This window comes from Roseateles sp. GW821-FHT03B02 (assembly GCF_059421025.1).
Map to the genome: position 1 here is coordinate 221,115 of NZ_JBWKUV010000009.1, position 96,192 is coordinate 317,306.

Annotated in this window: 96 protein-coding genes, 1 tRNA gene and 1 other RNA gene (1 of these 98 cut by a window edge); 49 read left to right on the forward strand and 49 right to left on the reverse strand. The window is 69.4% G+C overall.

Annotated elements, in window-relative coordinates; translation table 11 throughout:
• Positions 1 to 364, reverse strand: partial view of a YidB family protein gene (locus tag AC07VX_RS22260; RefSeq protein WP_493167229.1) — the 5' portion only. 71 nt of this gene lie to the left of the window's left edge; 364 of the gene's 435 nt are visible here — the first part of the coding sequence; the start codon lies at positions 362 to 364; its stop codon lies off the left edge, out of view.
• Between the two features lie 107 nt (positions 365 to 471).
• Here AC07VX_RS22260 and AC07VX_RS22265 point away from each other — a divergent pair, with 107 nt between their 5' ends.
• A complete protein-coding gene (locus AC07VX_RS22265; protein ID WP_493167230.1) occupies positions 472 to 1,452 on the forward strand; it encodes an aldo/keto reductase in 981 nt (326 codons plus the stop codon).
• Between the two features lie 10 nt (positions 1,453 to 1,462).
• Here the strand turns inward: AC07VX_RS22265 and AC07VX_RS22270 are convergent, their stop codons facing one another.
• On the reverse strand, positions 1,463 to 2,170 hold the full coding sequence (locus tag AC07VX_RS22270) for a PEP-CTERM sorting domain-containing protein (protein ID WP_493167231.1): 708 nt from the start codon (positions 2,168 to 2,170) through the stop codon (positions 1,463 to 1,465).
• Between the two features lie 217 nt (positions 2,171 to 2,387).
• Between AC07VX_RS22270 and dinB the strand changes: the two genes are divergently transcribed.
• From dinB to AC07VX_RS22295, 5 genes are all read left to right on the forward strand, one after another.
• Positions 2,388 to 3,596, forward strand: a complete 1,209-nt coding sequence (gene dinB / locus AC07VX_RS22275; RefSeq protein WP_493167232.1) for a DNA polymerase IV — start codon at positions 2,388 to 2,390, stop codon at positions 3,594 to 3,596.
• A complete protein-coding gene (locus AC07VX_RS22280; protein ID WP_493167233.1) occupies positions 3,593 to 5,926 on the forward strand; it encodes an ATP-dependent DNA helicase in 2,334 nt (777 codons plus the stop codon). Before dinB ends, AC07VX_RS22280 begins: the two co-directional genes overlap by 4 nt.
• 82 nt (positions 5,927 to 6,008) lie before the next feature.
• Positions 6,009 to 6,422 (forward strand): DUF6249 domain-containing protein, encoded by a 414-nt coding sequence (locus AC07VX_RS22285; RefSeq protein WP_493167234.1) that lies wholly within the window; start codon positions 6,009 to 6,011, stop codon positions 6,420 to 6,422.
• The gene (locus AC07VX_RS22290; protein WP_493167235.1) at positions 6,419 to 6,982 is read left to right on the forward strand and encodes an RNA polymerase sigma factor; all 564 of its coding nucleotides are present in this window, start codon (positions 6,419 to 6,421) and stop codon (positions 6,980 to 6,982) included. Before AC07VX_RS22285 ends, AC07VX_RS22290 begins: the two co-directional genes overlap by 4 nt.
• Positions 6,979 to 7,302, forward strand: a complete 324-nt coding sequence (locus tag AC07VX_RS22295) for a hypothetical protein (RefSeq protein ID WP_493167236.1) — start codon at positions 6,979 to 6,981, stop codon at positions 7,300 to 7,302. Before AC07VX_RS22290 ends, AC07VX_RS22295 begins: the two co-directional genes overlap by 4 nt.
• A gap of 20 nt (positions 7,303 to 7,322) precedes the next feature.
• On the opposite strand, the gene AC07VX_RS22300 is transcribed toward AC07VX_RS22295, so the two are convergent.
• Entirely contained in the window at positions 7,323 to 7,679 is a 357-nt protein-coding gene (locus tag AC07VX_RS22300) for an MmcQ/YjbR family DNA-binding protein (protein WP_493167237.1), read from the reverse strand.
• A gap of 159 nt (positions 7,680 to 7,838) precedes the next feature.
• Between AC07VX_RS22300 and AC07VX_RS22305 the strand changes: the two genes are divergently transcribed.
• The 3 genes from AC07VX_RS22305 to AC07VX_RS22315 all read left to right on the forward strand — a co-directional run bounded on the left by AC07VX_RS22305 (position 7,839) and on the right by AC07VX_RS22315 (position 10,807).
• A complete protein-coding gene (locus tag AC07VX_RS22305) occupies positions 7,839 to 8,621 on the forward strand; it encodes a tetratricopeptide repeat protein (RefSeq protein WP_493167238.1) in 783 nt (260 codons plus the stop codon).
• Positions 8,622 to 8,658: 37 nt separating this feature from the next.
• Positions 8,659 to 9,585 carry a LysR substrate-binding domain-containing protein gene (locus AC07VX_RS22310; protein WP_493167239.1) on the forward strand — a complete coding sequence of 309 codons (927 nt, stop codon included), beginning with the start codon at positions 8,659 to 8,661 and terminating at the stop codon, positions 9,583 to 9,585.
• A 67-nt stretch (positions 9,586 to 9,652) separates the two neighbouring features.
• On the forward strand, positions 9,653 to 10,807 hold the full coding sequence (locus AC07VX_RS22315) for an alpha-hydroxy acid oxidase (protein ID WP_493167240.1): 1,155 nt from the start codon (positions 9,653 to 9,655) through the stop codon (positions 10,805 to 10,807).
• A gap of 13 nt (positions 10,808 to 10,820) precedes the next feature.
• On the opposite strand, the gene AC07VX_RS22320 is transcribed toward AC07VX_RS22315, so the two are convergent.
• The 4 genes from AC07VX_RS22320 to AC07VX_RS22335 form a co-directional block, all read right to left on the reverse strand.
• Positions 10,821 to 11,345, reverse strand: a complete 525-nt coding sequence (locus AC07VX_RS22320; protein ID WP_493167241.1) for a GNAT family N-acetyltransferase — start codon at positions 11,343 to 11,345, stop codon at positions 10,821 to 10,823.
• A 96-nt stretch (positions 11,346 to 11,441) separates the two neighbouring features.
• Positions 11,442 to 11,993: an Lcl domain-containing protein gene (locus tag AC07VX_RS22325; protein ID WP_493167242.1), complete on the reverse strand. Its 552-nt coding sequence runs from the start codon at positions 11,991 to 11,993 to the stop codon at positions 11,442 to 11,444.
• Positions 11,994 to 12,007: 14 nt separating this feature from the next.
• Positions 12,008 to 13,330, reverse strand: a complete 1,323-nt coding sequence (locus AC07VX_RS22330) for a hypothetical protein (protein ID WP_493167243.1) — start codon at positions 13,328 to 13,330, stop codon at positions 12,008 to 12,010.
• Positions 13,327 to 14,115 (reverse strand): phosphodiester glycosidase family protein, encoded by a 789-nt coding sequence (locus tag AC07VX_RS22335; protein WP_493167244.1) that lies wholly within the window; start codon positions 14,113 to 14,115, stop codon positions 13,327 to 13,329. Before AC07VX_RS22335 ends, AC07VX_RS22330 begins: the two co-directional genes overlap by 4 nt.
• Positions 14,116 to 14,213: 98 nt before the next feature.
• Here AC07VX_RS22335 and AC07VX_RS22340 point away from each other — a divergent pair, with 98 nt between their 5' ends.
• Positions 14,214 to 14,786, forward strand: a complete 573-nt coding sequence (locus AC07VX_RS22340) for a YceI family protein (protein ID WP_493167245.1) — start codon at positions 14,214 to 14,216, stop codon at positions 14,784 to 14,786.
• Between the two features lie 165 nt (positions 14,787 to 14,951).
• Here AC07VX_RS22340 and AC07VX_RS22345 read toward each other — a convergent pair whose 3' ends face one another.
• From AC07VX_RS22345 to AC07VX_RS22365, 5 genes are all read right to left on the reverse strand, one after another.
• The gene (locus tag AC07VX_RS22345; protein ID WP_493167246.1) at positions 14,952 to 17,129 is read right to left on the reverse strand and encodes a S46 family peptidase; all 2,178 of its coding nucleotides are present in this window, start codon (positions 17,127 to 17,129) and stop codon (positions 14,952 to 14,954) included.
• A gap of 119 nt (positions 17,130 to 17,248) precedes the next feature.
• Positions 17,249 to 17,617: a hypothetical protein gene (locus tag AC07VX_RS22350; protein ID WP_493167247.1), complete on the reverse strand. Its 369-nt coding sequence runs from the start codon at positions 17,615 to 17,617 to the stop codon at positions 17,249 to 17,251.
• A gap of 108 nt (positions 17,618 to 17,725) precedes the next feature.
• Complete coding sequence (locus AC07VX_RS22355) at positions 17,726 to 18,526, reverse strand: cupin domain-containing protein (RefSeq protein WP_493167248.1); 801 nt, start codon at positions 18,524 to 18,526, stop codon at positions 17,726 to 17,728.
• 10 nt (positions 18,527 to 18,536) lie between these two features.
• Entirely contained in the window at positions 18,537 to 19,250 is a 714-nt protein-coding gene (locus AC07VX_RS22360; protein WP_493167249.1) for a sigma-70 family RNA polymerase sigma factor, read from the reverse strand.
• Positions 19,251 to 19,259: 9 nt separating this feature from the next.
• On the reverse strand, positions 19,260 to 19,667 hold the full coding sequence (locus tag AC07VX_RS22365; protein WP_493167250.1) for a cupin domain-containing protein: 408 nt from the start codon (positions 19,665 to 19,667) through the stop codon (positions 19,260 to 19,262).
• A gap of 84 nt (positions 19,668 to 19,751) precedes the next feature.
• Between AC07VX_RS22365 and AC07VX_RS22370 the strand changes: the two genes are divergently transcribed.
• Positions 19,752 to 20,237 carry an SRPBCC family protein gene (locus AC07VX_RS22370; RefSeq protein ID WP_493167251.1) on the forward strand — a complete coding sequence of 162 codons (486 nt, stop codon included), beginning with the start codon at positions 19,752 to 19,754 and terminating at the stop codon, positions 20,235 to 20,237.
• A gap of 167 nt (positions 20,238 to 20,404) precedes the next feature.
• Here AC07VX_RS22370 and dcd read toward each other — a convergent pair whose 3' ends face one another.
• The 5 genes from dcd to AC07VX_RS22395 are packed head-to-tail and all read right to left on the reverse strand — an operon-like array spanning position 20,405 to position 25,767.
• Positions 20,405 to 20,971, reverse strand: coding sequence for a dCTP deaminase (gene dcd / locus AC07VX_RS22375; RefSeq protein ID WP_493167252.1), 567 nt, complete (start codon positions 20,969 to 20,971; stop codon positions 20,405 to 20,407).
• Positions 20,972 to 20,985: 14 nt separating this feature from the next.
• Positions 20,986 to 22,545 (reverse strand): ABC transporter substrate-binding protein, encoded by a 1,560-nt coding sequence (locus AC07VX_RS22380; RefSeq protein WP_493167253.1) that lies wholly within the window; start codon positions 22,543 to 22,545, stop codon positions 20,986 to 20,988.
• Positions 22,542 to 24,548, reverse strand: a complete 2,007-nt coding sequence (locus AC07VX_RS22385; protein ID WP_493167254.1) for an amidohydrolase family protein — start codon at positions 24,546 to 24,548, stop codon at positions 22,542 to 22,544. Before AC07VX_RS22385 ends, AC07VX_RS22380 begins: the two co-directional genes overlap by 4 nt.
• Before the next feature lie 20 nt (positions 24,549 to 24,568).
• Positions 24,569 to 25,054 (reverse strand): ribonuclease HI, encoded by a 486-nt coding sequence (gene rnhA, locus AC07VX_RS22390; RefSeq protein WP_493167255.1) that lies wholly within the window; start codon positions 25,052 to 25,054, stop codon positions 24,569 to 24,571.
• Positions 25,051 to 25,767 (reverse strand): class I SAM-dependent methyltransferase, encoded by a 717-nt coding sequence (locus tag AC07VX_RS22395; RefSeq protein ID WP_493167256.1) that lies wholly within the window; start codon positions 25,765 to 25,767, stop codon positions 25,051 to 25,053. Before AC07VX_RS22395 ends, rnhA begins: the two co-directional genes overlap by 4 nt.
• 51 nt (positions 25,768 to 25,818) lie before the next feature.
• On the opposite strand from AC07VX_RS22395, the gene gloB reads away from it, so the two are divergent.
• Together gloB and AC07VX_RS22405 are read left to right on the forward strand one after the other, a co-directional pair.
• Positions 25,819 to 26,604, forward strand: coding sequence for a hydroxyacylglutathione hydrolase (gene gloB, locus AC07VX_RS22400; protein ID WP_493167257.1), 786 nt, complete (start codon positions 25,819 to 25,821; stop codon positions 26,602 to 26,604).
• The gene (locus AC07VX_RS22405) at positions 26,601 to 28,202 is read left to right on the forward strand and encodes a transglycosylase SLT domain-containing protein (RefSeq protein WP_493167258.1); all 1,602 of its coding nucleotides are present in this window, start codon (positions 26,601 to 26,603) and stop codon (positions 28,200 to 28,202) included. The genes gloB and AC07VX_RS22405 overlap by 4 nt, the downstream gene beginning before the upstream one ends.
• Here the strand turns inward: AC07VX_RS22405 and AC07VX_RS22410 are convergent, their stop codons facing one another.
• The 4 genes from AC07VX_RS22410 to dnaX form a co-directional block, all read right to left on the reverse strand.
• Positions 28,203 to 28,595 (reverse strand): MAPEG family protein, encoded by a 393-nt coding sequence (locus AC07VX_RS22410; protein ID WP_493167259.1) that lies wholly within the window; start codon positions 28,593 to 28,595, stop codon positions 28,203 to 28,205.
• Between the two features lie 10 nt (positions 28,596 to 28,605).
• Positions 28,606 to 29,187 (reverse strand): recombination mediator RecR, encoded by a 582-nt coding sequence (gene recR, locus AC07VX_RS22415; protein ID WP_493167260.1) that lies wholly within the window; start codon positions 29,185 to 29,187, stop codon positions 28,606 to 28,608.
• A 133-nt stretch (positions 29,188 to 29,320) separates the two neighbouring features.
• Positions 29,321 to 29,647: a YbaB/EbfC family nucleoid-associated protein gene (locus AC07VX_RS22420; RefSeq protein ID WP_088483366.1), complete on the reverse strand. Its 327-nt coding sequence runs from the start codon at positions 29,645 to 29,647 to the stop codon at positions 29,321 to 29,323.
• Between the two features lie 14 nt (positions 29,648 to 29,661).
• Entirely contained in the window at positions 29,662 to 31,530 is a 1,869-nt protein-coding gene (gene dnaX, locus AC07VX_RS22425) for a DNA polymerase III subunit gamma/tau (RefSeq protein WP_493167261.1), read from the reverse strand.
• Positions 31,531 to 31,574: 44 nt separating this feature from the next.
• Here dnaX and AC07VX_RS22430 point away from each other — a divergent pair, with 44 nt between their 5' ends.
• The 3 genes from AC07VX_RS22430 (at position 31,575) to ffs (ending at position 33,183) form a co-directional block, all read left to right on the forward strand.
• Positions 31,575 to 32,684 (forward strand): AIR synthase related protein, encoded by a 1,110-nt coding sequence (locus tag AC07VX_RS22430; protein WP_493167262.1) that lies wholly within the window; start codon positions 31,575 to 31,577, stop codon positions 32,682 to 32,684.
• A 4-nt stretch (positions 32,685 to 32,688) separates the two neighbouring features.
• Positions 32,689 to 33,075, forward strand: a complete 387-nt coding sequence (locus AC07VX_RS22435; RefSeq protein ID WP_493167263.1) for a SirB2 family protein — start codon at positions 32,689 to 32,691, stop codon at positions 33,073 to 33,075.
• A 10-nt stretch (positions 33,076 to 33,085) separates the two neighbouring features.
• An RNA gene (gene ffs / locus AC07VX_RS22440) (signal recognition particle sRNA small type) lies at positions 33,086 to 33,183 on the forward strand.
• Positions 33,184 to 33,202: 19 nt separating this feature from the next.
• On the opposite strand, the gene AC07VX_RS22445 is transcribed toward ffs, so the two are convergent.
• The 7 genes from AC07VX_RS22445 to AC07VX_RS22475 all read right to left on the reverse strand — a co-directional run bounded on the left by AC07VX_RS22445 (position 33,203) and on the right by AC07VX_RS22475 (position 43,656).
• Entirely contained in the window at positions 33,203 to 33,619 is a 417-nt protein-coding gene (locus AC07VX_RS22445) for a hypothetical protein (RefSeq protein WP_493167264.1), read from the reverse strand.
• A gap of 26 nt (positions 33,620 to 33,645) precedes the next feature.
• Positions 33,646 to 34,539 carry an OmpA family protein gene (locus AC07VX_RS22450; RefSeq protein WP_493167265.1) on the reverse strand — a complete coding sequence of 298 codons (894 nt, stop codon included), beginning with the start codon at positions 34,537 to 34,539 and terminating at the stop codon, positions 33,646 to 33,648.
• Between the two features lie 32 nt (positions 34,540 to 34,571).
• A complete protein-coding gene (locus tag AC07VX_RS22455; protein ID WP_493167266.1) occupies positions 34,572 to 34,934 on the reverse strand; it encodes a DUF4398 domain-containing protein in 363 nt (120 codons plus the stop codon).
• Positions 34,935 to 35,095: 161 nt separating this feature from the next.
• Positions 35,096 to 37,486 carry a protein kinase domain-containing protein gene (locus AC07VX_RS22460; protein WP_493167267.1) on the reverse strand — a complete coding sequence of 797 codons (2,391 nt, stop codon included), beginning with the start codon at positions 37,484 to 37,486 and terminating at the stop codon, positions 35,096 to 35,098.
• Between the two features lie 10 nt (positions 37,487 to 37,496).
• A complete protein-coding gene (locus AC07VX_RS22465; RefSeq protein ID WP_493167268.1) occupies positions 37,497 to 39,272 on the reverse strand; it encodes a serine/threonine protein kinase in 1,776 nt (591 codons plus the stop codon).
• Positions 39,273 to 39,404: 132 nt separating this feature from the next.
• The gene (gene hrpA, locus AC07VX_RS22470; protein WP_493167269.1) at positions 39,405 to 43,238 is read right to left on the reverse strand and encodes an ATP-dependent RNA helicase HrpA; all 3,834 of its coding nucleotides are present in this window, start codon (positions 43,236 to 43,238) and stop codon (positions 39,405 to 39,407) included.
• A gap of 25 nt (positions 43,239 to 43,263) precedes the next feature.
• Complete coding sequence (locus AC07VX_RS22475) at positions 43,264 to 43,656, reverse strand: VOC family protein (protein WP_493167270.1); 393 nt, start codon at positions 43,654 to 43,656, stop codon at positions 43,264 to 43,266.
• A gap of 87 nt (positions 43,657 to 43,743) precedes the next feature.
• Here AC07VX_RS22475 and argA point away from each other — a divergent pair, with 87 nt between their 5' ends.
• From argA to AC07VX_RS22545, 14 genes are all read left to right on the forward strand, one after another.
• Positions 43,744 to 45,087 carry an amino-acid N-acetyltransferase gene (argA, locus tag AC07VX_RS22480; RefSeq protein WP_493167271.1) on the forward strand — a complete coding sequence of 448 codons (1,344 nt, stop codon included), beginning with the start codon at positions 43,744 to 43,746 and terminating at the stop codon, positions 45,085 to 45,087.
• A 79-nt stretch (positions 45,088 to 45,166) separates the two neighbouring features.
• Positions 45,167 to 45,445: an oxidative damage protection protein gene (locus AC07VX_RS22485; RefSeq protein WP_493167272.1), complete on the forward strand. Its 279-nt coding sequence runs from the start codon at positions 45,167 to 45,169 to the stop codon at positions 45,443 to 45,445.
• 300 nt (positions 45,446 to 45,745) lie between these two features.
• Entirely contained in the window at positions 45,746 to 46,042 is a 297-nt protein-coding gene (locus tag AC07VX_RS22490) for an H-NS histone family protein (RefSeq protein ID WP_493167273.1), read from the forward strand.
• Between the two features lie 322 nt (positions 46,043 to 46,364).
• On the forward strand, positions 46,365 to 49,529 hold the full coding sequence (locus AC07VX_RS22495; RefSeq protein WP_493167274.1) for a putative bifunctional diguanylate cyclase/phosphodiesterase: 3,165 nt from the start codon (positions 46,365 to 46,367) through the stop codon (positions 49,527 to 49,529).
• 9 nt (positions 49,530 to 49,538) lie between these two features.
• A complete protein-coding gene (dnaG, locus tag AC07VX_RS22500; RefSeq protein WP_493167275.1) occupies positions 49,539 to 51,431 on the forward strand; it encodes a DNA primase in 1,893 nt (630 codons plus the stop codon).
• 337 nt (positions 51,432 to 51,768) lie between these two features.
• On the forward strand, positions 51,769 to 54,012 hold the full coding sequence (rpoD, locus tag AC07VX_RS22505; RefSeq protein WP_493167276.1) for an RNA polymerase sigma factor RpoD: 2,244 nt from the start codon (positions 51,769 to 51,771) through the stop codon (positions 54,010 to 54,012).
• A gap of 50 nt (positions 54,013 to 54,062) precedes the next feature.
• Positions 54,063 to 55,031, forward strand: a complete 969-nt coding sequence (locus AC07VX_RS22510) for an adenylate/guanylate cyclase domain-containing protein (RefSeq protein WP_493167277.1) — start codon at positions 54,063 to 54,065, stop codon at positions 55,029 to 55,031.
• 16 nt (positions 55,032 to 55,047) lie between these two features.
• Positions 55,048 to 56,154, forward strand: a complete 1,107-nt coding sequence (hemH, locus tag AC07VX_RS22515; protein WP_493167278.1) for a ferrochelatase — start codon at positions 55,048 to 55,050, stop codon at positions 56,152 to 56,154.
• A gap of 17 nt (positions 56,155 to 56,171) precedes the next feature.
• Positions 56,172 to 56,573, forward strand: a complete 402-nt coding sequence (locus AC07VX_RS22520) for an RNA-binding S4 domain-containing protein (protein WP_493167320.1) — start codon at positions 56,172 to 56,174, stop codon at positions 56,571 to 56,573.
• 81 nt (positions 56,574 to 56,654) lie between these two features.
• Positions 56,655 to 57,179 carry a nucleotide exchange factor GrpE gene (gene grpE, locus AC07VX_RS22525; protein WP_493167279.1) on the forward strand — a complete coding sequence of 175 codons (525 nt, stop codon included), beginning with the start codon at positions 56,655 to 56,657 and terminating at the stop codon, positions 57,177 to 57,179.
• Positions 57,180 to 57,213: 34 nt separating this feature from the next.
• Positions 57,214 to 59,214 (forward strand): molecular chaperone DnaK, encoded by a 2,001-nt coding sequence (dnaK, locus tag AC07VX_RS22530; RefSeq protein ID WP_493167321.1) that lies wholly within the window; start codon positions 57,214 to 57,216, stop codon positions 59,212 to 59,214.
• A gap of 66 nt (positions 59,215 to 59,280) precedes the next feature.
• Positions 59,281 to 60,432 carry a molecular chaperone DnaJ gene (gene dnaJ / locus AC07VX_RS22535; protein WP_493167280.1) on the forward strand — a complete coding sequence of 384 codons (1,152 nt, stop codon included), beginning with the start codon at positions 59,281 to 59,283 and terminating at the stop codon, positions 60,430 to 60,432.
• A gap of 250 nt (positions 60,433 to 60,682) precedes the next feature.
• The gene (locus AC07VX_RS22540) at positions 60,683 to 62,323 is read left to right on the forward strand and encodes a response regulator (RefSeq protein ID WP_493167281.1); all 1,641 of its coding nucleotides are present in this window, start codon (positions 60,683 to 60,685) and stop codon (positions 62,321 to 62,323) included.
• Between the two features lie 74 nt (positions 62,324 to 62,397).
• Complete coding sequence (locus tag AC07VX_RS22545) at positions 62,398 to 64,071, forward strand: phosphoethanolamine transferase (protein WP_493167282.1); 1,674 nt, start codon at positions 62,398 to 62,400, stop codon at positions 64,069 to 64,071.
• Position 64,072: 1 nt separating this feature from the next.
• On the opposite strand, the gene rlmD is transcribed toward AC07VX_RS22545, so the two are convergent.
• The 5 genes from rlmD to surE all read right to left on the reverse strand — a co-directional run bounded on the left by rlmD (position 64,073) and on the right by surE (position 68,991).
• Positions 64,073 to 65,425, reverse strand: coding sequence for a 23S rRNA (uracil(1939)-C(5))-methyltransferase RlmD (gene rlmD, locus AC07VX_RS22550; RefSeq protein ID WP_493167283.1), 1,353 nt, complete (start codon positions 65,423 to 65,425; stop codon positions 64,073 to 64,075).
• Between the two features lie 30 nt (positions 65,426 to 65,455).
• Positions 65,456 to 66,463: an RNA polymerase sigma factor RpoS gene (rpoS, locus tag AC07VX_RS22555; RefSeq protein WP_493167284.1), complete on the reverse strand. Its 1,008-nt coding sequence runs from the start codon at positions 66,461 to 66,463 to the stop codon at positions 65,456 to 65,458.
• 41 nt (positions 66,464 to 66,504) lie between these two features.
• Positions 66,505 to 67,380 carry a peptidoglycan DD-metalloendopeptidase family protein gene (locus tag AC07VX_RS22560; protein WP_493167285.1) on the reverse strand — a complete coding sequence of 292 codons (876 nt, stop codon included), beginning with the start codon at positions 67,378 to 67,380 and terminating at the stop codon, positions 66,505 to 66,507.
• Positions 67,381 to 67,443: 63 nt separating this feature from the next.
• Complete coding sequence (locus AC07VX_RS22565) at positions 67,444 to 68,247, reverse strand: protein-L-isoaspartate(D-aspartate) O-methyltransferase (protein ID WP_493167286.1); 804 nt, start codon at positions 68,245 to 68,247, stop codon at positions 67,444 to 67,446.
• The gene (gene surE / locus AC07VX_RS22570) at positions 68,248 to 68,991 is read right to left on the reverse strand and encodes a 5'/3'-nucleotidase SurE (protein ID WP_493167287.1); all 744 of its coding nucleotides are present in this window, start codon (positions 68,989 to 68,991) and stop codon (positions 68,248 to 68,250) included.
• 169 nt (positions 68,992 to 69,160) lie between these two features.
• On the opposite strand from surE, the gene AC07VX_RS22575 reads away from it, so the two are divergent.
• Together AC07VX_RS22575 and AC07VX_RS22580 are read left to right on the forward strand one after the other, a co-directional pair.
• Positions 69,161 to 70,138, forward strand: a complete 978-nt coding sequence (locus AC07VX_RS22575; RefSeq protein WP_493167288.1) for an NADPH:quinone oxidoreductase family protein — start codon at positions 69,161 to 69,163, stop codon at positions 70,136 to 70,138.
• Positions 70,139 to 70,241: 103 nt separating this feature from the next.
• Positions 70,242 to 70,985: a LuxR C-terminal-related transcriptional regulator gene (locus AC07VX_RS22580; RefSeq protein WP_493167289.1), complete on the forward strand. Its 744-nt coding sequence runs from the start codon at positions 70,242 to 70,244 to the stop codon at positions 70,983 to 70,985.
• Here AC07VX_RS22580 and AC07VX_RS22585 read toward each other — a convergent pair.
• Both AC07VX_RS22585 and AC07VX_RS22590 read right to left on the reverse strand, forming a co-directional pair.
• A complete protein-coding gene (locus AC07VX_RS22585; protein WP_493167322.1) occupies positions 70,965 to 71,663 on the reverse strand; it encodes a glutamine amidotransferase in 699 nt (232 codons plus the stop codon). The two genes, AC07VX_RS22580 and AC07VX_RS22585, sit on opposite strands and share 21 nt — an antisense overlap.
• 34 nt (positions 71,664 to 71,697) lie before the next feature.
• On the reverse strand, positions 71,698 to 72,246 hold the full coding sequence (locus tag AC07VX_RS22590) for a carboxymuconolactone decarboxylase family protein (RefSeq protein WP_493167290.1): 549 nt from the start codon (positions 72,244 to 72,246) through the stop codon (positions 71,698 to 71,700).
• Positions 72,247 to 72,344: 98 nt separating this feature from the next.
• On the opposite strand from AC07VX_RS22590, the gene AC07VX_RS22595 reads away from it, so the two are divergent.
• The 9 genes from AC07VX_RS22595 (at position 72,345) to AC07VX_RS22635 (ending at position 78,183) form a co-directional block, all read left to right on the forward strand.
• Entirely contained in the window at positions 72,345 to 73,196 is an 852-nt protein-coding gene (locus AC07VX_RS22595; protein WP_493167291.1) for an AraC family transcriptional regulator, read from the forward strand.
• Between the two features lie 10 nt (positions 73,197 to 73,206).
• Positions 73,207 to 73,554, forward strand: a complete 348-nt coding sequence (locus AC07VX_RS22600; RefSeq protein ID WP_493167292.1) for a hypothetical protein — start codon at positions 73,207 to 73,209, stop codon at positions 73,552 to 73,554.
• A gap of 77 nt (positions 73,555 to 73,631) precedes the next feature.
• Entirely contained in the window at positions 73,632 to 73,886 is a 255-nt protein-coding gene (locus tag AC07VX_RS22605) for a hypothetical protein (protein WP_493167293.1), read from the forward strand.
• A complete protein-coding gene (locus AC07VX_RS22610) occupies positions 73,883 to 75,268 on the forward strand; it encodes a TolC family protein (RefSeq protein ID WP_493167294.1) in 1,386 nt (461 codons plus the stop codon). The genes AC07VX_RS22605 and AC07VX_RS22610 overlap by 4 nt, the downstream gene beginning before the upstream one ends.
• Positions 75,269 to 75,283: 15 nt before the next feature.
• Positions 75,284 to 76,654, forward strand: a complete 1,371-nt coding sequence (locus tag AC07VX_RS22615; protein ID WP_493167295.1) for a multicopper oxidase family protein — start codon at positions 75,284 to 75,286, stop codon at positions 76,652 to 76,654.
• 4 nt (positions 76,655 to 76,658) lie between these two features.
• Positions 76,659 to 77,150: a cupredoxin domain-containing protein gene (locus AC07VX_RS22620; RefSeq protein WP_493167296.1), complete on the forward strand. Its 492-nt coding sequence runs from the start codon at positions 76,659 to 76,661 to the stop codon at positions 77,148 to 77,150.
• A 17-nt stretch (positions 77,151 to 77,167) separates the two neighbouring features.
• Positions 77,168 to 77,482 carry a copper-binding protein gene (locus AC07VX_RS22625; protein WP_493167297.1) on the forward strand — a complete coding sequence of 105 codons (315 nt, stop codon included), beginning with the start codon at positions 77,168 to 77,170 and terminating at the stop codon, positions 77,480 to 77,482.
• Complete coding sequence (locus tag AC07VX_RS22630) at positions 77,479 to 77,856, forward strand: hypothetical protein (RefSeq protein ID WP_493167298.1); 378 nt, start codon at positions 77,479 to 77,481, stop codon at positions 77,854 to 77,856. The genes AC07VX_RS22625 and AC07VX_RS22630 overlap by 4 nt, the downstream gene beginning before the upstream one ends.
• A gap of 111 nt (positions 77,857 to 77,967) precedes the next feature.
• The gene (locus AC07VX_RS22635) at positions 77,968 to 78,183 is read left to right on the forward strand and encodes a hypothetical protein (protein WP_493183956.1); all 216 of its coding nucleotides are present in this window, start codon (positions 77,968 to 77,970) and stop codon (positions 78,181 to 78,183) included.
• Positions 78,184 to 78,464: 281 nt separating this feature from the next.
• Here the strand turns inward: AC07VX_RS22635 and AC07VX_RS22640 are convergent, their stop codons facing one another.
• The 5 genes from AC07VX_RS22640 to AC07VX_RS22660 all read right to left on the reverse strand — a co-directional run bounded on the left by AC07VX_RS22640 (position 78,465) and on the right by AC07VX_RS22660 (position 82,570).
• Positions 78,465 to 79,502 carry an IS110 family RNA-guided transposase gene (locus AC07VX_RS22640; protein ID WP_493167300.1) on the reverse strand — a complete coding sequence of 346 codons (1,038 nt, stop codon included), beginning with the start codon at positions 79,500 to 79,502 and terminating at the stop codon, positions 78,465 to 78,467.
• 120 nt (positions 79,503 to 79,622) lie between these two features.
• Positions 79,623 to 79,713, reverse strand: a tRNA-Ser gene (locus AC07VX_RS22645).
• Between the two features lie 61 nt (positions 79,714 to 79,774).
• Complete coding sequence (gene serS, locus AC07VX_RS22650) at positions 79,775 to 81,070, reverse strand: serine--tRNA ligase (protein ID WP_493167301.1); 1,296 nt, start codon at positions 81,068 to 81,070, stop codon at positions 79,775 to 79,777.
• Between the two features lie 79 nt (positions 81,071 to 81,149).
• Positions 81,150 to 82,127, reverse strand: a complete 978-nt coding sequence (gene ispH / locus AC07VX_RS22655; RefSeq protein WP_493167302.1) for a 4-hydroxy-3-methylbut-2-enyl diphosphate reductase — start codon at positions 82,125 to 82,127, stop codon at positions 81,150 to 81,152.
• The gene (locus AC07VX_RS22660) at positions 82,127 to 82,570 is read right to left on the reverse strand and encodes an FKBP-type peptidyl-prolyl cis-trans isomerase (RefSeq protein WP_493167303.1); all 444 of its coding nucleotides are present in this window, start codon (positions 82,568 to 82,570) and stop codon (positions 82,127 to 82,129) included. The genes ispH and AC07VX_RS22660 overlap by 1 nt, the downstream gene beginning before the upstream one ends.
• A gap of 41 nt (positions 82,571 to 82,611) precedes the next feature.
• Between AC07VX_RS22660 and radC the strand changes: the two genes are divergently transcribed.
• The 3 genes from radC (at position 82,612) to AC07VX_RS22675 (ending at position 84,718) form a co-directional block, all read left to right on the forward strand.
• Positions 82,612 to 83,286, forward strand: a complete 675-nt coding sequence (radC, locus tag AC07VX_RS22665; protein WP_493167304.1) for a RadC family protein — start codon at positions 82,612 to 82,614, stop codon at positions 83,284 to 83,286.
• Complete coding sequence (locus AC07VX_RS22670; RefSeq protein ID WP_493167305.1) at positions 83,283 to 83,927, forward strand: Smr/MutS family protein; 645 nt, start codon at positions 83,283 to 83,285, stop codon at positions 83,925 to 83,927. Before radC ends, AC07VX_RS22670 begins: the two co-directional genes overlap by 4 nt.
• A gap of 152 nt (positions 83,928 to 84,079) precedes the next feature.
• The gene (locus AC07VX_RS22675) at positions 84,080 to 84,718 is read left to right on the forward strand and encodes a hypothetical protein (protein WP_493167306.1); all 639 of its coding nucleotides are present in this window, start codon (positions 84,080 to 84,082) and stop codon (positions 84,716 to 84,718) included.
• On the opposite strand, the gene AC07VX_RS22680 is transcribed toward AC07VX_RS22675, so the two are convergent.
• From AC07VX_RS22680 to AC07VX_RS22690, 3 genes are read right to left on the reverse strand one after another with little or no spacing between them, the layout of a single operon-like run.
• The gene (locus AC07VX_RS22680; protein ID WP_493167307.1) at positions 84,715 to 85,101 is read right to left on the reverse strand and encodes a group II truncated hemoglobin; all 387 of its coding nucleotides are present in this window, start codon (positions 85,099 to 85,101) and stop codon (positions 84,715 to 84,717) included. The genes AC07VX_RS22675 and AC07VX_RS22680 overlap by 4 nt on opposite strands.
• Positions 85,094 to 85,891 (reverse strand): MinD/ParA family protein, encoded by a 798-nt coding sequence (locus AC07VX_RS22685; protein ID WP_493167308.1) that lies wholly within the window; start codon positions 85,889 to 85,891, stop codon positions 85,094 to 85,096. Before AC07VX_RS22685 ends, AC07VX_RS22680 begins: the two co-directional genes overlap by 8 nt.
• Complete coding sequence (locus tag AC07VX_RS22690) at positions 85,888 to 86,613, reverse strand: GGDEF domain-containing protein (protein WP_493167309.1); 726 nt, start codon at positions 86,611 to 86,613, stop codon at positions 85,888 to 85,890. The genes AC07VX_RS22685 and AC07VX_RS22690 overlap by 4 nt, the downstream gene beginning before the upstream one ends.
• Before the next feature lie 210 nt (positions 86,614 to 86,823).
• Here AC07VX_RS22690 and AC07VX_RS22695 point away from each other — a divergent pair, with 210 nt between their 5' ends.
• From AC07VX_RS22695 to AC07VX_RS22705, 3 genes are read left to right on the forward strand one after another with little or no spacing between them, the layout of a single operon-like run.
• Positions 86,824 to 87,675 (forward strand): CheR family methyltransferase, encoded by an 852-nt coding sequence (locus AC07VX_RS22695; RefSeq protein WP_493167310.1) that lies wholly within the window; start codon positions 86,824 to 86,826, stop codon positions 87,673 to 87,675.
• A gap of 2 nt (positions 87,676 to 87,677) precedes the next feature.
• The gene (gene cheD / locus AC07VX_RS22700; RefSeq protein WP_493167311.1) at positions 87,678 to 88,337 is read left to right on the forward strand and encodes a chemoreceptor glutamine deamidase CheD; all 660 of its coding nucleotides are present in this window, start codon (positions 87,678 to 87,680) and stop codon (positions 88,335 to 88,337) included.
• Positions 88,338 to 88,347: 10 nt separating this feature from the next.
• A complete protein-coding gene (locus tag AC07VX_RS22705) occupies positions 88,348 to 89,436 on the forward strand; it encodes a protein-glutamate methylesterase/protein-glutamine glutaminase (RefSeq protein WP_493167312.1) in 1,089 nt (362 codons plus the stop codon).
• Between the two features lie 10 nt (positions 89,437 to 89,446).
• Here the strand turns inward: AC07VX_RS22705 and AC07VX_RS22710 are convergent, their stop codons facing one another.
• Entirely contained in the window at positions 89,447 to 89,752 is a 306-nt protein-coding gene (locus tag AC07VX_RS22710) for a hypothetical protein (protein ID WP_493167313.1), read from the reverse strand.
• A gap of 92 nt (positions 89,753 to 89,844) precedes the next feature.
• On the opposite strand from AC07VX_RS22710, the gene AC07VX_RS22715 reads away from it, so the two are divergent.
• Entirely contained in the window at positions 89,845 to 90,771 is a 927-nt protein-coding gene (locus AC07VX_RS22715; RefSeq protein WP_493167314.1) for a LysR substrate-binding domain-containing protein, read from the forward strand.
• On the opposite strand, the gene hemW is transcribed toward AC07VX_RS22715, so the two are convergent.
• From hemW to AC07VX_RS22740, 5 genes are read right to left on the reverse strand one after another with little or no spacing between them, the layout of a single operon-like run.
• Entirely contained in the window at positions 90,743 to 91,906 is a 1,164-nt protein-coding gene (hemW, locus tag AC07VX_RS22720; protein ID WP_493167323.1) for a radical SAM family heme chaperone HemW, read from the reverse strand. The genes AC07VX_RS22715 and hemW overlap by 29 nt on opposite strands.
• 13 nt (positions 91,907 to 91,919) lie before the next feature.
• Positions 91,920 to 92,525, reverse strand: a complete 606-nt coding sequence (locus AC07VX_RS22725) for a non-canonical purine NTP pyrophosphatase (RefSeq protein WP_493167315.1) — start codon at positions 92,523 to 92,525, stop codon at positions 91,920 to 91,922.
• Entirely contained in the window at positions 92,522 to 93,244 is a 723-nt protein-coding gene (rph, locus tag AC07VX_RS22730; protein WP_493167316.1) for a ribonuclease PH, read from the reverse strand. The genes AC07VX_RS22725 and rph overlap by 4 nt, the downstream gene beginning before the upstream one ends.
• A 13-nt stretch (positions 93,245 to 93,257) precedes the next feature.
• Positions 93,258 to 94,166 (reverse strand): PP2C family protein-serine/threonine phosphatase, encoded by a 909-nt coding sequence (locus AC07VX_RS22735; protein WP_493167317.1) that lies wholly within the window; start codon positions 94,164 to 94,166, stop codon positions 93,258 to 93,260.
• The gene (locus AC07VX_RS22740; protein WP_056264626.1) at positions 94,166 to 95,134 is read right to left on the reverse strand and encodes a serine/threonine protein kinase; all 969 of its coding nucleotides are present in this window, start codon (positions 95,132 to 95,134) and stop codon (positions 94,166 to 94,168) included. Before AC07VX_RS22740 ends, AC07VX_RS22735 begins: the two co-directional genes overlap by 1 nt.
• Positions 95,135 to 95,165: 31 nt before the next feature.
• Between AC07VX_RS22740 and AC07VX_RS22745 the strand changes: the two genes are divergently transcribed.
• A complete protein-coding gene (locus AC07VX_RS22745; RefSeq protein ID WP_493167318.1) occupies positions 95,166 to 96,080 on the forward strand; it encodes a YicC/YloC family endoribonuclease in 915 nt (304 codons plus the stop codon).
• Positions 96,081 to 96,192 lie beyond the last annotated feature (112 nt).

Genomic DNA, 96,192 nt, shown 5'->3' on the forward strand with positions numbered 1-96,192 from the left:
GGCCGCCAGGCGTCAGGTGATCCACGATCTGCGGCAGCAGCTGGCTGAGCTGGCTACCCGCCTCGGCATGGGATACACCCGCCTGCTGCGCCAACTGGCCCAGCAGGCCGCCGGCACCGCCCAGCGCCGCGGTCATCTGCTCACCCGACACCGGCAGGTTGGCGCCGGTCGAGATCCAGCTCTGCACCTGACTGCCCAGGCCGCCGGCCTGCAGCTGTTGCAGCAACCCGGCCAGGCCACCCTGGACCGAGCCGTTGGCCAGCAGCCCGGCGATCAGCGCCGGCCAGTCGGCCTGGCCACCCTGCTGACCGGAACTGCCCAGGGCCTGATTGGCCGCACCCAGCACTTGATCCAGAAGTCCCATCGCGATCTCCAATGAAGTGGCTCATGGCCAGTCTACGGAAAAGGCTGACGACGCAACATGGTATCGCTATCAATCACAATGCGCACGCCACTTCCTTGCACACCACCATGATCTACCGTTCTCTCGGCCGCACCGGCTGGAACATTTCCGCCATCGGCTTCGGCGCCTGGGCCATCGGCGGCACCTGGGGCAATACCGACGACGAGGCCGCCATGGCCGCGCTGCACCATGCCCTGGATCGCGGCGTGAACTTCTTCGACACGGCCGACGTCTACGGTGACGGCCACAGCGAGCGCCTGCTGGCCCGTCTGCGCAAGGAGCGACCTGGCGACCCCTTTTATGTAGCCACCAAGGCAGGCCGGCGCCTGAGCCCGCATGTTGCCGAGGGCTACCGAGACCTGCGCCCCTTCATCGAGCGCAGCCTGAAGAATCTGGACACCGACGCCATCGAGTTGCTTCAGCTGCACTGCCCGCCGAGCGAGGTCTATGCCATGCCCGAGGTCTTCGGCGCGCTGGACGACCTGGTGCGGGAGGGCAAGCTGCGCCACTACGGCGTCAGCGTCGAGCGGATCGACGAAGCCCTGGCCGCGATCAAGTTTCCCGGCGTGCAGTCCGTGCAGATCATCTTCAACCTGTTCCGCCAGCGGCCGGCCGAAGTCTTCCTGCCCGCCGCACAGGCCGCCCAGGTGGGCGTGCTGGCGCGGTTGCCCTTGTCCAGCGGCATGCTCAGCGGCAAGTTCACGCGCGACAGCGCCTTCAGCGCCGACGACCACCGCGCCTTCAACCGCCGGGGCGAGGCCTTCGACAAGGGGGAAACCTTTTCGGGCGTGGACTACGAACAGGGCCTGGCAGCCGTCGAGGAATTGCGCGGCCTGCTGCCGTCCGGCGTGAGCATGGCCCGCCTGGCCCTACGCTGGATCCTGATGCACGAGGCCGTCACGGCCGCCATCCCCGGCGGCCGCACGCCGGCGCAGGTGGACGAGAACGTCAGCGCCGCCGACCTCGCCGCCCTGCCCGCGCCGCTGATGCAGTCCCTCGCCGACCTCTACCTGCGGCGCATCGCGCCGCAGGTGCACGCGCTCTGGTGAAGCGAATCCCTCATCCGCCGCGCCGGCGACGCGCCGCCAGCGCGCCGAGAGCGAGGCCGGCCAGTGCCAGGCTGTCCGGCTCTGGAATCGTTGCAGCGGTCGGCGCAAAGGTACTGAAGAGACCGGAGATATGAGCGTGGTTCAGGTCGGCCACGTCCATCAGGCCCGTGAAGTCGTAGTGGGTGGCGTCGGTGTCAAGGAACATGAAGTAGGACGACTTGCCGGCACCCAGGCCGAGCAGCGCTCCCGCAGCATCCACATGGCCGAAATTGAAATTGAAATCGCTGCTCAAGGCGCCCGTGAAGCGATTTGCCGTGGTGGGCGCGACGTCGCCCAGGCTGTCCGAGCGCCAGTTCACGAAGTAGTTCGTCGTGAACAGGTTTCCCAGCCGGAGGCTGCCGAGATCATCCGCCGAGGTGGCATCGCTGAAGACGCGCCAGTAGAAGTCCACCGTGCCGTCGACGGCACGCATCACGCGCGACTGGATGCTGCCCGACACCGTGCCATTGGCACCGGCGAAGCTGAAACCATCCGTCCGGTCTTCGATGATGCTGCCGGCCAGTTGCGGCTCGGCGAGCGACGTGGTGCCGGTGGGCAGGGCGATAGTGCTGCCGGCCAGCAGCAGATCGGCCCTGGCCAGGCCAGATGACGCCAGTGCCAGGAGGCCCAGCGAGCCGGCGATCAGGGACTTTCGAAACGCGGTGGACTGTTCTGACATGGGACCTCCTCGGCCTCGGTGACGTTGGTGCCTGCAGGGTAGGACGGCCGCCTCTGACCTGCTCCCCCTAACTGCCCGGGCTGCCCCACGGACATCGGGGTGATGACGGTGCCGACGAGGATGCCGCCCACCTTCAACCCGGTGGGATCTCGGGGTCGAGGTCCTTGCCAGCGGGCTGCTGCCAGGCCCTGTCTTTATTCCCAGTGACAATCGAGGCATGCTGCAGCCCGATCGCTGGATCGCCCACCTCGACATGGATGCCTTCTACGCGTCTGTGGAGTTGCTGCGCTATCCGCAGCTCAAGGGTGAGGCCGTCGTCATCGGTGGCCGGCGGGCCGATGTGCCGCGGCAGCTCGAAGACGGCTCCTGGTGCTATTCCAGGCTGCGCGACTACACCGGCCGCGGCGTCGTCACCACCTCCACCTACGCTGCGCGCGACCTCGGCGTGTTCTCGGCCATGGGTCTGATGAAGGCCGCGCTGCGCGCGCCTGACGCCATCCTGCTGCCGGCCGATTTCGAGTCCTACCGCAAGTACTCCAGGCTGTTCAAGGCCGCCGTGGCTGAGGTCGCGCCCGTCATCGAGGACCGCGGCATCGACGAGATCTACATCGACCTGAGCGACGTGCCCGGCGTGCGCGACGCCGTCGGCCATGACCCGCTGGGCGGTGTGAAGGCGGTGGCGCGCGAGATCAAGAACTCGGTCTGGCGCGCTACGGGCCTGACCTGCTCCATCGGCATCACGCCCAACAAGCTGCTCAGCAAGATCGCCAGCGAGCTGGACAAGCCCGACGGCATCTCCGTGCTGACGCTGGACGACATCCCCACCCGCGTGTGGCCGCTGGCCGTTCGCAAGATCAACGGCATCGGCCCCAAGGCGGGCGACAAGCTCGTCAAGCTCGGCCTGGAGACCGTGGGCGACATCGCCGCCGCCTCGCCCGCCTGGCTGGTCGAGCAGTTCGGCGAAAGCTACGGCCACTGGCTGCACAACGCCGCGCACGGCCGCGACTCGCGCCCCGTCGTCACCCACAGCGAGCCCGTGTCCATCAGCCGCGAAACCACCTTCGAGCGCGACCTGAGCGCCGTGCACGACAAGGCCCTGCTCGGCCAGATCATGGACGAGCTCTGCGAGAGCCTGTCGCGCGACCTCGCCCGCAAGCGCTACGCGGGCAAGACGGTGGGCATCAAGCTGCGCTTCGAAGGCTTCGTCACCGTCACGCGCGACCAGACGCTCAAGACCCCCATCACCAGCGCCGCCGACATCCGCCATGCCGCGGGCCTGTGCCTCAAGCGCGTCAGGTTCGACAAGCGGCTGCGCCTGATGGGCGTGCGCATCGGCAATCTCGTGCATGCCAGCGAGGTGGCAGCAGCCGTGGCGTCGGCGCGCGCCGCGCCCCTGCCGGCGCCCGACAACCTGAAACTGTTTTGAGCGACTGGACCTACACCGTCTCGGTCCGCAGCCTCTGCGAGTTCACCGCCAAGCGCGGCGACCTGGATCGCCGTTTCACGCCCTCGGCCACCGCGCTGGAAGGCCAGGCCGGCCAGTTGGCCGTGCTCGCCCGCCGCTCGCCGGGCTACGAGACCGAGCTGCCGCTGCAAGGCCAGCACGGAAACCTGCGCGTGCGCGGACGGGCCGACGGCTACGAGGCCGACATGAACCGGCTCGAAGAGATCAAGACCATCCGCGGCCCGGTCGAGCTCATTCCCGAAAACCGTCGCGCACTGCACTGGGCCCAGCTCGAAACCTACGGCGCGCTCATCGCCGCCGACCGCGAGCTGGCCGAGCTTGAGCTGGCCCTGGTCTACGTGGACGCCGACACACAGAACGAGACGGTGCTGCGCGAGACGGTCGCGGCCGCCACGCTGCAGGCCGCTTTCGAGGCGCGCTGCCAGCAGTTCGAAACCTGGGCGCGGCAGGAGGCCTGGCACCGGGCTTCACGCGACGCCGGCCTGAGCACCCTGCCCTTCCCCAAGGGCGAGCTGCGCCCGGGTCAGCGCCTGCTCGCGCAAGCCGTCTACCGCGTGGCTGCCAACGGCCGCTGCCTGTTGGCCCAGGCGCCCACCGGCATCGGCAAGACGCTGGGCACGCTCTACCCGCTGCTGCGCGCCATGCCCGGCCGGCAGATCGACAAGATCGGCTACATGACCTGCAAGGGCACCGGACGCATCACCGCGCTGGAAGCCTTGCACGCCCTGCGCCAAGGCACGCCAGCGAAGGCGCTGCGCGTGCTGACGCTGGTGGCCAAGGAGCAGGCCTGCGAGCACCCCACCAAGGCCTGCCACGGCGACGCCTGCCCGCTGGCCCATGGCTTCTACGACAAGCTGCCCGCCGCCCGCGCCGAGGCCGTGCAGGCAGCCTGGCTGGACCCCGCCGCCCAGCGCCGCATCGCACTGCAGCACGAGGTCTGCCCCTACTACCTCGGCCAGGAGCTGCTGCGCTGGGCCGACGTCATCGTCGGCGACGTGCACCATGCCTTCGACCCCCACGGCCAGCTCTACGGCCTGGCCCAGTCGCAGGACTGGAAGCTGGCCCTGCTGGTGGACGAGGCCCACAACCTCATCGACCGCGCCCGCGACATGTACAGCATCAGCCTGGGCCTGGCCCGCGTGCGCGAGGTCCTCGCCGGCGCGCCCGCCAGCCTGCGCGCACCGCTGCGCCGGCTGGCCGGCGAGCTGGCCCGCTTGGGGACCGAGCAGGTCGAGGACTACCAGCCTCTGGGCCAGGTGCCCGACGCGCTCGCCGAGGCCCTGCAGCGCGTCAACGTCGCGCTGGGCGAGTACGTGCAGAACCACCCACTGGAGGTGGGCTCGCTGCTGGAGTTCTATTTCGAGGTTCTGGGCCTGCAGCGCCTGCTCGACCGCTTCGACACGCATTCGCTGTGCGACCTGCAGCGCACCGCCGGCCGCGTTGCGGTGGCGGATGCGCCGCTCAACCTGTCGCTGCTGGCGCCGGACGAGAACGGCGAGCCCATCGACACCGGCGAGGTGCGCGACGTCGTGCTGTCCCTGCGCAACATCGTGCCCGGCCACTTCCTGAAGGAGCGCTTCGAGGGCTGCCACAGCGTCACGCTGTTCTCGGCCACCTTGGGCCCGCCCGACTACCCGCGCCAGCTGCTCGGCATGCCCGAGGACACCGCCTGGATCGACGTGCCAGCGCCCTTCCCACCCGAGCACCTGAGCGTGCGCGTGGCCCATCGCCTGTCCACGCGCTACGCCCACCGCGACGCCTCGATGGACGCGCTGGTGGACCTGCTCGCCACGCAGTTCTCGGAACACCCCGGCAACTACCTCGCCTTTTTCAGCAGCTTCGACTACCTGGAGAAGGCCGCGGCGCGCCTGGCGCTGCGCCACCCGCAGGTCCTGCAATGGAGCCAGTCCCGCGCCATGGGCGACGCGGCGCGACGCGCCTTCCTCGACCGCTTCGTCGAGGGCGGCCGCGGCATCGGCTTCGCCGTGCTGGGTGGCGCTTTCGCCGAGGGCGTGGACCTGCCCGGCACGCGGCTGATCGGCGCCTTCATCGCCACGCTCGGCCTGCCCCCCGTGTCACCGCTGCAGGACCGGGTGCGCGAGCGGCTGGACACGATGTTCGGCGCCGACCATGGCTACGCCGATCTCGTACCGGGCCTGCAGAAAGTGGTGCAGGCCGCCGGCCGCGTGCTGCGCTCCGTGGACGACCGTGGCTGGGTCTGGCTGCTGGATCGGCGCTACGCACGGCCCGAGGTGCGGGCGCTACTGCCAGCATGGTGGCAAGTGCGGTGAATTTTTTTGCGGGGCTGAATCCGAACAGCCCGGCGACGCGCTCCAAGGAAGCACCATCCACGTATCTTTCCGGAGCCGCCCCATGTTCTTCGAGAACTTCCACGCCTGGTTGCCGCTGATGATCCCCATCCTGGCGCTGATGATCCCCATCGTTGCCATCTTGGCCCATTACATCGGCAAGGCCCATGGCGAGCGCCAGCGCCACGAGACCATCCGCGAACTGGCCCGGGCCGGCCAGCCCATCCCGCCCGAGTTGCTGGCCGACGTGCAGGACAGCGACTGGCACCGTGCCAAGCGCGACCAGGCCAACCCCAACCGCATCCTCGTGCCGGCCCTCATCAACATCGCCGTCGGCCTGGGGCTGATGGTCATGTTTTCCCTGATGATGCCCGGCGCCTGGCTCTGGAGCATCGGCGTGTTGCCGCTGCTCATCGGCTTCGGCCTCGCGCTGTACTGGGCCGTCGAACGCAAGCAGCAGCCCGACCGGCAGCCGTGACCCCTGGCGCTCCCGCCGCGCCGACCGAGGCCGCCGCGCAGGAGGCCCGGCTGGTGGCCCGTGCCGCCGCCGGCGACCGCGCGGCCTTCGCTGCCCTGGTGCAGGCCCACCAGGGCTATCTGCGCAAGCTGCTCGGCCGCATCTGCCGCGGCGACCAGGCCCGGGCCGACGACCTCGCTCAGGACGCCTTCGTGCGCGCCTGGCGAGCCCTGCCCAAGTTCCGCGGCGAGGCGCGCTTTCGCACCTGGCTGACGCGGCTCGCCTACTCCGCGCTGTCCGCCGAAAGGCCTGCCCTGCCGCGGGCAGACGACGCGCCGCCCGACCTCGAAGCCCACAGCGACTTCGCCCCCGGCGTCGACTGGCGCATCGACCTCGACCGCGCGCTGACCTCGTTGAGCGAGGCCCAGCGCCACGCGCTGCTGCTCTGCTACGGCGCCGACCTCAGCCACACCGAAGCCGCCCAGGTGCTGGGCTGGCCGCTCGGCACGGTCAAGACCCAGGTGCTGCGCGCCAAGGCCAGGCTGCGCGCGCAACTGCAGGCATGGGAGCCCGCACCATGAACGAACGCCACGACCACGACGACAACTCCCTGGACGACGCGCTGCACCAGCAATGGCAGGACGGCGCGGAGCCGGACGACGCGGGCTTCAGCCTGCGCGTGATGGCCGCGTTGTCACCCGCAGTGGCACCGTCGCAGCGGCGCTGGGTGCGCCGCGTCAGGCTGGCGCAGTGGGTGGCCCTCAGTCTGGCCGCCTGCGGCATTGCCGTGCTGCTGGCGGGCGGGGCCGGTCCGCTCGACACACCCCATACGTTGGCGGCGCTGGCCTTGATGGGGCTGCTGATCTTCTGGTCGATCCCGAGCCGGTGGAACAGGGGCTGAAAACGCAGCGCCCCCAAGCGCTACGCCTCGATGCCGAGCAGCAGCCGCTGCTTCCTCGGCAGCCGGCACGCCACCAGCGCGTGCGAGCGCTGCACCAGTGACTTGAGTTCCGCCAAGGGCAGGCCCCGGGCGTCGGACACTGCCACCCAGTGATACCGCGCCGCATAGGGCGCCGGCGCGAAGCCCGGCAAGCCGGTCAGCTCCAGGAAGCGATGCTCGTCCACCTTGAAGCTGCAATGCGTCCACGCGCCGGGGTGCGGCCCGCCGACCAGGAACATCTTGCCGCCGACGCTGGCCACCCAGTCCGCGCCCCACTTGATGTCCTGCGTGGCGCCGGGCAGAGTCAGGGCGAAGCGGGCGAGGGCTGGAAAACTCATGGCGGTGGGTGTTGGCGCGTGGCGGCGGGCCGCCGATGCGGAATTCTGAGCGTCAAGGGGCCCGTTTGCGGCAATTTGCAGCACCGCGCCGGGCCGCGCTGCACCGGCTCGGCCGCCGGCGGCCCCGACAATCTAGGGATACGCCTCGCCCATCGCCGGATGAATCCTCCAACCCCAGGTCCGACCCCTGCCGCGGTTTCACTTACCGCGCCGCCCGTCAACCCGCTGCAGCACGGTCTGACCCTGTTCCACGCGACGCCACCCGACTACGCGCGCGCAGTGGGCTGGTTCCGCGCCGCGGCCGACGCTGGCGACGCCGACGGCCTGGCCATGCTGGGCCTGTGCCAGCTGGAAGGCCTGGGGCTGCCGGCCGATGCGGTGCAAGCGCGTGCACAGCTGCAGACGGCCGCGGCGCGGCGCAGCGCCATCGGCCGCTTCCAGCTCGGCCGGGTGCTGATGACGGGTCGGGGCGGCCCGTCCGACGAAGCTGCAGGCCTCACGGCCTATGTCGCAGCTGCGGGCATGGGTCACGCCGAAGCCACCTTCAACCTCGCCAACTGCCTGTTTGCCGGCGTCGGCTGCCTGCCCGACCGGCTGGCCGCCAAGGCGCTCTACCTGCGCGCCCGCACGCTGGGCTGCACGCTGCGCCCCCAGGGCGTGCTGGTGCACAAGCGCGAGCTGAAGGCGGTGCGCGTGCTGGCCGAGCGCTTCGCCGACCCCAACCGCATGTTCTTCCTTGTCCAGGAGCGCCAGCAGGAGCTGGCCCTGGTGCACGCCGTCGTGCAGCCGCGCCAGGCGCCCTCCAGCAAGGCAGCCACGTCCGGGAGCCTGCGCCATGCCGGTCGGCTGGCGGCCGGCGTGGTCGCGGCGATGGCGGGTACGCTGGGCCAGTACCTGCGACCGGCCTCGCGCGACGCCGGTCCGACGACGCTGAACTTCTGAGGCGCTCCGCGCCCGGCCGGCTGGGTAGGATGCCCGCATGCCCCAGCGCCCCATCCGCCTGCCCTCGCTCGACGCCCTGCTCGCCTTCGAAGCCGTGGCCCGCGCCGGCAGCTTCGAGGCCGCTGCCGCCGAGCTGGCACTGACGGCCAGCGCGATTGCCAAGCGCGTGGCCGGGCTGGAGGAGCGGCTGGACCAGCCCCTTTTCCTGCGCCAGCCTGCCCGTGGCCTGAGCCTGACACCGGCCGGCCACGAATACCTGCCCCAGGTGCGCCAGGCCCTGGCACTGCTGCAGGCCATGCCGCTGCACCAGCGCGCCGGTGCCCAGCGCGAGCGGCTGCGCGTCAGCTCCACGCCCACCTTCGCCCGCCAGCTGCTGGTGCCCGCGCTGCCCGGCTTCGCGGCCGCGCAGCCGCAGGTCGAGCTGGAGCTGACCTTGTCCGTGCCGCTGCTGGCCGAGGGCGATGCCGGCGCGGACGTGGAGATCCGCCATGGCGCCGTGCCGGACGAGCTCGCCGCCCATCAGGTGCTGCTGCACGACCGCCTGACGCCGCTGGCCGCACCCGCCCTGCTGGTCGGCCACGCGCCACTGCACGAGCCGGCCGACCTGCTCGCCCTGCCGCTGCTGCGCACGCCGCTGCAGCCCTGGGCGCCCTGGCTGCGCGCCGCCGGCCTGGCCGACACGCCGGAGCCGGACGAAGGCCCGCGCTTCGTCGACCTGGGCCTGACACTGGCCGCCGCGCTGGCCGGCCAGGGCGTGGCGCTCGCCCGGCTCAGCCTGGCGCGCCACGAGCTGGCCGAGGGCCGCCTGGTGCAGCCCTTCGCGCTGACCGTGCCGGCCGAGCGCCACTACGGCCTGATCTGCCACCGCGCCAGCCCGGCGGCCGAGGCCTTCGCCGGCTGGCTGCACGCACACTGCCGAGCGATGGAAGAGCCTAGGGCGGAAAACTCTTCCGCCACGAGCTGAGGTTTTTTCCGGGGCGCCCGTGCCTGCGCGGGCCTAGCATCGCGGCCTCACTCCGAGCTGCACCGCCATGCCCGTCATCACCTGCATCGAAGACCTGCGCCAGTTGGCCGAGAAGCGCGTGCCGCGCATGTTCTACGACTACGCCGACTCCGGCTCCTGGACCGAAACCACCTACCGCGCCAACGAGAGCGACTTCCAGGCCATCAAGCTGCGCCAGCGCGTGGCCGTGAACATGGAAGGCCGCAGCACGGCCGTGAAGATGGTAGGCCAGGACGCCAAGATGCCCGTGGCCATCGCGCCGGTGGGCCTGACCGGCATGCAGCATGCCGACGGCGAGATCCACGCCGCCCGCGCGGCCGAGAAGTTCGGCATCCCGTTCACGCTGTCGACGATGAGCATCTGCTCCATCGAGGATATCGCCGAGCACACCACGGCGCCGTTCTGGTTCCAGCTCTACATGATGCGCGACCGCGATGCGATGGCCCGCATGATCCAGCGCTGCAAGGCCGCCAAGTGCTCGGCACTCGTGCTGACGCTGGACCTGCAGGTCATCGGCCAGCGCCACAAGGACCTGAAGAACGGCCTCACCGCGCCGCCGCGGCCCACGCTGGCCAACATCGTCAACCTGATGACCAAGCCGCGCTGGTGCCTGGGCATGGCCGGCACCAAGCGCCACACCTTCCGCAACCTCGTGGGCCACGTGAAGGGCGTGAGCGACATGCGGTCGCTGTCGGCCTGGACCAACGAGCAGTTCGACCCGCGCCTGTCCTGGGCCGACATCGCCTGGGTCAAGGAGCAGTGGGGCGGCAAGCTCATCCTGAAGGGCATCATGGACGTGGAGGACGCCAAGCTCGCCGTGCAGGCCGGGGCCGACGCCATCGTCGTCAGCAACCACGGCGGCCGCCAGCTGGACGGCGCGCCCAGCAGCATCCGCGCACTGCCGGCCATCGTCGCCGAGGTTGGCTCGCAGACCGAAGTCTGGATGGACGGCGGCATCCGCTCCGGCCAGGACGTGCTCAAGGCCTGGGCCCTGGGTGCGCGCGGCACCATGATCGGCCGCGCGATGGCCTACGGCCTGGGGGCGATGGGCGAGGAAGGCGTGGCCAAGGCGCTGGCCATCCTGCACAAGGAGCTGGACGTGACCATGGCCTTCTGCGGCCACAGGCAGCTCGCCAACGTGACGCGCGACATCCTCGTGCCGGGCACCTTTCCGACGGCCTGACGGCCTGGCGAATTCAGGCCGGGGCGCGGCGCTCGAAGTACAGGCGGTCGTACCACACACCGCCCAGCTCGAAGCTCTGCGTCGTGCGCCCGAACTCACGGAAGCCGTTGCGCAGCAGCACCTTCACCGAGCCCTCGTTGCCGACGCGCGCGTTGGCCTCCAGCCGCACCAGGCCCAGCTCGCCGAAAGCCTTGGCCAGCACCTGCCGCACGGCCTCGCTCGCGTAACCCTTGCCGCAGGCCGACTCGGCCATGCGGTAGCCCAGCTCGGCCATCTGGAAGTGGCGGCGCTTCACGCCGATCAGGTTCACGCGGCCCACCAACTCGCCGGCCGCGGTGCGCACGAGGAACTGGTAGCCCTTGTCCTCGGCAGCCTCGCGCTCGGCCAGCGCAATGGCGGCGCGCACGCCCTCGGGCGAGTAGTAGGCCGGTGGCCGTGAATTGATGCGGGCCTCGAAGAAGTCGCGGTTGTCGGTCTCGAAGCGCAGCAGTTCGTCGGCGATGTCGAGGGTGGGCGGGGTGAGGTGCAGGGATGGCATGGCTGTGCATTGGAACAGCCCTCGCGCACTCACCCACCCGCCGGGCGCGGACCGGCCGGCGGGTGCGGCTGCCGCCGACAGTGCGCGAGCGTACCTTCAGTCCTTGAGGCTTCTCACCAGTCTCAGCGGCAGGCGCTCGCGCTTGGGCATGTCGCCACGCACCTCGCCGCTGCGCGGGTCCACGGCCCAGCCCATCTGCACCAGCAGCCGGTCGGCCTGGGTCTCGGTCACGCCGCGCTGCACGTTGCGGTAGGCATAGGGGTTGACCGCCTCGCTGTCGATGCGGGCGGTGCTCGTCCAGTACCAGCCGCCGGGCGCGGACGGCGCCAGCGTGGCCGCCTGCGGCGCATGCGACAGCCGGTCGCCGAAGTGCTTGAGCTCGGGCACGCGCGGCACCCGCCAGGCCCGCCCGTGGGCCTCGCTGCGCGAACGGGCCAGCGCGAGCGCCTCGGCATGCGTGAACAGCGTCGGCTTGCCCTGGCAGCCACGGCCGTCCCAGCGCATGCCCTCGGCGCAGCGCTGCCAAGCGTGGCCGCTGGCAACGTCCAGCAGCTCCTGGCCATCGGCACTGGGCACGAGGCCGGATTCGGCCGCGGGCGACGGCGTGGTCATGCCCAGCACGAGGGCGGCTGCAAGCAACAAGCGCATCAGGCCCTCCTGCCTCAGAGCCCTGCCGCCGTCACCAGCGCCTGGGCCTCGGCGGGCGTCACCGCGCCCTCGCCCGGCAGCTCGACGACTATCAGGTAGCCGGCCAAGTCGGCCCGCGCGCCCGCCGCTGCGTAGGCCTGGGCCAGCGTGAGCTGGCGGCTGGCGAGCAGGCGGCCGGTGGTGGGCTCCCAGTCCTCGCCGGAGATCATGCAGCCCTGCTGCGGCGTGCCCGGGAAATAGCTCGTGCCGGCGTAGTAGGCCGGGTTGATCGTCGTGCCGTGGACGAGCAGCTCGTCGCGCCCGGCGCGGCCGGCCAGCCAGGCTTCCTTGATGGGGGAGAAGCCCCGCCAGCTCGGCGGCAGAAAGCTCTCGTAGACGGCCTCACTCCATGCGGCGGCCGAGTCGCCATGCTCGAACTCGGCCGTCGTGGCCTCGACGGGCAGCTTGCTGTGCAGATAGGGCGTGGGGCCGATGTTGGGGTTGGTGGCCGTGCCGGCGCCGACGATGGTGAAGACGCCTTGCGGCGTGTTGCCGTTGGTGATGGTGCCCGGAAGGCCGGTGCGGGCGAGCGCCAGCTGGGGCGAGGCAAACAGCTGGCCGTTCGCGCCCCGCACGAAGCGGCCGTCGACGCCCCGCACCAGGGCCAGGCCCATCTGCTGGCGGCCCGGGCGCTGCAGGCTGACGATGGCCGGGAAGCCCTGGCGCAGCGGCGCGGCCAGCAGGTCGGCCAGCGGCGGTTGCGGCAAGGCCGGGCGGCGCAGGCTCAGCATCAGCGCCGTCAGGCGCGGGTCATCGGGCCAGCCCGGGAAAAGCTGCGGCACGGTCTCGCGCAGGCGCTGCACGGCGCTGGCGTCGGCCTGAAGCAGCGTGTAGGCGGCGATGGCGAAGGGCTTGCTCGCCGTCAGCTGCGGCAGCAGCGGCCACAGCAGCGGCGCGGCCTCGGCCGGGTAGAGGGTGTGGGCGGCACTCAGCAGCGCGCGCTGGACGTCGGCGTCGCGCTGGCCCAGCGTGGTCAGGGCCTCCAGCAGCAGCGGGCGCGCGGCGTCTACCTCGGCGTTGTACTGGGCGACGAGATCGAACAGCCTGGGCAGGGCCGCGTCGCGCTCGGGGCCGGGCGGCATGGCGATGCGGGCGCGGATCTCGGCGATGGCCGCTTCGCGCAAGGCCCGCTCGCCGTCAGTGGACGTGGCCGGCCAGCTGAAGTCGCCGGGTTTCAGCGCACCCAGCTCGGTGGCGTCGTAACGCTTCTCGGCAGGCGGCTGCTGCGTCTTCAAGGGCGCGCAGGCGGCCAGCAGCAGCGCGAGGCCCAGCGGCGGGAGCAGATGGCGAAGGCTCATGGGTTCAGCAGGTGCAGGGCATTGGCCACGCGGCGCAGCGCGGGCTCGTTGAAGGGGCGCGGCAGGCGCGACTCGCCGCCGATCAGCAGCGTGGACGAGCCACCGCCATCGAGGTTGAAGGCCTGCGCGGCGCCGAGTTCGCGCATCAGCGCGGCGGTCTGGGCCAGCGTCAGGCCTTTCACGTCGCCGCGGCGGCCGGCGGCCAGCAGCAGGATGAGATGGCGGCCCGAGGCGTCCAGGCCCACGGCCGTGCGCGGGTGGGTCTGCGCGCAGAGATAGGCGCAGCTGGCGTCGTCCTCCGCCGTGCGGGCCAGGCCGTCACGCACCAGCCAGGGCGTGCCGCTGACGGCCAGCCGCCAGCCGGGCTCGGGCGCAGTGGGCGCGTCGAAGCGGATGACGCAACGGCTGTCACAGGTCAGCAGCGGGTCGCTGGCCGGCCTGGCGGGCTTGGACAGCTCGGGCCAGGACTGGCCGCCGGACACGGTCAACCCACGCGGGCGGAACTCGCGGTCGAAGAAGGAGGCGTTGACGCTGGCCAGCGCACCGCGGCTGCTGGGCATCTGGTCCAGCGGCAGGCCGGCGTCGGCCGGCGGCGAGAGGCTGACGTGCAACCGGGTCAGGTCCACGCGCAGGGCCTGCACCTCGCTGTCGGGCCAGGGCGCCCAGGCGCGGTGCGCCAGGCCGGGCGCCAGCGGCCGCCAGCCGTCCGGCAGGCGTTCTACGCCGGCGCAGCCGGCCAGGGCCAGCAACAGCAGGCCGAGCAGGCGCAGGTGGAGACGGGGCATGCTGAAGATACTAACGGGCCGTTGCGCGCGGCCTGTCGAAAAGCTGCACCGCCGTTCGTCGTGTTGCTGTCAGAACCCCCATCCACCGAGATCTCCCGATGAAAGCCCTGCCCCTGCTCGCCGCCGCTCTGCTCGCCGCCAGCGCATCCGCCGCGCCGCTCGCCTACGACATCGACCCCACCCACACCTACCCCAGCTTCGAGGCCGACCACATGGGCATGTCCAACTGGCGCGGCAAGCTGACGAAGAACAGTGGCAGCATCGTCTACGACAAGGCCAGTGGCAGCGGCAGCGTGGACGTGCAGATGGACCTGGCCAGCATCGACTTCGGCCTGGAGGCGATGAACGCCTGGGCCAAGGGCAAGGACTTCTTCGATGTGGCGAACAAGACGCCCACCGCCAGCTTCAAGGGCCGCTTTGAGCGCGCCACCGCCGGCGTGCCCGGCCGGCTCGTTGGCGAGCTGACGCTGAACGGCCGCACCAGGCCCCTGGCGCTCACCATCCACCAGCTCAAGTGCATGCCCCACCCGCTCTACAAGCGCGACTGGTGCGGCGCCGACGCCTCCGGCAGCTTCAACCGCGAGGACTTCGGCCTGGGTGCGGGCAAGGACTGGGGCTTCAAGATGGATGTGGGCCTGCGCATCCAGGTCGAGGCCGTCGAGAAACAGTGAGCCCTCGCCCAGCCTTCGCCCAGCCTTCGCCCAGCATCGTCCCGCTGAATGCGGACGGTGCGGGTCGGCCCCCAGGGAGGCGGCTCGGGAGCGGCCCGGCGCCCGGTCCGCATGAACGAGAAGACGGGCCCCTCGGGACCCGTCTTCTCGTGACGCGCCAGGCGGTTACTCGACGCCCATTTCTTGCAGCAGGCGCGTCGTCTTGTCGACGATGCTCATCTGCCACAGCATGTAGCGCGCATCCAGGGAGATGCTGCGAACCATCTTGGGGTCGAAGCGCCAGTCGGCAATCACCGCGTCCAGCGTGCCGTCGAACAGCAGGCCCACCAGCTCGGCGTTCTTGTTCAGCACGGGCGAACCGGAGTTGCCGCCGGTGGTGTCCAGCGTGGACAGGAAGTTCACGGGCACCGAGTCCAGCGACTTGACGTAGTACTTGCCGAAGTTGCGCGCCTTGATGGCGGCAAGCTGCTCGGCGGGCGCGTTGAACTCGCCGCCGGCCTCGTCAGGGCCCTTGTGCTTGGCGACGATGCCGCGCAGCGTCGTGAACGGCGTCCAGGTGCTGCCGTCGGTGCCGGGGCTGCGGCCCTCGACCTTGCCGTAGCTGATGCGCAGCGTGCTGTTGGCATCGGGGTAGACAGCTTCGCCGCGGCTGGCGTGGTAGTCGATCATGGCCTGCTGCACGCCGGCATAGGCCTTTTGCAGCTTGCCGCCCAGTTCCTTGTCGCGGGTCTCCAGGCGGCGGTCATCGTCATAGAGCGCCACGGCAGCCTTGATGAAGGCGTCGTCGCTGGCCTTGAAGGCTGCAGCGTCCTTGTCCAGCCAGGCCATGCGCGGGGCGCTGTCGGACAGCTTGCTGCCGGCGTAGACCTTGTCGAGCTGGGCGCGGACGCTGGCTTCGTCCTGGCCGGCCTTAAGGCCCATCGCATCCAACCACGCCGGGTTGAGCGTGTCGGCCGGCTGGGCGAGGTACTGAGTCAGAAAATGCACGACGACGCGCTTGTCGGCCTGCTCGTCGTAGCGGCGGTCCAGTTGCTGCTGGGCCGCGCGCAGGCGCGGCAGGTCGCGCTCCTGGTAGCCTGCCTTGCGCTCGGCGTCGGGCTTGGCGCGTTCCTGCGCCGCCAGGTAGAGCTGGCGGGCGGAGCTCAGCAGCGCCGGCGTGATGAAGTTGGCCAGGTACTCGGCACGCTGGATGGCCTGGCGCTCGGCCAGCAGGCTCTCGGTGGCGGCGATGTCGGCGCCGTAGCGCGCCCTGCGTTCGGGCGTGCCATTGGCCCAGGCCTTGAGCTTGTCGAACTCGGCCTGCTTGCGGGCGAGGATGTCGCTGCCCTCAAAGCTCTGCTGCTGGCCCTGCAGGTTCTTGTAGTAGTTCTGCAGGCCCTGCATGCGGGCCGCCATCTTGATCTCGCCATCGCGGCGGCCGGCGGTCTCGGCCTTGATGAGGTCGATGGCCTCGCCCATGGCCTTGGTCAGCGCCGGCTGTTGCCAGCCGAAGGCGAAGTCGACTTCGCGCGGCAGGCGGTGACGGTCGGTGCCGCCCGGGTAGCCGGCCACCATGACGAAGTCGCCGGCGTTCAGCGGGCTGCTGGGCATCTTCAGGTGGTGCTTGGGCGCGTAGGGCCGGTTGTCCTTGCTGAAATCGGCCGGCTTGCCGTCCGCGCCGACATAGGCGCGGTAAAAGCTGTAGTCGCCGGTGTGGCGCGGCCAGACCCAGTTGTCGGCGTCGCCGCCGAACAGGCCGACGCCGGTGGCCGGCGCATGCACCAGTCGCACGTCGCGGATCTCCAGCTGCTTGATGAGCTGGTACTGCAGGCCGCCGAAGAAGGCATGGACGGTGCAGCGGTGGCCCTTGTCGGCCTCGCAGGCGGCCACGAGGCTCTTCTGGCTCGTCTCGATGGCGTCAGTGCGGGCCTTGCCGGTCAGCGCGCGGGTCTTGTCGTTCAGGATCTCGGCGCTGACGTCCTTCATGTCCACGGTCACCCACATGCGGGTGCCGGGCGCGGCGGGCAGCTCGTCGGCCAGCGTGGCAGCGTAGAAGCCGTTCTTCAGCAGGTCACGGTCGGGCTTGGAGTTGTACTGGATGCTGCCGTAGGCGCAGTGGTGGTTGGTGACCGCCAGGCCCTGCGGCGACACGAAGCTGGCCGTGCAGCCGGGAATGCCCACGACCGCACCCATCGGGAAGTCGGTCAGCTCCTTGAGCTTGGCGGGGTCCAGCGCCAGGCCGCCGGCCTTCAGGGCCTTGGCGATCTGCGGCAGTTGCTTGGGCATCCACATGCCTTCGTCGGCATGGGCGGTGGACGCGGCCAGCGCAGCAGCGGCCAGCAGCGTGAGGGAGTGACGATTCATGGAGCGGTTCGGCGAAAAGGCAAAACCGCCAGCGTACCCCGGCTGCGCCGGAAACCCCGGGTGAGGAAAGGCAGGCTTCGGCCTGGGGAAAGCCCCGTGATCAGGGGACGCTCACCCCCTCAGTGAGCCAGGCCTATCCATTCGCCCGCGGCCTGGTAGGCCTCGAACAGATCCAGCGCCAGCTCGCGCAGGCCCGGGTGCTCGCTGCAGTGGCCGTCGGCCAGGCGCTCGAAGGCGTACTGGCGGTCGTAAAGCATGCGGGTGGGGTTGATGGCCAGCCCGGCGTCGTTCATCAGCTGTCCGAAGCGCAGCAGGTCGGCGCTGCTGACCGGACCGCCGGTGGCACCGGCCACCGTCAGGCCCAGGGCGCGGATGTCGCCCAGATGCACGCCCTGGGCGATCTTCAGGCCGCTGTAGACATGGCCCGGATCGCCCAGGCCGCGGGGTTCGTCGGCGGGGATGGGAATCAAGTGCAGCGGGATGAGCATGGCGGGCCTCGGCGGACTTCTGGCGTGTGCCGCCATCGTGCCGGGGCCTTCAAAAACTGAAGGGCGGATAAAGGTGGAAAAGCCACCTTTATCCGCCGCTGATGCCGCTCAAGTGAACTGCAGATCGAGGTCGCCGTGGGCGTAGAGGATGACGCCGGTGTCGGTCTCGGTGACGCGGTGCCCGGTGCCGGCAGGGGCGAGCTGGTAGTCGCCCTGCTGCAGCAGCACGTCGTCCAGGAAGAGCTCGCCCTGCACCATCAAGCATTCCTCGTCGTGGCCATGGCCATGGCCGGGCACGCTGGCGCCGGGGTCGGCGCGGTACAGCAGCGCGGACTGGCCGCCGCCGCTCCACAGCACGCGGCGGCGGATGCCGGGCGCGAACTCGGGCCAGCCGGCCTCGACGTCGCGCACCAGCGTGCGCGTGCCGGCATCGCCATCGGCCTCGCGCACGAAGACGTGGGCGCCGTCGCGACTGGTCAGCCGCGGCGCGCCGCCAGCAGGCAGCAGCAGAAAGTCGCGCAGGCCCAGGGGCTCGCCATCGACCTCGGCGCTGCCGCGCACGACCAGGAACTCGCGCACGCCACCCGCCGGCAGCGCCAGGCTGGCACCGGCCTGCAGCTCGACGAGGCTGGTCGCGCGCGGCTCGCCGGGACGCAGCGCGCGGCCCGGCGGCGCGCGGTACAGCCAATGGCGCAGCACGCCCGCGGCCAGCGGCTCGGCCACTCTGCGGCGCCGCCGCACGGTGACCATGCCGCGTTCGGCATCGAGGGATTGCTGCAGGCGGCTGTTCAGCCGCTCGCCGAGGCGGCCGGGCGCAGCCGGCGCAGCCCAGGCGCTCGCGAAGGGCTCGCTGAGCAGGGGGCTCAGCTCGTCGTCATTGGATTCCGGGGTGGCAGGCATCGTGGTCATGGCATCCCCCTCAGGCCGGCAGCGCATGCATGCCAGTGTCGCCCAGCGCCTCGCGCAGCGTGACGAGGGCGCGGCGGATCTGCGACTTGACGGTGCCCAGCGGCAGACGGGTCTGGCTGGCAATTTCCTCGTGCGACAGGCCGTTGAAGAAGGCCAGCGCCACCAGCTGGCGCGGCTGGGGCTTGAGCAGCAGCAGCGCGCGGTGCAGCTCGGCGTGGCCCTGAGCCACGGCCAGCAGCTCGTCGCCGGACTCGGCGGCCGGCGCGGACAGCGGCACGCTCTCCTCGTCCAGCTCGTCGTGCTGGAAACGGGCCTCGCGGCGGATGGCGTCGATGGCGCGCGAGCGGGCCATGCCCAGCAGCCAGGTCAACGGCCGGCCGCGTGCGGCGTCGAAGCGCGGCGCCTGGCGCCAGACCTGGAAGAAGACTTCCTCGGCCACCTCCTCGGCCAGTTGTGGGCGGCGCACCAGACGCAGCACCAGGCCGTAGACACGCGACAGCGTGGCCTCGTACAGCGCCATCAGCGCCCGCTCGTCGTGGTCGACGATGGCGGCAATCCAGGCGGCGAGCTGCGCGTCGTCCAGCGATGCGCAGCCTGGCCTGGCGGCCGCCTCCCCGGCCTGGCAGCCCTCCTCCGCGTCGGCATCGCGCAGCTCGACGTCATCGAACAGCAGCGCCGGACTGGGCGGCTCGTCGCCGTCTTCGGTGGGATGTGGCAGGGTCATGGGATGTCCTCAAACCAGCAGTTGGTCCACATGCGGCTCGGCGCCGCGCAGGAAGATGGTGGCGCCCGTCTCGGTGCCGATGCTCGCGTGCAGGCTGCCGGCACGGGCCAGGTGGTAGCCACCGGGGCCGACTTCGATCTGGCTGCCGACCTTGAGCACGCCCTCCAGCACCAGGCATTCCTCGTCGACCGGGTGGCGGTGGGCTTCCAGCCGCGCGCCGGGCGCGAAGCGCAGCAGATAGCTCAGAATGCCGTCGCTCTCATGCAAGACCTTGATCTTCACGCCGTCGCCGAAAGGCTGCCAGCCGGCCCCGCCCGCGGGCACGGTCAGGTGGCTGTCGTCGGTGTCGGCCACCCGCTCCAGCAGGCGCCGGCGGATGGCGCGGGCCTGGGCAGGTGTGGCGGAGGGCGAGGTCATGGGGGGGTCTACGCAGCGGTTGCCGAACCGGATGCAGCCTAATCCCCGGCATCTACCCTGACCATCCCGACGTATCCCTTTCGCATGCCTCAGACCGCCTACTTCGACCTCGTCAGCCACTGGCGCCTGGACGCGCCAGTGCCGCAAGTCTGGCGGGCCGTTACCGAAACCGAGCACTGGCCGCGCTGGTGGCCGGGCGTCGTCGGCGTGAAGCGGTTGACGAATGGCGACGCCCAGGGCGTGGGCCGCCGGCAACAGATCAGCTTCCGCACCGGCCTGGGCTACCGGCTGCACCTGGTGCTGGAAGTAACCGAGGTGCTGCGCGAGCAGCGCCTGCGCGCCCGGGCGGGCGGCACGCTGGCCGGAGAAGGCATCTGGCTGCTGCACCAGGCGCTGCCGGAGGCGGGCGGGCACACCGACGTGACGTTCGTGTGGCGCGTGACGCTGCCGCCAGGCCTGCTGCGCTGGACGGCGCCGCTGCTGGCGCCGTTGTTCCGGTGGAACCACAAAAGGGTGATGCGGGCCGGGCGCGTTGGCCTGACGCGCTACCTGACGACGATGAGCAGGTGAGTGGTGTCGTACTTGCGGGCCGAGCGCCGGGCCGCTCCCAAGCCGTCCCCTCGGGGGCTGAGGCTGGACACAGGGCGTCCGGTGGACGGCCTGTGCCTGCCGCAGCGCGGTCCAGGCTGGGCACGCCTGCGTTCAGCGGTGCGTGACCGGACGAGGGGCTGTCAATTTCAAGCCTTCGGCAATGTGACGCCCACCTGCCCCTGGTACTTGCCGCCGCGGTCCTTGTAGCTGGTCTCGCAGACCTCGTCGCTCTCGAAGAACAGCACCTGGGCGCAGCCCTCGCCCGCATAGATCTTGGCCGGCAGCGGCGTGGTGTTGCTGAACTCCAGCGTCACATAGCCTTCCCACTCGGGCTCAAAAGGTGTCACGTTGACGATGATGCCGCAGCGGGCGTAGGTGCTCTTGCCCAGGCAGACCGTCAGCACATTGCGCGGGATGCGGAAGTACTCCATCGTGCGCGCCAGCGCGAAGCTGTTGGGCGGGATGATGCAGACGTCCTTGTTGACGTCGACGAAGCTGTTCTCGTCGAAGTTCTTCGGGTCCACCACGGTGCTGTGGATGTTGGTGAAGACCTTGAACTCGGGCGCGCAGCGGATGTCGTAGCCGTAGCTGCTGGTGCCGTAGCTGATGACCTTGCGGCCATCCACCTGGCGCACCTGGCCGGGCTCGAAGGGCTCAATCATGCCGTGCTGCTCGCACATGCGGCGGATCCATTTGTCGCTCTTGATGGTCATCTCGTCGTTCCTTGTTAGCGCGGCAATACGCCGTCGAAATACATGCCGCCATCCAGGTCCAGGATGAAGCCCTTGACCGCTGCGCGCTCCGGCACGGCCAGGCGACCGTGGGCTATCGGGCTCCAGGGCAGCTCGGTCATCGCGATGCGCTGGGCCTTGGCGTAGAGGGCCTTGCGGTCTTCCTGCTTCAAGGCCTGGCGGGCCTCGGCGAGCAGCTTGTCGTAGGCCGGGCTGCACCAGAAGCTGCCGCTGGCCGAGCCGCAGGCGAGCTGGCCGGCTGTGTTGGCGGGCTCGGGGTCGCCGTTCCAGCCGCTCAAGGCCGCATCGTGCTCGCCGGCGTCGATGCGGCGCAGGTACTCGCCCCATTCGTAGCTGACGATGCGCGCGTTGACGCCCACCTTGGCCCAGTCGGCCTGGATCATCTGCGCCATGCGCTGGCCGTTGGGGTTGTAGGCACGCACCACGGGCATGGCCCACAGCGTGATGTCCAGCGGCAGCACGCCGGCCTTTTGCAGCAGGGCCCTGGCCTTGGCGGGGTCGTGGGGCACGGGCTTGAGCGTCGCGTCGTGCGCCCAGTTGGCGGCCGGGATGACGCTGCTGGCCAGCACGCCCGCGTCGCCATAGACGGTGCGCACGATGGCGGCCTTGTCGATGGCCATGTCCAGCGCCTGGCGCACCTCGACCTTGGCCAGCGCCGGGCGCCGGGTGTTGTAGGCCAGGATGCCGACGTTCATGCCCGGCGCGGTGGCGAGCTTGATGGCGGGGTCCTTCTTCAGCTCGTCCAGCTCGGCCGGGCCGACGGGGGCTGCGATGTCGCACTCGTCGCGCCTGAGGCGCTGGGCACGAACGCTGGCATCGGGGGTGATGGCGTAGACGAGCTGGTCGGCGCGCGGCCGCTCGTCCTTGCGCCACCAGCTCGGATGCTTCACGTAGCGGATGACGCTGTCGGCACGGAAGCTTTTGAACTGGAAAGGGCCGGTGCCGACAGGCATCTGCGCGATGCGCTGCGGCGTGCCGGCCTTGAGCAGCTGGGCCCCCAGCTCGGCCGACTGGATCATCGTGAACGCGAAGCTCAGCGCCGACAGGAAGGACGCATCCCGCTCGGCCAGCGTGATGCGGACCTGGTACTCGCCCCGCTTCTCGACCCTGCGGATGAGCTTCTCCCAGCCGAAGGACACGACATAGGGCGACACGCTCGGGAAGGCCTTGGCGAATTCGCTGTCCCGGCTGAGCAGGCGGCCGAAGGTGAAGACCACGTCGTCGGCATTGAACTCGCGTGTCGGCTTGAAGCCCTCCGCAATGTGCCAGGTGACACCGCGGCGCAGCTCCAGGGTGTAGGCCAGGCCGTCGGGGCTGACGCTCCAGCTGGTGGCCAGGCCGGGGATGAGCTGGTCCGTGCCGCGCTTGACCTCGATCAGCGTGCTGAAGACGGGAAGATGGGCGACATGGTCGATGCCGCTATCGGTCATCGCTGGGTCGAAGGTCTTGGGGCTGCCGGCGGCGCAGAAGCGCAGCGTCGCATCGGCCTGGGCGAGCAGCGGCAGGGCCAGCAGCAGTGCGGCAAGGCGTTTCACTTCGTGATGTCCGCGGCAGGCACGAAAGGAAGGATGCCCATGGCCTGGAACAGCGCCGACGGCGCCATCGCCTGCTCGCCCTTGATGACCAGCGCAACGCGCCGGATGGCGCGGATGTCGGCCACCGGGTCGCCGTCCACCAGCACGAGATCCGCCCGCTTGGCCACCTCGATGCTGCCGATCTCGCTCAGCCGGTCGCTGTACTTCGCGCCGTTCCAGGTGGCGATCTTTAGTGCCTGGGCGGCCGGGATGCCGGCCTGGACATAGAGCTCCAGCTCGCGCTGGAAGGCGAAGCCTGGCGTTGCATCGGTGCCGGCCACCAGCGGGATGCCGGCCGCGTGCATGCGGCGCAGCAGGTCCATCATGACCTTCCAGCTCGCGCCCCAGCGCCTGGCCTTGGCGTCGTCCATGTCGACCTCGGCAGACAGGTAGGCGCGCTGGATGACGGCCGGCAGGTTGGCTGCCACCATCGCGTAGCTGGGGCTGGGCTGCCCCTGGCGCTGGGTGTAGGTGCCCTCGAAGGCCGTCATCGTCGCATCGACTACGGTGCCCTTCTTCTTCAGCAGCGCGAGAAAGTCCTGGGTACGGCGGTCGTTGAGCCTGAGGTCGGCGGCCTTGTCGCCGGGCAGGTTGAAGCGCAGCAGCGTGCGCGTGTCGTCGCCCTTGCCGACGAGGAAGTTCAGCGTCACCTGGTTGATGTGGTGCAGCTCGTCGTAGCCCGCCTCCACGGCCTCGCGCGCCGTCATGAAGGCCGGCACATGGCCGCCGGTGCGCAGCCCCAGCTCGCGGGCATGGGCCACCATGGGCTTCACCCATTCGGGCCGGATGGAGTTGTAGAGCTTGAGCTGGCGGTAGCCATGGGCGGCGTACCAGTCGATGGCGGCCAGCGCATCGGGCAGGTTGTCGGGCACGAAGTCGGCCTGCGACGAGAACGGGCTCTTGCCTTCGATGAAGCCGTTGGCAGCGATGCGCGGGCCCAGCACCTCGCCGCGCTCGATGCGGCCGCGCAGCTCGGCCAGGTCGGCATTGCTGTTGCCGACGTCGCGCACCGCGGTCACGCCCGCGGCGAGGTTCAGCAGCAGCGCACTGGCGTCCAGGTGGGCGTGCATGTCGACGAAGCCGGGCAGCAGCGTACGGCCACGGCCTGCGATGCGCTGGGCCGGCTCGGCGTTCTTCAGGCTGCCTGGCTTGGCGATCGCCGCAATGCGGCCCTCGTACAGGTACACATCCGACGGCCCGCGCAGCCGGGCGGCCTGCGAGTCGAACCAGCGCACGCCCTCGATGACGGTCAGCCCCGGCAGCGGCTTGGGCAAGGTCTTGGCCAGCCGCTCCAGCCGAGCCAGCTGGGCAGCCTTCTGCGCATCGGACAGGCGATCCATCTCGGCTTCGAAGCCCTGCAGCATCGTGCCGCCCCAGCCCGGCGACACCTGGGCGAACAGACTGCGGTTGTCCTCCCGCAGCCACAGATAGCTCGGCTCCAGGTCCAGGCCATCGACGGCGTAGAGGCCCACCTCGAAGCTCGCGCCGGTGGGCTTGAGCGTCTGCACGCGTTCGATGCCCAGCTGGCCCACCGGCAGCGCGGCGGCGCGCTGGCCGGGGCGCTGCAACAAGGTCTGCGCGACCTTGGCGGCCCAGGCGGGGCTGGCCTGCACGGGCAGGTAGACCAGTTCTCGCCCGGCGCCGGGACGCTCGCCACGGTCCACCGGCGAGCGCCAACTGGCGCGGCCGTCCTTCAGCTCGAAGGTTTCGTCGATGCGAGCGCCGTAGGTGGACACGCCCTCGGTGCGGTAGCCCAGCCAGGCACCGTCTGGCGCGAAGTCCAACACTTCCTTCTGGTCGGGGCCTCGGCCGTTGTTGCGGTAGCTGTAGTCCACATCCAGCCGTCCGGCCGTCTCGGCGACCTTGAGCTGGCCGCAGGCCACCTTGGCGCAGATCACGGTGTAGGTCTGGGCCTGGGCGGCGCTGGCGAACAGCAGCGCAATCAGCGGGGGCAGCAACTTCATGGGCAGGGTCCGTGGAAGACTCAGGTGGCGCGCACTTTACTGATCGAAGCCACGCCCTTGTTCGCCAGCATGTCGGCGCGCTCGTTGCCGGGGTCGCCGGCATGTCCCTTGACCCAGCGCCAATCCACATGATGCAGCTTGCGCAGCCCGTCCAGCCGCTGCCAGAGGTCGGCGTTCTTGACCGGCTTGCCGTCGGCCGTCTTCCAGCCGCGGCGATGCCAGTTGTGGATCCACTCGGTGATCCCCTTGCGCACGTACTCGCTGTCCATGTAGATGACGACGTCGCAGCTGCGCTTGAGCGAGGCCAGGGCCTCGATGGGGGCGGTCAGCTCCATGCGGTTGTTGGTCGTCTCGCGCTCGCCGCCGAAGAGTTCCTTGTCGTGGCCACCACTGGACAGCCAGGCGCCCCAGCCGCCGGGGCCCGGGTTGCCCTTGCAGGCGCCGTCCGTGTAGACCGTGACCTGCGGCCGCTTGATGGCGACGGCAGGCTTGTGTGCTTCTGTCATTTCTTCTTGTGATGGTTGTTGAGTGCCACGGCCGGTGCCTTGCTGGCGGCCAGGCGCTTGTTCCTGGACAGGCCGATCATGCGCATGCCCTGCACGCGCTTGACCGCCTGGATGAAATAGACGGCGCCCAGCACCGGCCACCAGCGCGAGCCGACACCGTCGACCCAACGCCAGCGCTGCAGCCAGGCCTCGGAACGCAGCGGCGGGCGGTAGACGCCGAAGCGCGCCGCCTCGACGTCGAAGCTCAGCAGCTTGAGCCAGTCGCGCAGGCGCCAGTAGCCGATGAAGTCGCCGTCACGGGGCAGATAAGGCTCGCCGCGGCTTCTCAGGCGCCCCAGCTTCTGGCGCAGCCCCCAGAGGCTGGCCGGGTTCAGGCCGAAGACGATGAGCCGGCCTTCCGGCCGCAGCACGCGCTCCACCTCGCGCAGCAGCGCATGGGCGTCGCAGGCCAGTTCCAGCGCGTGGGGCAGCAGCACGAGATCGAGGCTGGCGCTCTCGAAGGGCAGCGCGTCGAAGTCGCACTGGACATCGCAACCGCGGTCGCGGCCGGCCAGCCAGCGGTGCGGCATGCGGTTGGTCAACAGACCGTCGAGTTCGGGCAAGCCGAGCTGCAAGGCATGGAAGCCGAACAGGTCGGCCACGGCCACGTCCACCTGGGCCTGTTCCCAGGCGAGCAGATGCTGCCCGGGCGGGGTCTGCAGCCAGGCTGCCAAATCTATACTCGGCGCTTTATCTGTCATGGGTTGGCGCCATTGACGCTCGGTTTGACGCTCACGCCGCTTCCTGCATTCGACGACAACTACCTCTGGCTGCTGGACAACGGCCGCGAGGCCCTCGTCGTCGATCCCGGTGACGCCGCGCCGGTGGCCGCGGCGCTCGATGCCCGGGGGCTGACGCTGGCCGGCATTCTATTGACCCACCACCACGGCGATCACGTCGGCGGCGTCGACGCGCTGCGCCCGCGCTTGCAGGGGCCCATCTACGCACCCGCCCGCGAGAAAATGCCTGAGCCGGTGCAGCGCCTGCGGGGCGGCGACGTGGTGGAACTGCTGGGTCTGCGCCTGGCCGTGCTGGACGTGCCGGGCCACACCGCCGGCCACATCGCCTACTTCGCGGCCGAGGCCGGCCCGGAAGGGCCGCTGCTGTTCTGCGGCGACACCCTCTTCAGCGCCGGCTGCGGCCGCCTGTTCGAGGGCACACCGGCGCAAATGCATGCCTCACTGCAGTCGCTGGCCGCGCTGCCGCCGGCCACGCGGGTGTGCTGCGCCCACGAGTACACCCTGTCCAACCTGCGCTTCGCCCGCGAGGTGGACCCCGCCAACGCCGCGCTGGCGGGCTACGCCGCCTGGTGCGAGGCTGAACGCGCCGCCGGCCGGCCCACGCTGCCGGGCCGCATCGGCAACGAAATTCGCATCAACCCTTTCCTGCGCTGTACCGAGCCGGCCCTGGCGGAAGCCGCCCGCCGCCAAGCCCCCCTCAAACTCCCGGCCGAGCCCAGCCCGGTCGACGTGTTCGCCACGCTGCGCGAATGGAAGAACGGATTCCGATGACCTTGATCCACCGCCTGTCCCCGCTGGTGCTCGCGCTGCTGCTGGCCGCCTGCGCCACCACCCCGCCCGCCGAGCCCAGCCTCGCCGCCCCGGCGGCCCTGGCGCCCGCCGCCGAACCCAGCCCCACGCCGGCTCCCCAGATTTCACAGGCCCCGGCCCGCAACATCGCGGCCGACCTGCTGGAGGACAACCTGCGCCCTGGAGAGAAGATCGACCTTGACGCCCCCGACGTCAACGCCGACCTCTGGGCCCGCGTGCGCAAGGGTTTCCAGCTGCAGGACCTGGACGACGACTGGGTGCGCAAGGCCGAGGCCTGGTACAGCGCCCGGCCCGACTACGTCGAGCGCATGACGACGCGCGGCAGCCGCTACCTGTTCCACATCGTCGACGAGGTCGAGAAGCGCGGCATGCCCACCGAGCTGGCCCTGCTGCCCTTCATCGAGAGCGCCTTCGTCACGCATGCCGTCTCCAGCGCCAAGGCCACCGGCATGTGGCAGTTCATGCCGGCCACGGGCCGCGACTTCGACCTGAAGCAGAACATCTTCCGCGACGACCGCCGCGACGTGCTCGCGTCCACCCGCGCCGCACTCGACTACCTCGGCCGCCTCCACAAGCAGTTCGGCGACTGGCATCTCGCGCTGGCCGCCTACAACTGGGGCCAGGGCAACGTGCAGAAGGCCATCGCCCGCAACCAGCGGCTGGGCCTGCCGACCGACTACGCCAGCCTGAAGATCCCCGACGAGACGCGCTACTACGTGCCCAAGCTGCAGGCCGTGAAGAACATCGTGTTCGCGCCCGACCGCTACGCGCTGGCGCTGCCGGCGGTTGCCAACCACCCCTACTTCCTGAGCGTCAAGATCGAGCGGGACATTGACGTGGCGCTGGCCGCCCAGCTCGCCGGCATCTCGCTGGAGACCTTCCAGCAGTTCAACCCGCAGATGAACAAGCCGGTCATCCTGGCCGCGGCCACGCCGCAGGTGCTGCTGCCTTACGAGCAGGCCAGCGCCTTCGCCGAGAACCTGGCCCGCCATCAACGCAACAACAGCGGCCCGCTGGCGAGCTGGACGGCCTGGGTCGTGCCCAAGACCATGAGCCCGGCCGATGCGGCCAGGCGTGCCGGAATGCCGGAGAGCCTGCTGCGCGAGATCAACCGCATCCCGCCCAAGATGCTGGTCAAGGCCGGCTCCACGCTGCTGGTGCCGCGCGGCGAGCATGTGCACGACGACGTCTCCGAGCGCCTGGCCGACACGGCCGCGCTGAACCTCGCGCCCGACGCGCCGCCGCTGCGTCGGGTGACCTACAAGGCCGGCAAGGCCGACACCGTGGCCAGCATTGCCGCGCGCTACAAGGTCAGGGCCGAGCAGGTGGCGCAGTGGAACAAGGTCGGCAATGGTGCGCGCTTCAAGCCGGGACAGGCCGTCGTCATCTACACGGCCGCGGCGCCGGTCGTCGCCAAGGCCGCGCCGGCCAAGTCGACCGCCACCAGGGCCAAGGCGCCGACGCGTACGGCTGCGGCCAAGCCGGCGGCACCGCGCGACCTGGCCAACGATCGCGGCGGCAAGGGCCGCGGCAATGTCGTTGCGTCTGCGGCGCCCTGATCAGCGCACGAAGAACAGCGCCACGCAGGCTGCCAGGCCGGCGGTCCAAAGCAGCGAGCGCAGCGAAGCCTTGTCGGCCACATAAAGGCCGATGAAGGCCAGGCGCGCCGCGATGAAACCGACGGCAAGCGCGTCCACCGTGGCCTGGGCGGCTTGGTGCCGATAGGCCACGAAGAGGCCGGCAACAAAGACAGGCAGCGCCTCCCAGCTGTTGGCCTGGGCCGAGTTGGCCCGCGCCTGCCAGCCGTCCAGCCGCGCCAGCCACTCGCGCGGCTGGTTGTTGTCGAAGCCGCCCTCACGGCGGCGCTTGCCAAAGCCCTTGGACTTGGCCAGGCCCGCGCAACCGATGGGCAGCATGCAGGCGACGAGCAGGCAGATCTGGGCGATGGTCATCGTGTGTCCTTCAACGTCTGTCGGTCAGGGCGTGGGCGATGGTGCCCAGGTCCACGTATTCGAGTTCGCTGCCCACCGGCACGCCCCGCGCCAGCCGGGTCGACTTGATGCCGCGCACGCGCAGCGCCTCGGCCAGCACGTGGGCCGTGGCCTCGCCCTCGGCGGTGAAGCTGGTGGCGAGGATGACCTCCTCCACGCCCTCTTCCGCCGCCCGCGCCAGTAACTCGGCCGCGCCGATCTGGCGCGTGCCCACGCCGTCCAGCGGGCTCAAGCGCCCCAGCAGCACGAAGTAGTACCCGCGGTAGGAGCCGGTGCGTTCCAGCGCGGCCTGGTCGGCCGGCGTCTCAACGACGCACAGCAGCCGCGCGTCGCGCCCGGCGTCGGCGCAGACGGGGCAGATCGGCGTCTCGCTGAAGGTGTGGCAGCGCTCGCAGTGCTTGATGCGCTCGCCGGCCGCCGTCAGCGCGTCGGCCAGGCGCGGCATGGCCAGCCGGTCGTGCTGCAGCAAGTGGTAGGCCATGCGCTGGGCCGACTTCTGGCCCACGCCGGGCAGGCGCTTGAGCGCTTCGACAAGGGTATCCAGCGCGTTCAAACCGCAGTCACCCTGTCATCAGGCGATCGCCGCCACAGGCGCGATCCCATCAAGCGGCAGCCATGGAACTGGCTTTGCCAGGCCACTGGCGGCGCCCCCTTGAGGGGGAGGCGCGAAGCGCTTCGGGGGTGGGTCAAAACGGGAACTTCATGCCCGGGGGCAGCGGCATGCCGGCAGTCAGCTTGCCCATCTTCTCGGCACTGGTGGCCTCGGCGCGGCGCACGGCGTCGTTGAAGGCGGCAGCCACGAGGTCTTCCAGCATGTCCTTGTCATCGGCCAGCAGGCTGGGGTCGATGGTCACGCGGCGGACCTCGTTCTTGCAGGTCATGACGACCTTCACTAGGCCGGCGCCGCTCTGGCCCTCGACCTCGATGTTGGCGAGCTCTTCCTGCGCCTTCTTCAGGTTGTCCTGCATCGCCTGGGCTTGCTTCATCAAGCCGGCGAGTTGGCCTTTCATCATGATCGTGTCCTTGTCTAGAGAGAGGGAGTCAGCGGCTGCACGGAGCCCGGCAGGATGCGCGCCGACGGGAATTGGGACAACAGCGTCCGCGTCATCGGATGCTGGGCGGCCAGGTCTTCGGCCGCGCGCTGCTGGGCCTCGGCGCGGGCCACGGTGCGCAGCGCGATCGAGTCCTCGGCCACGCCGGCCTGGATGTCCAGCCTGGCGTTCAACGCCGCTTCCAGCTTGCCGACCAGGGCCGGCGCGCGCAGCGACTCACGCTCCACGCGCAGCGTCCAGACCTCGCGGCCATCGACGGTCACGCAGCCCAGGGCCTGGGCCTGGCGGGCCAGCTCGCCGGTCATGCCGACGAGGTTGACCGACGCGATGCGCTCGGCCCATTGCGCGCCCTCGGGCGTCTCGCGCAGTTCGGCACGGCGTGGTGCATCGGCCTCGCGCGCCGGGGCAGCGGCACTGGAAGCGGGCGCGTCGTCCGCGTCCATCCAGGGCGGCGGCGCGTCGTCGGGCGGCGGGCCATCGAAGTCCATCACCTCGTCTTCGGCCTGGGCCTCGACGGGCTTGGGGCGCAGGCGATCGCTGAGCCTGGGGGCGGCCGGCTCGGCCACCGCGGGCGGCGCGGAGACCGGTGCCGGAGCGAAGGTCTTCGGCGCTGCGACGGGCGCGGTGGTTGGCACAGCGACGGGCGCCGGCGGCACCACCTTGGGCAACGGCACCGCCACGACAGCCTTGGCCACCGCCGGCGGCCGCACCAGCGCCGCGGCCTTGACCGGCTTGGGGCTTGTGCCCGCCGGCCGGAAGGCCAGCATGCGCAGCAGCACCATCAACAGGCCCGCGTATTCGTCGGGCGCCAGATGCAGTTCGGCACGGCCATGCAGGGCCATGCTGTACATGAGCTGGATCTCGTCGGCCGGCAGCACGGCGGCCAGCCGGCGGATCTCGGCGGTCTCGTTGTCGGCGTCGTCCAGCGCCGCGGGCGCGGCCTGAGCCAGGGCCATCTGCTGAAACAGCGTGGCCAGGTCTTCCAGCGTGCCGGCGGCCGACAGGCCCGCGCCGCGCAGCGCGTCGGCCTGGGCCACGACGGCTTCGCCGCTGGCCGCCGCCAGCGCGTCGACGATGGCCACGACATGGCCGCGGTCCACGCTGCCCAGCATCTGGCGCACGCCGGCTTCGCTCAAGGAACCGGCGCCGAAGGCGATGGCCTGGTCGGTCAGCGACAGCGCATCCCGCATGGAGCCGTGCGCCGCGCGCGACAGCAGCCGCAGCGCGCCGGGCTCTGCCGGCACGCTCTCGGCGCCCAGCACGTTGGTCAGGTGCATCTGCACGTCCGCCGCCGCCATAGGGCGCAGGTTGAACTGCAGGCAGCGCGACAGCACGGTGACCGGCACTTTCTGCGGGTCGGTCGTCGCCAGCACGAACTTCAGGTACTCAGGCGGCTCCTCCAGCGTCTTCAGCATCGCGTTGAAGGCGGTGTTGGAGAGCATGTGCACTTCGTCGATCATGTAGACCTTGAAGCGCCCGACGACCGGCTTGTAGACCGCCTGGTCCAGCAGCTGCGAGATTTCCTCGACGCCGCGGTTGGAAGCCGCATCCAGCTCCACGTAGTCGACGAAGCGGCCCGAGTCGATGTCGCGGCAGGCCGCGCAGACGCCGCAGGGCTGGGCCGTGATGCCACCCGTGCCGTCCGGCCCGGTGCAGTTCAGGCTCTTGGCGAGGATGCGCGACACCGTCGTCTTGCCGACGCCGCGGGTGCCGGTGAACAGGTAGGCATGGTGCAGCCGCCCCTGCGTCAGGGCGTTGGCCAGGGCTTGCACGACATGCTCCTGGCCGACGAGCTGCTCGAAACTCTGCGGACGGTATTTGCGGGCCAGGACCTGATAACTCATAAGGGAGATTCTATGGGTGGGCCCACCGGGGATAATCCCGCGCCATGACCTCGCAAGCCCCCCTCACCTACGACCAAGCCGGCGTCAACTACGACCTGATCGACCCGCTGAAGATCACGGCCCAGCGCGCCGCCGCCGCCACCGCTTCCCACCTGGCCGGCCACGGCTTCAGCGAGGTCAAGGCCTCGCGCGGCGAGTCGGCCTATGTCGTGGACGTGGGCCCCTTCTACGTCGCCTCCATCGTCGAATGCCTGGGCACCAAGACCCTGGTGGCCGACGAGATGGCCCGTCTGACCGGCAGGAGCTTCTTTGCCGGCATCGCCCAGGACACCATCGCCATGGCGGTCAACGACCTGATCACCGTCGGCGCCACGCCCCTGGTCGTGCAGGCCTACTGGGCCGCCGGCGGCAGCGACTGGTTCGGCGACGCCCAGCGCGCGCAAGCCCTGGTGGCCGGCTGGAAGGCCGCCTGCGACACCTGCCAGGTCGCCTGGGGTGGCGGCGAGACGCCGGCACTGGCCGGCATCGTCGAAGACGGCCGCATCGACCTGGCCGCCTCCTGCACCGGCCTCATCAACCCCAAGGAGCGCCTGTCGGTCGGTGACAAGCTGGGCGCCGGCGACGCCATCGTGCTGCTGGCCTCCAGCGGCATCCACGCCAACGGCCTGAGCCTGGCGCGCAAGCTGGCCGAGCGCCTGCCCCAGGGCTATCTGACCGAGATCGAGCCGGGCCTGACGTATGGCGAGGCCCTGCTGGCGCCCACCGCGCTGTATTCGCCCGTCACCGAAGCGCTGTGGAAGGCCGGCATCGCGCCCCACTACTGCGCCAACATCACCGGCCACGGCTGGCGCAAGCTGCTGCGCCACCCCAGCGCCCTGACCTACCGCATCCACACCGTGCCGCCCAAGACGGCGGTGCTGGACTTCATCCAGCAGCAGGCCGGCCAGGACGACCGTGAGGCCTACTCGACGCTGAACATGGGCGCCGGCTTCGCCATCTTCGTGAAGGCCGGGGACGCCGAGCGCACGGCCCAGGTCGCACGCGACTGCGGCATCGCCGCCTGGGTGGCCGGCACCGTCGAGGCCGGAGAGAAGCAGTTGCTGATCGAGCCCTTGAACATCCGTTTCAGCGAAGACGACCTGACGCTTCGCTAAGCCCGTGAGCTGGTTCTACACGCAGATGGTCCAGTGGCATGTGCTGCTGGCCTGGTGCAGCGTGGGCCTGTTCTTCATGCGCGGCCTGCTGTTCCAGTTCGGCACGCCGCGCCTGCAGGAGCTGGCCAAGGATGCGCGCCTGATGGTGCTCGTCTTCGGCGTCAACACCTGTCTCGTCGTCACGGGCCTGAGCCTGTGGGGTTCCATCGGCTACAGCCTGACCCGCGACTGGTGGCTGGCCGCCAAGCTGGTCGCGCTGGCGGGCTACATGATCTGCGGCCACTGGGCCATGAGCCAGGCCCGCCTGCACCTGCTGGGCTATCTCACCGCACTGGCACTGCTGGCCCTCGCGATGGACCTTTCGATCAACCGGCAGTTCCTCCCCGGTTAGAATGCGCCTCGACGGGCCTCCCCGCATGGAAGCGCGCCCAACCGGGTCAGGTGGGGAACCAAGCAGCCCTAAGCGTTGCAACCAGTGCCGGGGGTAAGGCTCGTCACCCCCCCTCCTGCCTTCACGCTCAGCCGCCCGGCGACTTCGGGATGTCGGTCGAGCGCACGGTCAGCGTCGTCAGCTGTCCACCGCCCTCCACGCTGCCGCTGACCTGGCCCTCACGCACGCGGCGTTCGCACATCTCGCGATCCTCGGCAGGCTGAGCCTGGCAGCGCTTGAGCGCATTGGCCGCCCACTGCTCGGGCCGGTCGTTCGGCGAGATCAACCTGCCCCGGCGGGCCTGGGCATAGGCCGCACCCGCTTCGCGCAGGCAGACGTCGCGCGGCTGGCTGGTCTGGCCGGCCATGCAGCTGGCGCGCTCGCGCTCGTACTGCAGACGCAGCGGGTCGAGGTTCCTGGGTCGCGGGGCGGCCTGAGCGGCAGTGCCCAGTGCCAGCAGGACGGCAGCCAGCCAGGCCACGGTGCGACATCGGTGCTTGTTCATGGTGAATCTCCTTCGCTGAAGCGGCATCAGCCGCGGACCCGGACCGGCTGGCTGTCGTTCGAGATGTAGACCTCGACGCGACGGTTCAGCGCGCGATCGGATGTGCTCGCATTGCTGGCTACCGGATAGGCCTCGCCGTAGCCGCGCGTGTCGACGCGGGCGAGGTCCACGCCGCGCGCGCGCAAGGCATCGGCCACGGCCCGAGAGCGGCGCTGCGACAGCACGAGGTTGGCCTGGTCGCTGCCGACGCTGTCGGTGAAGCCCTCGATCAGCACGCGGCGATCCGGGTGCTGGTTCAGGTAGTGGGCCAGCTTGCCGAGCGCGTTCTGTGCGGCCGGCTTGATCTCGGCGCGGCCGAACTCGAACAGCACGTCGCCCAGAGTCACGAGCATGCCGCGCTCGGTCTGGCGGGCCTGCAGTTCGCTGAGCTCCTGCTGCAGTGCAGCGGCCTGGGCCTGGGCGTTGGCGGCATCGGTCCGGGCGGCCGCGGCCTTGGCGCGGGCGCTGTCGGCGTCGGCGCTGGCCATGGCCGCCTGGGCGCGAGCACGGTCGGCGGCGCCGGCGTTGGCGTCGGCGCGCACGCGTTCACGCTCGGCCTCGGTTGCCTTGATCGCGTCCTCGTCGGCGGCCGCCTTGGCCAGCGTCAGGGCCGTACGGGCCTGCTGCATCGCGACGTAGGCGGCAGAGTCGATGTCGGCCGGCGACTCGCGCCTGGCGCTCAGCTCGTCGGCGCGGCGCAGCGAGTCGCCGGCCTTCTTCAGCTCCAGCGCGGCGTACTTGGAGACGGCCGGGTCGCCGGAGGCTTGCGACACGGCGCTGCGGGCCTGCTCCAGCTGGGGCGTGACGGTGGGCGCACTGGCGCAGCCGGCGAACAGCGCCGCGACAGCCAGCGTGGTCAGGGCGGTGGCGTACTTCTTCATGGCAGTGCTTCTTTCGGGTCAGGTCGCTCGGATCACGAGCGGTTCAGCTGCGCCTGCAGCTGGCGGATGCTTTCGTTCAGCTCGCTCAGGGCACGGTCGGAGCGCACCGAGCGGGCCCGTGCCTGGGCCAGGGCGGCGTCGGCGGCGGCCTGGTCGGCGAGCTGGCGGGCGGCCACGTAGTCCTTGGCGGCCATGGCGGCATTGGCGCGGGTCAGCTTGTCGCGTGCCGAAGCCAGCTCGGCCGGCGCGTCGGCCGCGTTGCTGGAGGCCTGGTCCACCGCCGAATTGGCGATCGCCAGCTGCTCCTTGGGCAGGGGCGGCGATGCGCACGCGGCCAGGGCCAGGGCGGTCGCGATGGCGAGCGCCGTTGCGCGGTACGTCGAGGGGAGGTTCATGCGGACTCCTGCTGGTTGGACCAACCCGGCGACCGCAAGACCTGGGTGCGCCGGTGCCAGGGTTTCCTGGCGAGGCCCAACCAGTATTCGCGACGGCGCGCACCGCCCCCGTCAGCCGGCGGCGGCAGCGCGTGTCGGAAACGCCTGACGGCGCCGTAGGGTTAGGCGCCCGAGGCCTGGCGGAAGGCCATCACGGCCTGGTTGCGCAGCGTGCGCAGCAGCGAGAGCTCTTTCTCGCCGAGCTGCACGGCGCCGGCCTGGGCATGGTCGGCGTAGATCAGCCCGAGCGGCGCCCCCTTGAGCATCAGCGGCAGCAGCAGGAAGCTCTGCGCCTGCAGCTCGCCGCGGAACCAGCCCGGCAGCCGCGTCGAGATGTTGGCGGAGCGGGAGTCCTGGATCAGCGTGTCTGCGCCCTTCAGGCAGACGGCAGCGAGCAGGTCCAGCGGCTGGGCCGTCAGGTCCACGCGCACCAGTGGCGCGAGGCGCTCGACGTCGGCGCCGACGCCCAGCCGTCCCGTCAGCGCCTGGCCGCGCGCATCGCGCAGGCAGAAGATGACGCGGCGAAAGCCCAGGGCGCGGTAGATGGTCTCCAGGATCATGCGCAGCACCGCATTGAGCTGGAAGTTGTCGACCATGGCGTCGGTGATGTCCTGCACGCCGGCGGCCAGCAGCTGCGTGGCCTGCTCGGCGGGCGAGGCGGCAGCAGCGGCGTCATGCGTGCGCTCCATCACCATCGTGGGTGCGAGCTCGTGCGCGGCCAGGGAGTCGTGCGCCGAGGGTGTCAGCGGGGCCAGCAGCCGCTGGGCGCGCGAGTCGCGCGGCAGGTGCAGGTCCAGCGCCTCGGTCATCTGGGCGAGGTGCTGGCGCGCGGTGTCGGCGGCCTGCTCGAAGGCCTCGGCGCTCATGCCCAGGGCCCGCGAATGGCGCTGGGCCAGCGCACGCAGCCTGGCATGGGCCTGCTCGGGCGGCGTGTTGAGGATGAGGTCGGCCATGTCGTTGCTGGCGCGGGCCAGCCAGCGCTGACGCTCGACGCCATCTTCCAGCAGGCGCGTGGGCGGCTCGCCGACCGGGCGGCGCATGGCGCGCTGCAGGCTGTCGGGCAGGCCCCATTGCCGGGCCACACCCAGGCCCAGGGCCTCGTAGCTCATGCCCAGTACCTGGGCAGAAGCGGCGGCCTCGCTGAGTGCGGGCTGGCCGTCCTCCGCGGGGCTGACGAGGCGGCGCACGGCCTCGGCCTCTTCCGGGAAATAGAACTCGGTGAGCGAGCGGCCGAGGTGATGAAACATCGCGCCGAGGAAGGCCTCCTCGGCCTCGCGCGGGTTGGGGCAGAGCTCGCGCGCGAGCGCGGCGGCCATCAGCGAGCGCAGGTAGTCCTCGCGCAGGCGCTTGGCGTGGCCCTTGTTCTCCATGCGCTCCAGCAGTACCAGGCTCAGCGCGAGGTTGCGGATGCCGGCGAAGCCGATCAGCGCTACGGCGCGCGACACCGTGCTGATGCCTCCGCCCCCAGCATGCCGGTACTGGGCCGTGTTGACGAGGCGCAGCAGCTTCTGCGTCAGCGCCACATCCTTGAGGATCTCGTTGGACAGGCTGGCCAGGCTCTCGTGCTCGGACTGCGTCAGGCGCTGGATGCGGCCGATGGCGTCCGACAGCGCCGGGAAGTCGCTCTTGTGGCGCATGCGGCGCAGCAGGAAGTCCAGCACCGGCGCGTCCTGCTGCGCCTCGGCGTCGGGCTCGGCAACCGGGCGCAGCCAGGCAGCGAGCGCATCGCGCATCAATGCGGCGCTGGGCCAGCGCGCCGCGGGCTCGCGCGCAAGCCCGCGCTGCACGATGGCGCGCAACGCGTCGTCCACGCTGGGGTCCAGGCCCGAGGGCAGCACCAGGTTGGTGGTCTGCACGCGCTGGATGGCGCGCCAGGGGTCGGGGTCGTGGTTGAGGCGCTGGCCGCTCAGCATTTCGGCCAGCATGACCGCGGCCGCGAACACGTCCATCTGCGGATGCGGCGCCGCGCCGCGCGCGGCCTCGGGCGAGATGTAGCCGGGCGTGCCGACGATGCGCGAGGTCGCGTTGGCGTCGGTGGACACCCGCCCGGCGATGCCGAAGTCCATCACCCGCGGCCGGCCGCGGGCGTCGAGCAGGATGTTGCTGGGCTTGAGGTCGCGGTGCACGAGGCCAGCCGCGTGGGCGGCGGTCAGGGCGTCCAGAATGCCCAGCATCAGCGTGACGGCCTCGGTCGCCGTCAGCTTCGGGCCGGCGCGCAGGCGCTGGCTCAGCGTGCCGCCGGACACGTACTCGAAGACAAGGTAGGAATGGCCGGCCTGGGTGTCGGCCTCGAAGACGGGGACGATGTTGGGGTGGGTCAGCCGGCTGACGGCGCGGGCCTCGTGCAGCCATTCGTCGACGCTGCCGGGCTCGGCCGCGGGCTTGAGCAGCTTGACGGCGACCTCGCGGTCCAGCAGGGGGTCGTGGGCCAGCCAGACCGTGGCCTGCGCGCCTTCACCCAGGCGCTGCAGCAGGCGGAATCGGCCGAGTTGCGGGGGCAGTTCGTCGGTCATCGTGAACGTTTCAGGAGCCGCCGCGGGCGGACAGGCGCTCGCGCAGCGAGGCAGCAGGCTGGGTGTCTTCGCCGGGCTCCGCGGCAGCGGCCGGCGGCTTGTGCGCCCCCGGGTTGAGCGCCTCCATCACCTCTCGCAGCCCGACGCCCAGCGCCTTGGCATAGCGCCGCGTAGCCATCTCCAGGCCCGGGCGGCGGCGCGCCTCGGGCAAGCCGAGAGCGTCGATCAGCTCGTTGGCGAAGCTGCAGGTCAGGCGAATGGTGTCCGCATCGCTGCGCGGCGGGTGCACGGCGGCGTCCAGCGGCTGGCGGCGGACCATCTGCAGCAGCTCGTCGCCCAGGCCCCAGTGGCGGGCGACGGCGATGCCCAGCGCGTCCAGGTCGCAGCCGAGCACGGCGTAGGCCGCGGCCTGCTCGCTCATGGCCGGCGGGTTGGGCTGCTCCTCGGTGGGCTCGGGCGGCACCATGAGCTGGCGGATCTGCTGGGCGTCATCGGGGAAGTGGTACTGCAGCAGCAGCCGGCCGAGGTTCTGCATGACGGTGATGAGATGCACCACCTCCGCGTCATAGCCCGCCGGCCGCAGGGACTGGGCGACCTGGGCGGCCTTCGTGACGCGGGCCATCAGCTGGCGCAGCATCTCGGCGGCCACCGGCGGCAGCGGCCCCGGCCAGGGCTTGAGCGAGTTGGCTGCGTACTGCAGGCCATCGAGGCCCAGCATCTGGATGGCGCGCTGCATGTTGAGCACCGTCTCGCCCTGGTGGCCGGCCTGCTTGAGCGCGTTGTTGACGCGGCGCACCAGCTCCAGGCTCAGGGCCATGTCCTTCAACACGAACTCGGACAACGCGCTGGCGTGCTGGGACTCCAGGCCCGAGCCGCCCGTGAAGCGGTGCAGGCCGGACGTCGTCGTCGGCAGGTGGCCGACGCGCTGCAGCTTGTCCAGCAGCAGCACGACGGGGCCGCCGCTGTCGTAGGCCGCTGCCTGACGCCAGCCGTCCAGGGCGCGCCAGAAGCTGCGCGCGAGGTGGTAGCGCTGGCGCAGCTGGCGGTCGGTGGCGCGGTTGCAGATCGCGCGCAGCGGATCGGGGATGGGGTGCGGCGTCTCCCAGCCCAGGCGCACCAGCTCGCGGCCCACCGGCTGCATCTGCTGCACGACATGCTGCAGGTCGTTCTCCTCCAGCACGGGCTTGCCGCTGAGGATGCGGTGCAGCAGCAGGCCGACGCAGAGCACGTCTTCCTCGGCCGACTCGCGCACCGCACGGCGGGTCACGGCGTTGAAGTCGACGGTGGCGGGAAAGACTTCCTGGGCGACCTCCAGGCCGACCAGACGCACCTTGTCATGCGCGTCGATGATCACGCAGGCTGTCTGGATGTCGCGATGGGCATGGCCGGCCTCGTGCGCGAAGGCCAGCCCCTCCAGCAGCTGGGCGATCCAGCCCGCCGCATCGATGGGCAGGGGGGCGTTCTGGCGGGCCAGGCGTTCGTCCAGCGTTTCGCCCAGGGCGCGGTCGTAGGCCACGTAGGGCCAGCTTTCGACCTGGCCGATCTCGAAGACCGGCGCGAGGTTGGGATGCTGCACCCGCTCGCCGCCCTGGGCCATGCGCAGCCAGTGCTCCAGGGCCGACGCGCTGTTGGGCTTCTCGCGCGGCATGCACAGCATCAGCTCCTGGCCGTGGCGGGCGTCGAAGACGCGCCAGATCAGGCTGCGGGCGCTCTTGGACAGCAGGGCGCGCAGCTCGAAGCGGCCGAAGCTCCGCAGCGGGGTCGAGGCAGGGCTGGTTTCAGGCACGGCAGACGGGGCGGGGCTGTAACAGTTGGTGACCCTGCATTGGACTCCAGGCTAGACGGGCCAGGCTTGCAGCCAAGCGTCGAAATGCGACGGATTTCCACCCCAGCCATCCACGAACAAGGCCGGCGTGCATCAGCTCACGATCTGGGCCCAGACTTTATCGAGCCGTTTGACGCTCACCGGCTGGGGTGTGCGCAACTCCTGGGCGAACAGGCTGACGCGCAATTCCTCCAGCTGCCAGCGGAAATCGTCCAGCCGAGCATCGCGCACACCCTTGAGCTCTGCAAGCCGGCGCGTGTAACGCTGCTCCAGCGGCCTGACCTCGCCCATCAGCTTGGCATCGCGGTCCGCGTCGGCGCGCGCTTTGTCCAGCCGCGCCGTGACGGCCTTCAGATAGCGCGGCAGGTGCTGCAGCTGAGCCCAGGGCGTGTCCAGCGCGAAGCGCTTGGGCACCAGGCGCTGCAGTTGGGCGGCGATGTCGTCGCCCACGTCCTTGGCCGGGCGCGAGTCCTTGAGCTTGCGGCTGGCGTTGGCCAGCTCCTGCAGCACGGCATGCACGGCGCGGGCCACCTCCTGGGCGATCAGGTTGAGGCGGCTGCGGCCTTCCTCGATGCGTTTCCTGAAGCCGATCGCGTCGGTGGGCAGCGGGTCGCCCAGGAAAGCGCGGTCCAGCGCGACACCGATGATCTGGTCACGCAGCTCCTCGGCCGTGCCCAGGCCCATGAAGAGCACCGACATGCGCTGCAGGTCGGGGATGTTCTTCTCCAGGAACTTCAGCGGCTCCTTGAGCTGCAGCGCGATGAGCCGGCGCAGGCCGGCGCGGTGCCTGGCGGCGGCGACCTCGGGCTCGTCGAAGACCTCGATCTCGACCGCGTTGCCCTTGTCGATCAGCGCCGGGAAGCCGATCAGCGTCTGGCCGCCCTTGCGCACCTCCAGCAGCTCGGGCAGCTCGCCGAAGGTCCAGTCGGTATAGGTCTGACTGGCGTCGCGCGCCGGCGCGGCAGGCTTGACGACCTCGGCGCGGATGCCGCGTTCGGGTTGAGGCTTGGGTGGCGCTTCTGCGGCCGGCAGCTTCAAAGCCGCCAGCGCCTGGAAGGCCGACCTCGCCTGCCCGCCCAGCTCCGCCTTCAGCGCGGCAAGCTGACGTCCCTGGCCGAGCTGGCGGCCATGCTCGTCCACCACGCGGAAGTTCATGAACAGATGCGGCGCCAGCTGCTCGAGCTTGAAGTCGTTGCGCTGCACGGCGATCTGGCTGCGGTCCTTCACGGCCCTGAGCAGCGTGTCCACCAGGCCGCCCTGGCAGAAGGGCTGCAGCTCGATGAACTCGGCCACGAAGTCCGGCAGCGGCGTCAGCCGCGCCCGCGGCTTCTGGTGCAGGCTCTTCAGCAGGGCCGTCACCTTGGCGGCCAGCATGCCGGGCACGAGCCACTCGGCGCGCTCCTCGCTGACCTGGTTGAGCGCAAAGATGGGCACGGTCACCGTCAGGCCGTCGCGCGGGTCGCCCGGCTGGTGCAGATAGCTGGCCGCGCAGTCCACGCCGCCCAGGCGGATGACCTTGGGGAAGGCCTCGCTGGTGACGCCGGCCGCCTCGTGGCGCATCAGCTCGTCCTGGCTGAGCTGCAACAGTTTGTCATTGCCCTTGCTGGCCTCCCGCCACCACTTCAGTAGCGTGGCGCCGGAGAACACGTGCGCCGGCAGCTTGTCCTCGTAGAAGGCATAGATCAGCTCGTCATCGACCAGCACGTCCTGGCGGCGCGACTTGTGCTCCAACGCCTCGACCTTGCTGATCTGGCGGCGGTTGTGGCCCAGGAAGGGCAACTGCTTGACGAGGTCTTCGGGCAGGTCGTCGTTGACCAGGCCCTCGCGGATGAAGATCTCGCGCGCCGCCTTGGCGTCTACGCGGCCGAAGTTCACGCGCTTGTTGCTGTACAGCACGATGCCGTAGAGCGTGGCCCGCTCCAGCGCCACGACCTCGGCGGCCTTCTTCTCCCAGTGCGGCTCCAGCAGCTGGGTCTTAATGAGGTGGCCGGCGATGGGCGGCAGCCACTGCGGCTCGATGTTCGCAAGGCCTCGGCCGTAAAGCCGTGACGTGTCCACCAGTTCGGCCGCGACGATCCAGCGGCCCGGCTTCTTGCTCAGGTGGGCGCCGGGGTGGCGCCAGAACTTGATGCCGCGCGCGCCAAGGTACCAGTCCTCGTCATCGCTCTTCTGGCCGATGTTGCCCAGCAGGCCCGACAGCATCGACAGGTGGACCTGCTCGTAGGTGGCCGGGCTCTGGTTCAGGCGCCAGCCGTGCTCGGCCACCACCGTCTGCAGCTGCGAATGCACATCGCGCCACTCCCGCACGCGGCGCGGGCTGACGAAGTTCTCGCGCAGCAGGGCCTCGTGCTTGCGGTGGGACAGCTTGTGCTCGCCCTCGCCGCCCTTGCTGTCGCCCAGCCATTTCCAGAGCTTGAGATAGCCCATGAACTCCGACTTCTCATCGTCGAACTTCTTGTGCTTCTCGTCGGCGGCCTGAGCCTGCTCCTGCGGGCGGTCGCGCACGTCCTGGCCCGACAGGGCCGACGCGATGACCAGCACCTCCGTCAGCGCGTCGCGGGTGCGGGCTTCCAAAATCATGCGTCCGACGCGCGGGTCCAGCGGCAGGCGCGACAGCTCCTTGCCCAGGGCTGTGAGCTCGTTGGCGTCGTCGGTGGCCCCCAGCTCGTTGAGCAGCTGGTAGCCGTCGGCGATGGCCTTGGGGCGCGGCGCCTCGATGAAGGGGAAACGCTCCACCTCGCCCAGGTGCAGCGACTTCATGCGCAGGATGACACCGGCGAGTGACGAGCGCAGGATTTCGGGGTCCGTGAAGCGCGGGCGCTCGTTGAACTCCTTCTCGCTGTACAGCCGCACGCAGATGCCGTTGGACACGCGGCCGCAGCGGCCGGCGCGCTGGTTGGCGGCCGCCTGGCTGATGTTCTCGATCAGCAGCTGCTCGACCTTGTTGCGGTAGCTGTAGCGCTTGACGCGCGCCAGGCCGGGGTCGATGACGTAGCGGATGCCCGGCACCGTGAGTGACGTCTCGGCAACGTTGGTGGCCAGCACGATGCGGCGCGCGCCGTGGGGCTCGAAGACCTTGTTCTGGTCAGCCTCGGACAGACGCGAGAACAGCGGCAGGATGTCCACGCCCGGCGGGTGGTGCTTGCGCAGCGCCTCGGCGGCCTCGCGGATCTCACGCTCGCCGGGCAGGAAGACCAGCACGTCGCCCCCACCCTCGCGCCACAGCTCGTCCACGGCGTCGCAGATGGCGTTGTTGAGGTCGTACTCGCGGCTTTCCTCGAAGGGGCGGTAGCGCTGCTCGACGGGAAACAGGCGCCCGGACACCATCAGCACCGGCGCCGGGCCCTTGGCAGACTCGAAGTGCCTGGCGAAGCGCTCCGCGTCGATGGTGGCCGAGGTGACGACGATCTTCAGGTCCGGCCGGCGCGGCAGCAGCTCGCGCAGGTAGCCCAGCAGGAAGTCGATGTTGAGGCTGCGCTCGTGAGCCTCGTCGATGATCAGCGTGTCGTAGGCGCGCAGCAGCGGGTCGCTCTGCGTCTCGGCCAGCAGGATGCCGTCCGTCATCAGCTTGACCGAGGCACCCCTGGAGAGGCGGTCCTGGAAGCGGACCTTGTAGCCGACGACATCGCCCAAGGGCGTGTTCAGCTCTTCGGCGATGCGCTTGGCCACGCTGCTGGCGGCAATCCGCCGCGGCTGGGTGTGGCCGATCAGCCCGCCGCCGTTGACTCGGCCGCGGCCCATGGCCAGCGCGATCTTAGGGAGCTGTGTCGTCTTGCCGGAACCGGTCTCGCCGCAGACGATGACGACCTGATGGTCGGCCATCGCCCGCGCGATCTCGTCGCGCCGCGCCGAGACGGGCAGCGATTCGGGAAAGGAAATGGAAAGAGCCGGTTGAGGCAACCGGCTCTCGGGTCGTTCGGAATTCATTGAGGCGGGATTGTCCCGCAGAGCGTCACTCCGTTCGCGGGAAGTAGCTGATGACCTGGATGACGGCGCCCTGCGGGTCCTGCAGCACGGCCATGCGGCCCACGGTCGGGATGTCGAACGGCCCGGCGCAGACGGTACCGCCCAGGCTCCTGGCCTTCTCGACCGTGGCGTCACAGGACTCGACCGTCACATAGGCGCCCCACATCGCCGGCCCGGGTGCCGGCGGCGTCATGACGCCGCCCACCGCCACCTCGCCCACCTTTATGACGTGGTAGTCGCCCTGCCCCATGTTCATCGTGTCGAAGGTCCAGCCGAACAGGCCGCCGTAGTACTCGCAGGCAGCCTTGGGGTCGGATGTGCCCAACTCGTTCCAGCTGAAGGCGCCGGGGGTCATGTAGACGTCTTGGTAGTCCTTCATCGCGGTCTCCGGGTGGTTAAACGACGATCCTCCGACCCGGATATGACAGCGTCAAGTGACCCAAGTCAGGCTTCACAATTCGCTCCCATGAGCGGTCTCGTCTTCCCCCACACCTTCGTGCCCTGGTTCCGCGCCGTGGCGCCCTACATCCACGCCTACCGCGGCGAAACCTTCGTCGTCGGCATGCCGGGTGAACTGGTCGCCGCCGGCAAGCTCAACGCCTTCGTGCAGGACCTGGCCATCCTGCACGCCATGGGCATCAAGATCGTGCTGGTGCACGGCTTCCGGCCCCAGGTGAACGAACAACTCGCCGCCAAGGGTCAGACACCCCGCTACAGCCACGGCCGCCGCATCACCGACGCCGTCGCGCTGGACTGCGCCCAGGAGGCCGCCGGCCAGCTGCGATTCGAGATCGAGGCCGCCTTCAGCCAGGGCCTGCCCAACACGCCCATGGCCAACGCCACCGTGCGTGTTGTCTCGGGCAATTTCCTGACCGCCCGGCCGGTCGGCATCGTCGACGGCGTGGACTTCCAGCATTCCGGCCTGGTGCGCAAGGTCGACGGTGCGGCCATCCAGCGCGCCATCGACATCGGCGCCGTCGTGCTGCTGTCGCCCTTCGGTTTCTCGCCCACCGGCGAGGCCTTCAACCTGGGCATGGAAGACGTGGCCACATCCGCCGCCATCGCGCTGCAGGCCGACAAGCTGCTGTTCGTCTGCGAATCCGCCGGCGTGCCGGAAAACCCCGACGACCTGGAAAGCCCCATCGACACCGAACTGGCCCTGGCAGATGCCGAGCGCATGCTGGCCAAGGCTCCGCCCTACCCGGCGCCCACCGATGCGGCCTTCTACCTCAGCCACTGCGCCGAGGCCTGCCGCGCCGGCGTCGAGCGCTCCCACATCATCCCGTTCGCCGTGGATGGCGCGCTGCTGCAGGAGGTCTACACCCACGACGGCATCGGCACCATGGTCGTCGACGAGAAGCTGGAGAGCCTGCGCGAGGCCAGCTCCGACGACGTGGCCGGCATCATCAAGCTCATCGAACCCTTCGAGCGCGACGGCACGCTCGTCAAGCGCAGCCGCACGGAGATCGAGCGCGATGCCGAGCTCTACACCGTCATCGAGCACGATGGCGTGATCTTCGGCTGCGCGGCGCTCTACCCCTACGTCGAGGCGCGCACCGCGGAAATGGCAGCCCTGACCGTCTCCACCGAAGTGCAGGGCCAGGGCGACGGCGATCGCCTGCTGAAAAGAATCGAGCAACGTGCCAAGGCCATGGGCCTGGACAGCATCTTTGTGCTGACGACGCGCACCATGCACTGGTTCATCAAACGCGGTTTCCAGCAGGTCGACCCGGAATGGCTGCCCGAGGAGCGCAAGCGCAAATACAACTGGGATCGGCGTTCGCTGGTGCTGGTCAAGAAATTCAACTAAGCCCCGGCCACCGCCCCCATTCGGCCGCCGCGCTACAGTGCCGGCCGTTTTCTCTTTCTCGCGTTCTCAGGAGTCCCCCATGCCCCGCACCGTTCAATGCGCCTATCTGAAGAAGGAAGCCGAAGGACTGGACTTCCCGCCCTACCCCGTGCATACCGAACTCGGCAAGAAGGTCTGGGAAAACGTCAGCAAAGAAGCCTGGGCCGCCTGGATGAAGCACCAGACCATGCTCGTCAATGAAAACCGCCTGAACCTCGCCGACCTGCGCGCCCGCCAATACCTGATGCGCCAGGCCGACCAGTTTTTCTTTGGCACCGGCGCCGAAACGGTGGCGGGCTACGTTCCCCCGGCGAACTGAATCCGGCTATTCGCGCAACACACCGTGGCATTCGTCACGGCAAATAGCGCCGGGCCGCGCGCCGCCACAGGGTAACTACGGCGCACCACCACCGGCCCGCCCAGAAAATCCACCGCAATCAAACCTGCAGCCCCTTTGGAAACCCGTCGCCGGCGCCCAACGAAAACTCTTGCCTGAATTCCTTACCCGCGATTTAATTCACCCACGGAGATAATCGGCAGGCTATCGAGCCCCGGCTCTCCGAGGCCTCGATGCCCGCATCGGGAGTCTCTCCGGTCAAATCGCAAGAGGAATAGCAGCATGTCCAATCTCAAGGAACTCCTGGCCCAACGCGCGGCCCTTGACGAGCAGATCAGCCAAACCAAGGAGCGCGAACGCAGCGAGGCTGTGGCCAAGGTCAAATCCCTGATGAGCGAATATGGCCTGACGGTGGCCGACCTCAGCATGCGGACGGTCAAGCCCATCAAGATCTCCAAGGTGGCCGCCAAATATCGCAACCAGGCCACCGGCGAAACCTGGAGCGGCCGCGGCCTGCAGCCCAAATGGCTGAAGGCGGCCATTGCCGGCGGCGCCAAGCTGACCGATTTCGCCGTCTGAACAGAATCGGCGGGCATTCGGACGCAAGCCGCCGCACCGGGCGCATCCCGATCGCAGTAAGCAGAATTCCCGACCGCAGCCATTGCGGCGCGGCATCCAGCAGGGCCATCCATCTACGGGATGGCCCTTTTCTATTGCGGCCAGCCCCGCGCCTAAAATTCACCATGTCCTTCGTCACGCTGTCCGGAATCAGATTCCGCGGGTTTTCCCCGGTCTCATGGCTCCGTACTGCCAGCGAGATTCCGCCCATGTCCATACGCTCCCACCCATGCCGCCGCGGTGCCGTGAAGGGCGCGGGAATGGGTCACCCCCGGGACTGAACATGGATTTCCATTCCAGCCCGCCCGATTCCGGCATCAACGAGCAGGGTGCGGACCTGAGCGCGCAGCCCCCGCCGACCACGACGCTGCCGCCCGGCCCCCGCCGCATCCACGACCGCCGCGGCTGGCGGCGGCTGCGCCGGGTGGGCCTGGCGGCAATGGCCGGCCTGGGGGGCGGTCTGGTGACCGCCTGGAGCCTCGCCACGGACGCCCTGCCGCCCTTGTTACGCCTGCCCCAGCCGGCCGGCGCGATGCCGGCCCAGGATCTGCTGATCCCCATGCTGCTGGCCGCCCTGGGCCTGCTGACGCTTTGGCGCCTCAGCGCCTGGGTGCTGCCGCTGGTGATGGCCGGGCTGTTCCTCGGAGCCGGCCTGCCCCATCTCTTCACGACAAAGCCCGACGCCGGCGCTGAGCTGGATCTGTTGATCTCCTCGCCCGTGCTGGCGGCGCTCGCGCTGCCCCTGCTGGCCGTCGTGCTGAACCGCACGCTGCTGCGGCGCCTGCGCCTGACCGGACAGCTGGCGGGCTGGCGGGAGGTCGGGCTCTTCGGTCTGTTGGCCGGCGTGACCGCTCCCGCACTGGCAGGCCTGCTGACGCTGGCCGCGCTGCTGGCGGCCGGCCTGTCCATGAGTGCCGCGGGCGCTGGCGCGCTGGAAATGGCCACGGCCTGGGCGCTGGGACTGCTCAGCGCCGGCACCTGCCTGCAGGCCAGCACGCAGCGGCCGCGTCGCGGCAGCCGCCGCGTGGCCCATGCGTTTGCGCTGGCCGCCGTTGCCGCCCAGACCGGCCTGGCCTGGCTGCCCCATGCCGGCGCCCTGCTGCTGCTGCCGCATCTGCTGCTCTGCCTGCACGCGCTGCAGGCCTCGCCGCGTGCCAACGCCCTGCTGGGCGCTGCACTGCTGGGCCTTTGGGCCGTCTGCGCGCCGCCGGACCCCGCGACCCACGCCCTCGGACTGGCTCTTGCCGCGCTGCCGCTGGCCATCGTCGCGCTGAGCCAGCAGCAGCTGCGCGACCGCGATGGCTGGCGCAGCGCCCTCGACGCCCAGGGCCTGGCGCTGGCCGAATGGCGGCTACCGGAGGGGCGGCGGCATGCCTCGGCGCGCTGGGTCGCGCTGACGACGCCGGTGAACGGCGCCTCCACCGGCAGCGCCCCGCTGGACTGGATCCGCCTGGCCCACCCACGGGACCGCGAGCCGGTGCGCCGCGCGCTGCGCGAGTTGCTCGCCGACCCGGAGCGCAAACACCTTGGCCTGTCGCTGCGCATGGCGGCCGATGGCGGCGACTGGCGCTGGCATGAACTGCAGGCTCATGTGCCGCTGCGGGATCGCCAGGGTCGCGCCCGCGGCCTCATCGCTTCGCTGGCCGACGTCAGCTGGCGCCACACGGCCGAGGAGCGCGAGCGCATGTCGGCCACGCTGTTCCAGCAGGCCAGCGAGGGCCTGGCCGTCGTCGACATCCAGTGGCGCATCGTCGAGGTCAACCCGGCCTATTGCGACATCCTGCATGCGTCGCGCGAGGCCCTGATCGGCCGCCCGGCCACCCCGCTGAGCCTGGCCAATCTGCAGCGCAGCGGCCACGAGCCGGCCGAGATCCAGGCCGAGCTCGCCGGCGGCATGACCTGGAGCGGCCAGCTGCAGGCCGAGCTGGACGACGGCGGCCGCCACGTCTTCGCGGCCAAGCTCAGCCCCGTGCCCGAGCCCGACGGCGTCAATCCGCGCTGGCGCCTGTTCAGCCTGACCGACCTCGGCGAGAGCCTGCGCCAGCAGGATCTGCTGCGCCGCCGCCTGCGCTACGACCTCGCCACCGGCCTGGCCAACCGCGACGAATTCATGCGCCTGCTGCAGCAGGCCATGGCCGCCGCCAACCGCGACGGCTTCAGGCTCGTCATCGCCATCATCGACCTGGACGACTTCGGCCGCGTGAACGCCGAGCACGGCCAACTCACCGCGGACGCCGTGCTGCAGCAGCTCAGCGGCCGCCTGCGGGCCACGCTGCGCGGCTCGCGCGGCGCCGAACCGGACACGGCCGACCAGCTCGCACGCCTGCATGGCGACGAATTCGCGGTGCTGATGCGGGTGCAGACGCCCGAGGAAGCCCAGCGCGGCGTGGAACGGCTGCTGACGGTGCTGTCGACGCCGGTGGCCGTCCGCGAGAGCCGCGTCGGCGATGGCCTGGCCATCGAGATCGGCGCCAGCCTGGGCGCCACCCTCTACCCGCAGGACGACGCCGACCCCGAAACCCTGCTGCGTCACGCCGGCCACGCCCTCTACCGCGCCAAGCACGCCGGCCGCGGCGGCATCCAGTTCCACGACCCGACGCTGGACCAGCGCGACGAGGCCGGCCTGATCGCACTGGCCCGGCTGCAGAAGGCGCTGGACAGCGAGGAGCTTCTGCTGCACTACCAGCCGCAGATCGACCTGCGCACCGGCCAGGTCATGGGTGTCGAGGCCCTGCTGCGCTGGCAGCACCCGGAGCGCGGCCTGCTTGCCCCGGCGCATTTCCTGCCGCTGATCGAAACGACCGGACTGGCCGTGCAGATCGGCGACTGGGTCATCGAAAAAGCCCTCACGCAGACGGCGGCCTGGCTGCACGCGGGCGTGAACGGCGGCAAGGGCCTGCCGGTCAGCGTGAACGTCGGCGCCCGCCAGCTGAGTCGCCACGATTTCCCGCAGCGCCTGCAGGAACTCATCCAGCGCCAGCCGCCCGAGGTGGCCCACCTGCTGCACCTGGACGTGCTGGAAGCCGATGCCCTGGCCGAGACGGCTGCCGCGCAGGCGCTGATCCAGCGCTGCCTGGGCCTGGGCGTGGGCATCGCGCTGGACGACTTCGGCGCCGGCTATTCGCGCCTGAGCTCGCTCAAGCGCCTGCCCGTGGACACCCTCAAGCTCGACCGCAGCTTCGTGCAGGGCATGCTGGGCGACGCCCAGGACCTGTCGCTGGTGGAGAGCGTCATCGGCCTGGCCCGCAACATCGGCTGCTCCGTGCTGGCCAAGGGCGTCGAGAGCCGCGCCCATGCCCGCGAGCTGCTGCGCCTGGGCTGCCGCCTCGGCCAGGGCAACGGCATCGCCGCCGCCATGCATCCCATGGCCCTGCCGGGCTGGATGGACGCCTTCGCCAACGGCGACTGGTCCGGGCAATTGCGCAGCCCCACGCAGGCGCCTCTTTAAACTCACGGGGTGATTCCCCAAGGCTTCATCCAGGATCTGCTGTCCCGCGTCGACATCGTCGACGTGGTGGGCCGTCACGTCGAGCTGAAGAAGGCAGGCGCCAACCACAAGGGCCTGTGCCCCTTCCACGGAGAGAAGTCACCCAGCTTCAACGTCAACGCCGTCCGTCAGACCTACCACTGCTTCGGCTGCGGCGTGCATGGCAACGCCATCGGCTTCCTGATGGAGCACACCGGCGCCAGCTTCGTCGAGGCCGTGGAAGACCTGGCCCAGCAGGTCGGCATGGTGGTGCCGCAGGACGAGCGCAGCCCCGAGCAGCGCGAGCGCGCCAAGGTCGAGAAGGCCAGACAGCAAAGCCTCACCGACGTGCTGGCCCGCGCGGCAGACTTCTACAAGGCCCGGCTGCGCGAGTCCGATCGGGCCATCCACTACCTCAAGGGACGCGGCCTGACCGGCCAGATCGCCGCCCGCTTCGGCCTGGGCTACGCCCCGGAAGGCTGGCGCTCGCTGGCCAGTGGCTTCCCGAGCTATGACGACCCGCAGCTGGTGGAGTGCGGCCTCGTGATCACGCCGGAGACAGAGCCCGGCCAGGACGCGAAGCGCTACGACCGCTTCCGCGACCGCATCATGTTTCCCATCCGCAACGTGCAGGGCGAGGTCATCGGCTTCGGCGGCCGGGTGCTGGACAAGGGCGAACCCAAATATCTGAACTCGCCGGAAACGCCCGTGTTCGTGAAGGGCCGGGAGCTCTACGGCCTGTTCGAGGGCCGCCAGGCGATCCGCCAGCGTGGCCATGTGCTGGTGGTGGAAGGCTACATGGACGTCGTCGCCCTGGCCCAGCACGGCATCGGCAACGCGGTGGCGACGCTCGGCACTGCGTGCACGGCCGACCACGTTCACAAGCTCTTCCGGCACACCGAGTCGGTCGTCTTCAGCTTCGACGGTGACGCCGCGGGCCGCCGCGCCGCCGGCCGCGCGCTGGAGGCCGCCCTGCCCCACGCGACGGAAACGCGCACGGTCAGGTTCCTCTTCCTGCCGCCGGAGCACGACCCCGACTCCTACGTCCGCGAGCTCGGTGCCGAGGCCTTCGAGCGCTGCATCGAGACGGCGGTGCCGCTGTCGCGCCAGCTCGTGGCCGTGGCCGGCGACGGTTGCGACCTCGGCACGCCCGAAGGCCGCGCCCGCATGCTCAAACAGGCCCGGCCGCTGTGGAACCTGTTGCCCGACAGCCTGCTGCGCCGCCAGCTGCTGGGTGAACTGGCCCGCCAGGGGCAGATGCCCGAAGCGGAATTGCAAGCCCTGTGGCTGGGTGAGCCTGCGCCTGCCGCCCCTGCCACCGAAACGGCTGCACCCGCCGAAAAACCGCGCTGGCAACCCAAGGGGGAATGGAAGCCCAAGGGCGAGTGGAAAGGCAAGAGCGACTGGAAGGCCCGCCGGGATGCCGAACCGCGCCCGGCAGGCCCGCGAGCCGCGCCCGCCACGGCCACCGACCACGCCACCCGCCTGCTGCTGCAGCACAGCGAGCTCTGGGAGACCCTTGCCGACGAGGATCGTGCACTGCTGCATGACCTGCCCGGCCTGCACGGCGAGCTCATCCAATGGCTGGAACGCCAGCTGACCCACCATGGCGCGACACCCTGGGCGGCCATCGAAGCGGGATTGACCGAAGCCGGCCTGGACGCCCGCGCCGCCCAGGTCATTCACCCGGTTCACGACCTGGGCGCCGATGCCAATCCGGCCAAGGAATTGACCGCGGCGCTTGCGAAGCTGCGGCGCGACCAGATCGACGCCGAGATCGCGAGCCTGCTGGCCAAGCCCTCGCTCAGCGAGGCCGACCGCCTGCGCTACCGCGAGCTGCGAGCCCGTGCGGACGAGTTCAAGGGCGGGGCTCAGGCGGGCTGACGTGCGGGTTTGTCCGAGCCATTTTTGACCTTCACGTGAATCTGGCAGATAATTCAACGTTTTCCGCGCGCGTCAACAAGAGTGACGGCAGAGAAATGCCGGAACCGGCCACCCAGCGACACTGGGCAACCCATCGAGGGTTTTGATGGCCAAAACATCCGCCAGCTCTGCATACCAAACGATCACGCCAGCTTGTTCGCGCCACGCCAGGGTCCCTCGCTGAAACCCTGACGACGAAAGCCACCGCCCCCATGCCCCGCCGGTTTGACGCCGAGCCCGGGCTGGCCGCGGTGGCTGCTGCATTTCTGAATTGACCGCGCAAACCCGAAGGACCTGCATGACCGCCAAGAAGACCGCGCCCAAGGCCAGCCCCGCTCCTGCCGAAGAACCCAAGAAGAAGACGGCCGTGAAGGCTGCAGCCGAAGCGCCCGCCAAGACTGCGAAGGCGGTGGCCAAGCCCGCTGCCAAGGCGGCCAAGGCCACGGAAGAGGACAAGCCCAAGCGCGGCCGCAAGCCCAAGGCGGAAACCACGTCCAAGAAGGCCGCCGGCAAGAAGGACGCCGAGGAAGAAGAAGACTTCTCCGACATTGACGCCGAGATCGAAGGCGAGGAGCCGGAAGCTGAAGAGACCGTTGCCGTCGAAGAGGAAACGGTCAAGGCCAAGCCGCTGCGCATGAAGGTCAGCCGCGCCAAGGAGCGCGCGCTGATGCGCGAGTTCGGCCTGGAAGAGACCGCGCTGACCGAAGAGGAAGCCCTCAAGCGCCGCAGCGAGCTGAAGACCCTCATCAAGATGGGCAAGACGCGTGGTTTCCTGACGCATCAGGAAATCAACGACCACCTGCCCGAAAAGCTGGTCAGCGAGGAAATCCTCGAAGCCATCGTGTCCATGCTCAACGACATGGGCATCGCGGTGTACGAGCAGGCGCCCGACGCCGCCACGCTGCTGATCCAGGGCAACACGACGGCCACGTCGACCGAGGAAGAAGCCGAAGAAGCCGCGGAAGCCGCGCTGTCCACGGTGGACTCCGAGTTCGGCCGCACGACCGACCCGGTGCGCATGTACATGCGCGAAATGGGCACTGTCGAACTTCTGACGCGTGAAGGCGAAATCGAGATCGCCAAGCGCATCGAAGGCGGCCTGCAGGCCATGATGCTGGCCATCTCGGCATCGCCGACGACCATCGCCCACATCCTCGAATACGCCACCAAGATCCGCGCAGGCGAGATGCAGATCTCCGACGTCGTCGACGGCTTCGTCGCCGAGGACGAAGCCGACGACTACGTGGCCGAGGAAGACTTCGACGAATTCGACGAGGAGGACGACGACGACGGCAACGGCGGCTCCAAGGCGCTGACCAAGAAGCTCGAAGAGCTGAAGAACGCCGCGCTGGTGAAACTGGACTCGATGTCCGCCGCCTTCGACAAGATGCGCAAGGCCTTCGAGAAGGAAGGCTACAAGTCGGTCTCCTACAACAAGGCCCAGCAGGCCATCAGCGCCGAGCTGATGACCATCCGCTTCACGGTCAAGACGATTGAAAAGCTCTGCGACATCCTGCGCAGCCAGGTGGACGACGTGCGCCGCTACGAGCGCGAGCTGCGCAAGATCGTGGTCGACAAGTGCGGCATGCCGCAGGAACACTTCATCAAGACCTTCCCGCCCAACGCGCTGAACCTGAAGTGGGCCGAGAAGGAAGTGGCTGCCGGCAAGCCGTACAGCGTCATCCTGAGCCGCAATCTGCCGCCCGTGCAGGAACTGCAGCAGAAGCTCATCGACATCCAGGCCAAGGCCGTGGTGCCGCTGGACGACCTGAAGGACATCAACAAGAAGATGAACGAGGGCGAGAAGGCCTCTCGTGACGCGAAGAAGGAAATGATCGAGGCCAACCTGCGCCTCGTGATCTCCATCGCCAAGAAGTACACCAACCGCGGCCTGCAGTTCCTGGACCTGATCCAGGAAGGCAATATCGGCCTGATGAAGGCGGTGGACAAGTTCGAATACCGCCGCGGCTACAAGTTCTCGACGTACGCGACGTGGTGGATCCGCCAGGCCATCACGCGCTCCATCGCCGACCAGGCCCGCACCATCCGCATCCCGGTTCACATGATCGAGACGATCAACAAGATGAACCGCATCTCGCGCCAGCACTTGCAGGAGTTCGGCTACGAGCCGGACGCCCCGACGCTGGCCGAGAAGATGGAGATCCCGGAAGACAAGATCCGCAAGATCATGAAGATCGCCAAGGAGCCGATCTCCATGGAGACGCCGATCGGCGACGACGACGACAGCCACCTGGGCGATTTCATCGAGGACACCAACAACACGGCGCCGATCGAGGCCGCCATGCAGGCCGGCCTGCGCGACGTGGTGAAGGACATCCTCGACTCGCTGACCCCGCGCGAAGCCAAGGTGCTGCGCATGCGCTTCGGTATCGAGATGCAGAGCGACCACACGCTGGAGGAAGTCGGCAAGCAGTTCGACGTCACGCGCGAGCGCATCCGCCAGATCGAGGCCAAGGCGATCCGCAAGCTGAAGCACCCGAGCCGCTCCGACAAGTTGCGTACTTACCTCGACAATCTGTGATCGCAACAAGGCCGGCCCGTCCGGCCTTTTTCACGCCCTAAACTTCTGACATGACCGCGATCCGCGAGCGCACCGTCCTCTTTGCCGACCTGCGCGGCAGCACCGGGCTGTACGAATCCCTCGGCAATGCCGAGGCGAGCGCCATGGTCACGCAGACCGTGGGGCAGATCAGCGAAGCCGTGCTGGAAAGCGGCGGCCAGCTCATCAAGACCCTCGGCGACGGCCTGATGGCCGCCTTCGACACGCCGCGCGACGGCGTGCGCGCCGCCCAGCGCATGCAGGAGATGCTGGAGAGGACGGTGCAGCGCGCTCGCCGCCAGAGCAACCCGGCCATGCTGGCGCTGCGGCTGCAGGTGGCACTGGCGCGCGGCGAGGTCGTTGAGCTCAACGGCGACTGCTTCGGCGACGCCGTCAACGTGGCGGCCCGTCTCATCGACCATGCCGGCGACGGCGAGATCCTCATCACCGCCGAGGTTCTGGCCGGCCTGCACCACGCCTCCAAGGGGCGCTTTCGCAGCCTGGACCGCATCTCCGTGCGCGGCCGCGTCGAGCCGGTGCACGTCTACCGCATGGACGCCGCCCCCCTGGTCAGCGCCGACGACACGGCCACCCAGTTTGGCGAGCCGATGCGCTCCGTCGAGCCCGACGGCATGCGCCTCATCTGGCAGGACCTGGACCGCGTCTTCGACATCGGCGCCATGCCCATCATCCTGGGCCGCAGCGTGCAGGCCACCTACTGCATCACCGACGCCCGCGTGTCGCGCTCGCATGCCCGCATTGACTGGCAGGGCAGTAGCTTCGAGCTGACTGACCTGTCCTACAACGGCACCTATGTGCGCTTCGGCGACTCGGGCGAACTGCTCAGCCTCAAGCGCGGCAGCTGCACCCTGCACGGCAGCGGCGTCATCGGCCTGGGCGGCCTGCCGACCGACGACCAGTCGCCCATCGTGCGCTTCGAGGTGCTGCACTTCGCCGACACCGAGCCGCAAGCCTTCGGCGGCCCGCGTTCGCGGCGCTGACCCCCTTCTTCATCGCATGCGCTTTTCTCCCGAACCGCCGCAGCGCCACGGCGCCGCTCCCACGGGCCCGCTGGCGACGGACGTTGCCCTCCTGCTCTGCAACCTCGGCACGCCCGACGCCCCCACCGCACCGGCGCTGCGGCGCTACCTGGCCCAGTTCCTGGCCGATCCGCGCGTCGTCGAGATCCCCAGGCTGATCTGGCTGCTCATCCTGCACGGCATCATCCTGCGCGTGCGGCCTGCCAAGTCGGCGGCCAAGTACGCCACGGTCTGGACGCCCGAAGGCTCGCCGCTGAAGGTCTGGACCGAGAAGCAGGCCAAGCTGCTGCAGGGTCAGCTCGGCGAGCGCGGCCTGCGCGTGCGCGTGGCCGCCGCCATGCGCTACGGCCAGCCCGCCATCGCGACAACGCTGGACGCCCTCAAGCGCGACGGCATCCGCCGCGTGCTGGTGCTGCCGGCCTACCCGCAGTACTCCGGCGCGACGACGGCCAGCGTCATCGACGACGTCGCACGCTGGGCGCTGCAGACCCGTCACCTGCCCGAGCTGCGCTTCGTCAACCGCTACCACGACGACGCCGGCTACATCGCCGCACTGGCCAAGACCGTGCGCGAGCACTGGCAGCGCGAGGGCCGCGCCGAGAAGCTGGTGATGAGCTTCCACGGCATGCCCGAGCGCACACTGCACCTGGGCGACCCCTACCACTGCGAATGCCTGAAGACCGGCCGCCTGCTGGCCGAGGCGCTGGGGCTGCAGAAGGGCGAATGGCTGGTCAGCTTCCAGAGCCGCTTTGGCAAGGCCAAGTGGCTGGAGCCCTACACCGAGCCCAGCCTTGTCAAGCTGGCCCAGGGAGGCACGAAATCGGTGGACGTCATTTGCCCCGGTTTCGCGGCCGACTGCCTGGAAACGCTGGAAGAGATCAACCTGGAAGCCCGCGAGGCCTTCCTGCATGCCGGCGGCCAGCGCTTCGGCTACATCCCCTGCCTGAACGACCACCCCGCCGGCATCCGCGCGCTGGCAGTGTTGGCCGAGCGCCATCTGCAGGGCTGGCCGACCGCCCTGCCCGACGCTGCAGAACTGGCACAGCAAAAGGAACGCGCCCTGGCCGCCGGAGCCCGCGAGTGAGCGACGCTCCGCTGAGCATGCGCCTGGACAAATGGCTGTGGGCGGCTCGTTTCTACAAGACCCGTGCTCTGGCGGTGGACGAGATCAACCTCGGCCGCGTGCGCGTGGGCGGCCAACCGGTCAAGCCGGCGCGGGATGTGAAGGTGGGCGATCTGCTCAGCATCCGCATCGGCGCCGTGGCGCGCGAGGTGGAGGTCAAGGGGCTTTCCAACCAGCGCGGCCCGGCGCCGCAGGCACAGCTGCTCTATGCCGAGACGGCGACCAGCGTCACGATTCGAGAGGCCGCCGCGGAAGCCCGCCGGCTGGCGCCGGAGCCGGCGGCAACCATCGCCCAGGGCCGCCCGACCAAGCAGGACCGTCGCCGCCTGGCGGACTGGGATCGCTGGTCGGCCTCGCTGGACGAGGACGACCCGGGTTGACCCGGATAATCCTTTTCCAATCCCCCCTCTTGAAACCGGGACATCGCGCCCCACGTCGACGCGATTCCGATTCTTATTGCCATGACGACCGACACCCCCCTGCCCGAAGACGCCGCCGGCGCTCCCGAGCCTACGGCTGCTGAACTGAATCCCGAGATCAAGATCGCCGAGCTGGAAGGGCGCCTCGCCGAGATGAGTGACGCCTACCTGCGTGCCAAGGCCGAGGCCGAGAACGTGCGCCGCCGCGCCGACGAGGACATCGCCAAGGCCCGCAAGTTCGCCATCGAGGCCTTCGCCGAAGCCATGCTGCCCATCATGGACAGCCTGGAGGCGGCCATCGCCACGCCCAACGCCAGCGTCGAGACGGTGCTGGAGGGCGTGCATGCCACGCGCCGCCAGCTGTCCAGCGCGCTGGAACGTAACAAGGTGGTCGAGATCAACCCCGGCCAGGGCGCCAAGTTCGACCCCCACCAGCACCAGGCCATCTCCATGGTGCCGGCCCCGGGCCAGGAGTCCAACACGGTCGTCACCGTGCTGCAGAAGGGCTTCCTGATCGCCGACCGCGTGCTGCGCCCGGCCCTCGTGACGGTCGCCGCGCCCAAGTAATTCACAAGCTGCCGCCCTTGAAACGGCAAGACTTATCCACAACTCGAACACATCACCAAATCCTCAGGAGTTCCAAATGGGAAAGATCATCGGCATTGACCTCGGCACCACCAACTCGTGCGTCGCGGTCATGGAAGGCAACACCACCCGCGTCATCGAGAACGCCGAGGGTGCCCGCACCACGCCGTCCATCATTGCCTACCAGGAAGACGGCGAGATCCTCGTCGGCGCCTCGGCCAAGCGCCAGTCGGTGACCAACCCGAAGAACACGCTGTACGCCGTCAAGCGCCTGATCGGCCGCAAGTTCGCCGAGAAGGAAGTGCAGAAGGACATCGACCTGATGCCCTTCACCATCGCCGCCGCCGACAACGGCGACGCCTGGGTGGAAGTGCGCGGCAAGAAGTACGCGCCCCCGCAGGTGTCGGCCGAGGTGCTGCGCAAGATGAAGAAGACGGCCGAGGACTACCTCGGCGAGGAAGTGACCGAGGCCGTCATCACGGTGCCGGCCTACTTCAACGACGCCCAGCGCCAGGCCACCAAGGACGCCGGCCGCATCGCGGGTCTGGACGTCAAGCGCATCATCAACGAGCCTACCGCCGCGGCCCTGGCCTTCGGCCTGGACAAGCACGGCAAGGGCGACCGCAAGATCGCCGTCTATGACCTGGGCGGCGGCACCTTCGACATCTCGATCATCGAGATCGCCGACGTCGATGGCGAGATGCAGTTCGAGGTACTGTCCACCAATGGCGACACCTTCCTGGGCGGCGAGGACTTCGACCAGCGCATCATCGACTACATCATTGCCGAGTTCAAAAAGGACCAGGGCGTCGACCTGACCAAGGACGTGCTGGCCCTGCAGCGCCTGAAGGAAGCCGCCGAGAAGGCCAAGATCGAGCTGTCCAACAGCTCGCAGACCGACGTGAACCTGCCCTACATCACGGCAGATGCGACCGGCCCCAAGCACCTGAACGTCAAGCTGACCCGCGCCAAGCTGGAGTCGCTGGTGGACGAGCTCATCGAGCGCACCATCGCCCCCTGCCGCACCGCGGTGAAGGACGCCGGCGTGTCGCTCACCGACATCGACGACGTCATCCTGGTCGGCGGCATGACCCGCATGCCCAAGGTGCAGGACAAGGTCAAGGAGTTCTTCGGCAAGGAACCGCGCCGTGACGTGAACCCCGACGAGGCCGTGGCCGTCGGTGCCGCCATCCAGGGTCAGGTCCTGGGCGGCGAGCGCAAGGACGTGCTGCTGCTTGACGTCACCCCGCTGAGCCTGGGCATCGAGACCCTGGGCGGCGTGATGACGAAGATGATCAAGAAGAACACGACCATCCCGACCAAGTTCTCGCAGACCTTCTCGACGGCCGACGACAACCAGCCGGCCGTGACCATCAAGGTCTACCAGGGCGAGCGCGAACTGGCCCAGGCCAACAAGTCGCTGGGCGAGTTCAACCTCGAAGGCATCCCGCCGGCCCCGCGCGGCACGCCGCAGATCGAGGTCAGCTTCGACATCGACGCCAACGGCATCCTGCATGTCGGCGCCAAGGACAAGGGCACCGGCAAGGAAAACAAGATCACCATCAAGGCGAACTCGGGCCTCTCCGAAGCCGAGATCGAGAAGATGGTGAAGGACGCCGAGGCCAACGCGGCCGAGGACAAGAAGAAGGTCGAGCTGGTGCAGGCCCGCAACCAGGCCGACGGTCTGGTGCACAGCGTGCGCAAGTCGCTCAGCGAGCACGGCGACAAGCTGGACGCCGCCGAGAAGGACAAGATCGAGGCCGCCGCCAAGGACCTGGAAGAAGCCATCAAGGGCGACGACCAGGCCGCGATCGAGGCCAAGACCGAAGCCCTGATGACGGCCAGCCAGAAGCTGGGCGAGAAGATCTACGCCGACCAGCAGGCCGCGCAAGCTGCGGCTGGTGCCGCCGCCGGCGCTGCCGAGCAGCCGCAGGCCGCGCCGCAAGGCGAAGCCAAGCGCCCGGCCGACGACAACGTCGTGGACGCCGAGTTCAAGGAAGTCAAGGACGGCAAGTAAGCCTCCCCTGACCTCGGCCCGGGGGCGCAAAAAGCGCGCCCGGGCTTTTGCTTTACGAGAAGAGCAATGGCTGCCAAGCGCGATTACTACGAAATCCTCGGCGTCGCCAAGAACGCGACCGAGGAGGACATCAAGAAGGCCTACCGCAAGCTGGCCATGAAGTACCACCCCGACCGCAACCAGGGCGACGGGGCGAAGAAGGCCGAGGAACAGTTCAAGGAGGCCAAGGAGGCCTACGAGATGCTGTCCGACGCGCAGAAGCGCGCAGCCTACGACCAGTACGGCCATGCGGGCGTCGACCCCAACATGGGTGCCGGCCGCGGCGGCCCGGGCGCGGAAGGCTTCGGCGGCTTTGCCGAGGCGTTCGGCGACATCTTCGGCGACATCTTCGGCGGCCAGGGCGGTGGCCAGCGCCGCGGCGGCGGCCAGCAGGTCTACCGCGGCAGCGACCTCAGCTACGCGATGGAGATCACGCTCGAGGAAGCGGCCCGCGGCAAGGAAACGCAGATCCGCATCCCGAGCTGGGAGAGCTGCGAGACCTGCAGCGGTACCGGCGCCAAGCCTGGCACCAGCGCCAAGTCCTGCGGCTCCTGCGGCGGCTCGGGCACGGTGCACATGCGCCAGGGCTTCTTCAGCATCCAGCAGACCTGCCCGCACTGCCACGGCAGCGGCAAGATCATTCCCGACCCCTGCACCACCTGCAACGGCCAGGGCAAGGTCAAGAAGCAGAAGACGCTGGAGGTCAAGATCCCGGCCGGCATCAACGAGGGCATGCGCATCCGCTCGGCGGGCAATGGCGAGCCCGGCGTGAACGGCGGCCCGGCAGGCGACCTCTACATCGAGATCCGCATCAAGCAGCACGACATCTTCGAGCGCGACGGCGACGACCTGCACTGCACGATGCCAGTGTCGATGATCACCGCAGCCCTGGGCGGCAACATCGAGGTGCCGACGCTGGGCGGCAAGGCCGAGATCGAGCTGCCCGAGGGCACGCAGCACGGCAAGACCTTCCGCCTGCGCGGCAAGGGCATCAAGGGCGTGCGTTCCAGCTACCCCGGCGACCTCTACTGCCACATCGCCGTGGAGACGCCGGTCAAGCTCACCGAGCACCAGAAGAAGCTGCTCAAGGAGCTGGACGAGTCGCTGAAGAAGGGCGGCGAAAAGCACTCGCCCAACGCCAAGACCTGGACGGACCGGGTCAAGGACCTCTTCAAGTAAGCACGCCCCGCTGCATGCAGCCGCAGCGCCCGCCAGGGCCCTGCGGCTTTTTCATGCCCGCCACTGCCACAAACCGCCCGCCCTGGCTGCGGCGTAAATCACGCCCCCAGGCGGGGCGCGCAAACCATCTCACCCAGTTTGTCCAGAACGGCCTAAAGTCCAGCGACTGTCACTCCGATGGCTCATAAGTGATTCTGCCTCCGCGACTTCCGATCAAAGTCCACCGCCACGCGCCGGGCAAGGAGGTCGCATGTTCCTGATGGACGAGACTATCCAGGACGCCTCGGCGCTGATCATCGACAGCAATGCCAACTCGCGCAGCCTGATGTCGGCCCAGTTGCGCGACCTCGGCGTGGGCACCGTGCGCCAGACCCCGCGCGTCAAGGACGCGCGCGTGATGCTGGAGCACCAGACCTACGACATCGTGCTGTGCGACTACCACTTCGACAGCAGCGACACCTCGGGCCAGGACCTGCTGGACGAGCTGCGCCGCGAAGGCCTGCTGCCCTACTCCACCGTCTTCGTCATGGTGACCAGCGAGGCCACCTACGCCAAGGTGGCCGAGGCCGCCGAGGCGGCGCTGGACGCCTACCTCATCAAGCCCTACACCAGCGCCAACCTGGCCGAGCGGCTGGCCAGCGCGCGGCTACGCAAGCGCATCCTGAAGGGCATCTTCGAAGCCATCGAGAACCAGGACTTCGAGACCGCCGCCAACCTCTGCCTGGCGCGCTTCGAGGCCAAGGGCAAGTACTGGCTCTACGCAGCGCGCATCGGGGCCGAGCTGCTGCTGCGGCTCAAGCGCTTCGACGACGCCAGGACACTGTACGAGGCCATCATCGCCGCCAAGACCGTGCCCTGGGCGCGCCTGGGCGTGGCACGCACCGAGGTGGCCAGCGGCAATCTGCAGGCCGCGCGCCGCACGCTGGAGAACCTCATCGGCGAACTGCCCGACTACGCGGACTCGCATGACCTGATGGGCCATGTGCAGATGGAGCAGGGCGACCTGCAGCAAGCCCTCAAGACCTACCAGACCGCGGCCACGCTGACGCCCGGCTGCCTGCTGCGCCTGCAGCGCTGCGGCTCGCTGGGCTTCTATGCGGGCGAGCGCGTGGATGCGCTGCGCATGCTGGAGCGCGCCATGTCTCAGGGCCTGCGCTCCAAGCTATTCGACATGCTCAGCATCGTGCTGATCGGGCTGATGCGCTTCGACAACAAGGACTTCAAGGGCTTCAAGTACGCCCATGATTCCCTGGCTGCTGCGCTGGAACGCGCGCCGGGCTCGATCCGGCTGCAGCGTTTCGACCTCGTCTTCCGGGGCCTGGCCTTCCTGCTGGAGCGCCGCGTCGGACAGGCCCTGGTCGTCGCGCGCGAGTTCACGGCACATGCCGACAGCGGCGACTTCGACCTCGAAGCCGCCTCGCTGCTGACGGCGCTGTGGATCCGCCTGTCCAGCCAGGAGGTTGAACTCGAAGAGATGATGCCCATCCTGCAAGGCCTAGGCATGCGCCACTGCGCCACCAAGGCCAGCACGGAAATCCTTGTCTCGATGACCGAATCGCACCAGGGCGCGGCCGAGCAGTTCCGCGAGTGTCACCAGCAGATCTTCAACGTCGCAGAGACGGCCATGCGCCACTCCTTGCGCGGCAGCGCCAAGATCGCCGTCGAGCTGCTGATCCAGCAGGGCGAGAAGACGCGCAACGCCAAGCTGATCGACATGGCCGGCCTCGTGCTGAAGCGCCATGCCGAAAAGATCGACGACGCCGCCACGCTGGCCGGGCAGATCGACTCGCTGCACGGCCGCTACGTGAAGCCCATGGGCGGCAGCCCGGGCAAGGCGCACTCGGCCGGTGGCGTCGCGCTGCGCACCTCGCCCACCGCCGTGGCCGCCTGACCTCGGGCCGTCACACCAGCCCGCGCGCGGCACGCGAGAATGCGCGCCGCCGCCCCATCCCCTGACCTCCTCGCATGTCCCTGATCAAGCGCCTGCTGGCCTGGTTCCAGCCCGACACCTCTCGCCCCCTGACCCAGGCCTGGCTGGCTGCGCTCTGGATGGGCCTGCTGGCCAACTGGCCTCTGTGGAAGCAGCTGCAGCTGCTGCCGGGCATAGGCCTGGGCTTCACGCTGGCCTTCGCCGGCATGGTCACCGCCGCCACCGGCGCGGTGCTGAGCCTGCTGGCCTGGCCACGGCTCATCAAGGGCGTGCTCGCCTTCCTGCTGCTGGCCGGCGGGGCGCTGGCCTATTTCATCGGCACCTACGGCATCGTCTTCGATCCCACCATGGTCGTGAACATGGTGCAGACCGACGTGCGCGAAACGCGCGACCTGCTTAGCTGGCGGCTGATCGTGAGCCTCGTGCTGCTGGGCGCCCTGCCCGCCTGGTGGCTGCTGCGCCGCCCCCGGGCGCCGGCCCAGGCCCTGCGCAAGCGCCTGGGCGGCAATCTCGCGTCCTTTGGCCTGGCCCTGCTGGCCATGGTGCTGCTCGCGCTCAGCGTCTTCGCGACGCTGTCCTCGACAATGCGCAACAACAAGAGCATCCGCTACATGGTCACGCCGCTAAACGCGGTCTACTCGGTCAGCATCGTCGGCGTGCGCAGCCTCTCCGGCCCCAAGGGGCCGCCCGTCGTCATCGGCGCGGACGCCCGCCTGCTGCCGCGCGCCGAGGGCAGCAAGCCCCCGCTGCTGCTGCTGGTCGTCGGCGAAACGGCGCGGGCGATGAACTTCAGCCTCAACGGCTATGCGCGGCCCACCAATCCGGCGCTGTCCAAGCTGCCCGTCATCAGCCTGCGCCAGGTCAGCTCCTGCGGTACGGCGACGGCCGCATCGCTGCCCTGCATGTTCGCGCCGCAAGGCCGCAGCGCGTTCGACGCCGACAAACCCCAGGAGAACCTGCTCGACGTGCTGCAGCGCGCGGGCCTGGCCGTGCTGTGGCTGGACAACCAAAGCGGCTGCAAGGGCCTGTGCGACCGCGTGCCCAGCGGCTTCGCGGCCAAGCCGCCGGCAGGCGCCGCCCCGCTGCCGGCGGGGCTGTGCCACGCTGACGAACTGGGCGAGGAATGCTTCGACGAATCACTGCTGCACGAGCTCGACAAGCGCGTGGCGGCGCTGGACCCCGAGCGCCTCAAGCGGGGACTCGTCCTCGTCATGCACCAGATGGGCAGCCACGGTCCGGCCTACTTCAAGCGCTCGCCACCCGACCTCAAGCCATTCCTGCCCGAATGCCGCAGCAACGAGCTGCAGCAGTGCCCGCGCGAGCAGGTCATCAACGGCTACGACAACACGCTCGCCACCACCGACCGGATGCTGGCCCGCGCCATCGGCTGGCTGCAGACGCAGGCGCCGCGCTTCGACGCCGGCATGCTCTACGTGTCCGACCACGGCGAGTCGCTCGGGGAGAACGGCCTTTACCTGCACGGCATGCCGCATGCCATCGCACCCACCGAGCAGACCCATGTGCCGATGATCCTTTGGCTGCCCGAGGGCGGCGGGCTGGCCGCGTCGCTCAAGCCCGGCTGCCTGCAAGGCCTGCGCGACAAGCCGGCCTCGCACGACAACCTCTTTCACACCGCCATGGGCTGGGTCGGCGCACGGGCCGACGTCTACAAGCCGGAGTGGGACCTGCTGGCCGGCTGCCGACGCTAAATCAGCGGTCGAAGACCGCGATGCTCTCCACGTGCGCCGTGTGCGGGAACATGTTCACCGCGCTGGCCGCCGTGCAGCGGTAGCCCGCCACGTTGACCAGCAGGCCCGCATCGCGCGCCAGCGTCGCCGGGTTGCAGCTGACGTAGACGATGCGCTTGGGCGCCGTCCAGCCGGGCGCCAGCGACGGGTCCTGGGCGATGTCGGCCACCGCCTTGGCCAGCGCGAAGGCACCCTCGCGCGGCGGGTCGATGAGCCAGCGGTCGGCCGTGCCGTCCAGGGCCAGCAGCTCGGGCGTCATGTCGAACAGGTTGCGTGCGACGAAGCTCGTCTTGTGCGCCAGGCCGTTGGCCGCCGCATTCTCGCGCGAGCGCTGCACCAGCGTCTCGCTGCCCTCGATGCCCAGCACCTCGCGCGCCTTAGTCGCCAGCGGCAGCGTGAAGTTGCCGAGCCCGCAGAACCAGTCGATGACGCGGTCGTCCTTCTGCACGGCCAGCAGGCGCAGCGCGCGGCCGACCAGGGTGGCGTTGATGTGCGGATTGACCTGGGTGAAGTCGGTCGGCTTGAAGGGCATGCGGATGCCGAACTCCGGCAGCGCATAGGCCAGTTCCGGGCCGCCTTCGTCCAGCAGCTTGACGGTGTCCGGCCCCTTGGGCTGCAGCCACCACTGCACCCCATGCCTGGCGGCGAATTCGCGCAGCAGCGCGATGTCGCCATCCGGCAGCGGGTTCAGGTGGCGCAGCACCAGGGCGATGACCTCGTCGCCCATGGCCAGCTCGATCTGCGGCAGGCGGTCGCGCTCGGCCATGCTGGAGATCAGCTCGCGCAGCGGCATCAGCAGGTCGCTGACGACCTTGGGCACGACCTTGCAGACCTGCATGTCGGCCACGTAGCGGCTCTTGCGCTCGTGGAATCCGATCAGCACGACGCCCTTCTTCTGCACATAGCGCACCGAGAAGCGCGCTCGGTAGCGGTAGCCCCAGGTCGGACCCTCGATGGGCCGCAGCAGCACCTCGGGCTTGACCTTGCCGAGATGCCAGAGCTGGTCCTCCACCACACGCTGCTTGACGGCCACCTGGGCGCCTGCCTGCAGGTGCTGCATCTTGCAGCCGCCGCAGGCACCGGCATGCAGGCCGAAATGCGGGCAGCCCGGCGTCACGCGCAGCGGGCTTTCCTTCCTGATCTCGGTGAGCTGGCCCTGCTCCCAGTTGTTCTTGCGGCGCGCAATAGCAGCCTTCACGACCTCGCCCGGCAAGGCGCCGTCGATGAACACCACCTTGCCCTCGGCGTTGTGCGCCACGCCCTGCGCCTCAAGTTCGAGGCTTTCGACCTTGAGCCATTCCGTTGTCTGAGTCATCCCCGGATTATCCGAGGGTCGGGCCAGGCGTCAGAAGATCGAGTCCCGATCCACGCCGTGGCGCATCATGTTGCGCTTGAGCTTGGCCAGCGCCTCGATCTGGATCTGGCGGATGCGCTCGCGCGTCAGCTTGAGGCGGATGGCCAGCACGTCCAGCGTCTCCGGCTCCCGGTCCGACAGGCCGTAGCGGCCCGACAGCACCTCGCGCTCGCGGTCGTTCAGGCTGGCGAGGCCATGTTGCAGCAGTTCCTCGACCTCGTGCGACAGGCGCAGGCCCATCGGGTCGATGGCCTGGTCGTCGGCGACCAGGTCCAGCATGGACTCGCCGCCTTCGCCGTTGCGGTCCACCGGTGAATCGAGCGAGCTCGGCAGTTCCGCATAGGCCAGCAGTTCCGCCACCTCCTCGACCGGGCGGCCCAGCGCCTGGGCCACGTCCTCGGCTCGCACTCGGCCTTCCGAGCCCTGGGCGCTCTGCAGCGCCTCTAGGGCCCGCCGCGCCTTCAGCACCTGGTTGAGCTCGCGCACGATGTGCACCGGCAGCCGCACGAGGCGGGCCTGGTGCATCAACGCACGCTCGATGCTCTGGCGGATCCACCAGCTCGAATAGGTAGAGAAGCGGAAGCCCCGCTCGGGCTCGAACTTGCCGATTGCATGCATCAGCCCGAGGTTGCCCTCCTCGATGAGATCGCTCATCGGCAGGCCGCGGCCGAGGTAGTTCTTGGCAATGCTGACGACCAGCCGCAGGTTGTGCTCGATCATGGCCTGGCGGGCATCGAAGTCCCCGGCGCGCGCGGCCTGGGCAGTGTCGAATTCCTGCTGCGGCGTCAGCAGCGGCGTGCGGCGGATGTCGCGCAGATAGGCCTGCAGCGCGTTGCCCAGTTCGACGTCATCGCCGGCCACGCGCAGCACCTGGCTGTCTTCGGCAACATCGGGCCCCGGCTCGGCATCGCCGCCATTGCCATTCATCGCCGACAGCAGAACGCCCGGCTCGCGGGCGGCGTCGTCATGACCGTTGAGTTTGAGCACAGCGCGTTTCATGGCGGGTTCGCTGTCCCAATGTGTGTGGATTGCCGGCTGTTTCAGCGCGCCGGCAAAAGCTTTGCCGGATCGACGGGCTTGCCGAGCTTGCGCACTTCGAAGTGCAGCTTGACGGTGTCACTCTCGGTGGAACCCATCTCGGCAATCCTCTGGCCTTTGCGTACCACTTGGTCCTGCTCGACCAGCATCGCCCGGTTGTGGGCATACGCCGTCAGGTAGGTGCTGTTGTGCTTGATGATGACCAAGTTGCCGTAGCCGCGCAACCCCGAACCGGCGTAAACAACGCGACCATCGGCGACGGCCAGCACCGGGTCTCCCGGCTTGCCGGCGAAGTCCAGGCCCTTGTTGCGCTGTTCGTCGAAACCGGCGCTGACGGGCTGCGACACGGGCCAACTCCAGGCCAGCCCGTCTTCCTCGTTGACCGCCGCACTGCCGGTGGCTGGCGATGACGCCGCCGCTGGCGCACTGGCGGCGCCCACGGGCGGCTTGGCGTCCAGCGGACGCGACTCGACCTTGGCCGCGCTCGCGATCGGCTTGGCCGTCACGGCCCCCGGGTCCACGCCCGGCGGCACGACACGCAGCACCTGGCCCACCTCGATGCGGTTGGGGTTCTCCAGGCTGTTCCACTTGGCCACGTCGCGCCAGCTCTGGCCGTTGTCCAGCGCAATGCGGATCAGCGCATCGCCGGGCCTGACCGTGTAGTAGCCCGGCTTGCCGGCGTTTTCGGCGCCTGGCAGCGGCGGCCTGGCATCCGGCGCGGAAGCTGCCGAGGCCGCGGACGCAGGCGCCGCTGCCGCAGAGGCAGGCAGCGGATTGCGGTCCTCGACCGGTGCCGGGCGGTGCAGCGAGGTGCCACAGGCGCTCAGCAGCAGCGAAGTGGTGATGGCAGTGAATAGAAGGCGCAGGCTTGAGGGCATCGTGTGGCTAGAGCACGTTGGAAGGCCGACCCGATTGTGTGGCGCGGTGCGCCGGCGGCCCCGTCAGACGACGCCAGATTTTAGGGGGACGAAGAGCACCGCCTCATGCTCGCTGCGAACCCAGCGGCTGACACCGCCTTCGACGACATGGTCGAGCACGACGAGCACCTGGCCGCGGCTGCCGGAAGCGGTCGGCGCGACGAGGCGCCCGCCCGGCGCAAGTTGCTCCAGCCAGGCCTTGGGAATGTCCTCGCCACCGGCGGCCGCGATGATGCTGTCGAAGGGTCCGCTGGCCGAGTGGCCGACGCGGCCATCGCCCCAGACCAGGCGCGGCACGCGCGGCAGAGCGATGCGCTGCAGGTTGAGCCGGGCCTTGTCGTGCAGGCCCTGCAGGCGCTCGATGGACGTGACCTGGCGCGCCAGCAGTGCGATGACGGCAGCCTGGTAGCCGCAGCCGGTGCCGATCTCCAGCACGCGGCCGAGCGAGCCGCGCGGCGCGGCACCGGAGCCGGCCATCAGCAGGCCCAGCATGTGGGCCACCACCGAAGGCTTGGAGATGGTCTGGCCGTGGCCGATGGGCAGGGCCGTGTCCTCGTAGGCCTGGGCGGCCAGCGCGCTGTCGACGAACTCGTGGCGCGGCACGCTGGCCATGGCGGCCAGCACGCGCTCGTCGAACTTCCCTTCGGCGCGCAGCCTCGCCACCATGCGCTCGCGCACGGCGCCGCTGTCCAGGCCCGTCCCGCTGGGCCGGGCCAGCCGGGCTGCGTCGGCCGTGGCCTGGCGCAAATGGCGCTGCGGCATCAGCAGTTCGCGCTGGGGCGCGGCGGCCGACTTGAGACTGGCTGGGAAGCGCTTGGGTGCCGACATTCAGAGACCGAGACGCTGGGCCCAGCTGCCGAGCGACGCATGCTCCGTCAGGTCCACCTGCAGCGGGGTGATCGACACCTGGCCGTTCGCCGTGGCGTGGAAGTCCGTGCCCTCGCCGGCGTCCCTGGCATCGCCCGCCGGGCCGATCCAGTAGATGGTTTCGCCACGCGGGTTGATCTGTTCGATGATGCCCTCGCTGGCGTGCCGCCGGCCCAGCCGCGTGATCTTGCGAGGCCGGGTGTCGGCATCCGGCCGGTTGGGAATGTTGACGTTGAGCAGGAAGCCCTGGCCCAGCCCCCCGGCGATCACCTGCTCGACGACGCTGCGCGCCGTGCGGGCGGCGGCGTCCAGGTCGCCCCAGCCCTTCTCAGCCTGCGAGAAGGCGATGGAGGGGATGCCGAACAGATAGCCCTCGGTCGCCGCCGCCACCGTGCCGGAGTAGAGCGTGTCATCGCCCATGTTGGCGCCGTTGTTGATGCCCGAGAGCACCAGGTCGGGCCGGTAGCCCAGCAGGCCGGTCAGCGCCAGGTGCACGCCGTCCGACGGCGTGCCGCTGACATAGCGGAAACCGTTGGCGGCGCGGTGCACGTTGAGCGGGCGGTTCAGCGTCAGCGAATTGGACGTGCCGCTGGCGTTCTGCTCGGGCGCGATGACGTCGATCTCGCCGAGGCCCTCGCAGGCTTTCACAAGGGCCGCCAGGCCGGGGGCAAGGTAGCCGTCGTCGTTGGAAATCAGGATGCGCATATGGCCAATTGTAGGGAGGGCGTCACCTGCGAGACCGGGTGTAACTCTCTTGATCCATATCATGGTCTCTTCCAGGAAAGCGCCGGGCCGCCCTGACTTTCTGGCGCCCTTGCGGGGGCAGGACAGGCTCAGCCTGGCCGTGGGAACACCAATGACTCAGGAGAAGACGATGAAGGCATGGCTGTGCGAGAACCCCGTGGGTGTCGAGGCACTGCAATGGCGCGAACTGCCCGCACCGGCCCTGGGCGCCGGCCAGCTCCGCGTGCAGATCAAGGCGGCCAGCCTGAACTTCCCGGACCTCCTCATCGTGCAGAACAAGTACCAGATGAAGCCGCCCCTGCCTTTCGTGCCGGGCACGGAGTTCTCCGGCGTCGTCACCGAGGTGGGCGAAGGCGTCAAGGGCTTTGCGGTCGGCCAGCGCGTCGCGGCCTTCGGCGGGCTGGGCGGCTTCGCCACCGAGGTCTGCATTCCCGCCATCCTGGCCATGCCGCTGCCGGAGGGCTTCGCCTTCGAGGACGCCGCCGCCTTCATCTGCACCTATGCCACCAGCCACCACGCGCTGATGGACCGCGCGACATTGCAGTCCGGTGAAACCGTGCTCATCCTCGGCGCAGCCGGCGGCGTGGGTACGGCGGCCATCCAGATCGCCAAGGCGGCCGGCGCACGCGTCATCGCCGCCGCAGGCAGCGATGCCAAGTGCGAGGCCTGCAAGGCCCTGGGCGCCGACGCGGCCATCAACTACGCGACGCAGAACCTGCGTGACGAATTGAAGACGCTGACCGGAGGCAAGGGGCCCGATGTCGTCTACGACCCCGTCGGCGGCGATCTGGCCGAGACCGCCTTCCGCTCCATCGCCTGGCGCGGCCGCTATCTGGTCATCGGCTTCGCCCAAGGCTCCATCCCGGCCCTGCCGCTGAACCTGGCCCTGCTCAAGGGCGCATCCATCGTCGGCGTGTTCTGGGGCGAGTTCGCCAAGCGCGAGCCCGGCCGCAACGCGAAGATGCTGGGCGAACTGGCCGCCTGGTATGCCGCCGGCAAGATCAAACCGGTGCTGGACCGCGTGCTGCCCATGGAGGAACTGCCCGCGGCCTTTGCCCGCATGGCGGCGCGCGAGGTAGTCGGCAAGTTGGTTCTTACCAATCCTTGAAGCCTGAAACGGGGGCTTGGACCCGGCCGGCCCGCCCGGGTTTCTAGGGGGCTCTGCGCTACATTCGACAGCCGAAACGACAGCCGCTGCCCGCTCCCGCGCCATGACCGTCAAAGTCCTGATCATCGAAGACAACCCCGTTGCCCGCAGCTTTCTGTGCCGGGTGGTGCGAGAGAGCTTCAGCGACGCGATGGAGATCACCGAGGTCGGTGACCTTGAAAACGCCCGCCGCCAGGTGGCCAAGCTCGGCGGCAGCAACGGCGAGGTCGGCTTCAAGCTCATCCTCGTCGACCTGGAACTGCCCGACGGCAACGGCATGGAGTTCCTGACCGAGCTCAGCGGCTCGACGGCGATCAAGATCGTCACGACGCTGTACTCCGACGATGACCACCTCTTCCCCGCCCTGCAGTGCGGGGCCGACGGCTATCTGCTGAAGGAAGACCGCTTCGAGGTGCTGGTCGAGGAGTTGCAGCGCATCGTGCGTGGCCAGCCCCCGCTGTCACCAGCCATCGCGCGCCGGCTGCTGAGCCACTTCCGCCCCAGCACGAGCGACAGCGGCACCATGCCGCTGAACTCCGGCTTCGGCACGCTATCGACCTCCAACGCCCCCTTCGCCAACAGCCGCGGCGTGGCGCTGGACCCGCCGCCCGAGTGGGAGCGCCTCACGCCCCGCGAGAGCGAGGTGCTGACTTATCTGAGCAAGGGCTTCACGATCAAGGAGATCGCGAACCTGATGGGCATCAAGTGGTTCACCGTCAACGACCACATCAAGAGCATTTACAAGAAGCTCAACGTGTCCAGCCGCGCCGAAGCGGCGGTGCTGGCGTCAAAGCAGGGCCTGGTCTAACCAGCTGGTCATGAACCGCCCCAAGGCCTCGGCAAGTCCGGGGCCTTGTTGTTTGGCGGCCTCGCGCAGCGCCTGCGGCCGGATGCCGGCGGCAGCAAGCTCGTCGCCATGGCCGATCAGCCATTGCTCGATGCGGGCCGGGTCGACCTCGGGATGGAATTGCAGCGCCAGCGCCCCGGGGTGCGGCGCGAACGCCTGGTGCGGGCAGACGGCCGTGGCCGCGAGGGATGGCAGACCTGCCGGCAGCGCGAACTGGTCGCCATGCCAGTGCAGCACCGGCTGCCCGTCGAACCCGGCGAGCGCCGTGCCCTGGCCGGCCTCGGTCAAGCTCAGCGGCGCGAAACCGATCTCCTTGATGCCCATGGGCCGCACTGCAGCGCCCAGGGCCCGCGCCATCAGCTGAGCCCCCAGGCAGATGCCCAGCAGCGGCCGGCCCGAGTCCAGCCGCCGCCGCACCAGCCCGACCTCATCGGCCAGCCAAGGGTAGCCGGCGTCGTCCTCGACACTGATCGGCCCGCCCAGCGCGACAAGCAGGTCGACCGCGTCAAGGTCGACGGCCGCGAAGTCGTCGACGCCGGCCTCGTGATACCGGACCTGGAAGCCGCGCCGCCGCAACAGCGGCTCGATGAGGCCGAGGTCCTCGAAAGCAAGGTGGCGCAACGCGACGGCAGTCTTCATCATGGGCGGCATCATCGTTGCTACACCTCGGCCATCAGGCCGCCGAACGCAGCTTCACGGCGGGGAAATCCACCGGCACGGCGAACGCGACGTTCACATAGTTCGTGAACAGGTTCAGCGCGACATGGGCCAGGATCTCGACGATCTGGCCATCTCCAAAGCCTGCGGCGCGCAGGGACGTCACGTCGGCCTCATCCACCTGGCCGCGCTGCTCGACCAGCTTGAGCGCGAAGCGCAGAGCGGCAGCCGTCGCCGGGTCGGCCGATTCGCCGGCCTGGGCGGCGCTCATCTCCGCCGCTGAAGCACCGGCCTTGCGGCCCAGCGCCGTATGCGCGGCCAGGCAGTATTCGCAGGCATTGCGGTCGGCCACCGCCACGGCGATCTGCTCACCCAGGCGTGCCGCAATCGCGCCACCGCCCAGGGCGCCGAAAAAGCCCCACATGGCCTGCAGCGCCGCCGGCGAATTGGCAACGGCGCGGAACATGTTGGGCGTGGCACCGAAGGCGCCGTGCACGGTGTCCAGCAGCGCGCGGCTGCCGGCCGGGGTGTCGTTGGACGAGACGAGGGGAACGCGGGAGGTCATGACTTGGCCTTTCGATGGCAGTGGAGAAGGTCTCCAATGTCGCGGCGAAGACGAAGCGATTGGTATCATTTGATCCACAAAATCAACCCAATCGTCCCGTGACCGACGCGCCGCCACTGGATCGCCTGAGCCCGCTGTTCGAGCGCTTCCGCGTGCAGGCCAGCCTCTTCCACGCCGGACCGCTGTGCGGCGTGACGCACTTCGATGCCCGCCCCGGGCGCGGCTTCCTGCATGTCATGCGCCGCGGCGAGATGGAGGTGCGGCATGCGGCGGCGACCGGCCTCGTCGAGCACCTGTGGGTGCGCGAGCCCAGCCTCGTCTTCTATCCCCGGCCGCTGGCCCATGACTTCCACAACGCACCCACCGAGGGCGCGGACTTCGTCTGCGCGACGCTGGACTTCGAGGCCGGCCACCCGCTGGTACAGGCGCTGCCGCCGCTGGTCGTGCTGCCGCTGGCCGACGTGGACGGCGTTGGTGCGACGCTGGGCCTGCTGTTCGGCGAGGCCGAGCGGGTGCGCTGCGGCCAGCGCCTGCTGGCCGACCGGCTGTTCGAGGTGTTGTTGCTGCAACTGCTGCGCTGGATGCTGGACCAGCGGGACACCCCGCTGCCTCTGGGCCTGATGCGCGGGCTGAGCCACGGGCAGCTGGCCCGCGCGTTGACGGCCCTGCATGCGCGCCCGGGCGACGCCTGGCCGCTGTCCGCGATGGCGGCCGAGGCCGGCATGTCGCGCAGCCGCTTCGCCACGGCCTTCCGCGAGGCCCTGGGCCAGACGCCGGCCGACTACCTGGCCGACTGGCGCCTGGCCATCGCGCGCACCGGGCTGCGCGCCGGCAAGCCGCTGAAGGCGCTGGCCGCGGAACTGGGCTACGCGAACGCGTCGGCGTTGAGCCGCGTGTTCGCCCAGCGGCATGCGGGGCTGTCGCCCAGGGCCTGGCTGCAGCGCGGTTAAAGTGCCGCCCATGCGTCGCCCCGGCCGCTTCCTCGTCCTCTGCCTGCTGCTCGTGCTGCTGCCCCTTCGCAGCCTGCTCGCGGCCGTGCAGCTGGAATGCGGGACGGTGCAGCCGGCGCCCGTCGCGGCGGCCCATGCCGGGCATGGGCATCACGACCACCAGGGCAAGGATCACCATGCCGACGCCGCAGGCAAGGCCTGCAAGCTCTGCGCCCCCTGCTGCCTGGCCGCCGCGCCGCCGCCGCCCGCCTTGGCATTGGCCGTGACGGCTGCGCCGGCCGTGCGCGCCGCCCAGGTGCCGGCCGAACGCTGGACGGGCGTCGTGCCGCCCCTGCCCGACCCGCCCCCTCGGGCCTGAGCCTCCTCCCAACGCTGCCCTCCCCGCCGCGCGCATCGCCGCGCTCGGCGGTCGATCACCCGTTCAGAGAGGCTGACATGCCCTTGCTGTTCCCCCGCGTCGGAGCCCTGTGCGCCACCTGGCTGGCCTTGAGCGCCGCCGCGCAGCCCCGCCCCGACCCCGCCGACGCGCGCGCCAAGGTGCCGCCCGTCGCCGTCAGAAAGGCCCCGCCGCCGCTGGCCGCCGATGACCCGTCCCCCGTCGACTGGCGCGCCGCCAACGCACGTGTCGAACGTGTCGGCGGCTGGCGCACCTATGCCCGCGAGACGCTGCCGCCGGAGCAGGCGCGATGAAGCGCGCCCTGTCCCTGACGGCACTGGCCGTGGCCCTGAGCGGCTGCGCCGGCCTCGATCCCCAGGACGGGCCGGGTGACGAGGTCGCCAGCCTCAATCGCCTGACCCAGCCCCACATCGGCCAGGTCCTGGCCGTCGAGCCGCTGTCGCCCGACGCGCTGGCGCGGCGCCTGCGCGAGCCGCTGAGCGCCGATGCGGCCGTGCAGCTGGCGCTGCAGAACAGCCGTTCACTGCAGGCCCGCCTCGCCCGCCTGGGCGTGACGGCCGCCGAGGTGGAGGAAGCCGGCCGACTGCCCAACCCCGGCTTCAGCTTCAGCCGCCTCAGGCGCGGCGACGAGGTGGAGCTGGAGCGCGGCTGGCACATCAACCTGGCCCGGCTGCTGACGCTGCCGCTGGTGCGCCAGGCCGAGCAGCGGCGCCTGCGGGCCGAGCAGCGGCTCGCCGCGGCCGACGTGCTGGCGCTGGCCGCGGACACCCGCCGCGCCTGGGTCAACGCGGTCGCCGCCGAAGAATCGCTGACCTACCGCCGCCAGGTGCTGGAAGCCGCCGACGCGGGTGCCGAACTGGCGCGGCGCATGCAGGCCGTCGGCAACTTCAATGCGCTGGCCCGGGCCCGCGAGCAAGGTTTTGCCGCCGAGGCCCGGCTGGCGCTGGCCCGCGCGGAAGGCCAGCGGCTGGCGGCGCGCGAGCGCCTTGTTCGCCTGCTGGGCCTGTGGGGCGCCGATGCCGCGGCGCTGCGTCTGCCCGAGCGCCTGCCGGCCCTGCCCGCCGCACCGCGCGAGCAGCCGGACATCGAGACGCTCGCCCTGGCCCAGCGCCTGGATGTCCAGGCCGCCCGGCTGCGGCTGGAGCAGGCCGCGCGCCAGATCGACGCCGGCCAGATCAACCGCTTCGTGTCGATGCTGGAACTCGGCGTCGTGCGCAACTCGTCCAACGAGGCACCCACGCAGCGCGGCTGGGAGATCACGCTGGAGCTGCCGCTGTTCGGCCCCGGTCCGCTGCCGCGCGCGCAGGCGCTGGCCCGCGAAGCCGCGCACGACGCGGCCGACACGGCCATCCGGGCCCGCTCCGAGGTGCGCGAGGCCTACGGCCTGTACCGCGGCGCCTGGGACATCGCCCGCCAGCACCGCGACGAGTTGCTGCCGCTGGCCCAGCGCATCTCCGACGAGCAGCTGCTGCGCTACAACGGCATGCTGATCGGCGTCTTCGAGTTGCTGGCCGATGCGCGCGCCCAGGTCGCCACGGTGGCCGCCGCGCAGGACGCGCTGCGCGACTTCTGGCTGGCTGAAGGGCTTCTGGACCAGGCCCTGCTGGGGCCCGCCACGCCCGCCCCGCCCGCCGCCGGCGCCGCCGCCGCGCCCGCCGCTGCGGCGCCCCACTGAATCCGAGGACATCCCATGTTCAACCGACGTTCCCTGCTGGGCGCGGCCTCGCTGGCGGCAGTCTCCAAGGCGGCCATGGCCGCTCTGCCCGAGCCCGTCATCCAGACCTCGCCCGACACCCAAGCCCCGCTCGTGCCGCCCAGCGGCCGGCCCTACAACCCCGTCGTCACGCTGAACGGCTGGACGGCCCCCTGGCGCATGAACGGCGGCGTCAAGGAGTTCCACCTCGTCGCCGAGCCCGTCGTGCGCGAGATGGCGCCCGGCTTCAAGGCCCATCTGTGGGGCTACAACGGCCAGAGCCCGGGCCCGACCATCGAGGTCGTCGAGGGCGACCGCGTGCGCATCTACGTCACCAACCGCCTGCCCGAGGTGACCAGCATGCACTGGCACGGCCAGCGCCTGCCCAACGGCATGGACGGCGTGAGCGGCCTGACCCAGCCGCCCATCCCGCCCGGCAAGACCTGGGTCTACGAGTTCGTCGCGCGCCGCCCCGGCACCTTCATGTACCACCCGCACGCCGACGAGATGGTGCAGATGGCCATGGGCATGATGGGCCTGTGGATCACGCATCCGAAAGCGAAACACCCGCACATCGACGAAGTGGACCGCGACTACGCCTTCCTGCTGAATGCCTACGACATCGAGCCTGGCAGCGCGACGCCGAAGATCATGACGATGCTGGACTTCAACCTGTGGAGCTGGAACAGCCGCGTCTTCCCCGGCATCGCGCCGCTGGTGGCGCGCCAGGGCGAGCGCGTGCGCATTCGCGTCGGCAACCTGACGATGACCAACCACCCCATCCACATTCACGGCCACGAGTTCACGGTCACGGGCACGGACGGCGGCCCGGTGCCTCGATCGGCGCGCTGGCCCGAGGTGACGACGGACATCGCCGTGGGCCAGATGCGCCAGCTCGACTTCATCGCCGACGAGGAAGGCGACTGGGCCTTCCACTGCCACAAGGCCCACCACACGATGAACGCGATGGGCCACGGCGTGCCGACCATGATCGGCGTGGACCACAGCGGCCTGGCGGCCAGGATCCGCCAGCTGGTGCCGGACTACATGGTCATGGGCGAGCGTGGCATGCACGACATGACCGAGATGAGCATGCCGCTGCCCGACAACACGGCACCCATGATGGCGGGCGAAGGTCCGTTCGGCCCGGTCGCGATGGGCGGCATGTTCAGCATGCTCAAGGTGCGCCGCGGCCTCAAGCGCGGCGACTACAGCGACCCCGGCTGGTTTCAGCACCCGCCCGGCACACTGGCGCGCGAGGTGGGCGAGGCGCCGCCCGCGCCGACGGCTCCCGCCGCTGCCTCGACATCCGCCAAGGGCGATGTCGAAGTCCAGATCCGCAAACCCCAGGGCCATGCCGGCCATTGATGCCATGAAGACACGAATCCTCCTCTCCCTGCTGCTCGCCCTCGCCGCCGGCGGCTCGCAAGCCCATGGCGACGGCCACGCCGCCAGCGCGCCGCCAGGCACCGTCAAGAAGGAACAGAAGGCCTGGGGCATTGCCGGTGAGCGCCGCGCAGCCAAGCGCAGCGTCCAGATCAAGATGAGCGACGACATGCGCTTCACGCCCTCGCGCATCGAGGTGCGCCAGGGCGAGACGCTGCGCCTGGTCATGCGCAACACGGGTGCCGTGCTGCACGAACTCGTCATCGGCACCCCGCAGGAGCTGGAAGAGCACGCGGCACTGATGCTGAAGTTCCCCGGCATGCAACACGACGAGCCCTACATGGCCCATGTGCCGCCTGGCCAGAGCGGCGAGATCGTCTGGACCTTCAATCGTACGGGCGAGTTCGACTTCGCCTGCCTCATCGCCGGCCATTTCCAGGCTGGCATGCGCGGCAAGATCGTCGTGCAGCCACGCTGACCCAGGAGACCTGCTTCATGAAATCCGTTCTGCTCTGGGCCGTGCTGCTGACATCACCCATGCTCGCCCCCGCCGCCGAGCCGCCCGCTCCGGCAGCTTCCGCCGCCGACACGATGACCGACGCCGAGGTCCGCAGGATCGACCTCGCCGCAGCCAAGGTGACGCTGCGCCACGGCGAGATCAGGTCCCTGGACATGCCCGCCATGACCATGGTCTTCCAGGCCCGCGACAAGCACCTGCTCGACGGTCTCAAGGTCGGGGACAAGGTGCGTTTCAGGGCCTCGCACGAGGCCGGCCAGTTCATCGTCACCGCCATCGAGATGGCGAAATGAAGGCCGTGCTCGCGCTGCTCTGCCTGGCCGCCTCGACCAAGACCTTCGCGGCCGCCCAGGTCGTCGACGTCGTCTGGACCGCCGAAGGCCGCTTCACGCACGCGACGACGCTGGCACCCAAGGAGATGCTGGAGGTCTGCGGCAAGCTGCCCAAGGGCAGCCGCGCGCGGTGGTCCTTCGAGGCCGGCGCGCCGCTGCCCTTCAACATTCACTTCCACCAGGGCAAGGAAGTCGTCTACCCGGCACGGCTGGAACGGGCCGAGAAGGGTCAGGGTCTGCAGACCTTCGAGGCCGAACCAGCACATTGCTGGATGTGGACGAACAAGACCGCTGAAGCCGTGAAGGTCAGCGTCGAGTTGCAGCAACTTCCCTGACCGGGGCCACACCTCCGAAATGCTGGCTCACGCCGCGAGCCAGCAGCGGCGGACACTGGCCGGCGTTGGATGATGAACGATCCGGCGGGCAGAGCTCAGGAGGGGAAGTCGATGAGGGAACGTGGCAAATACGGCGGCTTGTGCGAGGAAATCCGGGACAGGACGGACGCGGACGGCGCCGTCGTCATGGTCTACAACGGCGAACTGGGCAGCGGTTTCTCGATCGTGGGATCGCCCGAGTTCTGTCAGGCCATGCCGGCCGCTTTGCGTTCCATGGCCGACCAACTGGAAGCCGGGGATCGGGCCAGGCTGCACGGGCTCAGTTGACCGGCAAAGAAAATCTATGGTCACCCCCGCTTTTGCAAGCGCTGATGGCAGGTGAAGTGAAGGTGGCTTGCGTAAATCTATCCGGCGTCTGGGTGGGGATCGGGGATTCCCGCGCCACGATGAGAGTCGCGCCCGGCAGTCCTTAAAAAGCCCTCGGCTTCAAGAGCCGGTTTTCTTATCTGGATGTCTGCCAGGCCGAATGGGCCGTTCACGTCATCACTGCTGCAGCGGTCGCAAAACCTGTTGGGTGTTCGTCGTAGAGGTTAAAGGGCGAGCGTCGGTCAGGCTACTGCCGGCTGTGGCCGCAGCTTGCCCGGGTCGTAGGACGTGTGCCCGCGGGCCAAAGCCCACGCCATGCGCGCGAGCTTGTTGGCCAGCGCGCACGCCACGACATTGGAGTGCCGGCGCGTGAGCAGCGAGCGCACCCAGTCGGCCAGCGGGCCGGGGTATTTATCCAATCGCTGCATGAATGCCCGGGCGCACTGCACCAGCAACCGTCGCAGGTTCTTGTCGCCGCGTTTACTGATGCCCAGGAGCGTAGCCTTGCCGCCGGTGCTGTACTGGCGCGGCACCAGCCCGAGCGAGGCTGCGAAGTCGCGGCTGGCGGCGAACTGATGCCCGTCGCCCATCTCGGCTGAGAGCACGCTGGCGGTGATGGGGCCGACGCCCGGCAGCGTCATGAGCCTGTGGCCCAGGTCGTCTGCGTGGACCTGGCGCCCCAGTTGCTTCTCGACCTCGGCGATCTGGTCGTCCAGGTACTTGAAATGCGCGTGCAGCCGCTGCAACACCAGGACGAACTGTGGCGGCAGGTCTTCATGCTCGGCCATCAAGGCGGGCAGCCTCTTGATGACGGCGAAGCCGACGGGCAGGCTGATGCCGAACTCCAGCAGGAAGCCGTGCATCTGGTTGGCGGTCTTGGTGCGGTCGTGGACCAGGGACTCGCGCACGCGGTGCAGCATCGACAGCGTCTGCTGGGCCTCGGTCTTGGGCGGCACGAAGCGCATCGTAGGCCGCGAGGCGGCCTCGCAGATCGCCTCGGCGTCGATGAAGTCGTTCTTGTTGCCCTTCACGAACGGGCGCACGTACTGCGGCGAGATCAGCTTGACCTCGTGGCCAAGGGCAACGAGCCTGCGCGCCAGGTAGTGGGCGCCAGCACAGGCCTCCATGATGGCGGTACAGGGGTGGAACTTGGCGAAGAACTCGACAAGCTGCTTGCGGCTGAGCTTCCTGCGGAATACGGCCAGCCCCTTGCGGTCCTGGCCGTGCAGGTGAAACGAGTGCTTGCCCAGGTCGATGCCGACCATCGTTACAGAGTCCATGATGACCTCCGCCACAAATAAGAACACCCCGGCAACGTACGTCACCGGGGTGTTCGGGGCAAACACGAGATGGGGGTGACCATCTCATTAAGCCCGCCGGGGTTGCCGGCGGGCTGTTCTTGGCGGAGAGGGAGGGATTCGAACCCTCGGTACGGGGATACCGTACGCCTGATTTCGAGTCAGGTACATTCGACCACTCTGCCACCTCTCCTGATTCGGTGCGCTGGTGCGAAGCCAAGCATTATAGCCGGCTTTTTCGCCCCCGCTCGAGATCAGGCGCGCAGCAACTCGACGCCGCCCATGTAGGGGCGCAGCGCTTGCGGCACGGTGATGCTGCCGTCGGCGTTCTGGTAGTTCTCCAGCACCGCCACCAGCGTGCGGCCCACGGCCAAGCCGGAGCCGTTCAGCGTGTGCACCAGCTCGTTCTTGCCCTGGGCGTTCTTGAAGCGCGCCTGCATGCGGCGGGCCTGGAAGGCGCCCATGTTCGAGCAGGAACTGATCTCGCGGTAGGTGTTCTGCGCCGGCAGCCACACCTCCAGGTCGTAGGTCTTGACCGCGCCGAAACCCATGTCGCCGCTGCACAGCAGCATGGTGCGATACGGCAGGCCGAGCTTCTGCAGGATGGCCTCGGCATGACCGGTCATCTCCTCCAGCGCAGCCATGCTGTGCTCGGGCTGCTCGATGCGCACCATCTCGACCTTGTCGAACTGGTGCTGGCGGATCATGCCGCGCGTGTCGCGGCCGGCCGAGCCTGCTTCCGAGCGGAAGCAGGGGCTGTGGGCCGTCAGCTTGACGGGCAGGTCCTCGGCCTTGAGCACGCTCTCGCGCACGGTGTTGGTCAGCGAGATTTCCGAGGTGGAGATGAGGTACTGCTCTGCCTGCTCGTCGTCGCCGCCACGCAGCACCCAGAACATGTCTTCCTTGAACTTGGGCAGCTGGCCCGTGCCTTCGAGGATCTCGCGGTTGACGATGTAGGGCGTGTAGCACTCGGTGTAGCCGTGCTCGGTGGTCTGCACGTCGAGCATGAACTGCGCGAGCGCGCGATGCAGGCGGGCGACAGGGCCCTTCAGGAAGGTGAAGCGCGAGCCCGACAGCTTGGCGCCGGTCTCGAAGTCCAGGCCAATGGGGGCACCGAGGTCGACATGGTCCTTGACGTCGAAGTCGAAGGCGCGCGGGCTGCCCCAGCGGCGCACCTCGACGTTGCCGGCCTCGTCGGCGCCAAGCGGCACGCTGGCGTCGGGCAGGTTGGGCACGCCCATCAGCATCTGGTTGAGCTCGTGCTGGATGGCGTCCAGCCGCTCCGCGCCAGCCTTGAGTTCATCGGCAATGCCGCCGACCTCGGCCATGAGGGCCGAGGCGTCCTCGCCCTTGCCCTTGGCCATGCCGATCTGCTTGGACAGCGCGTTGCGGCGGGCCTGCAACTCCTCGGTGCGGGTCTGCACGGCCTTGCGCTCGGCCTCCAGGGCCTTGAAGCGCTCCACGTCGAGGAAGGGCTGCGGGTGCTTGCGCGCGCTCAGGCGCTCGATGACGGCATCGAGGTCCTTGCGCAGTTGGGTGATGTCGAGCATGGAAAATGAACCTTCAGAAATCGGATACGAAAACGGCGCCGATGTCAGTCAGCGCCGCCGGATGCGTGAGGCATCGGCGTCAGGATCGGGAGGAACTCACCTCGGCCATGGACTTGTCGCCCAGGCCCATGGGCAGCGGGAAGCGCACGTGCTCCTCCACGCCAGGCAGGCTGCGCACCGTCGTCGCGCCGAAGGCGCGCAGGCGATCGATGACGGCCTGCACCAGCACGTCGGGCGCCGAGGCGCCGGCCGTCAGGCCCACGCGCGGACGGCCGTCCAGCCACTCGGCCTTCAGGTCGTCGGCCGCGTCGACCATGTAGCCCGGCGTGCCCAGGCGCTCGGCGAGTTCGCGCAGGCGGTTGCTGTTGGAGCTGGTGGGGCTGCCGACGACGATGACGACGTCGACCTGAGGCGCCAGCAGCTTGACGGCGTCCTGGCGGTTCTGCGTGGCATAGCAGATGTCCTGCTGCTTGGGCTCGCGCACCTGCGGGAACACGCGCTTCACCTCGGCCAGGATGTCAGCCGCGTCGTCCACGCTGAGCGTGGTCTGCGTGACGACCGCGAGCCGGGTCTGGTCCTTGACCCGCACCTTGGCCACGTCCTCGACGTCCTCCACCAGGAAGATGCCCTCAGACAGCTGGCCCATCGTGCCCTCGACCTCGGGGTGGCCCTTGTGGCCGATCATGATGAACTCATAGCCCTCGCGGTGCAGCTTGGCCACTTCGACGTGCACTTTGGTCACCAGCGGGCAGGTGGCGTCGAAGACGTTGAAGCCGCGCGCGGCAGCCTCGCGGCGCACCTCCTGGCTCACGCCGTGGGCGCTGAACACCAGCGTGGCGCCGGGCGGCACCTCGGCCAAGTCCTCGATGAAGATGGCACCGCGCGACTTCAGGTCGTTGACGACGTAGGTGTTGTGGACGATCTCGTGGCGCACGTAGATGGGCGCGCCGAACTTCAGGAGCGCGCGCTCGACGATCTCGATGGCCCGGTCCACGCCGGCGCAGAAGCCACGTGGCTCGGCCAGCAGCACTTCCTGGGTTTGCACGGCGGCCGTCATCAAAGTACCCCGATCACTTGCACCTCGAAGCTGACCGGCTGGCCAGCGAGCGGGTGGTTGAAGTCGAACAGCAGGGCCTCGTGGCCCAACTCGCGCACGACGCCGGCATAGCCGCCCTGTCCGTCCGGGCCGGGGAACTGCACGACGTCGCCGACGTTGTAGGTCTCGTCCGGATCGCCCAGCTGGCGCAGCAGCGTGAGCTTCACGCGCTGCAGCAGCTCGGGGTTGCGGTCCCCGAAGGCCTCGCCGGCGGCGAGCTGGAAGGTCTCGTGCGCACCTTCGGGCAGGCCGACAAGGCGCGCCTCGATGGCCGGCGACAGCTGACCCGTGCCCAGCGACAGCGTCGCCGGCTTGTCGTCGAAGGTATTGACGATGTCGGCGCCGTCCGGGCCCGAGAGCCGGTAATGCAGCGTGAGGAAGGAGCCGGCCTGGATGGGATTCATTCGGGAGAGGTCTGGGAGCGCTTGGCTAGACTGCCGATTTTATGCCGCTGACCCACCTGCCCCCTGACGCCCGCCCGCGCGAGAAGCTGCTCGCCCGCGGCCCGCAGGCGCTGGCGGATGCCGAGTTGCTGGCCCTGCTGCTGCGCACCGGCATCCAGGGCACGCCGGTGCTGCAGCTGGCGCAGAGTCTGCTGGACCGCTTCGGCGGCTGGGCCGGGCTGCTGGCGGCCGGCGTGCAGGATCTCGGCAAGGTCAAGGGCCTGGGGCCGGCCAAGCGCGCCGAGATCGCTGCCGTGCTGGAGATCGCGCGCCGCTCGCTGAACCAGCAGTTGGCCGAGAAGCCGGCCATGAGCGACGTTGACGCGGTCAAGACCTATCTGCGCCTGCACCTGGGCTGCCTGGGCCACGAGGTGTTCGCCGTGCTGTTCCTGGACGCCCAGCTGCGGCTGATCGCGATGGAGACGTTGTTCCAGGGTTCGCTGACGTCGACGACGGTGCACCCGCGCGAGGTCGTCAAGCGCGCGCTCGCGCTGGGCGCCGGCGCCGCCATCCTGGCGCACAACCACCCCAGCGGCGTGGCCGAACCCTCCAAGGCCGACGAGTTGCTCACACGCCAGCTGAGCCAGGCGCTGGCCCTGGTCGACGTTCGCGTCGTCGACCACCTCGTCGTCGGCGCGGGCGAAGTGGTGTCCCTGGCCGAGCGGGGTCTGATGTGAGCAAGACGGTCCGCAGCCTGGCCGACCTGAAGCCGCTCGCTCGCGAGCTCACCGCCGCGCGGCTGGCGGCCGAGTTGGAGCGCGAGCGTCTGGCGGCGGCCCTGCGGCTGGCAGAACAGGAGCGCCGCGTCTTTGAACTGACGGTCGGCCCCGTGACGCCGCTGCGCCGCGTGGACCGCGTGCTGCACGAGCGCGAACAGCCGGCGCCCGAGCCGCGTCAGCGCGAGGCCGACGAGCGCGCCGTGCTGCTGCAGGCGCTGTCCGACGAAATCGACGTGGACACGCTGCTGGACACCGACGAGACGCTGAGCTTCCGCCGTGAGGGTATCGCCGTCGAGGTGGTGCGCAAGCTGCGTCGCGGCCACTGGGCGCTGCAGGCCCAGCTCGACCTGCACGGCCTGCGCCGCGATGCCGCGCGCGAGGCACTGGGGCAGTTCATCCACGACAGCGCCCGCCGCGGGCTGCGCTGCGTGCGCGTCGTGCACGGCAAGGGCCATGGCTCGCCGGGCCGCGAGCCAGTGCTCAAGGGGCGCGTGCGGCGCTGGCTGGTGCAGAAGAACGAGGTGCTGGCCTTCGTGCAGGCGCGCGCCAGCGACGGTGGCGCCGGCGCGCTGATGGTGCTGCTGACCGGAACGGCCTGACGGGCCGCTGACAGCCGCTGACGCCCGGCTGGCGCGTCGCGCGCCGGCGACGCGCGTCAACGCCATTGACCCGCGCCGTTAGGCCGGAGTAGCCTGGGCCCAAGCCGCCGCAGCGCGACACGAGGTTTCCCCAGCCACCACGAGGAGAGCCCATGAACCTGTCCCGCCACTCCCCCGCGCCCACCCGCTATGTGGGCATCGGCCTGGTCGTCGCACTGCATCTGGCAGGCATCTATGCGCTGAGCGCGGGCCTCATCAAGCCGCTGGCCAGGCCCAAGGAGGCCACCATCCTGCTGCCGCCCATCCCCGAGCGGCCACGCGAAGCCGAGCGTGTGCGCGATCTGGTGACGGCCGAGCGGCCCACGCTCATGAACGTGCCCCGGCCCGACGTGCCGGTGCCGCCGACCTGGCTGGAGGACACGCCCCGGGTCGCCACGGAAGTCCAGCGCGGCGAGCCCGTCGTCCCGACCGGCAACACGGCCGGCGCGGGCACGCCCGCAGTGGCGCCGCCCGTGAGGAACGGAACCTCGATCAGCGTCCCCGGCGCCGTCTGCTCGGTCATGCCGCGCCCCGAGGTACCGGCCGTGAACTGGAGCGGCGAAGCCGTGCTGCAGGTGCTGGCCACCGTGCGAGGCGGGCGCGTCGTCGGCAGCGAGGTGCGCGTGGCCCTGGGCGCGCTGGACGGCAAGACCCGGCGCTCGCTGCAGCGCTCGGTGGAATCCGCCCTCGCCGGCTACCAGTGCCAGGGCGACGCAATGTTCCAGCAGGAGTTCGCGTTCAGGCTGGACTAGACGTTGCGCATCCAGTCGGCCGTTCCCGCGAAGGACTCGGCCAGGCGGGCCTGCAGGGCCGGGTCCGCGCCCGTCTCCTGCATGGCTTGGTCCATGCAGGCCAGCCATTCGTCGCGCTCCGCGATGCCGATGCGAAACGGCAGATGGCGCGCCCGCAGCCGCGGGTGGCCGAAGCGGCTGATGTAGTGGTCCGGCCCGCCCAGCCAGCCGCACAGGAACCAGAACAGCTTGTCGCGCGCCGAGTCCAGCGAGCCGCCATGCGCCGCGCGCAGCCGGGCATAGGCCGGCTCCAGATCCATCAGGTCGTAGAAACTGTCGACGAGTTCGCGCACGCGCGCCTCGCCGCCCATCCATTCGAAAGCGGTGGTCGGGGAATCAGCCAAGCAGCCTGCTCGCGAGCGCCTTGATGGCCTGGGCCGCGTCGCAGCCCGGGTAATGCTCCAGCATGAGCTGGCGCTTGAGCACGGCCTGGCGCACGGCCGGGTCGGCCTTGACCTCGCCGTAGAGCTCCAGCCGGAAGCCCTGGCCCGGCCCCGGGCCGACGAAGCGCTGCAGCACCTGCTGCAGCTGCCCGCAGATCAGCTTGCCCTCGCCGACACGGTTGGCCTGGTTGACCAGCAAGCCCACATGGCGGCGCTCCTGCTGCGTGGCCAGCACCTTGATGGTGGCGTAGGCGTCGGTCAGCGACGTGGGCTCGGGCGTGGCGACGACAAGCACGTCCTGCGCCAGCGAGATGGCGAACAGCACGACGTCGGAGATGCCGGCGCCGGTGTCGAGCAGCACCCAGTCGAAGCGCGGCTTCACGAGGTCGACGATGTGCAGCAGCTTGTCGCGCACCTCGGGCGTGAGGCGCGAGTACTCGACCATACCCGAGCCGGCCAGCAGCACGGAGAAACCGCCCGGCGCGGGCAGGATGGCCTGCTCCAGCGTCGCCTTCTCGGTGAAGACGTCGTGCAGCGTCAGCTTGGGGTGCAGGTTGAGCACCACGTCGAGGTTGGCGAGGCCGAGGTCGGCGTCCAGCACCAGCACCTTCTGGCCGCGAGCAGCCAGGGCCGCGGCGAGGTTGGCGGTGACGAAGGTCTTGCCGACGCCGCCCTTGCCGCTGGTGACGGCCAGGGTGCGGGCGCCGGTGCGCGTGGGGCGTGATGCAGCAGGATCGGGTGTCGTGCTCATGGCAAGTCCTGTTGCGTTTCGAGATTCAGGGTGGCGAACAACATGCCCTTTTCTTCGGCGCTGACCAGGGAGTCGACCTGGGGTTCGAGGCAGGCGCGGTTGCGGCCTTCGGCCTTGGCGCGGTAAAGCTGCCGGTCGGCGCGCTCCGTCCACAGCAGCGGCGACGAACGCACCCATTGCGGCGCGAATGCACCTCCCAGGCTGACGGTGACGCTCAGCATCTGGCCAGGGCCGACCTCGATGTCGAGCTCCGACACGCGCTCGCGCACCCGCTCGGCCACGGCCAGCCCCACGTGCGAGGCGCAGTTGGGCAGGATGATGGCGAACTCCTCGCCACCCACGCGGGCGACGAGATCCATGGGCCGCACGGTCTGCTCGACGGCTCGTGCCACGGCGCGGATGACCTGGTCGCCGGCGCCATGGCCGTGGGTGTCGTTCACGGCCTTGAAGTGATCGATGTCCAGCATCAGCAGCAGGGCCGCCTCACCGGAGCGGGCCACGCGATCGACCTCGCGGGCCAGTGCCATCTCGAAACTGCGGCGGTTGACGAGACCGGTCAGCGCATCCTTGCTGGAGAGATCGCACAGCGCGTCCAGCACGGCCTGCAGCCAGGCAGGACTCATGGGAGCCTCGTCCGGAAGCAACGCCCCGGCCTGCTGCAGCAGTTGCAGGGCCTGCTCCAGATCGAGCGCTGCGGCGTCGATCAGCGGGGTGGCTGGCAAGCGGTGTTCCAAAGGATGGAGGAAGCCTGGATTGTGGTTTCAGGGCAGTCTAGCAGCGCGCCCCGCCGGGACAGGTCGTGAAACAGGCACGTTCCTGCGCCCTGTTTGCACTATGCTGAACCGCACCCCGGCCGTACAAACGGCCCGCGGTGCAGAATCGGAACGCCTACGCCAGAACTGCTGCGAGCACCAACAATTCTGATTTTCGACATGCCCGCACCCGACCTCGCCTCCGGCACGGATTCCCTTGATCACGAATTCAGCTTCAGCAAGGCCGACTTCGACCGCGTGCGCGAGCTGATCTACAAGCATGCCGGCATCAGCCTCCATGACGGCAAGCACGCGATGGTCTACAGCCGGTTGTCGCGCCGCCTGCGCGAGACGGGCCACAAGAGCTTCGCGAGCTATCTGCAGTGGCTGGAGTCGTCCACCGGGCCCTCGGGCGCCGTCGAGTGGCAGGAGTTCGTCAACTGCCTGACCACCAACCTGACCTCCTTCTTCCGCGAGGACCATCACTTCCACGCGCTGAAGGACGACCTCAAGCCCTTCGCCGGCAAGCCGGTGCGCATCTGGTGCTGCGCCGCTTCCACCGGTGAGGAGCCCTACTCCATTCTGATGACCTGCAGCGAGGCCCTCGGGCCCGGTGCATCGGTGCAACTGGTGGCCAGCGACATCGACACCAACGTGCTGGCCGCGGCCAAGCGCGGCGTCTACAACGCCGACGCTCGCGGCTTGGACGCGACTCGTTTGAAGAACTTCTTCATGCGCGGCACCGGCGCCAATTCCGGCAAGATCCGCGTCAAGCCCGAGCTGCAGCGCTGGGCGGAATTCCGCACGCTGAACCTGATGGATCAGCAGTGGCAGCTCGGCGACCCCTTCCACATGGTGTTCTGCCGCAACGTGATGATCTATTTCGACGCGCCGACCCAGCGCAAGGTGCTGGAGCGCATCCATCGCCACATGCGGCCGGGCGGCCTGCTATTCGTCGGGCATTCCGAGAACTTCACCGAATCGCGCGACCTGTTCAAGCTTCGCGGCAAAACCATCTACGAACGGGTCTGAGCATGAGCACTCCCCTTGCCTCCGCCTCGACCCTGGGCAACCCTGCCGCGCTGGCCAAGGTCAACAGCCTCAAGGCCCAGCCGCGCAAGCAGGGCGAGGCCTCGTTCTTCTTCTACGACGCCCACTTCAAGAACGCGGCTGTCAAGATCCTGCCGGGCGAGTACTTCGTCGACACGGAGGACCTCCTCGTCATGACGACGCTGGGCTCCTGCATCGCCGCCTGCCTGTGGGACCGCGTGGCCAAGGTCGGCGGCATGAACCACTTCATGCTGCCCGAGGGCAACGGCGACTCGGGCCGCTACGGCTCGTTCGCGATGGAACTGCTGATCAACGAGATGATGAAGCGCGGCGCCAGCAAGGGCCGCATGGAAGCCAAGATCTTCGGCGGTGGCGCCGTCATCTCGGGCATGAACTCGCTCAACGTGGGCGAGCGCAACACCAACTTCGTCATCGACTACCTGAAGCTGGAGCGCATCCCCATCGTGTCCAAGGACGTGATGGATGTGTACCCGCGCAAGGTCTGTTTCCTGCCGGCAAGCGGCAAGGCCATGGTCAAGCGCCTGGCGCCAACGAATACCGACGCCCTGGTCCAGCAGGACAGGGCCGCGATCCAGAAGGTGCAGCCGGTCGCCAGCAGCGGCGGCTCCATCGATCTGTTCTAAGGAGACATCCATGGCCAAGACCAGGGTCGTGGTGGTGGACGATTCGGCGCTCGTGCGCTCCATCCTCACCGAGATCATCAACCGCCAGGCGGACATGGAATGCATCGGTGCGGCCGCCGACCCGCTGGTGGCGCGCGAGATGATCCGCAACCTCAACCCCGACGTCATCACGCTGGACGTGGAGATGCCTCGCATGGACGGCCTGGATTTCCTGTCCCGCCTGATGCGCTTGCGCCCGATGCCGGTGGTGATGGTGTCCACGCTGACCGAGCGCGGCGCCGAGGTCACGCTGAAGGCGCTGGAACTCGGCGCCGTCGACTTCGTCGCCAAGCCCAAGATCGGCGTGGCCGACGGCATCCGTCTGCTGGCGCAGGACATCACCGACAAGATCCGCATCGCTTCCAAGGCCCACATCCGCCGAGCGCCGCCGCCGCCCGCCCCGGGCACGGCCGCCCCCGCGCCGGTCAAGGCCGTCACGATGGCCAGCCTCGGCAAGGCCTCCACCGAGAAGATCATCTTCATCGGCGCATCCACCGGCGGCACCGAGGCCACCAAGGACGTGCTCATCAACCTGCCGGCCGACAGCCCGGCCGTCGTCATCACCCAGCACATGCCGCCCGGCTTCACCCGAAGCTATGCGGCCCGGCTGGACGGCCTGTGCAAGATCCGCGTCAAGGAGGCCCAGGACGGCGAGCGCATCCTCCCCGGCCATGGCTATATCGCGCCGGGCGGCCTGCATCTGAGCGTGGAGCGCAGCGGCGCGAACTACATCGCCCGCGTCCAGGACGGCGATCCGATCAACCGGCACAAGCCTTCGGTCGAAGCGCTCTTCCTGTCGGCCGCCAAGGTCGTCGGCCCGAACGCCATCGGCATCATGCTGACCGGCATGGGCGCCGACGGCGCCCGCGCCATGAAGGTCATGAAGGACGCCGGCGCCTACAACTACTGCCAGGACGAGGCCAGCTGCGTCGTCTTCGGCATGCCGCGCGAGGCCATCGCAGCCGGCGCAGCAGATGAGGTGCTGCCGCTGAACCAGATTGCCGCCAAGGTGCTGGAGCGGCTCCGCGCCACGGCGGGCATGTCGCTCAACCGCGTCTGAGCGCGGATCGTCAGCGCTTGCCCGCACTGGCCGGGGCATCGGCCTTGGCGACCAGCATCGGGCGCTGACGCGCCACGACCACGGGGTCGTTCGGGAATACCGGCTTGAAGCCGTCCAGCGACTTGGGGCTGGCCGGAACCCAGACCGTCTGCACCGGGCGTTCGGCCCTGCCGGTGACGACAACGCGGGCCGGACGCTCCGCGGCTGCCTCCTTCAGGTCGGCATTCGAATCCGTGAACGCCCGGGCGCCGGTGCTGGCAAGCACGAGGACAGCGGCAAATGAGGCAAAGGCAATCCAGCGAGGCAGGGAAATCATGGCGGCTCCTTGTAGTGCTGGTTATCCTATGCATCCAAAATCCGCCGCGGAAACGCTATTTTCTGCACTGATTGGTTTGATTTACTAACCAGATGGCCTCGCTCGACCGTTTTCCGCTGCACTACCTCGCCGCCTTCCGCGCCGCCGCGCAGACCGAGAACCTGCGCGCGGCGGCCGAAAGCCTGCACCTGACGCACAGCGCCGTCAGCCAGCAGATCCGCGGCCTGGAGGCGGCGCTGGGCTTCGAGGTCTTCACGCGCCAGGGGCGGCGCCTGACGCTGAACCCCGCCGGTCAGGCCCTGCAGCGTGCCGTCAGCAAGGTGTTCGCCGAACTGCAGGCCGGCCTGCTCGCGGCGGGCCAGGCGCACGGCAAGCAGGCGCAGATGCTGCGCGTGACCTCCCTGCCCTCCTTCGCCCAGCGCTGGCTGATGCCGCGGCTGCCGCGCTGGCAGGCCCTGCAGCCCTGCATCACGCTGGATCTGCACACAGGCCAGCAAGTGGTTGACCTGGAGCGCGAGGGCTACCAGATCGGGCTACGCGTCGGCCGCGGACCCTGGCCCGGCCTCGTCAACGAGCGCCTCTTCCACTCGCCGCTGATCGCCGTCGCCGCACCAGCCCTGGCGCACCGCCTCATCGGCCAGCCGCTGCAAGCCCTGGCCTCACAGCCCTTGCTCGACGACGTGGACGTCTGGCAGCAATGGTTTGCGCTGGCTGGCCTGCCCGTGGCACCGGTCGTCGTCGCGAGCTTCAACGATGCCGGCGTGCTGCTGCAGGCCGCCGAGCAAGGCATGGGCGTGGCCCTGGCACGCGAGCTGATCGCCGGCGACGCGCTGCTGGACGGCCGCCTCGTACGCGTGGCGGCCCACACGCTGGACCTGGACGCCGGGCGCGACTACCACGTCGTCTATCCGGAGGCCTTGCGCGACGACCCCGCCGTGCGCGCCTTCTGCGACTGGCTGCACGCCGAGATCGCGGCGCTGCAGCAGCGGCTCACAGAAACAGCTGCTGCAGATCGCTGAGGAAATCGAAGCCGCGCTCGGTCGGCTGGATGCGGGCCGCGTCACCCGTCAGCAGGCCACGGCCGCGCGCCGTCTCCAGGCCCTTGGCGATGCTGGACATCGGCAGACCGGTGCGTTCGAGAAACTGCGTCAGCGTGACGCCTTCCTTCAGCCGCAGTGCGTTCAGCATGAACTCGAAGGGCAGTTCCCTGCGGGCCACCTCGTGCTCGTTGCTGACCTTGTTTTCCTGGGCCATGAAGGCGGCCGGCTCGCGCCAGCGCACCTGGCGCATGACGCGGTTCGGAAAGCTCAGCTTGCTGTGCGCGCCGGCGCCGATGCCCAGGTAGTCGCCGAACTGCCAGTAGTTCAGGTTGTGCGCGCAGCGGTGGCCTTCTCGGGCATAGGCCGACACCTCGTAGCGAGCCATGCCTGCGGCGCCGGTGCGCGCGGTGATCAGGTCCAGCATGTCGCTGGCGAGATCCGGGTCGGGCAGGCCGGCCGGCGTGCGCGTGGCGAACACCGTGTTGGGCTCGATGGTCAGGTGGTAGATGGACAGGTGGGGCGGCTGGAAGCTCAGCGCGGTGTCCAGCTCACGGGCCAGGTCGTCCAGCGTCTGCCCCGGCAGGGCGTACATCAGGTCGAGGTTGAAGGTCTCGAACGCGGCGGCGGCCTCCGCCAACGCCTCGCGCGCCTGCGCTGCGCTGTGAACGCGGCCGAGCGCCTTGAGCTGCGTGTCATCGAAGCTCTGCACCCCGACCGACAACCGCGTCACGCCGGCCTGCCTGAAGCCCTTGAAGCGCTCACGCTCGAAGGTGCCGGGGTTGGCCTCCAGCGTGATCTCGCAGCCCGGCTCCAGCGGCAGGCGGGCACGGATGTCCGAGATGAGCTGGGCGATCTGCTCGGGGTTGAACAGGCTGGGCGTGCCGCCGCCGATGAAGATGCTGACGACGGGCCGCCCCCAGATCAACGGCAGCGCAGCCTCGAGGTCGGCGCGCAGCGCGGCGAGATAGGCCTGCGCGGTGTCGACAGCCAGCGCGCCGCCCCTGACCTCATGCGAATTGAAGTCGCAGTAGGGGCATTTGCGCAGGCACCAGGGCAGGTGGACGTAGAGCGCAAGCGGGGGCAGCGCGGGCAACTGCAGCGTGCCCGGGCGCATCAGGTGCGCGAGATCAGCCAAGCCGCCAGACCTCGCGGAACTGCTGGATCAACAGCGCAGCCGCCAGGGCCCGGTGGCTGTGGCGATTCTTGACCTCCGCACCCAGGCCGGCCACGGTCTGCCCCAGCACGGGGATGTGCATCAGCGGGTCGTAGCCGAAGCCGCCGGCGCCGCTCGGTGCGGTCAGGATCTCGCCGCCCCAGCGGCCCATCGCGATCAGCGGCTCGGGGTCGTCGGCGTTGCGCACGGCCACCAGCGCACACACGAAGCGCGCACGGCGGTCCACCACGCCAGCCATGTCGCGCAGCAGGCGCTCGTTGTTGGCCGCGTCGCTCTTCTCGCCGCCGGCGTCCAGCGCATAGCGTGCCGAGCGCACGCCGGGCGCGCCGCCCAGCGCATCCACACTCAGGCCCGAGTCGTCGGCCAGCGCGGGCAGGCCGCTGGCACGCGCCGCGTGGCGGGCCTTGGCCAGCGCGTTCTCGGCAAAGGTCGAAAAAGGTTCCTCGGCCTCCGGGATGCCCAGACTGCCCTGCGTCACGAGCTCGATGCCGAGCGGCGCGAACAGCGCCTGCAGCTCGACGAGCTTCTTGGCGTTGTTGGAGGCGAGGACCAGTTTCATGCGGACTTCTGCAGCTCGATCAGCTCACGGATGCCCTTGTCGGCCAGGTCCAGCAGCGCGTTCATCTCGTCGCGAGTGAAGACAACGCCCTCGGCCGTACCTTGCAGCTCGACGAAGCCGCCGCCGCCGGTCATGACGACGTTCATGTCGGTGTCGCAGGCCACGTCCTCGGTGTATTCGAGGTCCAGCAGTGGCACGCCGTCGACGATGCCGACGGAGATGGCGGCCACGGCCTCCTTAATCGGCGAGCGTGCCAGCTTGCCGTCGGCCAGCAGGCGGTTGACGGCATCCTGGGCCGCGACGAAGGCGCCGGTGATGGCCGCCGTGCGCGTGCCGCCGTCGGCCTGCAGCACGTCGCAGTCGAGCGTGATGGTGCGCTCGCCCAGCGCCGACAGATCGAACACGGCGCGCAGCGAGCGGCCGATGAGGCGCTGAATCTCTTGCGTGCGGCCGCTTTGCTTGCCCTTGGCGGCCTCGCGGTCGCCGCGGGTGTGCGTGGCGCGGGGCAGCATGCCGTATTCGGCCGTCACCCAGCCCTCGCCGGAGCCGCGCTTGTGCGGCGGCACACGTTCCTCGACGGAGGCCGTGCACAGCACGCGCGTGCCGCCGAACTCGATCAGCACCGAGCCCTCGGCGTGCACGGTGAAACCACGGGTGATGCGCACCGGGCGCAACTGGTTGGCGGCGCGGCCTGCGCTGCGCGTGAAGGTCTTGGTCATGAGGAAAAGAGAGTTAGCGGCGGTTCACGCCGCGGCCGGACTGGCGGATGACTTCGTTGATCTCGCGGATGGAGCGCTCGATCTCCTCGTCGTCCATGGCGGCGACGAGGTCGACGTCGAGGGCGCCCTGGATGGTCGACGCGAAGCCGGAGTTGCCGAGATTCTGCGTCGTGTCCCCGGCGGGATCGCCCTCGCCTTCCCACTCGACGGCCAGCACGGTGACGTTGTCGCTACGCGCGCCACCGCGGCGCAGGGCCTGCTCGACAAGCTCTGGCACGGCCTCGGAGATGGCCTGGTCGGCCAGGTGCTGGACGATCTCGCCGTCCTCGACGCTGCCCCAGAGGCCGTCGGAGCACAGCAGGAGGCGGTCGGAGGCCTCCAGGATGAGCGGCCCCTGGCAGTCCACCATGGGCTTGCCGGGGCTGCCCAGGCAGGTGAAGAGAACGTTGCGGTTGAAGGGCTCGCCGCTGCGCGAAACACGGCCAAGGGCTTCCTGCAGCTCGGAATAGGAGTGGTCACGCGTGCGGGCGATCAGCTTGCCCGAGCGCACGAGGTAGAGCCGCGAATCGCCGCAGTGTGCCCACCAGGCCTGGTTGCCCTGCAGGATGCAGGCAACGACCGTCGTGCGGGGCGTGTCGGACAGGCCCTTGCTGGCCGCGTAGCGCAGCAGTTGCTGGTGGGCGATGACGATAGTTTCCTGCAGGAAGCGCTGCGGGTCCTCAATGACCGGGCGGGCGTCCTGCTGAAACAGGGCTGCAAGGGTCTGCAGCGCGATCTGGGCGGCCACCTCGCCTTCCGGATGGCCTCCCATGCCGTCGGCCAGCGCGAACAGGCCGGCCTCCCGCGTGAAGCAGTAGCCCATGCGGTCTTCGTTGGTCTCGCGGCCGCCGCGACGGCTGACCTGGAAGACGTTGAATCGCATTACGCCTTGGCTCCGGACTTCAGGTTTTCGAGCTGGAGTTTGAGCCGTTCGCTGAAGGACAGTTTGGTGTAGCGCCTTTCGGTCTCGCGGGCGAGCTCCTTCTGCAGCGCGAAGACGCTCTGCGGGCGCGACAGCGGATCGAGCGACATGCACCACTCGGTCACTTCGAGCAGGTTGTCGGAGTAGACATTGCGCAGGCGCGACAGGCTCAAGCTGAGGCGGTCCTTCTCCAGCCGCTGCGGCGCGTCGTTGGGCGGATAGCCCTGCATGCAGGCGTAGATGCAGGCGCCGATGGCGTAGATGTCGGTCCAAGGGCCCAGCGAACCGTCACGGCGGTACATCTCCGGCGCGGCAAAGCCCGGCGTGTACATCGGGCGGATGAAGTTGCCTTCCTTGCTCAGCACCTCGCGCGCGGCGCCGAAGTCCAGCAGCACGGCCTTGTTGTCGTTGGTGATGAAGATGTTGGCCGGCTTGATGTCCAGGTGCAGCATCTTGTGCTGATGCACGATGCGCAGGCCGCGCAGGATCTCGTCGAAGAGGCTGCGGATGGTGGACTCGCGGAACACCTTGTCGCGCTTCATGTCGCGCGCGGTCACGATGAAGTCCTGCAGGGTGTCGCCCTGCAGGTAGTTCATGACCATGTAGACGGTTTCGTTCTCGCGCAGGAAGTTCAGCACCGAGACAACGCTGGGATGCGAGATCTGCGCGAGCGAACGCCCTTCTTCGAAGAAGCTCTTCAGGCCAAGCCGGTAAAGCGGTTGCTTCTCCGGCTTGACGCGAGGCGTCAGTTCGCCGGGCGAACGTTCGGCCAGCGACGAGGGCAGATACTCCTTCAACGCGACCAGATGATGGTCGGGATCCTCGGCGAGATACACCACGCCGAAACCGCCCGCCGCCAGTCGTTTGATGATCTGATAGCCCCCGACCACCGTGCCTGCGGGCAAGGGCGCCGGCTTCGGCTTGGACATAATCGCGTTTTGTCTGTTTTGCGAGTGCGAAATGCCAGTCTACAGCATGACCGGGTACGCCAATTCCCTGGCGCAACCCCCTAAAGCCGAGGACGGCAACAGCGCAGCGCCAGCTTCGGTCAGCGTCGAATTGCGGTCGGTCAACGGCCGCTTCCTGGACCTATCCATGCGCATGCCCGAGGAGCTGCGCGGGCTTGAGCCGCAGCTGCGCGAACTGATTGCAGCCCGCTTCAAGCGCGGCAAGATCGAGTTGCGCATCAACACCCAGCGCGAGGCCGACGGCGGCTGGCCCCAGCCCCAGCCCGAACAACTCAATCGCCTGGCCAACCTGGAGGCCAAGGTGCGCGCCTGGATGCCTCAGGCGACGCCGCTGTCCGTGCACGAGGCCTTGAATTGGTGCAAGAGCGGTGCAGCCGTGCCGGTGCAGCTGGACGCCGCGACGCTGGAGGCGGCCCAGGCCTGCGTCCAGGGCCTGGCCGAGGCCCGCGAGCGCGAGGGCGAGAAGCTGGTTGCCATCCTGTCCGAGCGCATCCAGCGCCTGCGCGAGCTGGCCGACGAAGCCGAGCCCCTGCTGCCGGCCGTCGTCACCCGCCAGCAGCAGCGTTTCCTGGAACGCTGGCAGGAAGCCCTGAGTGCGACGGGCGCCGCCGGCACCGTGCCCAAGGAAGCCCTGCAGGAGCGCGCCCTCAACGAGGCCGCGGCGTTTGCCATCCGCATCGACGTGGCCGAGGAACTGGGGCGGCTGCGCGCGCATCTGGAAGAGCTGACACGGTTGCTGAAAAAGGGCGGCGAGCTCGGCAAGCGGCTGGATTTCCTGATCCAGGAGCTGCATCGTGAAGCCAATACCCTGGGCTCCAAGTCCGCGGCGCTGGAATTGACGAACATCTCGGTCGAAATGAAGGTCGCCATCGAGCAAATGCGCGAGCAGGTGCAAAATTTGGAGTAGGCCACCGCAGGCAAGCCCCTTCAGCAAGACCGCTATCGTTTAGGTTTGTTCGACACCTGCCCGCGCGGCAAGCTAATGGCGCGAACGACGCCGAGTAGAGGGCAGGTGTTGG

What these genes read in the sequence shown, in the direction of transcription:
- AC07VX_RS22445 (WP_493167264.1), bottom strand. Translation starts at nt 33,619, where the DNA reads ATGAACAAGCACCGATGTCGCACCGTGGCCTGGCTGGCTGCCGTCCTG.
- AC07VX_RS22360 (WP_493167249.1), bottom strand. Translation starts at nt 19,250, where the DNA reads ATGACCCTGCCACATCCCACCGAAGACGGCGACGAGCCGCCCAGTCCG.
- AC07VX_RS22520 (WP_493167320.1), top strand. Translation starts at nt 56,172, where the DNA reads ATGCGCCTGGACAAATGGCTGTGGGCGGCTCGTTTCTACAAGACCCGT.
- argA (WP_493167271.1), top strand. Translation starts at nt 43,744, where the DNA reads ATGAGCGGTCTCGTCTTCCCCCACACCTTCGTGCCCTGGTTCCGCGCC.
- hrpA (WP_493167269.1), bottom strand. Translation starts at nt 43,238, where the DNA reads ATGAATTCCGAACGACCCGAGAGCCGGTTGCCTCAACCGGCTCTTTCC.
- AC07VX_RS22460 (WP_493167267.1), bottom strand. Translation starts at nt 37,486, where the DNA reads ATGACCGACGAACTGCCCCCGCAACTCGGCCGATTCCGCCTGCTGCAG.
- AC07VX_RS22585 (WP_493167322.1), bottom strand. Translation starts at nt 71,663, where the DNA reads ATGAAGACTGCCGTCGCGTTGCGCCACCTTGCTTTCGAGGACCTCGGC.
- rnhA (WP_493167255.1), bottom strand. Translation starts at nt 25,054, where the DNA reads ATGACAGAAGCACACAAGCCTGCCGTCGCCATCAAGCGGCCGCAGGTC.
- grpE (WP_493167279.1), top strand. Translation starts at nt 56,655, where the DNA reads ATGACGACCGACACCCCCCTGCCCGAAGACGCCGCCGGCGCTCCCGAG.
- AC07VX_RS22560 (WP_493167285.1), bottom strand. Translation starts at nt 67,380, where the DNA reads ATGCCCTCAAGCCTGCGCCTTCTATTCACTGCCATCACCACTTCGCTG.
- AC07VX_RS22625 (WP_493167297.1), top strand. Translation starts at nt 77,168, where the DNA reads ATGAAATCCGTTCTGCTCTGGGCCGTGCTGCTGACATCACCCATGCTC.
- AC07VX_RS22300 (WP_493167237.1), bottom strand. Translation starts at nt 7,679, where the DNA reads ATGAGTTTTCCAGCCCTCGCCCGCTTCGCCCTGACTCTGCCCGGCGCC.
- AC07VX_RS22285 (WP_493167234.1), top strand. Translation starts at nt 6,009, where the DNA reads ATGTTCTTCGAGAACTTCCACGCCTGGTTGCCGCTGATGATCCCCATC.
- AC07VX_RS22725 (WP_493167315.1), bottom strand. Translation starts at nt 92,525, where the DNA reads ATGAAACTGGTCCTCGCCTCCAACAACGCCAAGAAGCTCGTCGAGCTG.
- AC07VX_RS22580 (WP_493167289.1), top strand. Translation starts at nt 70,242, where the DNA reads ATGACCGTCAAAGTCCTGATCATCGAAGACAACCCCGTTGCCCGCAGC.
- AC07VX_RS22630 (WP_493167298.1), top strand. Translation starts at nt 77,479, where the DNA reads ATGAAGGCCGTGCTCGCGCTGCTCTGCCTGGCCGCCTCGACCAAGACC.
- AC07VX_RS22420 (WP_088483366.1), bottom strand. Translation starts at nt 29,647, where the DNA reads ATGATGAAAGGCCAACTCGCCGGCTTGATGAAGCAAGCCCAGGCGATG.
- AC07VX_RS22405 (WP_493167258.1), top strand. Translation starts at nt 26,601, where the DNA reads ATGACCTTGATCCACCGCCTGTCCCCGCTGGTGCTCGCGCTGCTGCTG.
- AC07VX_RS22640 (WP_493167300.1), bottom strand. Translation starts at nt 79,502, where the DNA reads ATGGACTCTGTAACGATGGTCGGCATCGACCTGGGCAAGCACTCGTTT.
- AC07VX_RS22305 (WP_493167238.1), top strand. Translation starts at nt 7,839, where the DNA reads ATGAATCCTCCAACCCCAGGTCCGACCCCTGCCGCGGTTTCACTTACC.
- AC07VX_RS22495 (WP_493167274.1), top strand. Translation starts at nt 46,365, where the DNA reads ATGGATTTCCATTCCAGCCCGCCCGATTCCGGCATCAACGAGCAGGGT.
- AC07VX_RS22325 (WP_493167242.1), bottom strand. Translation starts at nt 11,993, where the DNA reads ATGCGCTTGTTGCTTGCAGCCGCCCTCGTGCTGGGCATGACCACGCCG.
- AC07VX_RS22335 (WP_493167244.1), bottom strand. Translation starts at nt 14,115, where the DNA reads ATGCCCCGTCTCCACCTGCGCCTGCTCGGCCTGCTGTTGCTGGCCCTG.
- AC07VX_RS22365 (WP_493167250.1), bottom strand. Translation starts at nt 19,667, where the DNA reads ATGACCTCGCCCTCCGCCACACCTGCCCAGGCCCGCGCCATCCGCCGG.
- AC07VX_RS22510 (WP_493167277.1), top strand. Translation starts at nt 54,063, where the DNA reads ATGACCGCGATCCGCGAGCGCACCGTCCTCTTTGCCGACCTGCGCGGC.
- AC07VX_RS22270 (WP_493167231.1), bottom strand. Translation starts at nt 2,170, where the DNA reads ATGTCAGAACAGTCCACCGCGTTTCGAAAGTCCCTGATCGCCGGCTCG.
- AC07VX_RS22675 (WP_493167306.1), top strand. Translation starts at nt 84,080, where the DNA reads ATGAACCTGTCCCGCCACTCCCCCGCGCCCACCCGCTATGTGGGCATC.
- AC07VX_RS22450 (WP_493167265.1), bottom strand. Translation starts at nt 34,539, where the DNA reads ATGAAGAAGTACGCCACCGCCCTGACCACGCTGGCTGTCGCGGCGCTG.
- AC07VX_RS22320 (WP_493167241.1), bottom strand. Translation starts at nt 11,345, where the DNA reads ATGCCATCCCTGCACCTCACCCCGCCCACCCTCGACATCGCCGACGAA.
- AC07VX_RS22695 (WP_493167310.1), top strand. Translation starts at nt 86,824, where the DNA reads ATGCCCGCACCCGACCTCGCCTCCGGCACGGATTCCCTTGATCACGAA.
- surE (WP_493167287.1), bottom strand. Translation starts at nt 68,991, where the DNA reads ATGCGCATCCTGATTTCCAACGACGACGGCTACCTTGCCCCCGGCCTG.
- AC07VX_RS22705 (WP_493167312.1), top strand. Translation starts at nt 88,348, where the DNA reads ATGGCCAAGACCAGGGTCGTGGTGGTGGACGATTCGGCGCTCGTGCGC.
- AC07VX_RS22590 (WP_493167290.1), bottom strand. Translation starts at nt 72,246, where the DNA reads ATGACCTCCCGCGTTCCCCTCGTCTCGTCCAACGACACCCCGGCCGGC.
- dcd (WP_493167252.1), bottom strand. Translation starts at nt 20,971, where the DNA reads ATGACCATCAAGAGCGACAAATGGATCCGCCGCATGTGCGAGCAGCAC.
- AC07VX_RS22685 (WP_493167308.1), bottom strand. Translation starts at nt 85,891, where the DNA reads ATGAGCACGACACCCGATCCTGCTGCATCACGCCCCACGCGCACCGGC.
- AC07VX_RS22315 (WP_493167240.1), top strand. Translation starts at nt 9,653, where the DNA reads ATGCCCGTCATCACCTGCATCGAAGACCTGCGCCAGTTGGCCGAGAAG.
- AC07VX_RS22385 (WP_493167254.1), bottom strand. Translation starts at nt 24,548, where the DNA reads ATGAAGTTGCTGCCCCCGCTGATTGCGCTGCTGTTCGCCAGCGCCGCC.
- AC07VX_RS22485 (WP_493167272.1), top strand. Translation starts at nt 45,167, where the DNA reads ATGCCCCGCACCGTTCAATGCGCCTATCTGAAGAAGGAAGCCGAAGGA.
- AC07VX_RS22430 (WP_493167262.1), top strand. Translation starts at nt 31,575, where the DNA reads ATGACCTCGCAAGCCCCCCTCACCTACGACCAAGCCGGCGTCAACTAC.
- rlmD (WP_493167283.1), bottom strand. Translation starts at nt 65,425, where the DNA reads ATGACTCAGACAACGGAATGGCTCAAGGTCGAAAGCCTCGAACTTGAG.
- AC07VX_RS22715 (WP_493167314.1), top strand. Translation starts at nt 89,845, where the DNA reads ATGGCCTCGCTCGACCGTTTTCCGCTGCACTACCTCGCCGCCTTCCGC.
- AC07VX_RS22565 (WP_493167286.1), bottom strand. Translation starts at nt 68,247, where the DNA reads ATGTCGGCACCCAAGCGCTTCCCAGCCAGTCTCAAGTCGGCCGCCGCG.
- AC07VX_RS22345 (WP_493167246.1), bottom strand. Translation starts at nt 17,129, where the DNA reads ATGAATCGTCACTCCCTCACGCTGCTGGCCGCTGCTGCGCTGGCCGCG.
- dinB (WP_493167232.1), top strand. Translation starts at nt 2,388, where the DNA reads ATGCTGCAGCCCGATCGCTGGATCGCCCACCTCGACATGGATGCCTTC.
- rpoS (WP_493167284.1), bottom strand. Translation starts at nt 66,463, where the DNA reads ATGAAACGCGCTGTGCTCAAACTCAACGGTCATGACGACGCCGCCCGC.
- serS (WP_493167301.1), bottom strand. Translation starts at nt 81,070, where the DNA reads ATGCTCGACATCACCCAACTGCGCAAGGACCTCGATGCCGTCATCGAG.
- radC (WP_493167304.1), top strand. Translation starts at nt 82,612, where the DNA reads ATGCCGCTGACCCACCTGCCCCCTGACGCCCGCCCGCGCGAGAAGCTG.
- AC07VX_RS22265 (WP_493167230.1), top strand. Translation starts at nt 472, where the DNA reads ATGATCTACCGTTCTCTCGGCCGCACCGGCTGGAACATTTCCGCCATC.
- AC07VX_RS22605 (WP_493167293.1), top strand. Translation starts at nt 73,632, where the DNA reads ATGCCCTTGCTGTTCCCCCGCGTCGGAGCCCTGTGCGCCACCTGGCTG.
- hemH (WP_493167278.1), top strand. Translation starts at nt 55,048, where the DNA reads ATGCGCTTTTCTCCCGAACCGCCGCAGCGCCACGGCGCCGCTCCCACG.
- rpoD (WP_493167276.1), top strand. Translation starts at nt 51,769, where the DNA reads ATGACCGCCAAGAAGACCGCGCCCAAGGCCAGCCCCGCTCCTGCCGAA.
- AC07VX_RS22600 (WP_493167292.1), top strand. Translation starts at nt 73,207, where the DNA reads ATGCGTCGCCCCGGCCGCTTCCTCGTCCTCTGCCTGCTGCTCGTGCTG.
- AC07VX_RS22455 (WP_493167266.1), bottom strand. Translation starts at nt 34,934, where the DNA reads ATGAACCTCCCCTCGACGTACCGCGCAACGGCGCTCGCCATCGCGACC.
- AC07VX_RS22340 (WP_493167245.1), top strand. Translation starts at nt 14,214, where the DNA reads ATGAAAGCCCTGCCCCTGCTCGCCGCCGCTCTGCTCGCCGCCAGCGCA.
- ispH (WP_493167302.1), bottom strand. Translation starts at nt 82,127, where the DNA reads ATGACGGCCGCCGTGCAAACCCAGGAAGTGCTGCTGGCCGAGCCACGT.
- hemW (WP_493167323.1), bottom strand. Translation starts at nt 91,906, where the DNA reads ATGCGCCCGGGCACGCTGCAGTTGCCCGCGCTGCCCCCGCTTGCGCTC.
- AC07VX_RS22615 (WP_493167295.1), top strand. Translation starts at nt 75,284, where the DNA reads ATGTTCAACCGACGTTCCCTGCTGGGCGCGGCCTCGCTGGCGGCAGTC.
- AC07VX_RS22355 (WP_493167248.1), bottom strand. Translation starts at nt 18,526, where the DNA reads ATGACCACGATGCCTGCCACCCCGGAATCCAATGACGACGAGCTGAGC.
- rph (WP_493167316.1), bottom strand. Translation starts at nt 93,244, where the DNA reads ATGACCAAGACCTTCACGCGCAGCGCAGGCCGCGCCGCCAACCAGTTG.
- AC07VX_RS22660 (WP_493167303.1), bottom strand. Translation starts at nt 82,570, where the DNA reads ATGAATCCCATCCAGGCCGGCTCCTTCCTCACGCTGCATTACCGGCTC.
- AC07VX_RS22545 (WP_493167282.1), top strand. Translation starts at nt 62,398, where the DNA reads ATGTCCCTGATCAAGCGCCTGCTGGCCTGGTTCCAGCCCGACACCTCT.
- AC07VX_RS22350 (WP_493167247.1), bottom strand. Translation starts at nt 17,617, where the DNA reads ATGCTCATCCCGCTGCACTTGATTCCCATCCCCGCCGACGAACCCCGC.
- AC07VX_RS22620 (WP_493167296.1), top strand. Translation starts at nt 76,659, where the DNA reads ATGAAGACACGAATCCTCCTCTCCCTGCTGCTCGCCCTCGCCGCCGGC.
- AC07VX_RS22740 (WP_056264626.1), bottom strand. Translation starts at nt 95,134, where the DNA reads ATGTCCAAGCCGAAGCCGGCGCCCTTGCCCGCAGGCACGGTGGTCGGG.
- cheD (WP_493167311.1), top strand. Translation starts at nt 87,678, where the DNA reads ATGAGCACTCCCCTTGCCTCCGCCTCGACCCTGGGCAACCCTGCCGCG.
- AC07VX_RS22475 (WP_493167270.1), bottom strand. Translation starts at nt 43,656, where the DNA reads ATGAAGGACTACCAAGACGTCTACATGACCCCCGGCGCCTTCAGCTGG.
- AC07VX_RS22310 (WP_493167239.1), top strand. Translation starts at nt 8,659, where the DNA reads ATGCCCCAGCGCCCCATCCGCCTGCCCTCGCTCGACGCCCTGCTCGCC.
- AC07VX_RS22330 (WP_493167243.1), bottom strand. Translation starts at nt 13,330, where the DNA reads ATGAGCCTTCGCCATCTGCTCCCGCCGCTGGGCCTCGCGCTGCTGCTG.
- AC07VX_RS22295 (WP_493167236.1), top strand. Translation starts at nt 6,979, where the DNA reads ATGAACGAACGCCACGACCACGACGACAACTCCCTGGACGACGCGCTG.
- AC07VX_RS22745 (WP_493167318.1), top strand. Translation starts at nt 95,166, where the DNA reads ATGCCAGTCTACAGCATGACCGGGTACGCCAATTCCCTGGCGCAACCC.
- AC07VX_RS22610 (WP_493167294.1), top strand. Translation starts at nt 73,883, where the DNA reads ATGAAGCGCGCCCTGTCCCTGACGGCACTGGCCGTGGCCCTGAGCGGC.
- AC07VX_RS22735 (WP_493167317.1), bottom strand. Translation starts at nt 94,166, where the DNA reads ATGCGATTCAACGTCTTCCAGGTCAGCCGTCGCGGCGGCCGCGAGACC.
- AC07VX_RS22490 (WP_493167273.1), top strand. Translation starts at nt 45,746, where the DNA reads ATGTCCAATCTCAAGGAACTCCTGGCCCAACGCGCGGCCCTTGACGAG.
- dnaX (WP_493167261.1), bottom strand. Translation starts at nt 31,530, where the DNA reads ATGAGTTATCAGGTCCTGGCCCGCAAATACCGTCCGCAGAGTTTCGAG.
- AC07VX_RS22710 (WP_493167313.1), bottom strand. Translation starts at nt 89,752, where the DNA reads ATGATTTCCCTGCCTCGCTGGATTGCCTTTGCCTCATTTGCCGCTGTC.
- AC07VX_RS22635 (WP_493183956.1), top strand. Translation starts at nt 77,968, where the DNA reads ATGAGGGAACGTGGCAAATACGGCGGCTTGTGCGAGGAAATCCGGGAC.
- dnaJ (WP_493167280.1), top strand. Translation starts at nt 59,281, where the DNA reads ATGGCTGCCAAGCGCGATTACTACGAAATCCTCGGCGTCGCCAAGAAC.
- AC07VX_RS22410 (WP_493167259.1), bottom strand. Translation starts at nt 28,595, where the DNA reads ATGACCATCGCCCAGATCTGCCTGCTCGTCGCCTGCATGCTGCCCATC.
- AC07VX_RS22540 (WP_493167281.1), top strand. Translation starts at nt 60,683, where the DNA reads ATGTTCCTGATGGACGAGACTATCCAGGACGCCTCGGCGCTGATCATC.
- AC07VX_RS22575 (WP_493167288.1), top strand. Translation starts at nt 69,161, where the DNA reads ATGAAGGCATGGCTGTGCGAGAACCCCGTGGGTGTCGAGGCACTGCAA.
- AC07VX_RS22370 (WP_493167251.1), top strand. Translation starts at nt 19,752, where the DNA reads ATGCCTCAGACCGCCTACTTCGACCTCGTCAGCCACTGGCGCCTGGAC.